The sequence below is a fragment of the Mycobacterium sp. DL99 genome, assembly GCF_004762045.1.
Classification (GTDB): Bacteria; Actinomycetota; Actinomycetes; order Mycobacteriales; family Mycobacteriaceae; genus Mycobacterium.
The window spans coordinates 4,031,451-4,144,269 of the sequence record NZ_SJOM01000007.1 but is presented as its reverse complement, the minus strand read 5'-3'; the positions used below and the strand labels follow the sequence as shown (position 1 = coordinate 4,144,269).

The following is a 112,819-nucleotide window of genomic DNA, read 5'->3' as shown; positions in this document are numbered from 1 at the left end:
CAGATCGCAGACATCGTCGAGGAGTTCGCGTGCGGTGTCGTCCTCGCAGGCGTCGATGCCGGCGACGAACGCTTCTAGGATGACGCGGTCGATGTGCGCCTGCGCGGCATGCAGCACGTGGTCCTGGACGGCGTTGAACGCGTCGAAGGCCGACATCTCCTTGGCCTTGCCCTGCAGTCGCCGGGCCACCGAGGCCAGCATGTATTCCTCGCGGTCCTCGAACATTTTGACCTGGGTACCGCGGTTGAACAGGCTGCCCTCCTCCTCGTTGTCCTGGCGGGTGTCCAGGACGGTTTGGATGATGGTCTCGGCGGCAGTGCGTTTCAGCACCCGCTCACCGGCGTAGTTGGCCGCGAACCGGACCCATTCGACCGGGCTCATGCCCTTGATGTCGTCGGCGTAGGCGGTGAGCAGCTCTTTGGCCACCAGTTGGGTGAGCACATGGTTGTCGCCCTCGAAAGTGGTGAACACGTCGGTGTCGGCGCGCAGGGCGATCAACCGGTTCTCCGCGAGATAGCCTGCGCCGCCGCAGGCTTCGCGCGCTTCCTGGATGGCGCGGCTGGCATGCCAGGTGTTGGCGGCTTTCAGTCCGGCCGCGCGGGCCTCCAGTTCGCGCTGCTCCTCGGCATCGGGATCGTCGGAGGTCTGCAACTCATGGCACTTGGCCACCAGTTCGTTCTGGGCGAACTGCAGCGCGTAGGACTTGGCGATCAACGGAAGCAGCCGGCGCTGATGCACCAGGTAGTCCATGATGAGGACTTCCTGGTTGCTCTTCGGGGCTTCGAACTGCCTGCGTTCCAACGCATATCGGGTGGCGATGTCCAGTGCCACCCGGGCCGCGGCCGAGGCGCTGCCGGCGACGGTGACCCGGCCCCGGATCAGGGTGCCCAGCATGGTGAAGAATCGCCGGCCAGGATTCTCGATCGGTGAGCTGTAGGTGCCGTCGGGGGCGACGTCGGCATAGCGGTTGAGCAGGTTCTCCCGTGGGACGCGCACACGGTCGAACACGATGCGTCCGTTGTCGACGCCGGGCAGGCCGCCCTTGTAGTGGCAGTCCGAGGTCGTCACACCGGGCAGGTCATTGCCCTCGTCGTCACGGATGGGCACCACGAAGCAGTGCACGCCGTGCCCTTCACCGTCCGGGGTGATCAATTGTGCGAAAACAGTTGACACCCGGGCGGTTTCGGCGGCCCCGCCGATGTAGTCCTTGCGCGCGGTGGGGGTGGGGGAGTGAATGACGAATTCCTCGGTCGTCGGATCGTAGGTGGCGGTGGTCTCCAGTGCCTGCACATCGCTGCCGTGACCGGTCTCGGTCATCGCGAAACAGCCCAGCAGGTCCAGGTCGATGAGCCGGCGCACGTAAGCCTTGTGGTGGCGCTCGGTGCCCAGATTCTCGATGGCGCCGCCGAACAGGCCCCATTGGACCCCGGCCTTCACCATGAGCGACAGGTCGCTCATGGCCAGCATCTCGATGCGCGTGATGGCCGCGCCCACGTCGCCGTTGCCGCCGTGTTCTTTACGGAAGCCGTCCTCGGCTGCGCCGGCCGCCGCCATGATCTTGAGCTGCTCGGTCACCTTGGCCCGGGCGATCGCAGTGTTGGGGGTGTAGTGCGGCCGGAAGATCTCGTCCGACAACGTGGTCCGCATGGCGTTCTTGACGTCGCGCCAACGGCCGTCCAGCGTGTTTCGCAGATGCTCGGCAGTGGAGGTCATATCCGACGGTAACGCGTGCGGCGGCGGTAATAGGACGGTTGACCCGGTATCTGTTGGGAAGGCAAGCCTTCCTGGACAAGCTCGACCTCGGCGCGAAAGACTGACGCCATGCCGGATTCGGTCGGTAAGTCACTGTCTCCCACCGGGTTGCCGCATGTGAGCTATCACCGGCATGCCGATGTCACCGGTGGGTGGCTGCGCGCGGCGACCTTCGGCGCGATGGACGGTCTGGTCAGCAATACCGCGTTGATCGCCGGTGTCGGGGCCAGCGCGTCGGCCCAGACTGTGGTGCTCAGCGGTGTAGCAGGGCTGTTGGCGGGTGCTTTCTCGATGGCACTGGGTGAATACACCTCGGTGACGACGTCCAACGAGCAGGTCGATTCCGAGGTCAAGGTTGAGCAGCGGTCGTTCCGCAAGAATCCCGAGGCAGAGCAGGCGGAACTGGTGGCCATGCTCCAGGAGATGGGGATGACGGCCGAGACGGCGACGAAGGCCAGTGAGGAAATCCATCGCGACCAGAATCGGGCCTTGAACTTTCACCTCGTGCAGGAATTGGGCGTGCACCCGACGGAGAAGCCGTCGCCGTGGGTGGCAGGCGGCTCGTCCTTCGTGTTGTTCGCGATCGGTGCGATCGTCCCGCTCATCCCGTATCTGCTCGGCTTCGAATCGTTGTGGGCCGGTCTGGCCTGCGGTGGGGTGGGTCTGTTGATCGCCGGTGGCGTGGCGGCGAAGTTCACCCGTAAACCGGTGGCCATCGCGGGGCTGCGGCAATTGGTGTTCGGGGCGGTTGCGATCGCGGCCACCTACGCCGTCGGCATCCTGGTCGGTGCCGTCATCACCTGATGCTGCGTCCAATCCTGCTGGCCGGCGCCCTGGTGTTGTCGGCGTGCGGGCCGGCCCAGGCCACGCCCGGCCTCGACTACCTCGGTCAGCGTCAGGTGGCTTCCGGCGCCGTGCTGGACGGCACGGTGATCGGTGGACTGTCAGGGATCAGCTATGACGCGGCCGACGACCTGTACTACATCATCAGCGACGACCGTTCCGCGAAGGGCCCGGCGCGCTTCTACACTGCGCGGATCACGTTGTCGGAAAACGGTATCGGTGACGTCGAGTTCGTCGCCACCCATCCGTGGCTGGACCGCGACGCACAGCCGTTCGGCCCGTTGAACAGCAACGTGCAGCCGCCCGTGGTGCCGCCCGACCCCGAGGCCATCGCCTTCGATGCCCGCCGACAACGGTTGTACTGGACCAGCGAGGGGGAGCGGCGGGTCGAGGGGCCGGGTGCGCCGATCCTGCTGGACCCGTGGGTGCGGACCGCCGCCCTCGACGGTAGCTTTCTCGGCGAATTCGCGTTGCCCGACGGGTTGCGGATGTCGGCCGGCGAACACGGCCCGCGGCGTAACAGCACGCTGGAAGGGCTGACCCTGACACCGGACGGACGGTATCTGTGGGCGGCCATGGAGGGGCCCGGCTATGACGACGGTCCGCCACCGGATGAGCAGCACGGTGCGGTGACGCGGGTCGTCCGCTTCGACGCGGAATCCGGGGCGGTCAGCGGCCAGTACACCTATCCGCTGGACCCGGTCACCGCCGGGCCGGGCGGAGACAACGGATTGTCGGATCTGGTGGCGCTCGACGACAGCAGCTTTCTGGTGATCGAGCGTGGATTCGGGACGCACGTGGCGCTGCGGATCTACCGGGCCGGCATCGTCGAGGGCTCCACCGAGATGACCAAGACGCTGCTGGCGGATCTGACCACCACGCCAGGCCTGACGCCGCTGGACAACATCGAGGGAATCACGTTGGGGCCCAAGCTTGCCGACGGTCGGCAATCGGTGATCGCGGTCAGCGACGACAACTTCTCGCCCACGCAGGTGACGCAGTTCCTGTTGTTCGCGATGTGAGAATTCGCGGTCTGGCCCGCCTCGGGTGTGCGGGAAGATTGCTTCGTGAGCGTCGAATGGTATGCCGTGTTTCCGACCGATCCGCGATGGGTTCCCAGCCTGGATCGCGAGGACGCCGCGCGTGCCGTGTTCGAGGTGCTCATGGGAAGCGATATCGAGATCAAGGTGAACCGGCCCGGCCGGGTGGTGTTGGAGGACGCCGGTGAGTGCCTTGAAACCATCGGTTGCCCGGCATGCGGGACTTTGGTGGGCGAGAACCCGAAGAACATGGAGTGGTGGGTTGCCCAGTTGAACCGTGCGTGGACGGATGCCATGGGGTTCTGGCCGCTGGATGTGACGACGCCGTGTTGTGGCACTCGGACTTCATTGAACGATCTGGTGTACGACGCGCCCCAGGGCTTCGCGTCCTGGTCGGTCGCGGCGCGAGACCCGGTGTACGCGATGGGCGAAGACAAGCTGGCGCTGGTCGGCGCGGCGCTCGGACACCCTGTTCGTTGGACTCATCGGCACACCTGATCGCGTGGGTAGCGCCATGGCGGTTTCGGGCCGGTTTTTCCGCCATGGCGTTACACACGCGGAGTCTGATCGTGTGTGGCGCATCGAGATTGACGTGAGGGTCGTGAATCTCGCCGGATCATGACCCTCACGTCAATCTCGGCGCTCGGCCGCTATTTCAACAACGCGTGGCGATCGAAGTAGAAGTACGTGTACCCCGCGGTGATCCCACACACGAGGGTGGCCACGAGCAGCATCTGGGATCCGCTGACCACGACGCTGATGAGCCCACCGACGACGGCGCCGCCGGCGAATCCGGCCCAGAGCAGGAAATATCCCAGCCAATCACTCAGCCGGCCTCCGCTGATGTGGCGTTCGATGCCCTGTCCCATTTTCACCAGCGTCCCGGTCACATAGCTGAGCGGGATCGACACCTCACCGTCCTTCACGAACGACGTGTTCAATGCGCCGATGCCGAAGGCCACGAACAGGATTGGGACGTACGGAACATCGCGGGCCGTCCAGCCGCGTTCGAGGATGTCGACCACAGTGGACACCACCAGCGCCAGCGTCGTCAGCACGGTGGCGCCATGCGGGTGATTGACCCAGAGATGGCGGCGGCACAGCGATGCGATCACCACACCGCCGACAAAGGATGCCAACAGTAGTGCGGCGCCGATCGCCAGCCACGTCTCGTCCTGGAACAGCCCGAGGAAGGCCCGCTCGGTATTGCCCGTCATGAAGGTGACGAAGTACCCCGCCGAATGGGTGAACGCCGCTGCCCCCAGTAGTCCGGCCAGGCCGGCCAGAACCCATGACAACCGGGCCTCGCCGTCGAACTGTTGCGACATGTCACCCATTGTGGGGAGCGTTGCCGACGCTCGGGGTGGGATTCGCCGCCGGCGTCAGCTGTCGGAGCCGACCGTGACCGCAGTCGCCTCGTCGGTCATCTCGTCGAGTTCGTCCTCTTCGACATCGATCCCGACGAGGTGCGGACGGGTCAGGGTCAGCACACCGGCACCGGCCAGCACGGCGACCGCGCCCACCCAGTACGGCAGGTGCACACTGACCTTCTCGCCGAGCACTCCGGCCAGCCAGGGCGCCACGGCGGCACCGCCGAAGCGCAGGAAGCTGTAGGCCGCCGAGGCGACACCACGCTCCACCGGGGCCGCCTTCATCACGGTTTCGGTGATCAGCGTGTTGTTGATGCCGATGAACAGGCCGGCGATCACCACACCCGATGCCAGGACTGCCTTGGAATCCGTCCACACCGCCATCACGGCCAGCACGGCGGTGAAGGCGAGCAGGTTGAGGATGAGTACCCGCACCGTGCCGAAACGGTGCTGCAGCCGTGGGGCAACCACCACGGAGGTGAACGCCAACGCCAGACCCCAGCCGAAGAAGATCAGCCCGATCTGATGGGCGGTCATGTCCAGCGGGAACGGGGTGAAGGCCAGCAGGGTGAAGAACCCGAAGTTGTAGAACAGTGCGGTGATCGAGACGCCGAGCAGTCCGCGGTGGCGCAACGCCCGGAACGGATCGGCAAGTGTGGTGGCGCGTTCGGCGCGTGGCGTGGCCGGGAGCAGGAAGGCGGTGATCACCAGGGCGAAGGCCATCAGCGCCGAGACGCCGAAGAACGGGCCGCGCCAGGAGATCGAGCCGAGTACGCCGCCGACCAGCGGGCCGACCGCGATGCCCAGGCCCAGCGCTGCCTCATAGAGGATGATGGCTTGTGCCACAGAGCCTTTCGCGGAGTTGACGATGGTGGCCAGCGCCGTGGCGATGAACAGGGCGTTGCCCAGGCCCCAGAGTGCGCGCCAGCCCACGATCTCCATCACGGTGTCGCTCATCCCGGCCAGGCCGGCCCCGGCGATGATGATCACCAGGCCGAGGAGCAGGGTGCGCTTGGGGCCGATGCGGCTGGCCACCACGCCGGTGATCAGCATCGCCACGCCCATCACCGCCATGTAGCTGGTGAACAGCAACGACACCTGGGACGGCGAGGCGTCGAGGTTGTCGGCGATCGGTTTGAGGATGGGATCGACCAGTCCGATGCCCATGAAGGCGACGACGGAGGCAAAAGCGACGGCCCATACGGCCTTGGGTTGGCGCCACATCAGGGCGGTAACTCCTATCTAGTTTTTGAGCGGCAGTGGATGCTCGTCGACGTCGGTGAGCAACCGTCGAACGATGTCGACGGAAGCTGCCAACGTCTTGCGCTCCTCGGCGGTCAGGCGTTCGAGCCGCGGGTTGATCACGGCGGCGCGATCGGCCCTGGCCTGCTCCAGGGTCTGCCGGCCCTGCTCGGTGATGCGGATCAAAACCGCGCGGGCATCGCCGGGATCGGTGGTGCGTGACACCAGGCCGGCGTCTTCCAGACGGCGAACCTGGGTGGTCATGGTCGGCTGGGAGCAGTGATCGAGATAGGCGAGGTCGGAGATTCGTGCCTCGCCTTGATCTTCGATGGTGGACAGCAGCCGGGCCTGAGCCCAGGGCAGTGGTAGCCGGGTGCGCTGGGTGGCCAGCCGGTTCAACCGGGCGACGACTGCCAACAGGTCAGCGCCGAGTTCGGTGTCGTCGGATACCGTGGCATCCTCGGTCGGGGTCGACATCCCCCCATATTACATAGATTTACTATGTAGTCTAGTCGGCGGGCGTGCCCGCGCTCACATGACGGGCACCCGACACCCGCGATCGCGGCTGGCAGAATCGAACGATGACCGCGATACCCCCGGCGACGACGCCTCGGCGCGGCCTCACTCCCGGCGAGCTTGCGCAGGCCGCGGTGATGGCTGCACTCTGTGCGGCCACCGCGATCATCGCCGTGGTGGTGCCGTTCGCCGGAGGGCTTTCGGTGCTCGGAACGGTGCCCATGGGTCTGCTGGCCTACCGCTACCGGCTGCGGGTGCTGCTCGCGGCCACCGTCGCCGCGGGCACGATCGCCTTCCTGATCGCCGGCATGGGCGGAGCGATGACAGTCTTCGACTGTGCCTACATCGGCGGACTGACCGGCGTGGTCAAGCGCCGTGGCCGCGGCACCGGCACGGCGTTCGTGGCCGCCATCGTGGCCGGGGCGCTGTTCGGATCGGCGATCATCGTGGCGCTCACCGTGTTGACGAGGTTGCGCAGCTTGATCTTCGACTCGCTGAGCGCAGGCATCGAAGGGATCGCCAAGGTGCTCGAGCGCATTCCGGTGATCGACGTGGCCGCCGCACCGCTCAGGAACATCTTTGCCACGATGATCGACTACTGGCCGGTGCTCATGCTGTTCCTCGGCATCGCCAGCATCACCTCGATCAGCATGATCGGCTGGTGGGCCCTTTCGCGCATCCTGGCCCGGCTGCTCGGGGTCCCGGACGTCCACAAGCTCGACGCCGAGGACGAGGACGAGGACGACGCAGCGCCGATCGCTCCTGTGCCGGCCCGGTTGATCGACGTGCGGTTCCGGTACCCCGGCGTCGAGCGCGACGCGCTGGGCCCGGTGTCGATGGAATTGCAGCCCGGCGAGCATGTCGCGGTGACCGGGCCGAACGGCTCGGGCAAGACGACTCTCATGCTCATGCTGGCCGGGCGCCAACCCACCGCGGGCAGCATCGAGCGGGCCGGCGCCGTGGGGCTGGGCCGCATCGGCGGCACCGCAGTGGTGATGCAACATCCGGAAAGCCAGGTACTCGGGAGCCGGGTGGCTGACGACGTGGTGTGGGGACTGCCCGTCGGCACGACCGTCGATGTGGAGCGGCTCCTGGCCGAAGTGGGACTCTCCGGCCTGGCCGAACGTGACACCGGGGGATTGTCCGGTGGCGAACTGCAACGATTGGCCGTCGCCGGGGCGCTGGCCCGCGAACCCTCGCTGCTGATCGCCGACGAGGTCACCAGCATGGTCGACCAACAGGGCCGCGACACCTTGATGAACGTCTTGTCGGGGCTGACGGATCATCACCAGATGTCGTTGGTGCACATCACGCACTACAACGACGAGGCTGATTCCGCCGACCGCACCGTGATGCTCAACGGCAACGGCGGCACCGCAGACAACACCGACATGGTGCAGACCTCCGCGGTGCCCGTCGCCGCAACGCCCGTCGTGCACAACGCCGCGCCGGTGCTGGAACTGACCGGTGTCGGACACGAGTACGCCAGCGGAACCCCTTGGGCGAAAACGGCTTTGCGTGACATCACGTTCACCGTCAACGAGGGCGACGGAGTCCTGGTGCACGGCCTGAACGGTTCCGGCAAATCGACCCTGGCCTGGATCATGGCCGGGCTGACGGTTCCCACCTACGGCGCCTGCCTGCTCGACGGGGTTCCGGTGGCGCAGCAGGTGGGTTCGGTGGCGATCTCGTTCCAGGCCGCCCGGCTGCAATTGATGCGCCCCACGGTGGGGCGTGAAATCGCCTCCGCTGCAGGCTTCTCGGCGCGCGAGCACGACCGCGTCGCGGGGGCGCTGGAGATGGTCGGACTGGATGCCGCACTGGCCCAGCGCCGTATCGACCAGCTCTCGGGCGGTCAGATGCGTCGCGTCGTACTGGCCGGATTGTTGGCCCGCTCGCCGCGCGCGCTGATCCTCGACGAGCCGCTGGCCGGACTGGATGCCGCCAGCCAACGGGGGCTGCTGCGGTTGCTGGAGGACCTGCGGCGCAACAACGGGCTGACCGTCGTCGTCATCTCGCACGATTTCACCGGACTCGAGGGCCTGTGCCCGCGCACGCTGCACCTGCATCACGGTGAACTCGCCCTCGCCCCGACAGCTGCCGGAGGTGCCCGATGACCGCTCCGACACGAGGACAACGCAAGCCTGTCGTGCTGTTGCGTCCGGTGCCCGGCGACACCGTCATCCACCGGTTGTGGGCCGGTACCAAGCTGCTCTCCGTGGCGGGTATCGGTGTGCTGCTGACCTTCTATCCCGGATGGGTGCCGATCGGCGCCGTCGCGGTGCTGGTGCTGGTGACCGCGAGACTGGCGCACATTCCGCGTGGCGTCCTGCCGTCGATCCCGTTCTTCCTGTGGATCCTGCTGGTCGTGGGCGGGGCACTGGCTGCGCTGGCCGGCGGCTCCCCGTTTATCGACATCGGGTCGGTGCAACTCGGTCTGGGCGGGCTGCTCAACTACCTGCGGGTGACCGCGCTGGCGATCGTGCTGCTGGGGCTCGGTGCGCTGGTGTCGTGGACGACCAACGTCGCCGACGTCGCCCCGGCGGTGGCCACGCTGGGCCGTCCGCTGCGGGCGCTGCGCATCCCCGTGCACGACTGGGCGGTGACGATTGCGTTGGCACTGCGGGCTTTCCCGATGCTGATCGACGAGTTCCGCACGCTGTATGCGGCGCACCGGCTGCGCCCCGTCGAACCGGCCGAGACGTTCCGGGCACGGCGCAGGCAGCGGATCGCCAATCTGATCGATCTGCTGGCGGCCGCGGTCACCGTGGCGTTGCGCCGTGGCGACGAGATGGGTGATGCCATCACCGCGCGCGGGGGCGCCGGCCAGATCTCGGCGGCACCGTCAGGGCCCCGGGCGCGGGATTGGATCGCCTTCGCCATCCTCGTACTGGTCTGCGGCGGTGCCCTGGCTCTGGAGCTGACTGTCCTGCCCACCAGCCTGCCGCGGCGCTGACGGCTGCCCCGGGCGCGACCGGATGAGCCGGATGACGGCCACGATGATCACTGCCGCGATGACGACGGCCGCCAGCCACGGCAGGAGCAGGCCGAACACCATCACCGCCCCCGACGCCACCGAGACCAGGCCGTGCCACCCGCGCTCGACCTGCCCCCAGAACCCCTGATACTGCGGCGCGGGGCCGCCGATCTGCTCCGCGGTGATATCGAGATTGACCGTGCTGTAGTCGATCTGGTCACCGAGCTGGGTGCGCTGCGCGCGCAGGCTGTCGAGGTCCGCCTGGCGCTGTGACAACGCGTTCTCGGCCTGGATGAGGGCCTCGGGATCCTTGGCGTCCCGCATCATCCCCAGCAGCCGGTCCACCGAGGTCTGCAGCGCCTTGATGCGCGCGTCGAGGTCGACGCGCTGCGAGGTCACGTCATCGGCGCGGACCTCGACGGTCTGCACCGTGCCGAGTTTCTTGAACTCGTCAAGGGTGCCTTCGAGTTTGGCGGCCGGGACCCGCAGCGCCAGTGAGATGTGTGCGCGGCCGGAACTGGAGCCGGCGTCTTCGGACCGGCTGTCGATCCGGCCGCCGGCATCGGTGGCAAGCGATACGGCCTTGTCCGCAACCGCAGTCGGATTGCCGGTGGTGATCGACATCGACGCGGTCTTGACGATGTCGCGTTTGACCTCGGTAGGTATCGGCGCGTTCTTCATCCCCGGGCCGGCCTCCGGCGCCGGGGCCGCCGGGGCGAAACCGGCATCGCTCTGAGTGGCCGCCGGTGCCGAGGAATTGGGGGAGTGCCCGGCCGCGCAGGCCGGCGCGGCAGCCAACATGGCCGCGGCAAACAGTCCCACCGTCAGTCGGCGGTGGCGGGATGCGCTGGTGTGCTGGGGCATCAGCCCAATGTAGGCGAAGTGCTGTGAGGCACGTGTTGAATTCCTGATGCCCCGGACGTGGAGCGATCGGTCACCAGAGCATCCGGCAGTGCTGGGCACAAGGGAGCTTTGTGACCACACAAGGTCAAGACCTCTTTTGAATGCCGCCTGGGCGGCGAACCATCAAAAGCATGAAATGCCCAATCAACAAGGGACGCAAAGCCGGCGCCTTGTTGGCCGCTACGAGAGTCTTATGAGGTGAGGATGTTGAAGATTGTTCGTCACATTTCATACGCATTCATGGGATATGTGTTTCTGCTTTGCACGTTCGCCCTGCAGGGGCAGTTCGAAGTGGCTTTGGCCTACCGAAGTGGTTGGGCTCCAGTCGCCGGTGTGGCCCTGGGAGGCTCCCTTATCGCAGCCGCAATGTGTTTCCGCAAGCAGGTCCTGAAGCTGGCCGAGTGCCGTAGGAATCGCCATCCCCTCCATTGCGGGAACATCTTCGCCGAACCCCTCAGCCAAGAGGAACTCGATCAGTACTACGTGAATTATCGCGGCGGTCGGCGGCGTACCCAGTTGGCGGTGGCGCCGCGCGCATGGTGGCCCAACCAGAGTGAAGCACCGGAGCCTGTGCTGAGTCGGTTGTCGGCATGATCCCGCGCTCACTGGAGGGGTCCGCACACCTGCCTGGCAGAGCCGGCGGCAGTTCCCTAACGTGCGGCGGCCGTGTTCGCCGCCCACTGGGCGTCGGCCAGAGACTTCTCGATGTCACGGCGGCCCAGGAACATCTCATCGAAATACGGCTTGAGAGCCTGATATCCGGCCGGGAAGCCGGCCGCGCCGGGCGCTGGGATGCGCGGCCCCCGCAGCACCCGGAAGAAGGGGCTGACGTCGACTCCGCGTGCTTTCCAGTAGTCGTGGTAAACGGGCTGAGCGGCCAGCACGGCCGGGATGGCTGCGCCCTCGACACCCAGGTACTCGTTGCCGCGCTTGCTGCCCATCCATGACAACACCTCGCGCACCGCATCCGGGTGCCGGGTAGCCGAGTTCGCCGCTGCAGCAATGCCATTGGTGACACTGACCCGGCCTTTTGGGCCCGCCGGCAGCATCGCCACACCCCACCGGAACCGGGCCTGATTCGCAATGGCGGCGAGGTTGTAGGTGCCGGACTGGAACAGGGCCATCCGACCCTGCAGGAAGGTGTTGCGGGAGAAGTCTCCGTTGTTGTTGGTGGCCGAGGCCGGTGGGGCGACGTGATCGTCGTTGATCAGCCGAACCAGATAGGTGAACGCCTCGACGGCCTGCGGGTTGTCGAAGGCGAAGCGGTCACCGATGTTGAAGATGCCGCCCGCCGAGCCGATGTAGTTGAGGTAGATGCCCTGAAGGTCGTTGGCGGCGTTGTAGCCCCACTGCCGGATGCGGCCGATGTCGAAACCATCCGTGCCGGCCGAGCGGCCCTGCTCGTCGATGGTGAGCCGGGCCGCCAGCGATCGCAGTGTGTCGTCGGGTCCGTTCGACCATCGCAGCGTGGTCAGTTCGGCGAGATCCACTCCGGCGGCGTCGAGCAGGTCCGCGTTGAAGTACACCGCGATACCGGCATCGGTCAGTTGCGGAACCGCCCACAGGGCGTCGTTGCGGGTGAACTGGTTGACCACCGAGGGCTCCCACGCCCGGGCGGCGTTGGCGCCCAATGCCTGTCCGATGTCGAGTAGTCGGCCGTAGTCGGCGTACCCGGCGAGGTAGGCGTTGGACAGCCAGAAGATGTCGTCGGCGCTGCCGCCGGCCACATCGGTGCGCAGACTGTCGAAGTAGGCCGAATACGCGACGGTGTTGACCCGCACCTCGATGTCCGGGTGTTCCTTGCCGAACTCGGCGAAGGACTCCCGGTAGGCCGCCGCGACCTGCGGATCCCACAAGCGCACGGTGACGACGGTGCGGCCTTCGGGTTCGGTGGTGTGGCCGAGCAGCACCGCGGCGACGAGGAGGACGACCATGGTCAGCGCCAGGCCGATCGCGGCCATCGTCGAGCGCCTCATGGCCGGTGCCTACCGCGAGATCGACGTGAGGGTCGTTGCGGCGGCGTGTTCACAGCCCTGGTGTCGATCTCGACGCTCATTTGATCCCCGTCACGACGATCGAGCGGACGATGTTGCGCGAGAACGCGATGAACAACACGATCAGCGGGACGATCGCCACCGTGGTCGCCGCCATCACCAGCGTCCACTGCGCGTTGTACTGCGTCTGCAGCCCGGCCGTCGCGACCGTGAGCACCTGCCACTTGCTGCCACTGGTGATCACCAGTGGCCACAGGAAGTTGTTCCACTGGCTCACCACGGTGATCAAGGCCAGGGTCACCAGGATCGGCCGGCTGGCCGGCACCACCACATGGGTGATCACGTCCAGGGTGTGAGCGCCGTCGAGGCGGGCTGCGTTGATCAGGTCGCGCGGAATGGACCGAAAGTACTCGCGCAGCAGGAAGATCGCGTACGGCGAGCCGAACATGAACGGCAGCACCAGCGCCCAGAAGGTGTTTCGCAATCCGGCCTCGGCCATCATCAGATACAGCGGCACCACGGTCACCGTCGCAGGCACCATCAACGTTGCGATGTAGACCCAGAACAGCGCGTCGCGTCCCGGGAATTGCAGTCGGGCAAAGGCGTAGGCGGCCAGCACCGAGCACACCAGCTGGCCCAGCAGGATGACCGCCGTCATCAGCGCGGTCACCACGATGGCCCGGCCGAATCCGGCGTCGGCCAGCCCGACGTAGTTCTCCCACGTCGGAGGCTTGGGCGGTGACAGCGGGGAAGCGGTGGCGAACTGCTCGGCCGAGGTGAACGACGTCAGCAACCCGAGCCCGAAGGGGAGCAGGGTGATCACCGCGCCCAGGAGAAGACCCGTGTAGATCAGTGCGTTACGTGAGGTCATAGCTGATCCTGCGACGGAAGTAGACGTGCTGGACGAGCGTGATGCCGACGAGGATGACAAACAGCACGATCGCCATCACCGAGGCGCGGCCCACCGCGGCCGCGCCGAACGCCTCGGCGTAGATGCGGTGGGCGACCAGGTCGGTGTGGCCCTGCGGTCCGCCCGCGGTCAAGGCGTACACGGTGTCGAATACCTGGGCGGCGCTGACGATTCCGGTCACCAGTACGAAGAACATCGTCGGGCGCAGCATCGGCAGGGTGATGTGGCGGAACCGTTGCCAGTCGGTGGCGCCGTCGGTCCGGGCTGCGTTGTGCACATCGGCGGGGATGTTGAGGATTCCGGCCAGGAAGAACAGCGTCACGTAACCGACATTGGTCCACACCACCACCGCCGACACAACCGGCAGGGCCAGCCCCGGGTCGGTGAGCCAGTCCACTGGGCGGCCCAGCACGGTGCTCAGCGCCCCGTCGGTGGGGGCCAGGATCCATTTCCACAGCACCGCGATGGCCAGCGGCGCGCAGATCCAGGGCAGGACGTACACGGTGCGGAAGAACCCGGTGCCGGGCAGTCCACGGGCCAGCAGCGACGCGGCGATCAGTCCCAGCACGGTCTGCGTCGGCACCACCAGCAGCACGAACAGCAGTGTCACCGCCAGTGAGGTGGCGAACGACGAATCCGTCAGTACCGACGTCCAATTGTCCAGCCCCACATACTCGATCGGGCCGAGCAGATCCCACTTGTGCAGGCTCAGCCAGATCACCACCAGCATGGGCAGCAACAGGAAGGTGACCACGCCGAACAGGCTGGGGGCGACAAGTGCGTACCCCAGTGCGGTCGTGCGGACACGCGAGGTGGCCATCGGGCTATTAAAGCGGTTCGCAATGACGTGGCGCCACGTGGGCGGCTGTTGTCGAGGGCCACGGTGTCCTACACCGACGATGACGAAACGAGCTGGCGCGAGAACTCAAACTTGCTGGTTGTCGGTCTGATGCAAGTGACGCACGTTCTAAAACGTGGCGCGCTTGGCCGCGAGTATCTCTGCATCCCAGCATGATTCGGATAACTCGAAGGGGTGTGCCTCAGTGACCCGGCGCCGCCCGGCCGTCGACCCTGAGAGTAGCGACGGACGGGCGGCGAGCGAGCGCGGGGCATTGAATGGTTATTGAGACAACCCGAGCGCCCGTTCGACTGCGGCCACGAGCTCGGTGTCACTGCCGGGGGTATAGCCGGTGCTTCTCCAGGCGACATGGCGGTCCGGCCGCACCAACACACATCCAGAGTCATCGACCTCGCGTCGCTCGGCCCACTCACCATAGGGGTCGGTGATGTCTGCACCGACGCCGATGGTGTGCACTCGGACCGGCATGCCGAATCGTTCGGACGCCGCCGCGGCGGCGGGCACCCACTTTTCGCCGTCGATCCCGGTGAGCAGGGCGAACTCAAGGTCGTCGACGAGATCCAGCGACGAGATCGGCTGTCGACCCTTGCGCTCCAGGCGAGCGTGGGGGACTCGTGCCCCGGGTCGGGTGGTGGCTTCGTAGTAGAGCTGCGGATCGCGCTTCGGCTTGGGCGGCGCGTCACTTTCCGATGCGATGACATCGCTCCGGTAGCGGTACCCGAGTTCTGTTCCGTGCGCGTTGAATTGGTACTTGCTCAGTTCGACGGCCTGCCGCAGCGCTTCGCGACGTGCGTCGCCGGCCGGGCCCGCTTCGAAGAGCACGGACAGGGCCTGCTGTCCGTCCTCGACGGACTGGCCGGGTTCGTATCCCAGCGCGGTTTCGATTTCGCCCGCTTCCTGCAGGCTGGTGATTGCGCGGTGCACGCCCTCGGCACCCACGGGTTGGCGCTCGGCGCTGTAGCTGTCGAGGAGTGCACGGCCGCCACGTCCGTCGACGGCCAATGCCAGTTTCCAACCGAGATTGTAGGCATCGGCGACGGACATGTTCAGGCCCAGCCCGTTTGTGGGCGGATGACGGTGCACCGCATCGCCCATCAGGAACACGCGATCGTTGTGATAGCGGGGTGCGACCTGGGCGCGAACCTGCCAGCCCGCCAGTCCGAGGATCTCCGGATCGACCTCCTCGCCGACCAGGGTTCGGATGCGGTCGATCAGACGTTCCTCGGTCATCTCTTCAAGGGGGTCCACGGCGGGGTCGTATAGGAAGACCAGCACGAACTCCGTGTACGGCTTGTGGCAGATCAACGTCCCCACCCGCAACGACCCGTACGGGCCGGGTGCCACGTTCCACGTCAGCACTCCGGGGCGGTGCTCGAAGTACCGGGACAGGTCCGCGCGGAACCACACATTCGCTGCCCGTGCGAGATCGTCGGGGCCGTCGACCGACAGGCCCGCTTGGCCGAGCATCTTGCTGCGCGCTCCGTCCGCGCCCACCAGATACGTCGACCGCACGGTCACCTCGTCACCGGTATCGCGGTACCGCAGAGTGCTGGTGACTCCGGTGGCGTCCTGAATGAACTCGACGAACTCCAGTCCGAAGCGGACATCGCTGCCGGCGTCGCGTGTTGCCTCGACCAGCATCGGCTCGAGCACCGTCTGCGGGCAGTTCGCCATAGGTTCGGGACTGGCCTTGGCATAGTCGCCGGCCCGGTCAGCGCTGGTGCCCCAGGTTTCCGAACGCGCCACCTCGAGTCCGCTCAGGCTGGTCGCCCACACGTTGTTCGTCATGAGTTGCTGCGGCGTGGCCACCGCGTGGAATCGGTCGCTGACACGGAGATGGCGCAGAATCTCGACGGTCCGCTGATTGATGATGTGCGCACGTGGCGTGTGAGCGGTTCCCTGGTGTCGTTCGACGAGGAGGTGTTCGACCCCGTAACGGGCCAGAGACAACGACAGAGCCAAGCCGGCGGGTCCGGCACCGACGATCAGAATGGGAACCTCGATCGTTCCCGTGGTCTCACTGGACATCTGAATACTCCTTGTGGTGATTCACATCAAGCCTGGAATTCGGCGCAGGTCAGGGCCACACGATCTCTTCATCGCTCGTGATGAGTGTCATTCCGCCGGTGGCGAATTGCTGTGCATCGGTGGCGGCTGCCTGTCCTTCCGGTGAGGACAAGGCGGCCAGGCACTGTGCCTGGGTTTCGAAATACAACATCGCAAGGGCGTACGCCGCCGGCGGGCCGTCGTCCAGCGGATCGCACTTTCCCGCCGCGAGACGATGGAGGCCGGGGATCTTGCGGATCTTTGGGAGATGCTGATCCCGATAGTAGGAATCGAACCGCGCCGGGTCCTCGGGACGGTTGTAGACGATGGCAGCTCGGTACATGGGGACTACTTTCGTGCGGCGGGCGGGTGGCTGTCGCGTGGTCTGAAGTCGACGAATTGGTAGAGCGCGTCGGCATTGTCGACGGCCTGCGGGTTGACGACGCCCACTGGGTCGGCCCCCTGCAGGATTCGCTTGACCGGGACCTCGAGCTTCTTCCCGGTTCTGGTGTGTGGAAGTGAATCAACCAGGATGATCTCGTCGGGCACGTGTCGCGGACTGACGTTCGTGCGAATCTCGTTGCGTATCAACTCGATGAGCCGAGGAGCATCGCCGATGGGCTGCGCCGGTACGACGAACAGCGGCATCCAGTACCCGCCGTCGGCGAGTTCGACCCCGACGACCACACTGTCGTCCACTTCCGGGAGTTGGTCGACGACCTGATAGATCTCACCGCTCCCGATACGTACTCCGTGCCGGTTCATCGTGGCGTCGGACCGGCCGTGAATGATCACTCCACCGCGTTCGGTGATCGTGATCCAGTCGCCGTGGCGCCACACCCCGGGATAGTGGTCGAAGTAGGCGCCGGTGTATCTCGCGAAGTCGATGTCGTTCCAAAAGCGAAGGGGCATAGCCGGCATCGGACGAGTGACGACCATCTCGCCGGTCTGCCCGATCACCGACTCCGCATGTTCGTTCCAGGAGTCGAGGAGAACGCCCAGCGCCGGCCCCTGGATCTGATCGGCGAACACCGGCTCGGTGGGGACACCACCGGCGAACGCCGAGCAGATGTCGGTTCCTCCGCTCGCCGAGGCCAGCCATACGTCGGGAAGCTGCTGATAGACCCAGGTCGCGGTGTCGGGGGGAAGCGGTGAACCGGTGCTGCCGATGGCGCGCAGGGTGAGGTTCGGCGCGACCTCCCGCGGGGGCGTACCGGCTTTCTGCGCGGCTACGAGACTTGCGGCACTCACGCCGAGAACATCGAGACCGAGACGTTCGGCGATGCGCCAGATCTGCGCGGCGTCGGGCCAGGACGGTGCACCGTCATAGGTCGATATGGTCGCCCCGACGAGCAATCCCGAGATCTGGATGTTCCATACCATCCAGCTCGGTGTGGCCAGCCACAGAAACCGTTGGCCGGGACCGATATCGGCGTGCAGACCGCAGAACTTGTTGTGTTCGAGCAGGATTCCGCCGTGGCTGTGCACAATGCCCTTCGGCACTCCGGTGGTGCCGGAGGAGAACAGCACCCAGAGCGGGTGGTCGAAAGGCACCCGGGTGAACTCCGGCTCGCAACCGTTCGCGGTGAGGTCGACGAGGCGGTGTCCAGCAGAGGTCTCGTCGATCAGTCCCAGGTTGTCGATCCAGACCACCGACTCGACGGTCGGCAGAGACGCAGCCAACTCGGTGGCGGCCTTCCGACGGTCGAAGGTCTTGCCGCCGTGGTGATATCCGTCGGCCGTGATCAGGACCTTGGGCTCGAGCTGCGCGAACCGATCGTGTGCGCCCTGCGCCGAGTACTCCTGCGCGCAGGACGCCCACACCGCACCGACCGCGGCCGAAGCGAGCATTGTGACCACGGCGCCGGCGATGTTGGGGACGTAGCCGACGATCCGGTCGCCGGGGACGATGCCCTGCTTGCGTAACCAGTTCGCCACCCCGCCGACAGCGTGCCGCAGTTCCGGCCAGGTCATCTGCGTCAGCGCACCGGATTCGTCGAGTGACTGGATGGCGAGTCCGTCTTCCAACTCGTTGACGAGTGCGTTGGCCGCGTAGTTGGTGGTTGAACCGATGAACCACCGCGCGTGGGGCATTCCGGTGCCCTCGTCGAGAACCTGCTGGGGATCATCGATGTCGAGGTCGAAGTAGTCACGAATCGACATCCAGAACGCGCCGAGGTCGGTCGTCGACCAGGTCCACAGTTGGCGATAGTCGTTGAACACGAGTTGGTGCTCGCGTTCGAGCCAGGCGCGGTAGTCGGTGAGGCGGGTTTGTGCGGTGAACTCGGCAGTGGGAACCCAGAGCGCACCGTCTACTGCGGCAGGATCAACCGGCATCGTGCGATCCGGTCATGTGCGCCGCGAGGTCCTCGGGCAGGATGAACGACGGTGGCGGCGGCGGGCCCCAGTTGAAGAGGCTTCTGGCGCCTTCCCATTCCCCGGGTTGCCACAGGGCGTCGTCGACGATGCAGTCGAGATCGGAGTAGTACTCCGAGAAGTTGCCTGCCGGATCCTTCAGGTACCAGAAGAAGTTCGAGCCCACGTGGTGCCGACCCGGGCCCCAGACGTGGCGTTCCGGGTGGTCTTCGAGCATGGCCATGGCACCACGGCCCACCTCGTCGACGTCGTCGACCTGCCACGCGGTGTGATGCAGAAAATCCACCGGCGCCTGTTGCACCAGAATGTTGTGGTGGTCGGTCGAGCACCGCATGAACGCGGCGATCGAGGGAACGACATCGCTGATCTTCAGACCGATGCCATCGGTGAAGAACTTCTGGGTGGCGGCCTGGTCGGTGGACCCGATCACCACGTGACCGAGTTTGCTTGGTCGAACGCTGTTTTCACGCATGATGCCGGGTGCGCGGTTGTTGCTGCGGTCGATGCGGCCGGGGCCGTTGTAGACCGGTGCGGGTGGCGCGGCCTGGACGAGGTGCGGCGTCACCTCCACCGCGGCGCGGAACCCGGCAATGGGTTCGAACGTCTCCACCCGACCGTCACCGGTGCTGTGGTTCAGGTCGAGTTGTTGGAGCTGGCGGGTGATGCGGTCGATGTCGTCCTGGTCGTCGGCGCCGAACGTGACGTCGACGACCCGGCGTTTCGGGGCGGGCAGGAGGCGCAGTTGTTTGCCGCCGTCGGCGGTCGCGAAGCGGTTGTCCCCGAGCGGGGTGAGGCCGAAATCCTCGTAGTACCGCGCGGTTTCGGCGACATTCGGGATTCCGATGGTGACCGATACCAGTCGGTGCAGTGCCATGGTGCTCTCCTGTCAGGCGTCGCGCGCAGGCGGATAGGGAACGCCGGCGCGGCATCGCGAGGTGATCGTTCCGATGCCCTCGACCGAGGTCTCGAGAACGTCTCCGTCGCGCAGGAAAATCGGCGGTTTGCGTGCTCCACCGACTCCGGAGGGAGTGCCGGTGAAGATGAGGTCACCGGGAAACAGCGGCAGAATCTCCGACAGCTTGGCCACGATGACCGGTACCGAGAAGATCAAGTCGTTGGTTCTTGCCTTCTGCATGACCGTGCCGTTGAGCGAACACCCGATGCCGAGGTTGTCGGGGTCGGGGACCTCGTCGATGGTGGTCAGCCACGGCCCCGTCGGCGAGAAGCCGGGGAACGACTTGCCGAGGCTGAACTGTGGTGCAGGGCCGGTGAGCTGCCGGGTACGTTCTGAAATATCCTGCCCGACAGTGATTCCCGCGACGTACTCCCACGCGTCCGCCTCGGAGACGCGATGTGCGCGCTGTCCGATCACGACGACCAACTCGGCCTCGAAGTCCACGGTGTCCGTGGGGAGTTCGAGTACCGAGTCGGGGCCGGTGATCGAGCTGGGGAACTTGGTGAACACCGCGGGTTCCGGTGGGACGTCGATACCGCTTTCCCGGGCGTGTGCTGCGTAGTTCAGGCCGATGGCGAAGACCTGCAGTGGTTGGGGTGAGGGTGCACCCAGCCGGCTGTGGTCGAGGACGAATCCGTCGGCGAGATCGACTGTCGCTGCCCACGCGGTGAATTCGGTCCAGCGGGTGAAGATCTGCCGAGGGTCGTCGGCGAACTTGCCGGCGCTGGCATCGGCGACATAGACAGCTCGGTTTCCGTCGGTGACGACGGCTCGCTGGTCGTAGTTGGCGAACTTCACGTGGTGCCTTCCGGTTGTGCAGGAGTGTCCGATCGTGCGCTGCTGAGGGCGGCAGTCGGGTGCGGTGATCAGCCTCCGAATGTGACGGACGCTACCAGTTATACCCGCACGATTGCGACAAAACAAGATAATGTCGAGATTATTGGGAAATGTGTGGGCTCAGCGTTCGACCGGCCACGTGTGCGGTGACGGGATGTGCGTGGGTGTGGTGGGTAGCGCTTTCTGGGCGCGTCAAATTCTCTGATGGCCGCCTGGAGGCGCCACGGATTCGCCGGTCGGGTGAACTCCGGACCGACCGGGTGGGTCAAGGGCGTGCTCGTGCGTGCGGTCAGGCAGGCGTCATCGCTTGGGCGCTGGGCTCGCCCATGCTGTCACTGAGTCGGGTCATGATCCGCGTCGTGTGCTCGTAGTGCTCAGCGAGCAGTGCGGCAGCACGGTCGCCCTCCCGTGCGACCGTGGCTTCGAAGATGAGCCGATGTTCGCCTGCGACATCGCGATTCGGCTCATCGCCGAGGCCGTGGGACCAGCACCGGTAGAGCTCGGTGGCATCTCGCAACTGGCTCGCGATGCGTTGCAGACGCTGGTTCGGGCTGCCGGACAGCAGGGACTCATGGAAGGCGGAGTGCGCGATGAGCCACTCCTCGGACAGCTTCCCGGTGTCGTCGCGAAACGCGGATCCGGCGAGGGTGTGGTGCGCCGCCACGACCCTGGACTCCCACTGCAGATCGCCGACTTCGATCGCCTGATGCAGAGCTGCGGTCTCGACGAGAATGCGGGCCTCGGTGAGCTGATGGAGATCGCTGACCGAAACAGTGGCTACGCGGAATCCGCGCTGGGGTTCGGACACCACGAGACCCTCGCCAGCGAGACGCGGAAGCACCTCGCGGAGTACGCCACTGCTGATGTTGTACTCCTGGCGCAGGGGTTCCGACAGGAGCTTGGCGCCTGGCAGATGGCGACCGCTGAGGATGTCCCGCCTGAGCCTGCGATAGACGTCATCTACACGCGTGGGCTGTGCCATGTATCGCAGTTAACCACAAGAAGGCACCAATTCCGAGAATGTCGAGATTTTCTTGACAACGCGAAATTGAGGTGGTTTTGTGAACCGTGACACACCGCCGGGCAGGTGAATATTTCAGACCCGGACCAAATGGCCGACGAATCGTGCAGGAGACCTCCGTGACAGTGAGCACCTCGTATGTGGACATTCCACACTCCGACCTCGACGTCTTCGCCGACGCGGCATTGCTGGACCCTTGGGCCGGCTACCGCGAACTTCGGGACCAGGGGCCCCTCGTGTTCCTCGACCGGTACGGAATGCACGCGGCCACCCGCTACAGCACGGTCTCGCACATCCTGCGTACACCGGAGGTGTTCATCTCCGGTGAGGGCGTGACGATGAACGACGAGAGCAATCAGATGCTTCGCGGCAACACCCTGTGTAGCGACGGCGAAGCCCACGCCACGTCACGTCGGGTGGTCGTCAGGCCCCTGACACCGAAGGCGCTCCGGCCGCTGGAAGAGGAAATCCGGACCGAGGCAGGCGAACTCGTCGATCGGTTGATCGCACGCGGTCGGTTTGACGCGGTCACCGATCTCGCCCAGTACCTTCCGGTGACGATCGTTTCCAACCTGGTCGGACTGCCTGAGGAAGGCCGGGAGCGAATGCTGCTCTGGGCGTCCGAGTCGTTCAACAGCGCCGGTCCGCTGAACGAACGCGCACTGAATTCGTTCCCCGTGCTCGGCGAGATGGTGGAATACGCCATCACCCAGGCTGTACCGGGGAAGCTCAAGCCGGGCAGCTGGGCCGAAGCCGTGTTCTTGGCAGCCGATCGTGGTGAGGTCGCCAAGGATCGATGCCCCATCATGATGATGGACTACATGGGCCCGAGCCTCGATACCACCATCTTCGCGATCTCGAGTGCGGTCTGGTTGTTCGCCCAATATCCGGACCAGTGGGACCTCATTCGTCAGGATCCGAAGCTCATCCCGTCGGCCATCAACGAGGTCCTACGGATGGAGTCGCCGCTGCAGTGCTTCTCTCGAAAGGCGGCCGTTGACACCGAGATCGACGGTGCCATGCTGCCGGCCGAGTCACGCGTCATCGTCTACTACGGTGCCGCCAATCGCGATGAACGCAAATACCCGGAACCCGATCGCTTCGATGTCACCCGAAACCCGACGGATCACGTCGGTTTCGGGGCAGGCCCGCACGCGTGCGTCGGAATGAACCTGGCTCGCCTCGAGATGCGGGCGCTGTTCGAGGAACTCGCGGCGAAGGTCAAGCGCTTCGAGATTCAGTCGGAGACTCGGGCACTCAACAATGTGTTGCGCGGCTTCGCCTCCATTGACGTCGTGGCTCACGGCTGACCCGGCTACGACGGACACAAGGAGGAGAAATGCCGAAGATCACCTACATCGTCGACGGTGAAGCAGTGACCGTGGACGCCGCGGTCGGCAGCAGCGTCATGCAGGCCGCCGTGAACAACGACATCGGATCGATCGTGGGCGAGTGCGGCGGCAATGCCATGTGCGCGACGTGCCACGTTTACGTGGAAGACGGGCCGCTGGATGTGCTACCAGCGGTCTCAGAAGCGGAGAGCGAGATGCTCGACTGCACACTCGCGCCAAGGGAATCCAACAGCCGATTGTCGTGCCAGCTCTCAGTGACCGATCTCTGCGACGGATTGATCGTGCGTGTCGCCGAAGAGCAGGTTTGACGAAGCGTTCGACAGCGAGTCCTGTCAGCCCCGTTCCCCGCGGGCCCGTCATGTGGCCCGCGGGTATGAACACACTTCAAGTCAGTCGGTGACGTCCCACCCGAATTCCGCAAAGGCCGAACTCGATGAACAATGCCCCATTGCCCGCCCACGGACCAGGTATCGCCACGTCGGCACGTGCCGACAGCGTGGTGATCGTCGGGGCCGGCCAAGCAGGATTCCAGGTGTCCGCCTCGTTACGCGACGGGGGATACACCGGTCCCATCACGCTGATCGGCGACGAATCGGCGTTGCCATACCAGCGCCCGCCACTGTCCAAGGGCTACCTGACAGATCCTGACGATTCGGCCGTCGTGATACGCAGTCAGGAGTTCTACGACAAGCGTTCCATCTGCGTACGCCCGGGAACGCGGGTTCGTGCGCTGTGTCTGAACGAGCGGCAGGTCGAGTTCGCTAACGGCACTCGACTGGGATACGGCCATCTGGTTCTGGCCACCGGCGCACGTCCACGACCGATTGCCATTCCTGGCGCCGACCAACCGGGTGTCGTCATGTTGCGAACCCGATTTGACGCCGACAGCCTGCGTTCGCATCTCGATCGACCCCGGCGTCTCGTCATTGTCGGAGCCGGCTTCATCGGCATGGAAGCCGCGGCGTGGGCCGCGCTCAATGGTCACGGCGTGACGGTGATCGAAACTGCTGATCGTCCGTTGGCGCACAGCGTTTCGGTCGAGATGTCGGGGTATCTGGCTGACCTTCACCGCAGCAACGGTGTGCGGATCCTGCTGGGAGCGAGCGTATCTCGAATTCGAGGCCGCGACGGGCGAGTGGCCGCTGTCGAACTCGGGAACGGAGACGAGATCGCGGCCGACCTGGTCTTGGTCGGGGTGGGTGCGGTGCCCAACGTCGAGTTGGCCGCGTCCGCCGGGTTGACCATTTGTGACCGCACCGGTGGTGTCCTGGTCAATGAGCACCTTCGCACCTGTGACGACCACGTCAGTGCGGTCGGCGACTGCGCCAGCTATCCCAGCGTTCACGGGGCGGGGTTGGTGAGGCTGGAATCGGTGCAGAACGCCGTCGACCACGCGCGCCACGTGGCGGCGCTGCTGACGAACTGCGCACGGCAGGGCTATCGGAGCGTCCCGTGGTTCTGGTCGCACCAGTACGAGGTGAAGCTCCAGATCGCCGGTATCGGGCGACCCGACAATCAACGTGTCGTCGTCGGCGACCCGGCGAACGGAAACTTCTCTGTGCTGCGCTTCGATGACACCGAGCTGGTGGCGGTCGAGTCGGTGAACCGGCCGACTGACCATATGGCCACCCGCAAGATTCTGGCGGGCACGCGCAGGCCCACCGTCGCCGAGGCCCAAGTGGACGGATTCCAACTCAAGTCTTATCTGAGCTCCGTCTAGAACAAGACAACGAATACCAACTCACGGTAGCGGCCGCACTCATTCTCGCTGAGAGATAGTACGGCTCGCGCATTTCCGGGTGGATCGCCGACGAGCACTTCCCGTGATGGGCCCTGCCTTCCACACCGAACGGCATGGAACCGCAACACTATTCCCTCAATTGAAGGTAGGTCATGCGCCAAATCCTTTCCCGCACATCACGACCTGGGCCAATAAACGCGAACGGACCGAAGGGGCCGGGAATGTTCGGTAGCCGTCGTCGGAGCGACAATCCGCGGAAGCGTGCGCTTGTCGCGACGAGCATCCTGGCGGTGATGGCCTCCGCGCTCACTGCTGTCTGGGTGGTGACCCCGCCTCCCGCGGCTCGCGCTGACGAGAGCCATTATCAAGCGTTCTACACCCCACCAGATCCGCTGCCGCAGGGGAAACCCGGCGACCTGATTCGGACAGACCTTTCCCGCTTGGTCCTCGAACCTTCCGGGCAGCTGGGCGCCTATGTCGCGACCGGAACCCGAATCATGTACCGCAGCACCGATGCTCGCGGGAATCCCGTAGCAGTGACGGGTACCTACTTCGAGCCCGACAACCCCTGGCCGGGAGACGGGCCCCGCCCGCTCATCGCGTTTGCCACCGGTCCCTACGGTTTGGGTGAACAGTGCGCACCGTCACGGATGTTCAACCAGGGCATCCACTTCTCCCAGGGCTTCGATCTGACCTTCGGCTATGAAGAAGGATTCATAGCGACGATGGTTGCGCGCGGCTTCGCCGTGGTCGTCACCGATGGTGTGGGCTCGGGCATACCGGGCCAGGTTCCGCAATTCCTCAACCGCCTCGCGGCGGGAACCGCCCTCATCGACGCAGCCCGTGCCGCACAGAGACTTCCCGAAACGTCACTGACTCACCATGGCCCCGTCGCCTTTTGGGGATGGTCGTCCGGTGGCCAGGCGTCGGCATCGGCCGTTGAACTCGCGCCGACGTATGCCAAGGACCTCAATGTGGTCGGCGCGTGGTCCGGCGCACCGCCGACTGATCTCGCCGCGTTGATGCCGTATGTCGATGGAAATCTGCTGGCCGGAGCCCTGGGGTACCTGCTCAACGGCCTCATGGCGGCCTACCCGGAAACACGTGACGGGCTCATGGCTACGTTGACCCCGCGCGGCGCACACATGGTCAATTGGTCCAAGCACATCTGCACCGTACAAACCGTCGCGGACTTCGCCTTCCGTCATGTGCAGTTCTGGTTCAACGCCGACCCGGTTGAGCTGATGAACGCCGAACCGGTCAAGGGCATTTTGGAAGCTCAACGGCTCGGCACACTCAAACCCTCGGCGCCGGTGCTCATTTCCAGCAACCGATGGGATTCGTTCAGCCCATGGGAAGGGTCGCATCGCCTTGCGGTCGATTGGTGTGGCAAGGGCGCAGACGTCCAGTTGTGGACCAATGAGCAACCGCCCTTCCTCAACAAGTTGTCGATCAATCATCTGCTGCCGTACTTCGTCGATGGCGAACGTGGGATGCAGTGGATCGCAGACAGATTCAACGGTATTCCGACCACCCCCAATTGCACGGAACTATAAGGAGGACACATGTCTCAGACAGTGCGTGGTGTGATTTCCCGGGGTAAGAAGCTGCCGGTTGAGTTGGTTGAGGTTGTGATTCCGGATCCGGGTCCCGGTGAGGTGGTGGTGGACATCATCGCGTGCGGGGTGTGTCATACCGATCTGACTTACCGTGAGGGTGGGATCAATGATGAGTTCCCGTTCTTGTTGGGGCATGAGGCTGCGGGAACGGTGGAGTCGGTGGGTGTGGGTGTGACCCATGTGCAGCCGGGTGATTTCGTGGTGTTGAACTGGCGTGCGGTGTGTGGGGAGTGCCGGGCGTGTAGGCGGGGGCGTCCGCAGTTGTGTTTCGACACTCATAATGCGGCGCAGAAGATGACGTTGACCGATGGTACTGAGTTGACTCCGGCGTTGGGGATTGGGGCGTTCGCCGATAAGACGTTGGTGCATCAGGGTCAGTGCACCAAGGTGGATCCGGCGGCTGATCCGGCGGTGGCGGGGTTGTTGGGTTGTGGGGTGATGGCCGGTATGGGTGCGGCGATCAATACCGGTGGGGTGGGTCGTGATGACACGGTCGCGGTGATCGGTTGCGGCGGGGTGGGTGATGCCGCGATCGCCGGGGCGGCCCTGGTGGGGGCGAGGACGATCATCGCGGTGGATCTTGATGAACGGAAGCTCGCTCAGGCGCGGGAGTTTGGTGCCACTCATACGGTGAATGGGGCTGAGGTTGATGTGGTCACCGCGATCCGGGAGTTGACCGGTGGGTTCGGTGCGGATGTGGTGATCGATGCGGTGGGTCGGCCGGTGACGTGGGAGCAGGCGTTTTATGCCCGTGATCTGGCTGGGACGGTGGTGTTGGTGGGGGTGCCGACCCCGGATATGACGTTGCAGATGCCGTTGGTGGACTTCTTTTCCCGCGGTGGAGTGTTGAAGTCGTCGTGGTATGGCGATTGTCTGCCTGAGCGTGACTTTCCGACGTTGATCTCGTTGTATTTGCAGGGTCGGTTGCCGTTGGAGAAGTTCGTCTCTGAACGTATCGGTCTGGATGGTATCGAGGAGGCGTTTCACAGGATGCATGCTGGACAGGTGCTGCGTTCTGTGGTGGTGCTCTAGTGGGTGGGCCGGCTCAGATTGCGCGGGTGGTGACCAGCGGGACGTTCAGTCTGGATGGCGGTAGCTGGGAGGTGGACAACAACATCTGGGTCGTGGGCGATGACAAGGATGTGGTGGTGTTCGACGCGGCTCATACCGTGGCCCCGGTTATTGAGGCTGTGGGTGGGCGCAATGTGGTGGCGGTGGTGTGCACTCACGGTCACAATGACCACATCACGGTGGCTCCGCAACTCGGCTACGTGTTGGATGCTCCGGTGCTGCTGCATCCAGCTGATGAGATGTTGTGGCGGGTCGTGCACCCGGACAAGGATTTCCGGACCGTTGAGGACGGTGCGGTGCTGTGTGCCGGGGGTATCGAATTGTGCGCCCTGCACACCCCGGGGCACTCGCCGGGATCGGTGTGCTGGTCGATTCCCGAACTGAACGCCGTCATCTCCGGGGACACCCTGTTCCAGGGCGGACCCGGCGCCACCGGACGGTCCTACTCCAACTTCCCGACCATCCTGGACTCCATCTCCACACGGCTGGGCATGCTGCCCACAGAGACCGTCGTCTACACCGGCCACGGCGACACCACCACCATCGGTGACGAAATCGTGCACTACGACGACTGGGTCGTCCGCGGGCACTGACGACGAGCCGTGAGGAACGAGCGGCGAGGAGGAAGGGCCCAAACCAGCACCGCCACTGATAGCGCGCCGCGAGGAACGAGCGGCGAGAAGGAAGGCCACTGGCGACACTGAAGTCCCTAGCCCAACGCTCAATCGCCTCCCTGTCATCCCGGTGAACGCAATTCGCTCAGATGGCGTACATCACTTGACGGCTCCGGAATCGAATTCGCTGTATCCCGCTTGTAGCAAGTAGTTGCCAATACCGCACCGAGGTGCCGGCAAACGAGACAAGGGGATCGGGGACCAGCTCATGAGCACATCGCAGCAAGCCCGGAAGGGCGTTTCGATCACGAGGGTGGCACAGTCCATGCTCTTCACCGTGCTTGCTGCGGCCGCCCTGGTCCTTGGCTCGCTGGCAGGCCCGATCGCCTCGGCCAATGCCGACGACGGGTGTGCCGACGTCGAGGTCGTGTTCGCCCGGGGGACCAACGAAGCGCCCGGTGTGGGTGCAACCGGGCAGGCGTTCGTCGACGCACTCAGCGCCGACTTGCCCGGCAAGACGGTCGACGTCTACGGGGTGAACTATCCCGCATCGCTGAACTTCGGCCAAGCTGCCGACGGCGTCGCCGATGCCAGCAACCGGATCCAGTCGGTCGCGGCGAACTGCCCGGCGACCAAGATCGTGCTCGGTGGTTACTCACAGGGCGCCGCGGTGGCCGGTTACACCACCGCCGGCAGCGTGCCCGCCGGATTCGTGCTGCCCGCCGGGATCAGCGGCCCGATGCCTGCATCGGTCGCCTCGCATGTCGCGGCTGTGGCCTTGTTCGGGACGCCTGACGAGTGGGTTCTGGGCTTGGCGGACCGCAGCGCACCGCCCATCGCCATCGGCCAGCCCTATGTGGCCAAGACCATCCAGATGTGTGCACCAGGCGATCCCATCTGCTTCCCCGGGGGTCTGAACCGCTCCGCCCACAGCTCCTACAAGGACAATGGGATGGCAATCCAGGCAGCTGATTTCGCGGCTCGCCAGCTCGGCGGTGCGGCACCCTCGGCGCCCCTGGTGCAGACCGCGGGCGAGGTCACCGGTAACTGACACCAACCGAACAGGCCGACGGCCGGAAGTGGGTCCCATCGGACCGCTTCCGGCCGTTGCTTTGTCAGCCGTCGAGCTCTCGAAATCCGGCGACGGTGTCGGCCAGCGTGATTCGTGGATCCCGGTAGGTGATGCCGAGATCGCGCTCACTCGGTGAGTCGTCGGATGCCGGCATCTGCGTGTAGTACTGCATCCCGGCTTCGGTGAACGGTGTCTGGAACGGCAAGAACGGACCCATGCGGTCGAGCACCTGTCCGGCGACGCGGAGCACCGTGTCGGGAACCGGGACGGCGAACATCGTCTTGTCGCCGACTTCGGTGAGTAGTTTGGCCAGCTGGTCCACCGGAATGCGATGTCCGCCCGCCATATAGCGGCGGGGTCCGCGTCCGGGCTCCAGTAGCGCGACATGCAGGGCGGCCAGGTCGCGACCGTCGACGATGGTCCAGGCTGCGCTGCGGCCGGGGATCGCTCCGAGTTGAAGTGCGGCGGCGACGCCCTCGCCGGCTTCGCCGAACTGATTGCCGACCGGCGGACCCATGACCATGCCGGGATAGGTGATGTTCACCGGCGCGCCCGCGTCCTGCATTCCGCGGGCGTAGATCTCGACCTGGGCCTTGGACCGTCCGTAGCCGTCGGTCCCGCCGAACACCGGCAGGTCCGCATCCAGTGTCTCCACGTCGGGATTGAACAGCGCGGTGATGCTCGAAACGTGAATGATCGGATCGAGGCCCAGTTCTGCGGCGCCGCCGAGCACGTTCCGAGCACCATCCATGTTGGTGCTCATCATCTGGGCGGTCTGGCTCGGATCGGTGGCGACGAGCGCCGCACTGTGCAGGACGGCATCGCAGCCCTCGAGTGCGCTCATGACCGAGTCGCGGTCGGTGATGTCTCCGACGGCGTAGTCGGAGACATCGACCCCGAGCTTGGCGACGCTGGTCTGCAGCCGGTCCGGATTGCGCACCAGAAAGCGGACGGAATGACCGGCGTCGGCAATCGCTTTCGCGCTCCACCCACCCACAAATCCGGTACCGCCGGTGACCAACACGCGCATGACGCCAACCTCCTAGCGAACCAACGACTTGTCGCAAGGACGCTAGTACGTCGGGCGCCGCCGGGAGGTGATTTCAGCGTCCGTGCCTGTCGGGTCGGCTCAGCCTCCGTACTGGCTTGGTCGGCTCAGCCTCGTGCTGATTTGGTCGGCTCAGCCTCCGCGAAGCGTCGCGAGTTCCCTCATGTTCGCCAACCCCTGCTCCTGCGCCTCATCGAGGAAGTGCGGCAGCCGGGCTCGCAGTTCGGGCAGCACCTCGTGGTCGAGCAATGCCTGCAGGTCGGCCTGCTTGGCGCTGCGGCCGGCCTGGTTGTCGAGCTCCTGGACGCCGGAATCGGTTGCATAGTCGTACAACTCGTGATGGATGGGCCGCGAGGTGTCGATATCCATGCTGCCGGGCTTCCAGTACGTGTACATGCCGAGCTTGGCCTCCGGGGTACGCACGGCCACGATGTGGCTGGGCGCCGATGTCGGGATGTTCGTCGGTGGGCCGGCAGCGCCGAATATCTTCTGCGCGATAGGGGATTTCAGCAGCGCGGCCATTTCCTCCACGGACATGTCGTCGGTGGCATGCACGATCCACGGTCGGCCCGGGGCTGTGGCGTTGGCAGCGATGTCGGCGATGTCGGCGCGGCTCCCCAGGTAGGAGTAGCGAGAGTCCGTGCGCCAGCCCGAGCCGCCGTGCGCGATGCTCAGCAGGAGTGGGGCCAGGTCGGCGCTGGAAGTCAGCTGGGTGCGGGTGTCACCGGGTGCAGGTGTCAGGCGGCCTGACGGGTCACGGATGTAGAGCGGCACCCGGATGCTCTCCTCGTAGACCGCGGCGCCTTTGCCGCGCAAGCCGTGCGACCCGGCGTACTCGCCGTGGTCGGAGGTGAACACGACAACGGTGTTGTCGTCGATCTCCGGCCGGGCCGCGAGAGTGTCGAGCACCCGGCCGATCTGAGCGTCCACCTGCTGATGCAGCCACAGGTACATGTCGAGGCACCGCGCCCACTGCGCGGCTGCCTCGGGTCCGGTGTAGTCCATCGCGCCGGTCATCAGCGGTGACATGAAGTTCATGTAGTCGATCTGCAGCTGAGGCTTGCCGCGGCGCCGCAGGTCCTCGGCGGTCTCGAAGTTCACCGGCTTGGCGTTGAACCAGTGCGGAACATCTTCCGGCAGAGGGTTTTTCGGCCACCAGCAGATATCGTGCGGGTTGACCAGCGACACGGTGGTGCACCACGGGCCCTCGCCGGCATGGGCGTCGAACCATCCGGTGAACTGATCGACGATCGACGGGTCCTGCTGCAGGCCCTGGTTCGGTGCGCCGTTGGGGGACGGGTAGGTGCCGCCGGAGAAGCCGTGGACGTCCAGGCCGTCGGGGGTGTTGTCGGCCACGCTGCCCAGGTGCCACTTGCCCCACCACCAGGTGCGGTAGCCGGCGTCGCGCAGCATCGTCCCCCAGGTCGGGAACCGGGCCGCCAGCGTCGACTCGGTGGGGCCTTCACCGGTGTACAGGCACCCGGTCTGATGGGAGTACAGCCCGGTGGTCAGCACCCCGCGCGACGGCGTGCACATGTTCGACGCGCTGTAGTGCGAACCGAACGTGGTGCTGCGGGACCGCAGCCGGTCGAGGTTGGGCAGCAGTGCGCCGAGCTGCTGTGTATCGGGGAACCACTGCGGCGCCCGCATTTGGTCAACGATGACGACGAGGATGTTGGGCTGGCCGGCCGTGCCTGGGCCGCGTCTGCCCAGTAGTTCATAGCCGCCGAATCCGACCGCGGCCGCGCCGGCGGCCACTGCCGCACCACCCAGGACTGTCCGCCTGCTGAGCTCTGCCATGTCCTCACGGTAGGCCTCGCTACGATCGGTCGGGTGTTGACGGCTCAAGATCCAGTGACCTGGGAGCCGCGGCGCATCGCCGTCGCCGGGGTAACGGGGTCGGGCAAGACAACCCTTGCGACGCGACTGTCGCACGAATTCGACCTTCCGTACGTCGAGATCGACAGCCTCTATCACGGACCCGGGTGGGAACCCCGACCCACGTTCATCTGCGACGTCGAGCAGTTCATCGCGGGGGATTCCTGGGTGATCGAATGGCAGTACCGCGCCGTGCGCAGCCAGATCGTGGCGCGCGCGGACACGCTGCTGTGGCTTGACCTACCGACCGCGGTGGCCCTGCGCCAGTTGACGCGTCGCACCCTACGCAGACGCGTCGGCCGCGTCGAGTTGTGGAACGGCAATATCGAACCGCCGCTGCGCACAATTTTCACTGACCCGGACCACATCTTGCGCTGGGGATTTCGCACCCGAAACAACCTCCGCGACACCGTCCCTGCGCTGGGATCGCAGGTGCCCCATCTGCACGTCGTCCGCTTCACGCGCCACCGTGATGTCGAGGCCTGGATGAGCCGCGCTGCTCCCACCTGAACCAAGTCGCCCCGCGGCGCCGCTACCGTGGGGGCGTGACAGCTCAACGACGCGTGGACGCCGATTTCCTGGAGCTGCCCCGGTTCGAGTTGGCTGACGCGGCACTGTCCGCGGCAGCCGCCGCCGGCGCCAGCTACGCCGACCTGCGGATTCACCGCATCACCACCGAGATCATCCAATTGCGCGACGGTGAGTTGGAGATGTCCGTGGTCAACCGCGAAGTCGGCCTGGCGGTGCGGGTGATCGTGGACGGCGCGTGGGGATTCGCCTCCCACGCCGAGCTGGCGCCCGAGGTGGCCGCCGAGACGGCGCGTCGCGCAGTGCAGGTGGCCACGACGCTGGCGTCGTTGAACGCCGAGCGCATCGAATTGGCCGGCGAACCGGTCTACACCGACGTGACCTGGGTGTCGAACTATGGCGTCGACCCCTTCGTCGTCCCCGCCGCCGACAAGATCGGTCTGCTCGGCGAATATTCCGGCCGGTTACTGGCCGCCGACGGCGTGAACCATGTGTCGGCGGGAGTGCATGCGGTCAAGGAGCAGACTTTCTACGCCGATACTTTCGGATCCTCGATCACCCAACAGCGGGTGCGGGTGATGCCGACGATGGAGGCGGTGGCAGTCGACTCGGCCGCCGGGTCGTTCGAGACCATGCGCACGTTGGCCCCGCCGACGGCGCGGGGCTGGGAAGCGCTGGCCGGTGACGACGTGTGGGACTGGACGTACGAGCTGGCCGAGTTGCCGACCTTGCTCGCCGAGAAGACCAAGGCGCCTTCGGTTGTCGCGGGCCCCACCGACCTGGTGATCGACCCGTCCAACCTGTGGCTGACGATTCACGAATCAATCGGGCACGCCACCGAATACGACCGGGCGATCGGCTACGAGGCGGCCTACGCCGGAACGTCGTTCGCCACCCCCGACAAGCTCGGCAGCATGCGCTACGGCTCGCCCGTGATGAACGTGACCGCCGACCGCACGGTGGAATTCGGCTTGGCCACCGTCGGTTTCGATGACGAGGGAGTGCGGTCGCAGAGCTGGGACCTGGTGCGGGACGGGGTCTTCGTCGGTTACCAGCTGGACCGGGTGTTCGCCCCGCGTCTCGGGCAGGCTCGTTCCAACGGCTGCTCGTATGCCGACTCGCCACACCATGTCCCGATCCAGCGGATGGCCAATGTGTCACTGCAGCCCGGTCCGGAGGACCTGAGCACGCAAGACCTGATCTCGCGGGTGTCCGACGGCATCTACGTCGTCGGCGACAAGTCATGGTCGATTGACATGCAGCGGTACAACTTCCAGTTCACGGGTCAGCGGTTCTATCGGATCCGCGACGGCCGGCTGGACGGGCAGCTCCGAGACGTGGCCTACCAGGCCACCACCACCGATTTCTGGGGTGCGATGGAGGCGGTCGGCGGGCCGTCCACCTGGCGCCTCGGCGGCGCGTTCAACTGCGGCAAGGCCCAGCCCGGGCAGGTGGCCCCGGTCAGCCACGGCTGCCCGAGCGCCCTGTTCCGCGGCATCAACGTACTGAACACCCGGACGGAGGGCGGCCGATGATCGGCGCACAGCAGGTCGTCGACATCGCTTTGGGCGCAGCAGATCCTGGCACGGAAACCATCGTGCTGGTCACCGACCGGGCCGACGCATCGCTGCGGTGGGCGGGCAACTCGATGACCACCAATGGTGAGACGGTCAGCCGCACCATCGCGGTGATCTCGATCGTGCGCCGCGGTGACAAGGCACATGTCGGGTCGGTGCGCTCCACCGAAGTGGACCCGGCGGTGATCCCGGAACTGGTGGCTGCCGCCCAACGGGCCGCGGTGGCGTCGCCCGCGGCGCGCGATGCCGCACCGCCGTTGCCGGGCACCGGGGTGCCGGCCGACTGGGATGCACCGGTCGCGGGCACCGGTGCGCAGGTGTTCACCGGCATCGCCGATGATCTGGCCAAGGGGTTCGCCGGTTCCGACCAGCTCTACGGATATGCCCGCCACGTCATGGAGACGACGTTCCTGGCCACCTCAACCGGCCTGCGCCGGCGCTACACCCAGCCGAACGGGTCGGTGGAGATCAACGCCAAGCGGGACGGGGCGAGCGCCTGGGCCGGGGTGAGCACCCCGGATTTCGCTGATGTGCGGGTGGATTCACTGCTCGACGAGTTGTCGCTGAAGCTGGGGTGGGCGCAGCGTACGGTCGAGCTGCCGGCCGGCCGCTACGAGACGCTGATGCCGCCCTCGACCGTGGCCGACATGATGATCTATCTGACCTGGGCGATGGACGGCCGCGGCGCGCAGGAGGGACGTACGGCGCTGTCGGCACCCGGCGGGACCCGGGTGGGGGAGAAGCTCACCGATCTGGGATTGACGCTGTACTCCGACCCGTTCGCGCAGGCGCTGGCCTGCCAACCGTTCGTCGCGGTACCGAGTTCCTCGGAGCGGGTGTCGATCTTCGACAACGGCATGGACATCGACCGGGTGGATTGGATCCGCGACGGGGTGGTCAACGCACTGGCCTATCCAAGGGCCGTGGCCGCCGAATACGGCACACCCGTCGCGGTGCCCGCTGACAATCTGCTGATGACCGGTGGCACAACCGAATTGGCCGATATGATCGCCGGCACCGAACGGGGCCTGCTGTTGACCACGCTGTGGTACATCCGCGAAGTGGACCCGACCGTGCTGCTGCTGACCGGGCTGACCCGTGACGGCGTGTACCTGGTCGAGGACGGCGAGGTGAGCGCCGCGGTAAACAACTTCCGGTTCAACGAGAGCCCGCTGGACCTGTTGCGGCGCGCCACGGAGGCCGGCATCAGCGAGGTCACCCTGCCGCGTGAGTGGGGTGACTGGGCCACCCGCGCGTCCATGCCGACGCTGCGGATCCCGGATTTCCACATGTCCTCGGTGAGCCAGGCGCAATGAGCTAGGGAGGCCGATGTTGTTGTCCCAACGGCAATTCACGGTTTACGGCCCGTCGCACTGGGCCGCGATCGCCGTGTTCGTCGTCGGGGCGGTGCTGATGGTCTGGCTCGGACGGCGCCAGAACGAACGGCAGTCACGGGTGTTCGGCCGCATCTTGGGCGCGCTGACAGCCGCGATATACGTCGCGATGCTCGCCTACACGCTCATCCCGCCGTCGATCGAACGGTCCGTGCCGTTGCGACTGACCGACCTGGCGACCGTCGTCGGCGCTTACGCGCTGTGGTCGCAGCGGCACTGGGCATTCGTGCTCACCTATTACTGGGGTCTGGTGCTGAGCACGCAGGCGCTGATCTCGCCGGTGCTCAAGAGCCCGGATTTCCCGCACTACGAGTTCCTGGCGTTCTGGTCGATTCACCTGATGGTGGTCTGGGCGGCCATCTATTTGACCTGGGGCCGCGGCATGCGTCCCCATTGGCGTGACTATCGACTCGTGGTGGTGGTAACGGTGGTGTGGGCCGGGGTCACCATGGCGTTCAACGGTATTGCGGGAACGAACTATGGCTTCCTCAACGCCAAACCCGCGACCGCGTCGTTGCTCGATCTGCTGGGGCCCTGGCCGGTCTACGTCTTGGTGGCCAGTGCGTTGGTGGCTGTGGTGTGGGCGCTCATGACGTGGCCATGGGAGCGTCGGAGTGCTCGCGGCCGTTGAGCCGGTCGTCCCACACCTGGAGCACCTCCGCGGAAGTGCGTGGAGTCGCCAGGCTGACAACGATGTACGTGATCAGGCTGGACACCAGGCCGAAGTAGATGGGCTCGTTGGCCAGCACGTCGCCGACGACGGCCATGGTGCCCAGCGTGACGAGTGTGCCGACCGCCATTGCCGCCAACGCGCCGGCACCGGTGGCCCGCTTCCACAGGAAGCCGCCGAGAATCGGCACCAGGAGCCCGCCGACAAGGATGTCGTAGGCGATGGTCAGGGCGCCGACCACGTCGTTGAGCAACGCGGCGATGACGATGACGATGACGCCGAGGACCGCGACGTAGCGCCGGTCGGAATGCACGTCCACCTCGGGGTTCTCGGCGTGGTCCTGGGTGTCGGGGCTCTTGCCGGCCAGGCGCAGCAGCATCGGTTTGATGTCGGTGCGGGCCACCGTGGCGGTCGCGATCAGTGCGCCCGATGCGGTCGACATCATCGCCGCGACGGCAGCGGCGAGCACGATGCCGCTGATGCCCACGGGCAGGATCGCTTCCGCGATCTGGGCGTACACGTCGTCCTTGGCCTTGACGTCGGGCATGAAGGTCGATGCGGCCAAGCCGATCAACGCTCCGGCGATTCCGTAGAACACGCAGTAGATCGCGGCCGTCGTCCCGCCCCACCGGGCGACCTGCGGGGAACGCGCGGTGAACACCCGCTGCCAGATGTCCTGTCCGATCAGCATTCCGAAGCTGTAGACCACGAAGAACGTGATGATGGTGTCGGTCCCGATCGAGGTGAGGCTGAATACGGCGTCGCCGGCACGGTCGCGGATGCCGTCGAAGCCGCCGGCCCGGTGCCAGGTGAACGGCAGCAGCAGGAAGAACACGCCGATGGTCTTGAGGACGAACTGGACCATGTCGGTCAGGGTGATCGACCACATGCCACCGATCGAGGAGTAGAGCATCACCACAACGCCGCCGATGATCACCGAAAGCGTTCTGCCCGTGCCGAACAGCACGTTGAACACCGTCGCGTAGGCGATGGTCGAGGTGACCGACAGCATCAGGGTGTAGGCCGCCATGACCACCCCGGAGGCCGAGGTCGCGTCGACCCCGTAGCGCAGGCTCAGCATCTGCGCGACGGTGTAGACCCGAAGGCGCTGAATCGGTCCGGCGAAGAACAGGCTCAGCGCCAGCAGGCCGATGGCGATCGCCACCACCAGCCACATGCCCGAAATTCCCCACTTGTAGCCCAGACCCACGCCGCCGACGGTCGAGGCGCCGCCGAGCACGACGGCCGCCATGGTGCCGGTGTACAACGTGGGCCCGAGGCGCCGGCCCGCGACCAGGAAGTCAGCGGAGTCCTTGGTCCGGGTCTTACCCCAGAACCCGAAGGCGAGCATCGCGAGGAGATAGATCACGACGATCGCGATATCGACTGGTTTGCCCACGATGATTCCTTCAGTCAGAGGTGAGTGGGAGCGAACATCTTCAGCACTGCGGGCAGGACAACGACGGCCGGGCCGTCGGTGTCGAATGTGGCGGCCACGATCTCGCCGACGTTGTCGGGCGTGGCGGTGTGCGCGGGGATACCGAAACTCGCTGCGAGGCGGGCGAAGTCGGGTCGGGCCAGTTCGGTGGCGGTTGCGGTGCCGAACTCGGCGGTCATGTACTCGCGAAGGATGCCGTATCCGCCGTCGTCGACGATCAGCCAGGTGACGTTCGCGTCGTGCTGGCGGGCGGTGGCCAGTTCGGCGATGGAGTACATGCCGCCGCCGTCACCGGATAACGCGAACGTGCGCTCGCCCGTGGCGATCGCCGCGGCCAGCGCGGCCGGGAACGCGAAACCCAAACCGCCTGCGCCCTGGGCGGAATGGAACCCACCGTCTTGCGGGTCCCACACCGACCAGGCCCAGTAGCCGGCGATCGTCATGTCCCAGAAGGTGTCGGTGCCCGCTGGCACTGCGGCCCGCAGGTCGGCCATCAGCTGCAGTTCGGTGGCCAGATCCTGTCCGGCGAGCCTGTCCTGCACAGCTTTCCGCAAGTCGTCGGCCTGGGCAGCACCTGCGGCGTTGTCGCGCGATTCGACCAGCTCGGTCAGCGCGCGCATGGCCTGCGCGGCGTCGGCGTGGATGGCGAGCGCGGGGTGGTTGGCCTCCAGCACGCGCGCCTCGGCGTCGATGTGGATGAGCCGGCCCTGCGGGGCGAATGTGAAGTAGTTACTGGTGACCTCACCCATCGCGGTGCCGACGGCCACCAGGACGTCGGCGTTCTCCAACATCTCGGTGGTGTAGCGGTCCTCGATCCACGAGGCGGCCGACAGTGGGTGGTCGAAGTTGATGGCGCCTTTGCCGCCGACCGTGGAAACCACGGGGGCGCCGAGCTTTTCGGCCAGTGCCACCAACGACTCTGGTCCGTCGGGGGAGCGCCGGACGCCGCCGCCGGCCAGGATGACCGGCCGCTGGGCGGAGTTCAGCAGCGTCGCGGCCTCCTCGATCAACTCGGTCCGCGGGGCCCGTTGCGTCGGGGTCACATCGAGCGCGGCGACCGGCGGTATCGTCGTCGGCTCCAGGAGAACGTCCTGGGGGATCTCCACCCAGGTCGGCCCGGCCGGCGCGGAGCGTGCCAACGTGTAGGCGTCGGCGATCAGGCTGGGGATCTCGGCCGCCTGTCGCACGGTTGCAACGCTTTTGGTGACGTTGACCGCGCTGGCCTTCTGATCGTCGAGCTGGTGCAGCATGCCGCGGCGCAGGCCCATGCCGGATCGCGGGACCTGGCTGGCGATCACCAGCACCGGAACCCCGGTGGCGTAGGCCTCCTGCAGGGCGCCGAGCGCGGTCAACGCGCCGGGCCCGGTGGACAGGAACAGCACGCCGACCTCGCCGGTGACCCTGCTGTAGCCGTCGGCGCCGAAAGCCGAGTTGTTCTCCACCCGTGAACTGACGAACGTCAGGTCACTGCGCCGGATCGCGTCGAACAAGCCCAGTGCGTTCTGGCCGGGGATGCCGAACACATGCGAGACGCCCAGCGCGGTAAGGGTTTCGACGACGAGGTCGCCGCCGTTACGCATCGGGCCCCAAGGCCAGCAGTGACACCAGGTCATAGGCGACGTGGGACGCGGCGACACCGGTGATCTCGGCGTGGTCGTAGGCCGGGGCGACCTCGACCACGTCGGCGCCCACCAGGTTCAGCCCGCGGAACCCGCGCAGGATCTCCAGCAGTTCGCGGCTGGTCATGCCGCCGGCCTCGGGGGTGCCCGTGCCGGGAGCGTGTGCCGGGTCGAGTACGTCGATGTCGATCGACACGTAGACGGGCCGGTTGCCGAGGCGCTGGCGGAGTTTGTCGACAACCTCGCGCACGCCTTGGTAGTACACGTCGGACGAGGTGACGATGCCGAACCCGAAACGACGGTCGTCCTCGAGGTCCTTCTTGCCGTAGAGCGGTCCGCGGGTACCGACGTGTGACAGCGCCTCGGTGTCGAGGATGCCCTCTTCCACGGCGCGGCGGAATGGCGTGCCGTGGGTGTACTCGGCGCCGAAGTAGGTGTCCCAGGTGTCCAGGTGGGCATCGAAATGCACCAGCGCGACGGGGCCGTGCTTGGCCGCGGCGGCGCGCAGCAACGGCAGCGCGATGGTGTGGTCACCGCCGATGGTCACCAGCTTGGTGCCGTCGGAGGTGAGGTCGCGGGCCGCACCCTCGATGGTCTCGATCGCCTCGTGGATGTTGAAGGGATTCACGGCGATGTCGCCGGCATCGGCGACCTGGATGAGCTCGAACGGAGACACGTCCATGGCGGGGTTGTACGGGCGCAGCAGGCGCGAGGACTCGCGGACGTGGGTCGGGCCGAACCGGGCGCCGGGTCGGAACGAGACGCCGGAATCGAAGGGCACCCCGGCCACGACCACGTCGGCTTTGGTCACCTGGTCGAGACGGGGCAGGCGGGCGAAGGTGGCCGGGCCGGCGAAGCGCGGGACCTTCGATGCGTCGACTGGGCCGATCGGGGCGGTCATGCTGTCACTTCCTCTGCGTTGTGGTGCGTTCAGGTCTGTCGTCACTCGCGGCCGTGACGATCCTTGCCCGAGGTCAATGTGATGTGCGTTACGGTAAACCCGCAGTTCAGGACATGCAATCGATTCGATCGTGACGTCGGGGTCAAAAGTATTGATATGCCGGGAGTGCGTGTCGTTTAGAGCACAAGACTCGGCATCTGATGGATCGGGCGATCGTTCTGCCGGTAGAATTGCGAGGAAAATTTTTCCGACCGATTTCAGGCGGTGCCCCGTTGGACGAGGTGGACGAGGCGATCATCAGCCTCCTTGAGGGTGACGGGCGGCTGACTCACCGCGATATCGCCCAGCGCGTGGGATTGTCACGATCGGCGGCGGCGGCCCGGACACAGCGCCTCATCGACGGCGGGCAGGTGGTGATCCGCGGTGTCGTGCATCCGGCGGTGCTCGGCCGTGGAGCCCTGGCCCACGTCAGCGTGATGGTCGACGGACCGGTGGCGCGGATCGCGGCGGTGCTGGCGCAGCGCATCGACGTCGCGTTCCTGTCGCTGACGAGCGGTGCGTACGGGTTGATCGCCGAGGTGCGGGTCGGGTCGATCCGGGACATCGACGGCGTGATCGCCGAGTTGCGCGCGATGGCAGGCGTCGTGGGTGTCGACACGCTCACCTACGTCGAGGTGCTGCGTGACGTCGTCGGTCCGGTCGGTGATGTCAGCGTCGAGGTGGATGATCTGGATCTGGCCCTGCTGCGTGCGCTTCAGGATGACGGACGGGCCTCCTACGTGGATCTGGCCGAGACGGTGGGACTTTCACCCGCGGGAGCGCGACGGCGGGTGGTCCGGTTGGTCGAATCGCAGGTGGTGCGCATCGGTGCGGTGGTCCGGCATTCCGGGCAGGACCGCCAGAGCGCGCTCGGGCTCGGTATCCGGCTGACCGGAGCGGGGGGCGAAGTGGTGTCGGCGCTGCTGGGGATGCGATCGGTGATCTTCGTGGCCCGCACGCTGGGCCGGTTTGACCTGTTGGTCACGGTGCGGGCGTTCTCGGCCGCGCAGTTGGTCGAGATCCTCGATGCCGTGCGTGCGCTGCCCGGCGTCGGTGTCGTCGACAGCTGGGTCCATCTGGACGTGGTCAAGGAGAGTTATGCCTCCGGTCTGGACGCGATAGTCCGGCCGGCAGATTGAGGGTCGATCAATCTTTGACAATGTCGGTCCTGGACGAAAGCCTCGGCAGTGCTGGATCTTTGGTCACTTGCCGAATGCGGAGACGAACACCCCGATGTCGCGGCGGTGGGACCGTGCGGGCCATGCCGCCCACGTGCGCCGGACGATCGGGTGCCCGGCCAGCGGTTGCCAGCTGACAGACGGCGGGATCGGTGCCGCCCAGTTGGGCGGTGCGAGGGAGAAAGCGCCGCCGGCGGCGACGGCCGCGATCTTGACATCGGCGATCGCCAGCGACGCGGTCAACGATGTGGTGGTCGGTTGCAGGCCGTGGCTGCGGAAGATGGCCTGGATCTCGTCGTACCAGGCGGGGCTGCCCGTGCGGGGGAATCCCACCCATTGGAGATCGGTGAGGGTGTCCAGCCGGATACCGTCGCCTTCGGCGAGATCGGCGGCCAGATCCGCGGATACCAACACCCCGAGCGGTTCCGACGACACGAGATAGGCGTCGAGGTCATGGCCGGCCGGGTGTTCACGAACCAGGCCGATGTCGAGCTGATCCAGGCCGAGCGCAACGAATTGATCCGTGGTCGACAGATGCCGGGGAACCACACGGGTTGCCGGATGCGCGGCCGTGAGTGCGGCCAACGGCGCAGCGAGCAGATCACGCGGCAGCTCGAGCGGAACCCCGAGTCGCAAGGTGGTCTCGTCGACGCTGGCGTGACGCGCCACCGCGGCCATGGCCTGGTCGTAGCGGGAGAGGACGGCGCGTGCTTCGGCCATCAGAGTGTTGCCGGCATCGGTGGGCTCGACTCCGGAGCTGTGTCGTGTCAGCAGTTGCACACCGAGTTGGCGTTCCAGCCCGGCGATGGCCTGAGACAGCGCGGGCTGGCTGATGTGCAGGCGCCGAGCCGCGGCGGAGAACCCACCCTCCTCGGCGACTGCCAGGAACGCACGCATTTCCCGGAGTTCCACCCGCCCATCACAACACATCGGGCCCGGCGTCACGGCGTACTTGAAATCCGGCCCGACGCGGGCCGTGACCAGTGCGTATTGGCCCGTCTTATCGGGCCTATCGAAAGAATGGATCCCGCGGGCGTAGAGGTAGGCGCCGAAACGGCGGAATGATCGGAGTGCCGCAACTGTGCGTCGTGGCCGGCTGCGGTCTTTCGTCGACCGTGGAAAGAGGTGTAGCCGTGTCGGTGCAATCGGAGAACGGACGCTCGATGGAGTACGACGTGGTCATCCTGGGCGCGGGTCCGGTGGGACAGACTGCGGCACAACGGGTTCGGTCCGCGGGCTTGAGTGCTGCGGTGACCGAGCGGGAGCTGGTCGGGGGCGAGTGCTCGTACTGGGGTTGTGTGCCGAGCAAGGCGATGTTGCGCCCGGGCGGTGCAGTGGCCGATGCGCGCCGGGTGGACGGCGCCCGGCAGGCTGTCGTCGGCGAGGTGGATGCCGCGGGCGTGTTCGCCCGCCGCAACCGTTATGTCACCGACTGGGACGACAGCGGGCAGGCGGGCTGGGTCAAGGGAATCGGTGCCGATCTGTTCCGTGGTCACGCCGCGTTGAGCGGCCCTCGCCGGGTGGTGGTGAGATCCGACGGCGCCGAGCCGGTGACACTGACAGCGCGTCACGCCGTGGCCATCTGTACGGGCAGTGTTGCGGCCGTTCCCGATATCCCGGGTGTCGCCGAGGCCCAGCCCTGGACCAACCGCAGGGCCACCGACAGCGGGGCCGTACCGGCCCGGCTGGTCGTGGTGGGCGCGGGCGGCGTCGGGGTGGAGATGGCGACCGCGTGGCAGAGCCTGGGATCGGCGGTGACGCTGCTGGTCCGGGGACCCGTCGTGCTCCCGAGAATGGAACCGTTCGTCGGTGAGCTGGTCCGGGACGGCCTCACAGAGTCTGGCGTGACGGTGCGGACCGGTGTCTCGGTCACCGGGTTGCGGCGTCCAGACCGCGACGGTCCCGTCACGATCGAGATCCTGGACAAGGCAACCGGGGCGACCGAGTCCATCGAGGCCGACGAGACTCTCTTCGCGACCGGCCGGACCCCCAACACCGGCGAGATCGGCTTGGAGACGGTGGGCCTGACCCCGGGCGACTGGTTGGACGTCGATGCCACCTGTCTGGTGTCGGGGGTCTCCGACGGATGGTTGTACGCGCTCGGCGACGTGAACCACCGGGCATTGCTGACTCACCAGGGCAAGTACCAGGCCCGCATGGCCGCCGGCGCCATCGCGGCACGTGCCTCCGGAACCCCGGTTGCGGATGGGGCGTGGGAGAAACACGCCACCACAGCCGATCTGCACGCCGTCCCGCAGGTGTTCTTTACCGATCCGGAGGCCGGCTCGGTCGGGATCACCGCCGCGCAGGCCGAGAACGACGGGCGCTCGGTCGTCGTGGTCGACATCGATATGGGCGCCGCGGTACCCGGTGCGAACTTCTTCGCCGACGGGTACACGGGACGGGCGCGGATGGTGGTCGAGACGGACACGGGTGCGGTGCTGGGCGTCACGTTCGTCGGACCGGGGGTCGCCGAGTTGTTGTACTCGGCGACGGTCGCGGTGGCCGGGCAGGTGCCCGTCGATCGGCTCTGGCACGCCGTCCCGTGCTTTCCGACCATCAGTGAGGTGTGGCTGAAGCTGCTGGAGGAATATCGCAGCCTGACCAGCTAGCGCTGCGCGTCGCGCCAGGCCAGCATGTCCTTGAGCTCACCGAAGTCGAATCCGTCGGCATCGGGATGGATTTCGGTGGTGAACAACGTGACGCCCATATCGGCGAAGGTGTCGGCGTCGCCGCGGCCGGTCCAGTGCACGGCACGTTCGATGACGGATTCGTCGCGCCCCGCGGTCTGGGCCAGATCCTTGAGGAGTGCGTTCTTGCGTTGGTATTCCTCGGGACTGGCGAAGGTGTGCCAGATGTCGGCGTAACGCGCCACCCGAGGCAGGGTGCGACGCACGCCCATCCCGCCGATGAGGATAGGGATGTCACGAGTGGGGGCCGGGATCAGCTTGGCCAGCCGCTGCGTGATGCGCTCCAGGCTGTTCTCGAACAGGTCCATGCGAGATTTGACCGTTCCGTACTCGTATCCGTATACGGTGTAATCCTTTTCGTACCATCCGGAACCGAGCCCGAGGATCAGCCGGCCATTGCTGATGTGGTCGACCGTTCGGGCCATGTCGGCGAGCAGGTCGGGGTTGCGGTAACCCGCACCCGTGACGAGCAGGCCGATCTCGGCGCGGGAGGTGATCTCACCCCACGAGGCGAGCGCCGTCCAGCCTTCGAAGTTGTTGACGTCGGGCTGTTCCGGGAGCAGTTCGGGCAGCCCGTCGGAGGTGAGGACACTCGCGGGCTTGTGGAAATGGTCGTAGCCGAAGATTGCGTCCGCGCCGAGCTGCTCGGCCGTGATGACCGCGTCGCGCCAGGTCCGGTAGTCGGGAGTGCCGCCCTGCCAGAGCTGGACGCCAATGCGGATGGGGTTGTCGGTAGTGGAATCAGACATTTCGTCCTGCCTTCGCTTCGTAAGTGGTCTTGCCAAAGTGGTTCTGCCCCAGGCCGTGAACGGTTCAGACGGCGGTGCGGCCGCCATCGACCGAGAGAGTGACACCGTGGACATAGCTGGACTGGTCGCTGACCAGGAAGGCGATGGCATTGGCGATCTCGTCGGGTTGCCCCGGCCGACCCGCGGGTGCCGGGCCGACCAACTCGTCAAGACCCTCACCCATCGCGGCGGTGCCCTCGGTGTACACCGGACCGGGGCGGACCGCGTTGACGCGGACGCCCCGCGGCCCGTACTCGGCCGCCCAGGTCTTGGTCAGAGACTCGACGGCGGCCTTGCTCGCCCCGTAGAGGCTGGTCCCGGCGTTTCCGTACTCGGCAACGATCGTGCTGAGGTTGACGATCGCGCCCTTGCCTCGTTCGGCCATCCGTGGGGCGAGCTCGGAGACCAGGAAGTATGGGGCGCGGACATTGAGGTCGAAGACGGAGTCGAAGTCTTTCTCCGTCATCGACTCCGTCGGGCCGAAGGGGTACACCCCGGCGTTGTTGACCAGGACATCGACCTGGCCGAGCCGGGCGGTCGCCTCGGTGGCCAGGGCTCGGGCCGACTCTGCGTCGTGCAGATCGTTCGCGATGAACACTGCTCGACCGCCGGCGGCTTCGATCTCCCGGACCACCTGCTCGCCACGCTCGGCGTTGCGTCCTGAGACGGCCACCGCCGCGCCACGTTCGGCCAGGGCGATCGCGGTGGCCCGGCCGATTCCGCTGGTTGCGCCGGTGACTAGGGCGTGAACCCCGGACAGTTCTGTGGTCATGTTTCGACGTCCTTCCCGGTCGGTTGCTTTCACTTCGGTCAACGCGATCGGCGGGGCGTGCACTCCGGCTGCTCAGAGCGGTTGCTTCTAGCAGCTAGAAGGACAGCTTCTAGGTCCGCGGTGAACGACCCGGCCGGATTTCTCGCGGGGTGGCCGGTGTTGATGGATACTGCCGGTGTGTCTGCCAATGTGCTCACTGAGTTGACGGGTCTGGTCGCGGTATCGCCGCCGAGGCTGGGCGCTATCAATGCCGCGGTGCGTGAGGTGTGTGCCTCGACGCTGGGGTTGCCGCCGCTGCCGGCCGAGACCCGCGGCGGTGCCGTCGACCCGATGGTGACCGAGTTCGCCGAGCAGTTCAGCACCGACGTCACCGGCATCAACAACGCGCAACGGACTGCGTTCTCCGATCTTCTCGGACGTGACGTGTTCACGGTGACGACGCTGATCTATGTGGCGGACTTCGTGCCGCGGATGCGCGCCGGGCTGACCGCCCTGGGCGTGGACTGGCCTGCCGGCCCCGTCGACTGGGACCACGACACCAATCCGGCGGACTATGTGCTGGACACCTTCGTTCCCGCTGTCGGCCGGATGCGCGAACTGGACCCGGTGACCTCCGAGATCGTGCGGCTGCGCGGGGCCCGCCAGCACAACTGCCGGCTGTGCAAGTCGCTACGGGAGTCCGCGGCGCTGGAGGCCGGGGCCACCGAGTCCGACTACGACGGTATCGACGACTTCGAGAACTCGGACCTGTCCGATCGACACAAAGCCGCGCTGCGCTACGTCGACGCGCTCATCTGGACCCCGTCCCAGGTGTCTGGTAACGAACTACGTCAACACTTTTCACCGGCCGAGGCGATCGAGTTGACCCTCGACGTGATGCGCAACGCGTGCAACAAGGTTGCTGTCGCATTGGGCGCGGATGCCGCGCGCATCGACGAGGGCACCGAGGAATACCGGCTGGGCGCCGACGGACAGCCGATCTACAGCTAGCCGCGGTTTGGGGTTGCGGCCCAACGGTTCCGCGTACGTAACGTGGTGGCGGAAATTCTCGCGAATTTTCGCCACCACGTTACGAGCGTGAACCGCATCGGCGTACTGCACTGGCGCGGGCCGCTAGCCCAGGTTCAAACCGGTGTAAACCTGGTCGAGCACCGTGGGCAGCAGCGCATTGGCTGTCGTCTTGCCTTCCGGCGACAGTGTCAGGTTCGTCCAGATCACCAGCGTCACATCGTTATCCGGATCCACACCGATGAACGAGTTGAACCCCGGCATCTCGCCGCCGTGGTAGTACATCGCCGCGTGCGGGCCGAATCGCTGAAAGCTGATGCCGTAGCCGTACTGCTGGCCGTCGGGGTGGTCCGGATCCTCGGGGCGCAGGCTCTCGCGCCATCGCTGGGTGAACTGGTCGTCGAACACAGCGCCGGTGACGAGCGCCCGGATCCAGATCGCCAGGTCGTCGGCGGTGGAGATGGCACCGCCGGCTGCGGTGGCATACGACGGGTTCTGATGGGTGTAGTCGATCGGCTGCAGCGTGCCGGCTCGCGCGGCTGCCACCAGATCCGCTGGATAGGGCTCATCGACCAACGCGTACAACGTCTTTCCGTACATGTACCCCTGCGAGTAGGGCTGCGGCAAGGACGTGTCGTTTGCCGCGGGCAACGTGGTGTCGTGCATGCCGAGCGGACTGAACAAGCGACGGGTGAACTGCTCGGCCAGTGGCGAGCCACCGGCCTTCTCCGCGACCAGGCCCAGCAGCGCGTAGTTGGTGTTGCAGTATTCATACGTGGTGCCGGGTGGCGCATTCGGTGGATGGGAGAACGCGATGGCCAGCACCTGTGCCGGGGTCCAGGCCTTGGCCGGGTCGGCGTCGAGCTGGGCGGAGAGTTCGGGGTCGAACGTGTAGCAGTACAGCCCGCTGCGCATCGTCAGCAGATCGGCCAGGGTGATGGCGCTGCCGTTGGGGACGTGGGGCACATACTCCGAGATCGGATCGTTCAGCGTGACCTTGCCGTCCTGGGCCAGCAGCAGGATCAGAGCGGCCGTCATGGTCTTGGTGTTGGACGCGACCCGGAAGCGGGTATCGGATTGCGGCGGTGAGCTTGTCCCCAGTTCGGTGGTTCCGGCCTGGGCGATGAAGGTGCCCTGCGGGGTCTGCAGCAACACCAATGCCCCCGGCACGCGCAGCGTGGTGGCGGCGTTCTCCACGATCGTCTGAAAGCGGTCGCCGTCGATGGATTTGAGGGCAGGTGGGGCGGGCGCTGAACAGCCCACGATGGCCAATGCCGTTGCCACGATCAGGCGCGACGCCTTCATCGCTTCATCGTCTCGCTTGGTGCGCTGGGTTACGCCGTTTTCGACCTCACGGTTGTGCGCTCGCCGAAATCACAGCACTCCCGTCGCAAACGGCGCGAGCAATTCCAGAACGCCGTCGACTTCGGCTTCGGTGGTCGCCCACGAACAGACGAACCGCACCGTGGGCAGCAACGGGTCGGGGCGGTGGACGGCATAGCCGGCCGAGACCGCGTCGTAGGCAGTGGAATCGAGGTCGACGAATATCTCGTTGGCTTCCGTGGGGGCGGTCAACGTCAGGCCGAGTGTCTGGAAGCCCGCGCTGAGCCGGGTGGCCATCCGGTTGGCGTGGCCGGCCGTCCGCAGCCACAACTCGTCGCGCATGATCGCCTCGAACTGAGCCGCGATGAAACGTTGCTTGCTGGCAAGCTGACCGATCTGCTTCTGCACGAAGTGAATTCCATCGAACAACTCGGGGCGGCGCACCAGGATCGCGTCGCCCATCAACATGCCGTTCTTGGTGCCGCCGACCGTGACGATGTCCGCATCGGCGATGGCGGCCGGGGGAGAGACATCCAGCGCGGCAATCGCATTGCCGAGGCGGGAGCCGTCGATGTGGACGAGCAGATCGAGATCGTGGGCGTGGTCGATGAAGTCCTTGACGGCTTGCGGCGTCCAGACGCGGCCGTTCTCGGTGGACTGGGTGATGGTGACGATGCGCGGCTGTGAGTGGTGCACCGGCCCGCGGCGTGCCACCGCGGTGTCGAGCGCGGCCGGGACGATCAGACCGTTGTCGCTAGGCAGCCTTGTCACCGGGGCACCGGCGAGGCGGACGGGGCCGCCGGCCTCGTCGACCAATGAGTGCGCGATATCGCTGCACAGGATCTCCTGCCACGGCCGCACGGCGGAGGCCAGCGCGATGACGTTGGCCGCCGTGCCGGTGAGCGCGAACAGCACCTCGGCGTCGGGGGAGTCGAACGCTGTCTTGATGGCCCCGGCCGCGCGCTGGGTGACGGGATCGTTCCCGTAGGAGGCGACGGCACCGTCGTTGGCCGCGACGATCGCGTCGATCACCGTCGGGTGTGCGGGTGCGGCGTTGTCCGAGGCGAACGCATGAGAAGGCACGTTCGCCATGATCCCACCGGCAAGCGTTACTTCGAGGCGACCTTCTTCTTGATGAACAGCGCCGGCAACACCACCGTGGCCACGGCGGTGACCAGCCAGACCACCACCGTGGCGGCGATCCAGGAGCCGATGCCGCGGATGCTGAGGCCGTGGGTGAGCGCCGAGGCCAGGACCAGCGCGATCAGGGTGGAGACCAACCCGATGCCACCCAGGAATGCCGACGCGTAGCGGCTGGCCATCTTGAGGAAGAACGGCGACAGGATCGCCTGTGCGACGGCGAAGATCACCACCGCGGTGATGAAGCCCCACGCCGACACCGAGACCCCGGGAACCAGCCAGGCGGCGACGAGCAACCCGATGGCCGATGAGCCCAGGAAGATCGCTATGCGCAGCAGAAAGCGGATCATGGGGTGAGCGTATCCGCGCCGGGCCTGCCTGTGGCCCCTGATTGGCGTCTGTGCCTGCAGCGTGTGCGACCATATTGCGGCGCAGATGCGCCCGGGGGCGGTAGCTCAGTTGGTCAGAGCCGGGGACTCATAATCCCTTGGTCGCGGGTTCGAGCCCCGCCCGCCCCACTCAACAGCCTCTCCGACATCGAGATTGATGGTGTTTCGGTAACGGTTTCGGAAAGTCTTCGACCGTTATGACAAATGTTCTGCGTGAAGTGTGCCTTCGCTGTTTCCCTGGATTTATCCATTACGGGTCAACACACCGTGACCAGATGTGCCGGCGCAGAAATGGGGGAACGACGAATGCGCATTGCGATCACCACGGTCACCATCGTCGCTGCTTGCGCCCTTGCCGCGGGCTGCGGTCAATCAACGGAACAAGCGGCGGAGAATACGCCGACCACGCCGATGATCACGTCGTTTCCTCCGACGCCACTGAGGCAGAAAACGCTGCCCCGATTGTTGCTTTCGGCAGAACAGATCAACGCGGTATTGGCCGCAGGGGGAATGGCCGTCACGGGTACCGACTCGCAAATGTCTGACGACAGCCGGACGATGGCACCCCGCGAGTGCCTCGCGGTCGACGGTGCCGCACAGGCGCCCGTGTATGCCGACAGTGGCTTCACCGACGAGCAAGAGGTGACGTTGGGGGAGCCGGACGTCCTCACTCACTACGCCAAGCAGGCGGTGGTTCGATTCGCGGACGCTGATCAGGCCAAGGCGTTCTATGACTCCTCGGTACAACAGTGGCCGGCGTGCAAGCGCTACACCCACACCCAGACCGGCACTCTGTGGGACGTGGGACCCATGTCCACCGAAGGTGGCGTGTTGAGCACGGTGACAACCCAGTCCAACGCCAAGGCAGGCGGGTGGGCTTGCGGTCGGGCGTTGACCGCGAACAACAACATCGTGGTCGACGTCAACACCTGCAGCGCCAACCCGGCCGATTCGGCTGTCAAGATCGTCAAACAGATCTCCGCGCGGATCGATGCACCGCCTATTGTTTCGTGATTCCCTGCCGGGGTGCGTCATTCGCGTGCTGAGTTGGCCCGATCTGCTGAAATCAGTTGTGTATCAATATGTACGGCCCATATGACCGTCGGCGGGGAATCGCGGCACAGTTCTGGGCAGGGCGTACTAGAACCAGACCTTTCGCCCGCCGACCGGACGTCCGACGGCTCCGAGGATCCACAGGATGATCCCGATCACCAGGAGGATGCCGCCGATCGTGTACAGGATCGAGATGCCGGCGAAGTAGCCGATCAACAGAAGAATGATGCCGAGCACGATCATGGTCAATCCGTTCGACGTAGGAAACCTCTCGGGTCTGTCGCCCGAAGTAATTGCCAAATTCGTCGATTTTCAAACGTGCAGCCCCGCCAGCCCAGAGCCGTGCGCCGAATTCCGAGGTCAACCCCCATCTTTGGGCGATAGCATCCTCGACCATGGCGAATCTGCACCGGCGGACGGTGTTGCTCGGAGCGGGAGCGTTGGTCGGACTGGCCGGGGTAACGGCCGTCGGTACCGGACAGACTCACGCCGAGCCTGCGCCCAGTGACGTCGACCTTGCGCTGTTGCGGCGCACTTTCGCCTTGGCGCAGGACGCCCGGCGGAGCGGCAGCGCGCCCTACGGTGCGCTGGTCGCCGATGCCGACGGCATGGCGGTTGTCGAGCGCGCCAACACATCGGCACTGACTGATGGTGACCCGACCCAGCACGCTGAGCTGACGGCCTCCGCGGAGGCATGGCGTGTATTGGGCACCGATGCGATGAATCACGCGACTCTGTATGCCAGCACCGAGCCGTGTGTCATGTGCTCCGGGGCCGCCTACTGGACGGGGGTCGGCAGGGTCGTCTATGGCCTGTCGGTGGGTCGCCTGTTCGAGTTCACGGGCGACAACCCGAAGCAGGGCTCGTTCGCGCTGCCATGCCGGGACATTCTTCTGCACGGCCAGCGTGAGATCACGGTGATCGGACCGCTGATCGAAGATGAAGCGGCACAACCCCATGAGGGTTATTGGCATTAGCGCCAGGCCTCGTTGTCATGCCGGTGGCGGTGCGGGCGGTGGCGGCGGAGGAGGCGGGGCCGGCAGGGTTATCGGTGGCAGCCCGGGGATCTCGATGACGTTGGGCGGCGGGGGAGGCCCCAGCTCATTGAGCATTGGTGGCGGCGGAATGTCGGGGCCGGGAACATAGACCGGCGGCGGCGGAGGCACATAGCCAGTGCTGGTGTTGATCGTGATGATCGAGCCGGGAATGGTCCTGCCGCTCGGCGTTGTCCCGACCACCGAACCCTTGGTCGCGTCGTTGTTGACGGGCGTGGGTTTGTCGGCGACGCGGAAACCGGCGTCCAGCAAGCGCTTACGCGCGTCATCGAACTTCATTCCGGTCACACTCGGCACTTCGCCGCCGGGGCCGCCGTCCACATAGCGCGGATCGGTAGGAGGCAGGGCCACGGGGCCGAAGTCGTCGGCGATGGGACTCATTGCGGCATACCAGGTCAAAGCCGGCTCCGTACCGCCGAACAGGGTGCCGTCACCGCATTTGCGCAAGGGGTACGAGCACAGCCCCGACGGGTTCGAGGAGTCATCGAAGACGTAGTTCGCGGCCGCGTACCGATTGGTGAAACCGACGAAGCCCGATGACCGGTGGGCCTCGGTGGTGCCGGTCTTCCCGGACATCGGCAGTTTCCAGCCGACCGAACTCGCTGCGCCGGCGGCGGTTCCGCTCGAGTGATCCTTGGCCAGCGCGTTGGCCAACGTGTTGGCAAGGCCTTCGGGTACCGCCCGGTCACAGGGGACGGTCTGCACACCCACCTCGCGGCCGTTCCGATCGAAGATCTTGTCGATCGGGTTCGGTGGGCACCAGGTGCCGCCGGAGGCAAGCGTCGCCCCGACATTCGCCAGCTCGAGTGCGTTCAGCTCGAGTGGACCGAGGGTGAAGGATCCGATGTTCTGCCGCTTGACGAAATCGGCGATGCTCTCGTTGGAGTCGGGGTTGTAATCGCGGGCACTGCCCGGTTCGGCATAGGACCGCAATCCCAATCGGACTGCCATGTCCACCGCACGCGGCACCCCGATCTGTGAGATGAGTTTGGCGAACGCGGTATTGGGCGATTGCGCGAGGGCGTCGGTGACACTCAGCGGGCTCTTGAAGCCGTGCGCGTTGCGAACACACCAGGTTTCCTTGGGGCAACCGGGGGTGTCGCTGCTTCCCAGGCCCTTGCCCATGAATGTTCCGGGGACATCGAGTTGAGCGTTGATGCCCATTCCCATATCGAGAGCGGCGGCCGTGGTGAAGATCTTGAATATCGACCCGGCGCCGTCACCGGCCAGCGAAAAGGGTTGCGGCTGCACGGTCTGGTTGGCATCGAGGTTGAGTCCGTACGTGCGGCTGTCGCCCATCGCGATCACCCGGTGGGTGTCCTTGCCCGGCGTGATCACGCTCATCACGCTCGCGACCCCGGGGGCGTTGGGGTCTGCATACTTCAGGATGGCCGCATTGACACTGTCCTGAACCTTGGGATTCAGCGTGGTGCGGATCAGATACCCGTTGCGCGCGACGTCCTGCATGGTCAGGCCGGCGCGCGCCAGGTAATTCAGGACGTACTCGCAGAAGAAGGCGCGGTCGCCCGCGGCGATGCAGCCCTGCGGAAGCGGGTCGGCCTGGGGGAGCACACCCAGCGGCGTCGCCTTCGCGGCGCGCAGCTCTTCGGCCCGGTCCGGCAGATAGTCGATCAGGGTGTCGAGCACGAGGTTGCGCCGGGCGAGGGCGCCGTCCGGGTTGGTGTAGGGGTTCAGCGCGCTGGTGGACCGCACCACACCGGCCAACAGGGCGGCCTGCGGCCACGTGAGGTCCGCGGCATCGACACCGAAGTAGGTGCGCGCCGCGTCCTGAACCCCGAAGGCGCCGTTGCCGAACGACACGAGGTTCAGATACCGGGCCAAGATCTCCCCCTTCGGGAGGGTCTTGTCCATCGCCAGCGCTATCCGGATCTCCCGGAGCTTGCGGGCGGGGCTGACCTCGACTGCCGCCCGCCGCTCGGCATCGGTTCTCGCCTTGACCAGCAGGTTGTAGTTCTTGACGTACTGCTGCTCGATCGTCGACCCGCCGCGCACATCGTCGATTCCCCGCATGTAACCGAAGAGCCCGTTCAGTGTTCCCTGGACGTCCACCCCGCTGTGCTCGGCGAAGCGCTTGTCTTCCACCGACACGATCGCCAGCTTCATGGTGTCGGCGATCCGATCGATGGGCACCACCCACCGACGCTGTTCGTAGAGCCATGCGATCGGCTGGCCCGAGGCGTCGACCATCGTGGTGACGATCGGCGCGTCCCCTTTGAGAACTTCCGCGGAATCCTGTGCCACCGTGTCGGATAGCCGCGCCGTCATGATCCCGATACCGCCGACGACGGGGAACATCAACACCGCCGCGAGCAATCCGGCCAGCACACAGTGCATGGCCAGCTTGGCAACCGTGGACCGCGAACCCGCGGGCGGGCCGGACATGCCCTCTAGCGTAAAGCCGTCACCGGTCAGCGATGTGGAAATCGCACGCAACACGTTGGCGGCGTGTGGATTTCAGTAACCCCAGAAAGTCAACTTGTGTGCCGCAGGCCAAGGTCAGCTCGCTGCCTCGGTGCGTCGGCAGCCCGTTGCGCAACTGGCGCCGAAGGGCGTCGCTAACGATCGCCGCGACTGCAGTTGGGATTCGCCGGCTTGGCGGGCCAGGTGCACACGTCGATGTAGGTGGTGTTGGCATATCCACCGCCGTCGAACACGCCGTAGGCGTCGCCGTGCGTGCCGGTGTAGGTCGCCCCACCGCCCCCGCCGCCGCTGGAGGAGATGATCGTGGTGAGGGCCCAGCCCTTGCCCTGCAGCGCGTTCTTGTACCCGGTCATCACGGCATCGGGCGTGCCGTTGACCTGGTAATGCAGGTGAATTCCGCCGTCGGCGATGTCGTCGGGCCCTTTGGTCTGCTGGACGTCGGCCGGGGTTGGCAACAGCGACGTCAGTGATTCCCCGCTTGCAGCCGCGGTGGTGGTGACAGTGGTGGTCGGGGGCGCTGTCGTGGTCGTGGCCTCGGCCTTCTCGGTCACCGGGCTGCACGCGGTGGCGGCCAGGCCGATCGCCATTGCCCCCATCAGGCAGGTTGTGGTGTGCTTCGTCATCGGCATCCCCGTTCGTCTTGCCGCACGGTACCAACGCGGGCAAAGGCGGTTGGACGATATTGGTGCGACAAATGCCCACGTAGTTCCGATTGCAAATACGTGTCGTGCCTGTTGCCGCAACCGTCGGCCCCGATAGCCCGACTATCTGTTTGATTGCCGTTACCCGGGTGTCGGCTGTCGGGCAAACGCTGGTTCATATGGGGCTTCAACCATGTGTGGGCTCGACGGAGACGATGGCGATGACGATACGGAGACATGGATGACTCGCAGGCGGTACGTGGTGACGGCGTTGGTGTGTACGGCAGCTCTGGCTGCGGCCTGCAGCGGAAGCAAGAACGACAACGCGTCCCTTCCGGTGCTGGACCCCGCCGCGAAAGGCACCCTCTCCGAGCACGGCGGCGCCACCCGGGCCGGCGACGATCGCGCCGCACTCATCGCCGACTCCATCAAGAACACCGGCGCCAAGAACGTCATCCTGCTGATCGGTGACGGTATGGGCGACTCGGAGATCACCGTGGCCCGCAATTACGCCCACGGCGCCGGCGGTGCCTTCCCAGGGCTGGACGCGTTCCCGTTGACCGGGCAGTACACCCACTACTCCCTGGACAAGAACGGCAAGCCGACCTACGTGACCGACTCGGCCGCCAGCGGATCGGCCTGGGCCACCGGCACCAAGACCTATAACGGCGCGATCGCGGTGGACATCCACGGCAAGGAGCAGAAGACCCTGCTCCAGCTGGCGAAGGAGTCCGGCAAGGCCACCGGCGACATCACCACCTCCGAGATCCAGGACGCCACCCCCGCGGTCCAGCTCGCCCACGTCACCGGGCGGAAGTGCTACGGGCCCGACGAGACCACCGAGAAGTGTCCGACCAACGCGCTGGAGAAGGGTGGCAACGGCTCGATCACCGAGCAGCTGCTGGCAACGCGTGCCGACGTGGTGATGGGCGGCGGCGCCGAAACCTTCGCCCAGGTCGCCAAAGCCGGTGATTACCAAGGCAAGACGTTGGAAGTTCAGGCCAAGGAGCGCGGCTTCGCCATCGTGCGCACCGCCGACGAACTCGACAAGGCGAACACGGCGGACCAGGATGCCCCGCTGCTCGGCCTGTTCGCCGAGGGCAACATGCCGACCCGCTGGAGCGGACCGGTTGCCGGCAAGGGCGGCTATCTGGAGCCTGCCGTCGAGTGCAAGGACAATGCGGACCGCGGCGCATCGGTGCCCACGCTGGCGGCCATGACCAAGAAGTCCATCGATCTGCTCAAGGGTGACGAGGACGGATTCTTCCTGCAGGTCGAGGGCGCCTCGATCGACAAGCAGGACCATGCCGCCAACCCGTGCGGGCAGATCGGCGAGACCGTCGACCTCGACGAGGCCGCCAAGGTGGCCCTCGACTTCGCCAGGGAAAACAAGGACACCCTGGTCATCGTCACCGCCGACCATGCCCACAGCAGCCAGATCGTGGAGTCCATGAGCGTGGAGGACGTCCGTGACGCGGCCGCCGAGGCCAAGCTGCCCTTCGAGGTCACCCGCGACGCCATCTACCCGGGCCTGACACGGGTGCTGCGCAGCAAGGACGGTCAGGACCTGACCGTCTCCTACGGCACGTCGGACAACCTCGACGCGATGGACCAGGGCCACACCGGATCCCAGCTGCGCATTGCTGCCTACGGCCCCGGCGCGGCGAACATCGTCGGCTTGAGTGATCAGACGGACCTGTTCTTCACGATGACCCGGGCGCTGGGGCTGAAGGAGAACTGACCTGCCGCGAGCGCGGCAGACTCTCACAGCTGCTGCCTGGCAAAGACCAAGCCACGCCATAGGGTGCGATTTGTGACGGTGTCGTGGCCCAAATGTGACCGTTGCAGACCAGTGTTTCCCAAGTGACTCAAGTGCAACAAATGCACTCACGTCAGATCGGGGAGGCCATCATGTCTGCGTCAACCACATTGGGCCGGCTACTCGGGTATGCGGCGTTGAGCGCCGTCGGTGCGCTGGCGGTCCTGACGGTGAGCAACGGATTGGCGGCGGCCACGCCTCGGACGCCGCTGCCCACCGACGACCAGGCACCCGCGGTGCCGTTCGATCCCGGTGCGTTGGTCAATGCCATCGACGACTACGCATCGCTGCTGTCGATCCTGACCGGAGGCAAGAGTGCTCAGCCCGGTCTCGGAGGGCCGGCCGCCGTCCAACCACCGACCGGCCTCGTCGAACAACCGACCGGTGCCTATCCGATGATCCCCGGGGTACCAATGCTTCCCGGGGAGCCGTGAACCCAATGCGCCCACGAACCGTGTATCCGACACAGCCAAGAACGATCAATCAGCGGAACGGAGCGAACCGCCGTGGACATCAGTCGAACAGTTGACACCCGCACCGCGCGGATCGCCCTCTCGCTGATCCGGTGCCCCATCAAGAGCCGGCGTTATCCCGCCAGGCAGGAGCGCTTGGTCACCCCACAGGAAGCGGCGCTGCTCACCCGGTGACTCAGGACGGCGCCGCCAGACCGTCCCGGTCCATGGTCAAGCCGCCGCCGGCGGCGGTACATCAGCCGGCTGCCAGTTTCACGATCTGGCCGAATCCGCTGTTGTCGATGACGTACACATTGCCGGCACCGTCCACGGCGACGTCAGTGGGGGAGTTGAGTCCGGCCGCAGGTACCTCGGTCGGCTCGGTGGTCCCGGCCGCGACTTTCAGGATCCGCTTGTTGACTGCGTCGGTGAGGTACACGTCACCGGTTGCATCGACCGCGAGGGCATCGTCGAGGCCGCCGACCGACAGCGTGCTCTGCTCGTCGGTCCTGGCCGCCAATTTCACTACCCGGTCCGCACTGGGATCGGCGACGAAGACGTCGCCCGCACCGTCGACCGCGACGGCGCCGGGCCAGGTGAGGTCGGTGAACGGCAGCTTCGACTGTTCGTTCGCTGCAGTCAATTTGAGGACACCCCGGCCAGAATCGGTGACATAGACGGTCCCTGCCTTGTCGACCGCCAAATACCGGGGATTGTCGAGGCCCTTGAACGGCACCACGGTCTGCTCGTCGGTCGTGGCGTCGAGACGCACCACCCGGTGGTTCTGGAAATCGGCGACGTAGACGTTGCCGTCGCTGTCGACCGCGATACCCCCTGGGCTCTGAATGCCGTTGAACCCCAGGACGGTTTGATCCTGCGATCCGGCGGCCAGCTTCACCACCCGGTGCCCGCGCGTATCGGACACGTACACATCGCCCGCGCTGTCGGCGGCCAGGCTGCCGGGATAGGTCAGGCCGGTGAACGGCAGCACCGATTGCCTCGACGGCGGAGTCGGTGCGGGCGCCGCAGAAGGGGAGCCCGTGACGACCGTGAACGGCAGGTCGGCCCGGCCGAGTTGGACGAGCGGCTTCGGGGTTACCGCCACAGCCTGAACGCCGCCCTTGCCTGCGGTCATCGATTTGTCCAGGGCGACCCGATATTTCAGGGTCAGGTCCGCACCCTTGGGCAGCGCGCGCACGTTAGTGAACAGCGCGAGATAGTCCATGCCCGTGGTGATCCCCGGGTGCTCCAACGCGATCCATGTGTCGGTGGCCGGGTCGAAACGCTCGATGGTGCCTGCGGGTATCCCGTTGGGTGAGGTGGCGCAACTGCACCGTTCCAGGACCACCACCACACCCACCTCGGGGTAGTCGACGGCAGAGTTGTTGCACAAATCGACCTCGACCTCGGTGGGTGCCGCGCCAGGGACGATCGTGGCGGTGGGCAAGCCCTTCAGCGCCACCGAGATCCGGCCGATCGGCGGAACCGGTTCAAGGGTCTCGGCGCTGGGGATCGGCGCAGATTCCGGGTTGACCTCGCAGGCGCGGGCCTGTGCCGTGGGCGCCGGTGCGGTGACGACGGCGGTGCCCAGGGTGGGTGTCGTCGGTCCCGTCCCTGTGGTGCTGGTGGTACACGCGGCGAGGGCGGCTGCCGCGAACGCCGACGAGATCAACGCGACCGCCTGTAGCCCGTCGCGGCGTCCGGTCCTGCTCATGCGTGAAGCAAAAGGTGGTGCGGCGGTGACCGATCCCAACTTCGGTCGACGTCGGGCACAGCGCGACGGCCGGTGTGGGCTTGGCAGTGTGGTCATATCAGTGACCTCTGCAGGTTGCTGGGCAGTGAATCCGGGCTGATTGGACCACAGGGTCAGGCCGCTTGACGACGAGATGCCGAAAAGCAGGTAGTCAGGCGGCGGGCACTGCGTCCTGGGCAACTCGCTCGGCGTCGTAGGTGTTGATGGCGACGCTGTCGAGGATCGCGTGTAGTTGCTCTGCCTGCGCGTGCGGGGTGAGTTCGGTCGAGCGGTAGATGCGCCCGGCGGCGCGCGCCTGCCGGCGGACGTGGCGCGTGCGGTCCATGCGTAGGTCTTCGTAGTGCCGCAGTCGCGCGCCGAGTTCGCCGGGCTGGGCGTCACGTAAGACGACGGCCAACGTCATCGCATCTTCGATGGCCTGGTTGGCGCCCTGCCCGAGGTGTGGCGTGACGGCATGGGCACTGTCGCCCAGCAGGGTGATCCGCTCTGAGGACCACCGGTCCAGCGGTTCACGGTCGTAGATGCCCCAGCGGAACGTGGAATCCATCGCCTCGATGATCGCCGGCACCTTCGGGTCCCACCCCCGGTACGCGGCGGCGAGTTCGGCGACATCGCCAGGTGCGGTCCAGGATTCGGTGACGGTGAGATTGGTGGGTACGAACGCCACGATGTTGAGGAGGTCGCCGGCCGACACCGGGTAGGCCAGGAAGCTCTGGCGGGGCCCCAGCCACATCGAGCTGGCATTCATGTCGACGACGCCGTGCAGCCGGTCGGCGGGAATCAGCCCGCGGTAGGCCATGATTCCCTCGCCCACGGGGGCGGCTGCGCGCGTCACCTTGTCCTGGAGGCGAGAGTGGATTCCGTCGGCGCCGACCAGCAGGTCCGCGTCGACCGTTGTGCCGTCGGAGAATTCGACACGGATCCCGTCGCCGTGTTCGGTGGCCCCGACGCACGAGCGACCCAGTTGCAGGGCGTCGGCGGGTAGCGCGTCGGCCAGCACCTTCTGGAACTCGCCGCGGTGCAGACACCAGGTGCGGGCCGGGTCCCCGAAGCCGAGGGTCGACGGTTCACCGGCGATCGGCTCGGCCCGCCAGGTACGGAACTGGTAGTGCGTGACCGGCCCGGCGATCGCGGCCACTGCATCTCCTACGCCAAGCTTGTTCAGGATGCGCGATCCGTTCGTCGCGATCGAGACCCCCGCGCCGAGTGCCTTGAGCTCGTGTGCCTGTTCGTACACGGTCGCGTCGATTCCGTTGGCACGCAGGGCAATCGCGGCGGTCAACCCGCCGATGCCGGCACCCACGACGGCAACTCGAAGCCCGGTCATGAGTTCCTCCTCAATCCGCAATAAATGTACCAATCGGTACGCTATTGACTATAAATGTACCGATCGATACAGTCAAGGGGTGGCCAGGACTCCCGATCCCGTCAAGCGTGAAGAGCTGCTGAACGGTGTCGTGGGCTATCTCGAACAGCACGGCATCGGCGAGATGTCGCTGGCGCCGATGGCCGAGGCCCTGGGTACGAGCAAGCGCATGCTGCTGTACTACTTCGGTGACCGGGCCGAACTGCTGGCCCAGGCCCTGGACGCGAGCCGTCCACAGCTGGGGGAGATGTTCTCCCGTGTCACCACTGCAGACGAATTCGTGGAGGCGGCACGGACCTTGTGGCGGGAACTGACCCGGGGCGGTGAACGTCGCAACGTGCGCCTGCTGCTACAGGTCCTCAGCCTGGCGGTCACGGACCCCAAGACTTATGGCGAGGCCGCCCGAAACGCGGTGGAGGTGATGATCGCCCCGATCGCGCAAGCGCTGTCCGTGATCGGGTATCCGACCGACAACGCCTGTGCGCGTGCCACATTGGTGGTCTCTGGCCTACGCGGACTGTGCCAGGACGCGCTGGTCACGGAGGACAGGTCGCGGGTCGATGCGGCCGCCGAAATGTTGATCATCGCGGCCGTCGCCGGCTAGACCTACCCGCCGATACCCAATGCGGCGGATCACTGCTTGATACTGACTGCAATCCGCCGCTTAGATGCCTATGCAGCGCGGTCGAGTCGAGTGAACTCGCACCCAGGCCCGCATGGGCGGCCGGCTACCGCGATCCCGTGCCGCTGCAGGATCTCAGCGATCTTGGTCGCGGTCTGGCACGGCCGGTCGAAGACCTGCCCATAGGAAAGCCTGACCGTCGAACGGCCGTCGACCGCGGCATCCAGGTCCCGCTCGAAATCCGCATCCCGCAGCGTCGCCGAATCGTGAAACACCCTGCCGTCAAGCTCGACGACGAGCCGTTCACCGTATTCCGCGTCGCGATAGCAGACGCCGAGCGATGATATCGACCGCTTCTGCCGTGTAGCTCGCGGCAGACCGTGCGGCCGCTCGACCCGAGCAAGAAAACCATGTTCGAGAACCGAACACGTACCGTCGGCGATGTCGAGCAGCACCGCCCGCAACCAGCGGCGCCGTCGGAGCCGACCGCGAGAATCGAGAGTTTTCAGCAGCCGCCGAGCAGTGGTGCGCCGAGATTGGCAGGCGTTGGCCAAGACGGCGATGACCTCAAGTTCCGACGCCGCGCGGCCCGCGACGTCGAGTGCGGCTTCCTCGTACCGCATCCGCGGCGGACCCACGTTCCACAGCACGCGATTGTCAACGTGGGCGACACGGTGAATGCGGACGCCGACCGGCTCAGCCAATGTCGACCGTTGCCGCTCGACGGCGACATGGATCGGCGACGTCTGCACCCCCAGCGCCGATTCGAAGCACAGGGCGGCCGGGGCCGCGTAAAGCACTGCGGCCCAAGCCCGCTGTATCCAGGTCAGCGGACCGGTGTGTTCGACATAAACGCCAGCGTGCACCCGCGCCCACTCATTGCGTCTGAGCAATCGTCGGATTTCGTGCTCAGCCAGGCCCGCATCCAACGCCTGCCGACGCGAGATCACCCCACCCTGCTGCCGAAGAGCTTCACCGACATCCACAGAATCGATGCTCGTCGACCGGCGCGATGGTCACCAGAGCCATTCGGCGATCTGTGGATAACCACCTAGGCGGCGGATCACTGCTTGATACTGACTGCAATCCGCCGCATTGACGACTCGGCGTCAATTGTCAGACACCCTAGGTGTTCGATCGTTCCATCGCCCGCGCCACCACACCCCGGGCCGGGCGCTGGCGCACCAGCTGCGGCCACCAGAACCAGCGGCCCATCAACGCCGCGATCGACGGCGTCATGAACGACCGGATCACCAGGGTGTCGAACAGCAGGCCCAGTCCGATCGTCGAACCGACCTGGGCCACCACGATCATCTCGCTGACCACCATCGACATCATGGTGAAGGCGAACACCAGGCCGGCCGCGGTCACCACCGACCCGCTGCCTCCCATGGCCCGGATGATGCCGGTGTTGATACCGGCGGGCAGTTCCTCTTTGAGGCGCGCCACCAACAGCAGGTTGTAGTCCGCGCCGACGGCCAACAGCACGATCACCGCCATCGCCATCACCATGAAGTGCAGTTCGATCCCGATCAGGTGTTGCCACACCAGGATTGACAAGCCGAACGATGTTCCCAGGGAGACCAGCACCGTGCCCACGATCACCGCTGCCGCCACCAGGCTGCGCGTGATGATCAGCATGATGATGAAGATCAGGCACATCGCCGAGATCCCGGCGATGATCAGGTCGTAGTTGTTGCCTTCCTGCATGTCCTTGAAGGCCGAGGCAGTGCCGCCCATGTAGATCTTGGACCCCTCCCACGGGGTGTTCTTCATGGCTTCCTTGGCGGCCAGCTTGATCCCGTCGATGAGCCCGATGCCTTCGGGCGTCAGCGGATCACCCGCGTGGGAGATGATGAAGCGCACCGCTTTTCCGTCGGGGGAGATGAAGCTCTTCATGCCCCGCTTGAAGTCGGCGTTGTTGAAGATCTCCGGCGGCAGATAGAAGGTGTCGTCGTTCTTGGAGTCGTTGAATGCCGTACCCATGGCGGTCTGGTTCTCCTGCATCTCCGCCATCTGATCCTGCAGACCCTTCTGGGTCTGATACATGGTCAGCATCATGGTCTTCATGTTCCGCATGATCTCGATCTGCGGCTGCATCATCGTCGCCATCTGCGGCATGAGTTCGTCGAGCCGGTGCATGTCGGGCATCAGTTGCTGGATGCTCTCGGTCATGGTGTCGACACCGTCCAGGCCGTCGAACACCGAGCGCATCGACGAGCAGACCGGGATGTTGTAGCAGTGCGGTTCCCAGTACAGGTAATTGCGCAGCGGCCGCAGGAAATCGTCGAAATCGGAGATGTGGTCCCGCAATTCGGCGACGTCGACCACCATCGTGTCCATCTTGCCCACCATGCTGTGGGTGATGCCGCTCATCTCCTGCATCAGCACGATCATCTGATCCATCGTGTTGATGGTCTTCTGCATCTCGTCGGCCTGCAGCAGCATGTCGTCGGCACGGTCGGTGAGGTACTTGCGGTTCATGGTCTGCATGACCCCGCCCATGCTCATCTGGGCCGGAATGGTGCTGAATTCCAGCGGCTCACCCTGCGGGCGGGTGATGGCCTGCACGCTGCCTACGCCGGAGACCTCGAAGATGCGTTTGGCGATCCTGTCGATCACCAGGAAATCCGCCGAATTGCGTATGTCGTGGTCGGTTTCGATGAGCACCAACTCGGGATTCATCTTTGCCGCCGAGAAGTGCCGGTCTGCCGCGGCGTAGCCCTCCTGGGCGGGTAGATCGGTGGGCAGATAGTTGCGGTCGTTGTAGTTGGTCCGGTAGCCCGGCAGCGTGAGCAGGCCGACCAGCGACAGCAGGATGGTGCCCAGCAGTACCGGGCCCGGCCAGCGGACCACGAAGGCGCCCAGTCGCCGCCAGAAGCGGATGCGCATGGCGCGTTTGGGCTCGAGCACCTTGCCGAACCGGCTGGCCACCGTGATGATCGCCGGGCCCAGCGTGAGTGCCGCCACAACCGTCACCGTCATGCCGACGGCCATCGGAATGCCGAGGGTCTGGAAGTACGGCAGCCGGGTGAAATGCAGACACAGCGTTGCGCCGGCGATCGTCATGCCGGAACCGAGCACCACGTGGGCGGTGCCGTGAAACATCGTGTAATACGCCTGTTCTCGGTCCTCACCGACACTGCGGGCTTCCTGATATCGGCCGATCAGGAAGATCGCGTAGTCGGTGGCCGCGGCGATCGCGAGCGTGATCAGAAGCTGCGTCGCGAAGGTCGAGAGGCCGATCAGGTTGTGGTAGCCCAGGAACGCGACGAAGCCGCGGGCGGCGGAGAGTTCGATCACCACCATCGCCAGCACCAGGATCACCGTGATGATCGACCGGTACACCAGCAGCAGCATCGTGATGATGACCACGAAGGTGACGCCTTCGATGATCTTGACGCTGCGGTCGCCGGAGATCTGCTGATCGGCGGCCAGGGCGGTGGGTCCGGTGACGTACACCTTGAGCCCGGGCGGCGGAGACAGGTTGGCGATCAGCTGCTGGACCGCCTCCACCGATTCGTTGGCCAGCGCCTCGCCCATGTTGCCGGCCATGTAGACCTGCACATAGGCGGCCTTGCCGTCATTGCTCTGGGCGCCGGCCTCGGTGAGCGGGTCGCCCCAGAAATCCTGGACGTGTTCGACGTGCTTCTTGTCGGCTTCCAGCCGGTCGACCATGTCGTTGTAGAACCGGTGCGCGTCGTCGCCGAGCTTGTCCTCGGCCTCCAGCACGATCATCGCGGAGCTATCGGAGTGGAACTCGTCGAACACCTTGCCGACGCGCTTCATCGCGATCACCGACGGTGCCTCGTCTGGGCTCATCGACACCGAGCGCATCTGACCCACCACCTCGAGCGGGGGGACGCTGACGCTCAGAAACGCGAGGAGTGCGATCCAGCCGACAATCACCGGAACGGCGAATCGACGGATCCATCGAGCAATCCCCGTGTGGGGAGCTCTGGAATCGGCCATCAGGAACCCTTGGTGGTCGGTGGGTGAGCACAATGCAGAGGTCGGCCTAGTGCGAAGGCTTACCTTACTACGTGGTGTCGTTCCCCCCGTCTTACCAGACCGGGGACGGCGACGGGCGGCCAGATATCTCCAGCAGGCGTTACACGCCGACCGGTTCGATGTCGTCGACGCGGCCCAGTCGCCACTGTCCCTCGCCGAGCAGTTCCAGGTGCGTGTTGTGGTGGCGATGAACGGTGGAGCGGTGGGTGACGCTGACCAACACCGTGTCGGGCAATTCGCGGCGGATCAGGCTGTAGATCATGAATTCCAGCGGCTCGTCGAGCGCCGAGGTGGCCTCGTCGAGGAACACCACCTTGGGTTTGGTCAGCAGCACCCGGGCGAATGCCACGCGCTGCTGTTCGCCGGGGGAGAGCACCTTGGCCCAGTCACCGTCCTCGTCGAGCCGACCGACATAGCGCGGTAGGGCGACCGCGAGCAGGGCATCCTGCAGTGCCTTGTCGGGCAGGTCGCCGGGCTGGTGGGGGTAGGACACCACGGTCCGCAGATCGCCCAACGGAACGTAGGGCACCTGCGACAGATACAGCGTCTTGTTGGCCCCCTGTGGGCACCGCACCGTGCCCGAGGCGTACGGCCACAGCTGGGCGATGCTGCGCAAAAGCGTGGTCTTGCCGGTGCCCGACTTGCCGGTGATGATCATCGCCTCGCCGGCGGCCAGGGACAGGCTGAGATCGTCGATCAACTGCTCGCCCGCCGGGTTGCGTACCTCGACGTCGCCGAGTTCGACCAGGCTGTCGGTATCCGCGGCGAGTTCTGCGACATCCAACTTGGGCAACGCGCGGCTCTGCTCATCGGCGGTGACCAGTCCGTGCAGGCGGATGATCGAGGCGCGGTAGCCGGCGAACGTGTCATAGGAATTGCGGAAGAACGACAACGCATCCTGGATCGCACCGAAGGCGGCCACCGACTGATTGACCGTTCCGAGCTGGATCTGGCCGGTGAACAACCGCGGGGCCTGCAGGGCCCACGGCAGCGGGATGATGATGTGGCTCATCGACAGGTTCCACCCGGTGAACACCATGGTGCGGTTGACGAAGTGTTTGTAGTTGGTGACGACAGCGGAGAACCGTTCCCGCAGCTGTGACCGCTCGACCTTCTCGCCGCGGTACAGCGCGACCGACTCGGCCGCGTCGCGCAGGCGCACCAACGCGTAACGGAATGCGGCGTTGAACTTTTCGTTGTTGAACGACAGCCGGATCAGCGGACGGCCGAGCGCGAAGGCGATCACGGTGGCGAATGCGACGTAGACGAACACCGACCAGAACATCGCGCGCGGTATCTGGAGTCCGAAGATGCTGAGGTCACCCGAGAGGTTCCACAGGATCGAGGTGAACGAGACGACCGAGACGATCGAGGAGATGGCACCGAAGGGCAGCGTGCCGTTGCTGGTCTGGTGCGGGGTGTTGGGCTGCGGGCCGGACAGGGCGGTGAATACGTCGATGTCGGACTGGATGCGCTGATCGGGGTTGTCGATGGTCTGGTCGATGAACCGGGACCGGTAGTAGGCACGGCCGTCGAGCCAGTCGCCGGTGAGCCGGTCGGTCAGCCAGGTCCGCCAGGCCAGCATGAAACGCTGCGTCATGAACAGGTCGACCAGCACCCGGGTGACCAGAATTGCGGCCAGCACCGAAAAGGTGAGCAGTGCGATCCAAAAGCCCCTGATGCCAGAGACTCTCACCTCGTCGTTGCCGGTGGCCCAGCCCTGCACCGCCACCTGAGCCGCGGAGTACAGATCATTGCTCTGGTAGCTGAACAACACCGCCAGTCGCACACCGATGATCACCGACAGCAGCATCGCGGCCAATGTCAGCCACGGCTTGAGGCTGTGGCGCCCGGTGAAATAGGCGCTGGTGACGGTCCAGAACTGTCGGCCCCACGTGCTGTAGCGGGCGAGCAGGATCAGCACCGCCAGGGTGCACACCGCCGTGATGGTCCAGGCCTGCGCCAGCCACCACAGGGAGTGCAGTAGCTCGGAACTCCAATCGATCGAGGGCGAGAACGGTTTGACGTCATTCACCGGGATCCCTCCTGAGGTGCCGACGGACCTGCCGGCTGGATTTCCAGACGCGCCTGCGTGGAAGCTACCGCAGCCGGTCCGTCCGGCCTCAGTGCAACACCGAGAGCGCGCTCACCACTTCGCCTGTGGTCACGATCGAGCTTGCGTAGTTCGGCAGGTTCACCTCGAGGGCGGCGCACCCACGTGACGGCCGCAAGACCGGGATGTTTCGGCGCCGGTGCGGCCGCTGTACGTCTCTACAGTCCGCGACCGCGCGACTGTAGGGCCAACCCGGGATTGCCGTATTGGGATGCCGCACGCCGGAGCTCATGTCCATACTTCGGTGTCTTGGTGGCGGCGAAAGGTGGTACATATGGCGTCTGGCAGCCAAATAGATTCTGCGCCAGTAGAATTGAAGCGCGAGTTCTCGCTGTGGTCGGCGTTCGCGTTTGCGTTCGCGTTCATCTCTCCCATCGTTGCCATGTACGGGATCTACGGTCTGTCGCTGTCGACCGCCGGCCCCGGTTTCTGGTGGACGTTCGTCATCGTCGGCGCGGGCCAGTTCATCGTGGCGCTGGCCTTCGCCGAACTGGTGTCACGGTGGCCGTTCGAAGGTTCGATCTACCAGTGGACCAAGCGCCTGGCGGGCGAGATCGCCGGGTGGTTCGCCGGCTGGGTCTACATGTGGGCACTGGTCATCATCATGGCCACCGTGGCCTACGGCGGCGCCGGATTTCTGGCGGAGCTGATCGGGATCGGAAGCCCGAGTGCGGTACAGCAGAGCTTCATCGCGCTGCTGATCCTGCTCGCCGGCACCGGCGCCAACATCGCGGGCCGCATCTTCTTGAAGACACTCATGTTGGGCAGCATCGTCGCCGAGATCGTGGCCTCGATAGGGCTGGGCACCTACCTGCTTCTGTTTCATCGCCACCACGGTCTCGACGTGATCCTGCAGGGGATCGACCTCGGCAGTGGTTGGTCATGGGCCTATATCTCGGGGCCCTTCCTGGCTGCGCTGGGGTTCACCAGCTGGTCCATCCTGGGCTTCGAAAGCGCCGGTGCGATCGCCGAAGAGGTCAAGGAACCGCAGCGCAACGTGCCCAAGGCGATGCTGTTCTCGGTGTCCTTCATCGCCATCGTCATCGCCTATGCGTCGTTGGCCGTCACGCTGGCGGTGCCGGATTTCAGCAAGATCAGCTCCGGTGAGGTCTCCGATCCGGTGACGTATGTACTTGGTGCTGCGCTGGGCGAATCCTGGGTCAAGCCGATTCTGCTGGCTTTCGTGATCGGATTTCTGGCGAGCTTCCTGGCCCTGCAGGCCTCGGCTTCCCGGGTCATCTGGGCCTTCGCGCGGGACCGGGTGCTGCCGGGCTCACGAGTGCTGTCCAAGTTGTCCAAGGCAGAGGCCCAACCGGTCAGTGCGATCCTGGTCACCACGGTGATCGGCGCCGTCGTCTACCTCATCTCTGCCACCGATGTCTACTCCGTGCTGGTGACCTTCACCGCCGGTGGTTACTACTTGGCATTTCTGTTCCCGCTGGTGACGGGGTTGGTGGCGCGGTTGCGGGGCAAATGGGTACCGGGGCCGTGGCACCTGGGCAAGCTCAGCACGCCGGTGGCACTGCTGGCGACGCTGTGGGCGGGATTCGCCTTCCTCAACATTGTTTGGCCGCGCACCGTGTCCGACTCCTGGTACATCAACTGGGCGTTCTTCGTGGCGATGGGCGTGATCCTGGCACTGGGCAGCGTCATCGTGAAGACCCGAAAGGTGGGGCAGCCCAAGACCGGTGAGCCCGCAGCAGTCGCAACCGAACTGACCAAGGAGCCGGTGTGAACGCCGACAAACCCGTGGCCGTGGTGACCGGTGCCGGCAGCGGCATCGGGGCGGCGATCGCGGCGCTGCTGCGCGATCGGGGCTGGACCGTTGCGTCCATCTCGCGGGAACCCGCGCACGACACCGACCTGTGGCTCGTCGCCGACGTCGCCGACGAGGACGCCGTCACCGAGGCGGTCGCCCAGGTGCACAACGCATTCGGCCGGATCGATGCCGCGGTCATATGTGCAGGGCACTACGCGGAGACCCCGGCCCTGGACATCGAGCAGCCCGCCTGGGAGCGGATGCTGCGGGTGCACGTAGGTGGTCTGGCCCACGTGTGCCGGGCCGTCCTGCCGGACATGCGGCGACGGGGCAGCGGGCGCATCGTCGGCATCGCCTCGGAACGCGCCATCGGCGGGGGCAGCAATGACGCCCACTACGCCGCGGCCAAAGGCGCGGCGCTGAGCCTGCTGCGCAGCATCGCCGTGGAGGTCGCCGCCGACGGGGTCCGGGTCAACGCCGTGGCACCCGGGCCGTGCGACACCCCGCTGCTGGAAGCCGAATCATGGGAACGCGCCGAGGAATTCGTCTCGACCCTGCCGGCCCGGCGCATCGCGCTGCCCACCGAGGTCGCCGAACTGGTCCGCGGCCTGCTGGAGGAGGACCTGTTCCTGTGCGGAGAAGTGTTGTCGGTCAACAGCGGAACGGTGATATGACGATGACCGAGATCGATCGGGTACTGATCACAGGCGTCGACACCAGGCTCGGCGCCGCGGTGCGGGATCATTTCGCCGGACGAGGTGCACTGACGGTGGGAACGGTCAGCGCAGACGGTGTTGCCGCGCCTGGGGAAATCACGGTCAAGGCCGATCCGGTGGACCGATCCGAGGTGAGTGACGCGGTGGCCAAGGCCGCCGCACACATGGGGGGAATCGATGTGCTGGTTGTGGCGCACGGCCTGCCCGTGGTGGCGCCGCTCGCCGACCAGTCGATGGCCGAATTCTGGGCGCATGTCGACGCCACCCTGACCGGCAGCTTCCTGTACGCGCAGGCCGCCGCGGATCACATGCGGCACAGCGGGACCGGCGGACGCATCGTGCTGACCAACTCGCGCTGGCATGTCGGCGGAGACGGCCTGGCCGCGGTCGCCACGGCGGCCGGAGGGATCGTCGCGCTCACCAAATCACTGACCCGTGACTTCGGTGGCTTCGGGGTCGGAGTGAACGCCGTCGCCCTCGGTGCCCTGGATTCGGAATGGTCGGTCTGTGACGGCGCCGGCGGGCAGCCGCCGGGCGGGCGGACCGGCACCGTCGAGCAGGCAGCCGCGGTCATTGGACTGTTGAGCCAGCGTCAACTCGGTGCGGCCGTGGGACAGATCGTCAATGTCGATGGCGGGTTGTCCCGAAATCGTGTTTAAGAAAGGCAATCAATGAACCAAGCAATACCCGGGGACAACGCCCGCGACGCGATCGTGGGCCCGGCGGACCCCCAAGTGCAGCCGCGCTACGCCGGGTGGACGACCTTCGCCCGGCTGCCCCGCCTGTCAGATGTGGCACGGGCCGACGTCGTGGTGGTGGGCGTGCCGTTCGACAGCGCTGTGACCTACCGGCCCGGAGCCCGGTTCGGCCCCAACGCGATTCGTCAAGGATCCCGCCTCATCCGTGGCTACAACCCCGAGCTCGACATCAAACCGTTCGAGGTCTGCCAGTTCGCCGACGCCGGCGACATCGCGTGCAACCCGTTCGACATCGGCGAGGCGGTTGACCAGATCGCAGCGCAGCTGACCGAACTTCAGGCCGAGGGAACGCGTGCGGTGATCCTCGGCGGCGATCACTCGGTGGCGCTGCCGTCGTTGCGCGCGGTCCACGCGGTGCACGGCCCGGTGGCGCTGGTGCATTTCGACGCGCACCTGGACACCTGGGACAGCTATTACGGGGCCGACATCACCCATGGCTCACCGTTCCGGCGAGCCTTCGAGGAAGGCCTGTTGCTCGATCGCAGCCTGCACGTCGGGGTGCGCGGATCCATCTATGACAAGCAGGATCTGGTCGAGGACGCGAACTTCGGCTTCTCCGTGATCACCTGCAAGCAGATCGGCGCGCTCGGAACCGACGGCATCATCCAGCGCATCCGTGAGCGGGTGGGAGACGCGCCGGTGTATGTCTCGGTCGACATCGACGTGCTCGACCCGGCGCATGCGCCGGGCACCGGCACGCCCGAGGCCGGCGGCATGACCAGCCGTGAACTGCTCGAGATCGTGCGCGGGCTGGACAGCGTGAACCTGGTCGGCGTCGACGTGGTGGAAGTGTCACCGGCCTACGACCATGCCGAGATCACCGCGATCGCCGCCGCCAACGTCACCTGGGAATTCCTGTCCGTATTCGGAAGAAAGGCTCGATCATGAACCCCTTGACGCCTGCCGGACCGGTGTCCTGGCCGGAGGGAAAGCGTTGCGCCGTCGCATTCACCTTCGACGTGGATGCCGAATCTCCGCTGTTGACCACCGATCCGGCGTTCGCCGACCGGATGGGCGCGATGTCGCACCAGGCCTACGGTCCGCTGGTCGGGGTTCCCCGCCTGCTGTCGATACTCGACGAATTGCAGGTTCCGGCAACGTTCTTCGTGCCCGGCTACACCGCGCACCGGCACCCGGAGCCGATCCGGTCGATCGCGGCGGCCGGGCACGAGATCGCCCACCACGGCTACCTGCACGAGTCGCTGGTCGGCGTCGACGAGCAGACCGAGCGCGAGATCCTGGACCGCGGGTTGCGGGCGCTGCAGGACGTGGTCGGGGTGACACCGGTCGGCTATCGCGCGCCGATGTGGGAGATGAACTGGCACACACCGAAACTGCTCGCCGAGTTCGGCTTCCTCTACGACTCCACCCTGATGGATTCCGATCACCCGTACGAGCTGGCCGTCGATGACCAGTCCGCGCTGGTGGAACTCCCGGTGAGCTGGGCGCTGGACGATTGGCAGCAGTACTGCTTCGTTCCCGATTTCTCCGGGACCGGCCTGATCGAGACCCCGGCCAAGGCCATCGAGCTGTGGCGCGCCGAACTCGACGCGATGCGTGATGTCGGCGGTGCCTGGATCCTGACCAACCACCCGTTCCTCAGCGGACGTCCGGGCCGCGCGGCGGCGTTGCGCGAGTTCATCGCCGAAGTGTGTGCCATGGACGACGTCTGGGTCGCGGGCATGGCCGAGATCGCCGGATATGTCCGCGAACAGGCGTTGACGCCGCGCACTCTGACCCGCCCCGAGCTGAACATCCCCGCCGAACCTTAAGGAGAATTCCCGATGAAACGCGAAGCCCTCACCCCGGACAAGCTGCGCGAGGCCTACCAGCATGTGTGGTTCGTGGTGGCCCGGTCCCAGGACATCGACACCCCGCAGTCTGCCACCCTGCTCGACCACAAGCTGGTGGTGTTCCGTGATTCCACCGGTGCGGCCCGGGTGACCGACCGGCGCTGCATCCACCGGGGCGGCAACCTGGCCGACGGCAAGGTCGTCGGCGACAGCATCGCCTGCCCGTACCACGGGTGGCGGTTCGACGGGCAGAGTGGGCAGTGCAGTCACATCCCGTCTCTGGCCGAGGGACAACGGATTCCGCCGAAGGCGGAGATCAAGTCCTATCCGGTGATCGAGCGATTCGAACACGTCTGGACGTGCCTGGGCGACCCGGTGTTCGACTTGCCACATCCGCCTGAGATCGGCGGCCTGGAGCTGGAATGGCGTGCGGCGGAGCCCATTCACGCCGAGTGCGGATTCATGGCGGCCACCGAGAACTTCCGGGACATGGCGCATTTCCCGTTCGTGCATGCGCCGTCGATGGGCGAGGTCAACCCGGTGGTGGACGAGCTGGCCGTCAAGCGTGACGGTCGTGAGGTGTGGGCGTCCTACTTCTACCCGGGGGTGCCCGATTCGGACTTCTCCGATGTCGGCGATGCCTGGATGCACTACCACTCCTACGCGCCGGGAATCGCGACCATCCTGTACGACTTCGGCGAGCCGCTCGGCAAGCGGTATCTGGTGGATTTCCCGTCGCCGGTCAGCTACGACAAGTGCATCATCTTCTGGGGTGTGGCCACCGACAAGGATTTCCGCGGCGGAACTGTCGACGAGATCCTGGAGATCGAGACGAAGGTCTTCAACGAGGACACCCCGGTGCTCGAAGGTCTTGAACCCAAGGAGGTTCCGCTTGCCGGGCAGGCGTTCGAGGTGTCGGCGCCGGCCGACATCTACACGCTGAACTACCGGCGCGCGACCCAGCATGCGGTGCAGACGATTCAGCAGGAGCGGGACCTCATCGCGGCGCAGACCGAGGTTCCCGCCGAAAACGGCCACGCCCGCGTCTGAGCCGACACCAGGTATGAAACTTCACGTCATTCAACTGCGGCTGGAAGCCACCGAGGTGATCTCGGTGGTGCTCGCCAGCCCCACCGGCGACCGGCTGCCCGCATGGGCAGCCGGTGCGCACATCCCCATCACATTGCCGTCCGGACGCGTCCGGCAGTACTCCCTGTGCGGTCCGCGCGACGATCCGTACCGGTACACCATCGCGGTGCTGCGGGTCGCCGACGGCCGCGGCGGTTCCCGCGAGGTGCACGAGATGCTGCGTATCGGCGACGTGGTCGAGGTCGGGGTGCCCCAGAACGCCTTCGCGCTGAGCCCGGCGCCGCGGTACGTCTTCATCGCCGGCGGTATCGGGATAACCCCGATCGCGGCGATGATCGATGAGCTTCGCAGCGCCCCGGGCAGTCCCGAGTTCACGCTGATCTACGGGGGCCGCAGCCGGGCCGCCATGGCCTTTGCCGACCGCCTGGCCGGCATCGACGGGGTGTCGCTGATTCCGCAGGACGAGATGGGGCTGCCCGACATCGCCGGCGTGTTCGCCGACAGTCCGGCCGGGACCCATGTCTACTGCTGCGGCCCGGCGCCCATGCTGGCTGCCGTCGCCGACCTCAGCACCGGCTACCCGGATGTTGAACTGCACGTCGAGCGGTTCGCAGCAACCGCGGCGCCCGCCGGAGGGTTCGGTAACGGCGCCTTCGAGGTGGAGCTGGCCCGCACCGGTGCCACGGTGGTGGTCCCGCCGAACAAGAGCGTGCTGGAGGCGGTTCTCGATGCGGCCCCCGACACCGCGTTCTCGTGCACGAGTGGATTCTGCGGAACGTGTGAGACCAAGGTGCTCGCCGGCGAGGTCGACCATCGCGATGACCTGCTCACCGAGGCCGAGCGGGCGGCCAACACCTCGATGATGATCTGCGTATCCCGCTCTCTCGGCGGAAAGATCACGCTCGACCTGTGAGGACGCGTTCATGGCTCTAAACTCCGCTGCCATGAGCGTGCCCGCAGGAGTGTTCCGATGTCCGTCGATGACCAGCTAGCGGACGAGGACAGCATGACCTTAGAGGCGACACCCCACGATGGCACCGTGCTGCTCAGGGAATTGCTGGCCCAGCCGAGCCTGCATGTCGACACTTTGACGCCGATTCGCGATCTCGACCGGCCGATCCGCTATGTGTATCCCACCGAACTCGTCGACCCATCGCAGTACCTGTCGGGGGAGGAGTTGATCCTCAGCATCGGGGTACCCGTAGCCGATCAGCCGGACGATTCGATCCGGCGCTACGTCGAGACCCTGAGCCGGCGGCGTGTCACTGCGCTGCTGGTCGGGCTGGGGGATCTGTTCGACGAACCGCCCGCAGCCCTGGTGAAGGCCTGCGTCGACTTGGACCTGCCATTGCTGGCCCAGCATGCCGCGGTGCCCTTCCGGCGGATCGTGGACTGGGCCGATTCCATGAGAATCGCCGATCGGGAGGTCGGAACGCGCGAGCGGGACCTGGGTTCGATACTGCGCTGGTTCATGGCAGGCACCCTGGGAGTCGGGCCGGTCGAGACTGCCCTCGCCGAATGTGGTCTGGCCGGAACCCCGGTAGCGGTGTGCGCGTTCACCACGGATGTCCACACCCGGGTGCACGAGCTCGTCGACCGGCATGCGGGTGCAATCGCGATACTCGATGACCGCATCGTGGCGCTGTGCCCCCATTCCGAACAGTTCGCTGCCGAACTGGCGGCCTCTGATCTGGTGTGCGGAGTCGCCATCGCCCCGGACGCCCAGTCCATGGTGTACGCGATTCCCGAGGCGCTCGAAGCGCTGCGTGAAGGTATCCGCTGGCGGCGCTCGGTGCACATCGAGGAGATCGCCACGCTGGACGGACTGCTGGCGGCGGTACCGAAAGTTCGTCTCGTGCCGTTCGTCCACCGGCTGTTGGTGCCGTTGGTCGACCACGACAAGCTGAACAACGGCTACCTTGTTCCGTCCCTGGAAGCTTTTCTGGCACCGGGCAACGACATCTCGACAGCCGCAAGCCAGCTGTACGTGCATGTGAACACGTTGCGCAACCGATTGGCCAAGATCGCCGAGCTCACCGGTGCCAACCCGCTCGATGAAACCGACCGGACCAATTTCCGGATTGCGTTGTGGGCGGCGCGGAACATGGGCATGGGCGTCGCTGACGCGGCTAAGCCGGTGCACGACAAGGTGATCCAGCTCGGGCGAGCGCCGCATACTCGGCCGTGAACTCGCCCCGGCGCCAGACCGGGACGTCGGCCGAACTGTAGATGTCTACAGCCTGACTCAGCTGTGGTGTGTTGTTGTCCAACTGCCCTGCTGAGCCGGGTGTTCGTCGGTAGTGTGACGTTTGTCGACAGAGCAGCTCCCGGCAACGCTAAGGAAACCTGTTGGTTCTCTACGAATTTCGTTGTGCGTCCGGTTGTGGCGTCACGAAGAAGATGTTCTCGATGAGCGCGCGCCCGGACGTGATCGACTGCCCTGGCTGCCGGGGGCCGGCCCGCAGGACGATCGCGGCCCCGAACCTGGGCCGCGGCGGCTCGACCGCCATGTCACTGCAAGACGCGACACGCGCGTCGGCCGACCGTCCCGCAGTGGTGGCCGGACCGCCGGCGGGCGGCCGGCGGCAGAAAGTCACCACCAACCCGCTCCATCAGAAGTTGCCCCGTCCCTGAAGTCCGCAAAGGAGGATCAATGCCCGAAGTCGTATTCCCGCTCGACTCGACCAAGAAGTTCACCGATCAGGAGAAGCTGGGCCACAACCGGTGGCACCCCGACATCCCGGCCGCGGTAACGGTCAAGCAGGGCGACTCGTTCCGGGTGCACTGTCGCGAATGGTTCGATGGTGCCATCGTCAACGACGATTCGGCCGACGACATCCTCAACGCACCGCTGACGACGGTGCACGTGCTCTCCGGCCCGATCGCCGTCGAAGGCGCCAAACCGGGCGATCTGCTGATCGTCGACATCCTCGACGTCGGCCCCATCCCGCAGGAGGATTCCGGGCCGCTGGCCGGCCAGGGCTGGGGCTACACCGGCATCTTTCCCAAGCTCAACGGCGGCGGCTTCCTCACCGATCAGTTCCCTGACGCCTACAAGGCGATCTGGGACTTCTCCGGTCAAAAGGCCACCTCACGGCACGTCCCGCACGTGGAGTTCACCGGCATCGTGCACCCCGGGCTGATGGGGACCGCACCCTCGACCGGGCTGTTGGCGAAGTGGAACACCCGCGAGGCCGCACTGATCGCGACCGACCCCGACCGGGTGCCGCCGCTGGCCCTGCCGCCCGAACCGCGCGACGCGATCCTCGGCGGACTGACCGGGGACGCCGCCACCTTGGCCGCCGCCGAGGCGGCCCGCACCGCCCCACCGCGCGAGAACGGCGGCAACCAGGACATCAAGAACCTCACCAAGGGCAGCCGGGTGTTCTATCCGGTGTACGTCGACGGGGCCAACCTCTCCGTAGGCGACCTGCACTTCTCCCAGGGCGATGGCGAGATCACGTTCTGCGGTGCCATCGAGATGGGCGGCTTCATCGACCTGCGCGTCGACGTCATCCCCGGCGGCATGGAGCCCTACGGTGTGAGCGAGAACGCAATATTCATGCCCGGCAACACCGATCCGCAGTACTCCGAATGGCTGGCATTCTCCGGCACCTCGGTCACCCTCGACGGTGAACAGCGCTACCTGGACTCGCACCTGTCCTACCAACGGGCCTGCCTGCACGCGATCGACTATCTGACCAAGTTCGGCTACAGCCCTGAGCAGGCGTACCTGCTGCTGGGTGCTGCCCCCATCGAAGGCCGTCTGTCCGGCGTCGTCGACATTCCGAATGCCTGTGCGACGGTGTATATCCCGACCGCGATCTTCGATTTCCCGGTCGCGCCGTCGGTCACCGGGCCGGTGCAGATCGACCCTGGTATGGGGGCCCCGCACTCGTCGTTCAACTGACACCTCCGGACACCAGTCGCGGCGGGCCGGGCCGCGGTCGAACTATCCTCGTCACCGAGACGACCGCGTGCCCGCCCCGACCCGGGGCTTGGTGCAACCGGAAAGGATCGCGCAATGACCCCGCCCCCTGGTGCCTCGCGCCTCGGCACCCGGTTCGGACCCTACGAGCTGAAATCGCTGATCGGTGTCGGTGGCATGGGTGAGGTGTACCGGGCCTACGACACGGTCAAGGAACGCATGGTGGCGGTCAAGCTGCTGCGCACCGAGATCGCGGCAGACGCGAGCTTCCAGGAGCGGTTCCGGCGTGAGTCCCGGGTGGCGGCGCGGCTGCAGGAACCGCACGTGATCCCGGTGCACGATTTCGGCGAGATCGACGGCGTGCTGTACATCGACATGCGGCTGGTCGAGGGCGCCAGCGTCAAGGAGCTGCTGCGGACCAACGGCCCACTGTCCCCGGAGCGGGCCACCGCGATCGTCACGCAGGTGGCCGCGGCATTGGACGCCGCGCATGCCGACGGCCTGGTGCACCGTGACATCAAGCCGGAGAACGTCCTGCTCACCGCCGATGACTTCGCCTACCTGGTGGACTTCGGCATCGCTCACGTCGGGGGCGAGGCCAGCGTCACGATGACGGGTGTGCTGATCGGATCGAGTGCCTACATGGCGCCGGAGCGGTTCTCCGGCGGCCCGGTCGGACCGGCCGCCGACGTGTATGCCCTGACCTGCCTGCTCTACGAGATGCTGATCGGCCGGCCACCGTTCGAGACGGGCGATCTGCGCCAGTTGATGAGCGCCCACATGTTCTCCCCGGCGCCGCGGCCGAGCATCATGCGCCGCGGGATCCCGCGTGCATTCGATGACGTCGTGGCCAAGGGCATGGCCAAGGACGCCGTCGACCGCTATCCCAGCGCCGGTGAACTGGCCAAGGCCGCCCGCGACGCGGCCGGTTCCGGTGCGGCTCCCGCACCGCCGCCGCTGCTGCCGCCCACTCCGGCGCCCGCACCCGCCCCTCCGAGGCTCACTCCGCAGCCGCAGCCGCAGCCGCAGCCTCAGCCGCCGTCACCGGGCACCCGCGAGTTCTCGTCGATCTACCCCAACCCGAACCACACCGGCTACACGCCGTACCCACCGCCGCCGCCCCCGCTACAGGCACCGCCGGCTCCGGCGCGCAAGCCGCGGTTCAGCCGGGCCCAGCTCACCTTGATCCTGGTGTCGGTGGGCCTGTTCGGGATCGCCGCTGTGCTGGCCGCGGTCCTGGCCAGCGGCGGCGACGGCGCCTCCACCCATGAGACGTTGACCGCGCCGACCCCGCCGAGCGCGACATCCGAGGCGCCGACCACGACCACGACCACGGCAGGGTCGGCGACGGCCAACGTGAGCGGCACCGACGACCAGGGCTTCGTCGACCACACCGCACGGTGCCCCGCGGGTAGCACCCCGGCCGCCGTGATCCGGACCGCGTCCTCACTGGCGGTGATCTGCCAGACCGGCTCCGACAGCTTCTCTTACCGCGGTGAGCGGCTCAGCGACGGCGCCAACCTCCAGATCCCCACCGTCGAACGGTCCGGCAACGGCTTCGTGGCCGTCAACCCCGCCGACGGTGCGCGCTATGAGGTGGGGCCCGACGGCCTCACCATCAGCAGCTACGGCAAGGTCGATTCGTCGGAACCGCCACTGGAATACGGCGAGCGCTGATACGCGACCGCGTGACATGCGGCCGACGAAAAGCCCTGTCAGGAGGCCGTTTTCACTACGCGCGCCTTTGCTGAAACGGGGGCGTACACGGCGACCGGATTGGTCTTGCCCTTGAGCGCCAACCCCGGCCGGGGCTCGAAATCGCCTCGGTCCCCGGTGAGTTGACTCAACGTGGCGGCGGTCAGCAGCACGGTGTCGCCGGTCTGGCGGGTGGCGGTCTCGACCCGGGATGCGACGTTCACCGCGTCGCCGATCACCGAGAATTCCAAACGCCCTGCGCCACCGACATTTCCGGCTACCACCGGTCCGGAGTTCAGGCCCACGCCGACCGTCAGGCTGCCGCTGAACTCCTCGTGCACCGCGTCGGCGATCTGCAGCGCGGCACCGAAGGCGTCATCAGCGTGACGGTCCTGGCGCCGGGGCGCCCCGAAGACCGCCATCAGCCCGTCACCCGCGTATTTGTCGACGTGGCCGCCGTGGTCGTGCACGATCGGGACGATCCGCTCGAACAGCCGGTTCAGTGTCGTCACCACCTCGGTGGGCCGCAGCCGCTCGGCGAGTGTGGTGAATCCGCGCACGTCGACGAACATCAGGGTGACATCCATCTCCTGGGCTTCCAACGATCCGGCGGCGCACAGGATGTGTTCGGCCACATCGCGATCCACGTAAGTGCCGAACGTGTCGCGGATCCGTTCACGCTCGGCCAGGCCGGCCGTCATGGTGTTGAAACCGGCTTGTAGCCGCCCGATTTCACTGACGTCGTCGACCTCGACCCGGGCGCTGAAGTCGCCCGCCTGCACCTGGGCCAGGGCGCGGCGCAGCGCGGTGACCCGGTCGGTCACCGACCGGATGGCGATCAGGATCGCGAACAGACCCACCACGATCGCCACCGCCACCAGGATCAGGATGGCCGCGAAGGTGCGCTCGGCCAGGAAGCCGACGTCGGCCAGATAGCTGGCCGCCAACACCGCGATGCCGAACAACGGAACTCCCGTCGCGAGGAGCCATGCCATCACCAGCCGGCGCCCGATCGTCGGTCCGAATCGTCGGTCCGGGGTGGCACCGTCGAGCGCCCGTGCCGACACCGGCCGCATGACCCGTTCGACGATCAGGTACCACACCGCGCTCGTCGAAATGCCGCCCAGCGCCACCACGCTGAAGATGTACACCGCGGTGGACACCTGCTGAGTGAGCGCCAGTGACCCGAAGATCACCGCCCCGACGCCCCACACCGCAGCGGACAACCGGACCGCCTCACCCGGGGCGCCCAGCGTCATCCGCTGTTCCTCCGCGGTGGGCGTACGCCCCTCGCTCAGCCAGGCCGTGCTGGCGGCGAACCGGCGCCGCCGTACCCGCAGCATCACCGGAACCGCCACCGCCAGGAACACGATGAGCACGCTGCCCCCGCGGATCAGCAGGCGATGGGTGTCCGCGGGGCTCAACACGATGGGCGCCGCGAAGGCCAGGAAGGCGCCGACGATCCCGCCGCCCCCGGCGCTGACCACGGCCGCACCCCACACCCACCGCTTGAACGTCTGGTCCCGAAGTTCGGCCCCGATGTCGGCGGGGGTGACAGCGATGGGAGCGTCGAGGTGTGCCAAGCCGTTGACGGTGGCGTCCATGAACAAAGCGTGCGCGCGTGGCGCGGGTGCTCGATAGGGTAGTCGGCTACCTGTTTCCTGCTCGGCGCGCGAAGCCTTCGCGCCAATCTGCTCCGCTACTTGCCGGTGGCGTCGGATATCCCCACCGGCCCTTTAGTCTGGAATCGGATGCACGAACGGAACAAGGGGACACACATGTTGGTAGTGCTCGGTTATGACGGGTCGCTGGCGGCCAACGCGGCGATCCGCAGCGGCGCCGCACTGTTCCCGGCCGCCGACGCGGTGGTCGTCTATCTGTGCACGCCGCCGTTCGGCAGCAAGGGGTTACGGGCCCGGCTGCGGCATTCGGCGCGCAATGTCGACGAGTTGATCGATCTGGTCGATCACGAAAGCGAGGGTGAGGCCGCACGGTTGGTCGACACCGGCGTCATCCTGGCGCGGGCGGCCGGCTGGAATCCCGAGCCGCAGGTCAAGCGCACCTGGGCGGGCGAGGGCCTGGGGTTGGCGCAGGTGGCCGAACAACTCGAACCCGATGTGTTGATCGTCGGTGCCCGAGGGATCGGTGCGAGCGACTCGAAGCTCGGCAGTGTCTCGGACCTCGTGGTGCACCACGCGCCCCGTGCGGTGCTGGTGGTGTCCCAGACCATGCTCTCGGCGGAATACGACGCGGTGACCGAGGGTCCGGTCGTGGTCGGCGTGGACGGCTCAGCCGGTTCCGAGCGAGCGCTGAGTGCCGCCCGGGCCCTGTTCCCGGCCCGTGAGGTGGTCACAGTCGGGGTGGACGACGGCGGCGCGGTTGACGTTGCCGCAGCCCAGGCAGCGCATCTCGTACCCAGATTCCGCGGGTCCGGCGCCGGAGCGACCGCTGACGCATTGGTCGCCTTTGCCGAAGATCAACGGGCCGCTGTCGTCGTCGTGGGCTCGCGCGGGCGGTCGGCGCTGAAGAAGGTGCTGCTGGGCAGTGTGGCTGCCGCGACGCTGCAGCGCACCTACCGTCCGGTCCTGGTGGTTCCGGGCGGCTAGCCTCGGCGGCCTTGACGCTCTGCTGCGCGTTCGGCCGCACGGGAGTGTTCGGCGGCCGAGACCACGACCGCGTCAGGGCCGGGATAGACCGTCGCTTCATGGCCGGTGACCAGCCACCGCACCACAAACGGTGGAGATCCGTCCTCGGTGCGCACCTCGAGGATCTCGGCGTGCTGATCGTGCTGGTCGGTGGTGGTGCCTTTGACTACCAGAAAATCGCCGACGTGGGCTTTCATCGTCCGCTCCCTTCGCCGTACCAGGCGGACACTCCTATCGTGCGCGCGTCGGGCCGCGGAAGGAACCGTGCGCCGAGAAGATTCACACGTGAACATCGCGGAGGCCGCGCGCGTTGCGCAGGCCTGAGCAGTTGTAGCAGCCCACGCAGCCGACGCAGTCGCGGCAGCGGGCGCAGCCGAGGCAACCCACACACCGCAGGCACGCGAAGCAGCCGATACAGGCCAGACAGCCCATCATCGCGAATGACAGCACGGTGAGCGCGCTTCCGAATACGGCGGCGCTGCCGGCCGTCGCCGCCGAGCCGGCCACCCCGGCGCTGGACGCGGTGGCCGCCGATCCTGCGACTCCGACACTGGTGACGGTCGCGGCCGATCCGGCCACCGCCGCGCTGGCCGCAGTGGCGGCCGATCCGGCCACCGCCACACTGCGATGCGTCGCGGGGGAGAGCGTGGTGGTCCTCATCCCGCTGTCTTGCCCGCGTCGACGATGTACACCGCGCCGTGCACGGCGGCGGCGTCGTCACTGGCCAGGAATGCGATGGTCTTGGCGACGTCGGCCACGTCCATCATTCCGCGGGGCGCGGCGATCCTCATGATCAGGTTCCAGTCGGCGTTCTCTGGTGCGGCGAACTCGGTGGTCTGCGGGGTGAGCATGCCGCCCGGGCACACCGCGTTGACGCGAAGACGCTCCGAGGTGAACTCGATGGCCAGGGCACGGGTGAGGCCGACGAGCCCGTGCTTGGCCGCGCAGTATCCGGCCGAGTAGACCTCGCCCTCGATTCCGGCGATGGAGGCGACGTTGACGATGTTGCCGCCGGCCTCCAGCAGATGGGGCAGGGCCGCCCGGCACAGGAAGAACGGACCGTTCAGGTTGACCGCGAGATCCTTGTCCCAGTCCTCATCGGTGACCGAGACGGTGTGGCGCATCTGGTGGAATCCCGCGACGTTGATCAGGGCGTCGAGGCGGCCGAACTTCTCGACACACTGGGCCACCGCGTCCCGGCAGGCTTCCGAGGAGGAGATGTCCACCGAGGCATATGCGCCGCCGGGCACGTCCTCGAAGACTGTCGCCATCCGCTCGGCGTCGCGGGCGACACCAAACACCGAGGCGCCGCGTGCGGCGAACAATTGGGCCACTGCCGCGCCGAGACCCGATGAGGCACCGGTGACCAACGCGACCTTTCCATCCAGAGCTGTCATGGCTCACACCTTCTCACGCGGTCTGGCGGGGGCTGACTGGGTGGCTTAAATCAATGGTGGCCGGTATTCGACATCGTTATCGTGACGAGGATGAATCAGCCGGATCTGGACGTGCGAATTCAGGCCTACTACACCAACCAGTTCACCGAATCCGAGCGGCTGCGAACCCGATCGGCACAGGGGCGGTTGGAATTCGAGCGTGTCCAGGAACTAGTCGGCGCACGGATCGCGCCACGGTCGAGGATTCTGGATATCGGGGGTGCGACGGGTGTCCATGCGGCCGCCCTCGCCGAGCAGGGGCATGACGTGGTTCTGATCGACCCGGTACCCGACCATGTGGCGACTGCTCGCCGCTGCGGCACCTTCACCGCCGAGATCGGCGATGCTCGCGACCTCAACTTCCCGGATGATGCGTTCGACGTCGTCCTGATGTTCGGTCCGCTGTATCACATTGTTTCCCAACACATCCGGATCAATTGCCTGAGGGAGGCAAAACGGGTCGCACGGTCCGGTGGCTGGCTGTTTGCGGCGGCAATCACCCGGTTCGCCTGCCACACCGTCAACACCCTGGGGCGGGACGATCTCACGGGTGCGACATATCCCGCCGAGCTGATCGCACTGCTGGAGCGCGGGGACGCGCCTGCTACCGTCCGATTCCCGGGCGGCCATTTCCACACCGGTGAAGAACTCCTGCAGGAGATGGCAGCGGCAGGCTTGCCCGACGCAGAGGCTCACGCCATCGAAGGTGCCAATGGATTTGCCCTGGAGGAGCTTCCGGTCGTCGATGAGGAGATCCACCAGGCGGCGATGAGCTTGGTTCGGCTCAGTGGCCATCTCCCCGGCATCAGGGACATGACCAACCATCTGATGGGTATCGCCCGCATCCGCAAGTAGATCCGGTTGAGGATGTCAGGCCCGCTGCCGCGGTCTGGCGGGCGGAACCGCGGCCAGTAGTGTGCGCGTGTAGGAGTGCTCAGGTGCGGTGAACAGTTCGGTGGCCGGGCCGTACTCGACGACTTCGCCGGCCCGCATCACCAGCACGTCGTGACACATCCGGCGCACCACCGCCAGATCGTGCGCGATGAACAGGTAGGTCAATCCCAGCTCGCGCTGCAGCTCGGACAACAGGTCCAGCACCCGTGACTGCACCGACACATCCAGGGACGCCGTCGACTCGTCGAGGATGACCACGTCGGGTTTGGTGGCCAGCGCCCGGGCGATACTGACCCGCTGCCGCTGACCGCCGGACAGCTCGTGCGGATACCGTGACGCGAAATCTGTTGGCAGTCCCACAAGTTCGAGCAACTCAGCCACCCGCTCGGCGCGGGCCCGACGCCCCGTGGCCAACCGGTGCACGCGTAGCGGTTCGCCGATCGCAGCGCTGACCCGGGCCCGCGGATCGAGTGAAGCGAACGGATCCTGGAACACCAGGCTGATCCGCCGGCGCAGGGCGCGCCCGCCGGCGAAGACGTCCTCGCCGTCCAGCGTCGCGGTACCCGCCGACGGCTCCGCCAGCCCGGTGAGCGCGGCGGCCACCGTTGACTTGCCCGACCCTGATTCGCCGACGATCCCCAGCGTTGTCGCGCGTCGCAGCTGAAACGAGACGTCCTTGACGGCATGCACCGATCCGTACCGCACGTCAAGTTCGTTGATGTGCAACAGAACCGGTGTATCGGCCGGGGCGGGTGCGGGTCCGGCGCCGTCGAGCAGCGGCCGGGCTGCCAGCAACTCGCGGGTGTAGGCGTGCTGGGGATGATCGAAGACCTCGAGGATCGGTGCCTGTTCGACGGCCTCGCCGTCGCGCAGCACGGTCACCTCATCGGCTACCTGGCCGATGACCCCGAGGTCGTGACTGATCCACACCACCGCAGTTCCGAAATCCCGCTGCAGATCGGCCACCAGCTCGATGATCTGGGCCTGGGTGGTGACGTCGAGCGCGGTCGTCGGTTCATCGGCGATGAGCAGTTCCGGATCGCAGGCCAGGGCGATCGCGATCATCACCCGCTGACGCTGCCCGCCGGACAGTTGGTGCGGGTACGCATCGAGCCGATCGGGGGACAGTCCGACCGCCTCGAGCAGCTCACCGGCCCGCACCCGCGACTGGCGCCGGGTCATCTTGCGGTGTGTCTCAAGGGTTTCGGTGATCTGCCGTTCCAGGGACAGCAGAGGGTTCAGCGACGTCCCGGGATCCTGGAAGACGAACCCGACGCGGCTGCCGTGCACCGCGCGCAGCGCCCGCGCCGACGCCCCGATCAACTGGGAACCGCCGGCCAACGTGCTGGTGCCCATGACCACGGCACCCGGTGCGTCCAACAAGCCGGTGGCGGCCAGCACCGTCATCGACTTACCCGATCCGGACTCACCGACGATGCCGACGGTCTGCTCACGGTGCACCTCGAAGGCCACACCCCGTACGATCTCGCGGCGACCGATCGCTACTCGCAGATCGTTGACCCCCAGCACCGGCTGGCTCATTTGCGCCCTGCCCTTCTCGCCTCGATCGAAGTGCGCTGTTTCGGATCGAGCACATCGCGCATCCCGTCGCCGAACAGGTTGAAAGCCAACACCATCACGAAGATCGCCGCGCCCGGGAACACCGCCATCCACCAGGCCAGCGTGACAAATCCCTGAGCGTCGAAGATCATCCGGCCCAGTGACGGCTGCGGCGGTTGGATGCCCAGCCCGAGGAACGACAGTGCGGCCTCGGCCAGGATCGCGAATGCCAACGACAGGGACAGCTGAACGATCAACGGCCCGGCGATGTTCGGCAGGATGTGCCGGATCAGGATGTAGCCGTCACCGGTGCCCATGCTCCGCGACACCGCGACGAACGGCTCCACCCGCACGCCGAGCGCCGACGCCCGGGCGACCCGCGCGAAGATCGGGATGTAGACGATCCCGATGGCCAGCATCGTGGTGGTGATGCCGGGCCCGAGGACCGCCACGATCGCCAGCGCGAGCAGCAACACCGGGAAGGCGAACATGACGTCGACGACGCGCATCACCACGGTGTCGATCCACCCGCCCCGGTAGCCGGCGAGCACACCGACCAGCACGCCGATCACCGCGGCCAGCGCGACGGAGACCACTGCGACCCGAAGCGAGGCCGCGATCGCCACCAGCACACGTGAGAACACGTCGCGGCCAAGCTCATCGGTGCCGAACCAGTGCGCGGTGCCGGGGCTCTGCAGCGCATTGGGTACGTCGATGTCGTTGATGCCGTACGGGGCGATCCAGGATGCGGATACCGCGACGATCAGCACCGCCAGCAGTACCGCGGCGCTGACCGCGGTGACCGGATTCGACAACAGCAGCCGCCAGGATGCGACGCGGGAATCTTGGGTGGTGGTCACGACAGCCGGATTCTCGGGTCGACGACCGCATACAGCACGTCCACCAGCAGGTTGATCAGCAGGAACAGCACCGCGATCAACAACACCGCACCCTGGATCACGGGATAGTCCCGCGCGGCAACGGAATTGAACACCAATCGGCCCAAACCCGGCCAGGCGAAGACCACTTCCACCACGATGACCCCACCGAGGATCGTGGCCAATTGGATCCCGGTGATGGTCAACACCGGCAGCAGCGCGTTGCGCACGATGTGGCGGAAAGTGACCACCGGCGGTGCCAGGCCCTTGGACCGGGCGGTGCGGACGTAGCCCATGGCGGCGACCTCCAGCACCGCCGAGCGCACGTAGCGCGTCATGATGGCGCCGGCCACCAGGCCGACCGTCAGACCGGGCAGGATGATGTGACGCAGCCAGCCGCCCGGATCACCCAGCAGCGGACGGTATCCGGAGGTGGGTAACCAGCCCAGCGTCGAGGCGAACACGCCGATCAGCAGGATGCCCAACCAGAAATCCGGCACCGATACCCCGAACTGACTGGCGACCCGCACGATCGCGTCGCTGGCCCGTCCCTCCCGCAGCGCGGCGAAGATCCCGGCGGGTAGCGCGATCACCAGGGCGATGAGGATGCCGACTACCCCGAGCGACAAGGTGGCGGGCAGCCGGTCGAGCAGGGTCACCGTGACCGGGTCACCGTTGCGGAAGCTGACGCCGAGGTCGCCGGTCAGTGCTGAGCCGAGATACGAGAAGAACTGCTCGACGATGGGGCGGTCCATACCGCTGGCCGCTCGCAGCGCGTCGTAGGCCTGCGGGGTGTAGCGGGTGCCGAGCGCGATGCGGACCGGATCGCCCGGCACCAGGTGTACCAGGGCGAATACCACGACGAGCACGCCGACGAGCACCACCGCCGAGTACAGCAGCCGGCGGGCCAGGAACTCCACGATCGGGTGGTTCGCACGAATCGTGCTCAAAGCCTTTTGGGTCACTGGGTTTCATCTCCGTCAAGGTCGGCGGTGCGGAACCGGACGGCACCGTCGCGGCGCACCTGATACCCCGACAGGTTGTTGGCCCAGGCCTGGATCACCGACGGGTTGTACAGGTAGATGTAGCTGGCCTGGTCCGCGATCTGGGTTGCGGCCTTGGCGTAGATGTCTTTTCGCTTGGCGACATCGGTTTCGGTACGGCCGGCATTCAGCAGTCGGTCCACCTCGGGGTCGGAGAACTTCTGCGCATTGCTCGTGCCGTGTGTGTGGTGCTGGGCGTAGTAGAAATCGTCCGGGTCGATGTTTCCCAGCCACCCCATCATCAGCATGTCGAAGCGGCCGGTGTTCTGTTCGTCGAGCCAGGTGGCGAAGTCCACCGTGCGGATGTTCACCGTGATGCCAAGGGACGCAAGGTTGTCGGCGATGATCTGGGCTGCCGTCACCGTCTCGGGGTACTCGCTGGTGGCCAGCATGTCGAGGTCGTGTGGGGCCGCACCCGCGTCCCGGAGGAGGCTCCGTGCCTTGTCCGTGTCGTAGTGGTACCGGTGATAGTCGGTGAACCACGGGCTGCCGCGCGGGATCGCCAGCTGGTTGACCTCCGCGGTGCGGTAGCTGGTGGCCGCGGCGATCGCATCCCGGTCGATGGCGTAAGCGATGGCCTCGCGCACCCGCGGGTCATTCCATGGCGGCCGGGCTTCGTTGAGCGCCAGATACCAGTAGTCGTTTCCCGGAGTGAGTGCCAGCGTCAGCGAGTCGTCGTCGCGCAACTGTGCCACCCGCTGCGGCGGCACCGAATCTGTCCAATCGATCTCGCCGGCCTGCAGCGCCGACAACGCCGTCGTCGGCTCGGAGATGAACCGGAACGTCACCCCGGAAACCGGGGGAGCACCTCCCCAATAGTGCGGGTTGGCCTTGAGTGTGATGGAGTCACCGCTGCGCCGTCCGGCGAACGAGAACGGGCCGGTGCCGATCGGATGGGTGGCGATCTGCCCGCTCTCGACGTTGGCGCGCTGCACGATCGCCATGCCCTTGAACCCGCCGAGGTTGGTCAGCAGGTTCGGGGTGGGCCGGCGGACCGTGATCCGCACGGTCGCCGGGTCCGGCGCGGTGACACTGCTGAGGGCACTGAACTTGTCGACGTTGGTCAGTTGTTCGTCGATGATGCGCCGGTACGAATAGACCACGTCGTCGGCGGTCAGCGGGCTGCCGTCATGCCAGCGCACGCCGTCGCGCAGGTGAAACGTCCAGGTGAGTTGGTCGTCGCTGACCTCCCAGGACTGCGCCAGCGCCGGCCGCATCTGTAGGTCCTCGTCGGGCTCGACCAGCGTGTCGAACACGTTCTCCAACACTTCGAACGAGAAATAGGCGCTGGTTCGGTGTGGGTCGAGCTGATCGGGTTCCCCTGCGATGGCCGCGATGAGATTGCCCGACGACTCGTCGCCCAGGTCGATTCGGCTGCCCGTGGAACACGCCGCCGAGCAGGCAGCCAGCACGAATACCAGGACTGCCGCCAACGTTTTCATCGCTGGTCGTGTCGTCACGATTACTCCAGGATCACCGCGGGTGATCCGCCGTACGCTCACCCGCTGGGGCCGCCACGGGGGCCGGCGTGAGATATCCGGACCCATACCGGTGACGACGCTGATGAAGACTGCGATACTCACCCATTGTGACCTTCAAGCGCGCGGCGGCCGCGACCGCCCTGATGTCGGCTCTGGGAATCGGACTCAGCCTGGGGGTTGCCGCCCCGGCACAGGCCGATCCCGTCATGCAGGGCGTCTACACCTACACCCAGGACGGCATGGACCCGCAGACCTGGACGGTGTACCCGTCCTGCGTCCCGGTGGTCGGCGATCTGCGTGAGCCGCTCGAACTGGCGGTGGCATGCCGACTGCACGTCGCGACGACCAAAGACCTCAAGGGCGGCGACGCACGGCTCACCGGCGGGGTGTGGACGTATTCGACGGCGGCGATCGAAGGCATGCAGTGCCCGGACGGCAGCTGGGAGCCGACCACCGAGACCTACAAGTTCGACGATATTGCGATGACCGGCACCCGCAGCGTGGCCCACAACCAGGCATGTGGCGGCACCATCGAGCCGGCGATCCTCAACTTCCCGTTCAAGCTGGCGTTCAAGGAGCCGTTGCCGAAGCCCGTCGACGTCTACCCGCTCGACTGCGAGCCGGGTGGCTTGCGGTGGTGCACCTAGGCGCAAGGACCGACGGGGAGTGCTACCGCTGATCGACGGAAAAGTCGTCGACATCACCGGGCCCGGCCGCACCGACCGGTTCGGCGTCACCGCCACTGATCTCGGTGCGTCGGTCGTCGCACCCAACGGCAAGCTGGTGTCGGTATTCGGCGACACGTTCTCCGGCAGCCGCGTCGGGCAGGGCGACTGGCGTTCACCGGTGGTGCTGATCGGCTCCGGCGACGCCAACCACGAGATCGTCTACGAATTCGCCGGGGGAGCCGACCCCACCTACGCGCGCCAACTGTGGCACTACATCCATGACGACGAGGCATCCGGGTGGCGGCATGGCGGGATCAGCACCGTGATCCCGTCGGATCTGCTGCGGGTGGGCGACTCGCTGTACCTGCACGCGATCGTCAATCATGGCTTCGGCACGGTGATCTGGACTGAGATCTGGCGCTCCGACGACAGCGGGGTGTCGTGGACCCATCTGGGTGAGGAGGCGAAGTTCCCGGCCGACCTGCACGATGGTTACGCCCAATGCTGGTCGTGGGACTTCGATCCCCACGACGGTTGGGTGTACGTGGTGGCCACGGGATTTCAGCGCGACAAGGGCATCATCCTGATGCGGGTCCGGCCCGATCAGATCGGCCGGCGGTCGCAGTACGTCAGTTGGGGGTTCACCAACGGACGCTGGCAGTGGGGGCGGCAGGCCACGCCGATCACGCCGCCGGACGAGACCTGGGGTGAGCTGACCTTCCGCCGCACCGCTCCGGGCAGATGGGTCCTGGGCGGATTCCTGGCCTCCTCATACGCATTGGGCTACCGGGTGGTGTCCTCCCCGGTGGCCAACATGTACACCACCCCGGTGCAGACACCGATCGTCGGATCGTCGTGGGAGGCAGAGGACCAGGCCCACAACAAGGTCGCCCAGCTCTACGGCGGCTACCTGCTGCCGGGCTCCCGCTTCGGCATCACCGGCGGCGTCGGGCTGGTGGTATCGCAATGGCGCACCGACACGGGATGGCCTTACCGGGCAATGCAGTTCAAGGCCGGGCTGAAGGACACCTCCAAGACGCCGCGTCAGCCCGATCCCGTCAACCTGTGACCGTCAGGCGGTGAACCCGCCGTCGACGTTCCAGTTCGCCCCGGTGACGAACCCGGATTCCGGGCCGGCCAGGAAGCTCACCACGGCCGCGATGTCGCTGGTGTGCCCATAGCGGCCCAGTGCGACGACTCCCTTTGCCGCCTCGGCGAACTCGCCTTGATCGGGGTTCATGTCGGTATCGATCGGACCCGGCTGCACGTTGTTGACCGTGATCCCGCGCGGGCCCAGCTCGCGGGCCAGGCCTCGGGTCAGCGAGGCGACCGCGCCTTTGGTCATCGCGTAGGCCGACAACCCCGGCTCGGGTACCCGGTCGGCGTTGATGCTGCCGATGTTGATGATCCGGGCCCCCTCGCCGAGATGGGCCACTGCGGCGCGGATGGCGGCGAACACGCCACCGATGTTGACCGCCACCAACCGGTCGAATTGCTCTTGCGGGAAGTCGTCGATCGGCGAAATCACCGCCACCCCAGCGTTGTTGACCAGGACATCCAGACCACCGAGATCTGTCACGGCGCGCTCGACCGCGCCGGCGACCTGGGCCGGATCGGCGCTGTCGGCCTGGATCGCCACGGCCTTGGCGCCGTCGGCCGTGAGCTCGGCGACCAGCTTGTCGGCCTCGGCCGCCGACGATCCGTAGGTGAACGCCACGGCGGCGCCGTCGGCGGCCAGGCGCCGGACGATCTCTGCGCCGATCCCGCGGGAGCCTCCGGTTACCAGTGCGCGCCGCCCGGCCAGGGATGCAGATGTCATGTCGTTTCCTTCCACGCGTTAAAGGCTTTCCGGCCGGACCGGCCGTGGGCCATGCTTGGTAAAGGTCGGTGTCCGAGCGGAGATTCCCGGTCACTGGAGATTCTCGGTGTGATTGGCCCCACTTTGTGCCAGGGTGTTCGGATGGTCAAGCGTGTAGTGGTTTGGGGCACCGGTTTCGTGGGGCAGATGGTGATTGCCGAGATCGTCAAGCACCCCTTGTTCGAACTCGTCGGTGTCGGTGTCAGCAACCCGGAGAAGGTGGGGCGCGACGCCGGCGAGATCTGCGGCCTCGGTGCCCCCATCGGGGTCCGGGCCACCGACGACATCGACGCGCTCATCGCGCTGAAGCCCGACGCGTTGGTGCATTACGGGCCGACAGCCGCCCATGCGGACGTCAACATCGATGTGATCGGCCGATTCCTGCGGGCCGGTATCGATGTCTGCTCGACCGCGATGACCCCCTGGGTCTGGCCCAAGATGCACCTCAACCCGCCGGCCTGGATCGAGCCGATCACCGAGGCCTGCGAGGCGGGAGGGGCGTCGTGCTTCACCACCGGGATCGACCCCGGCTTCGCCAATGACCTGTTCCCGATGACCTTGATGGGCCTGTGCTCAGAGATACGCAGCGTGCGGGCGTCGGAACTGCTGGACTACACCAACTACACCGGTGACTACGAATTCGAGATGGGCATCGGGAGGCCGCCCGAGAAGCGGGCGCTGCTCGAAACGCCGGACATCCTCATCTTCGCCTGGGGCGCAACGGTTCCGATGATCGCGCACGCGGCGGGTATCGAGCTCGACGAGATCACCACCACGTGGGACAAGTGGATCACCCCGGATGAACGCAAATCGGCCAAGGGCATCATCCCGGCCGGCAACGTCGCCGCCGTGCGCTTCACGATCAACGGCGTCTACCGCGGCGAGACCCGGATTCAGCTCGAGCACGTCAACCGGATCGGCCTGGACGCCGCACCGGACTGGCCGTCCGGAAACGACAACGACGTCTACCGCGTCGACATCGAGGGCACCCCGAGCATCTCCCAGGAGACCGCGTTCCGGTTCACCGACGGCTCCGGGCGCGATGCGGCCGCCGCGGGCTGCCTGGCCACCGGACTGCGGGCGCTCAACGCCGTGCCCGCTGTCAATGAACATTCGCCGGGATGGGTGACACCCCTGGATCTACCACTGATTCCAGGCCTGGGCACCATTCGCTAGGTAACGCCAGCCCCGTCAAACGAGATGGACTACCGGATAGGGTTCTTCTCGAAACGGGGTGACATGGCTGACGGGATCGGGTTGTCGATTGGATCGACCAACCTCACAGCGGTAGTGGTGAACCGCGCCGCGGTGACGCGGTCGCCGGTGCTGACGCTGTTCCCGCATCGGGCCGCTGAAGTGGGCGTACCCAGCGAGAACCCGAACCTGAACGAACGAGGTCTGATCCTCACCGACTTCGTCGAGCGGGTGGGGGACCCGGTCGGGATGCTGGCCCCCGACGGCTCGTCGCACCGGGGCGAGGCCGTGCTGGCCGACGCCCTGGCGGCGCTGCTGCGCACGCTGACCGGGGGACGCCCGCCGGCCGATCCGATCGCCGTCACCCATCCCGCGCATTGGCGGCCCAACCAGGTCGAGGCGCTACGCACCGAACTGGCCGCGGTCGGAGGCTTCGGCGATCCGGTGCTGGTGCCCGACGCGAAGGCGGCACTGATCGCGCTGCAGGACAACCCCGGGGTGCCGACGCGCGGTGTGATCGCCGTGTGCGATTTCGGGGGCAGCGGCACCAGCATCACGCTTGCCGACGCGGACAACGGGTATCAGCCGATCGCGCCGACGATTCGGCACCCCGATCTGTCGGGCGACCTGATCGACCAGGGGCTGCTGACCCATGTGGTGAACGACCTGTCCGCGGCCGGAACGATCGACCTGGCCAGCACCTCGGCCATCGGGTCGCTGGGCCGCCTGCGCGCCGAGTGCCGGCGCGCCAAGGAGCGTCTGTCCACCGAGTCCGTCACAGCGCTGGTCGCCGAACTGCCCGGGCATCGCAGCGACGTGCGATTGAACCGCAACGAACTCGATGATGTGATCGCCGCACCGCTGCGTGAGTTCATGTCGGTTCTGCACGGTGCGGTAGATCGTGCCGGGCTGCGCCCCGGTGAGCTCGTTGCGGTTGCCACCACCGGCGGCGGCGCCAGGATCCCGGCGATCACCACGACGCTATCCGAGCACCTGCGACTGCCGGTGATCACCGCGGCCCGGCCGGAGCTGACCCCGGCCATCGGGGGCGGCCTGATCGGGGTGCGCGGCACCGCCGAGGAGGGCATGACCGCGATGGCCCCGGCCTCCGCTGGGGCCCCGCCGACCACCGCCGCCGCACTGGTCGCGCCCGAGCCCCCGGCCGCACCCCAGGCGTTGGCCTGGTCCGATGCCCAGAACGTGCCCGATGTCGCACCGGTCGATGACTACAGTGCCGAACGTTACGGAGACGATTACGGGGCCGATTTCGACACCGGATTCGAACCCGCGGGGGGACGCACCGCGGCGCGCCCCCAACTCGAGTTCGGGGAGCGTGAGCTGACCGAACTCGACGAGATCGCGGCGCGGCCCTGGTACCGGCGGCCTCCGGTGATCCTGGGTGCCGGTGCCGCAGCGGTGCTCGTCGCCGTCGTGGCGGTGTTGATCAGCATTACCGGCAATGATGAGCCCACCCGTCCGGTGTCCAACACCAAGGCGGTCCCGTCGACGACTGCCGCTGCGGACGAGACCGCACCTGCCGCTCCGGTCGACGAACCCGCGACTGTCGACGCACCGCAGACCGTCACGCACGAGGCGCCTGCCCCGCGCACCGTGACGCAGACCGTGGAGCAGCCTGCGCCGGCGGCCCCGCCGGCGACGGAGAATCCGCCGCCGGCCGAGACACCGACCCCGACAACCGAGGCCCCCCCGACGACGACGGAAGCGCCGCCGACCACCACGCAGGCCCCGACGACCACCCAGACGCCGACCACCACCCAGGCGCCGTGGAGTCCCACCGCGCCGTATCCGACGATCCCCGGCCTGCCGTGGGTTCCGGCTCCGGGTGGCGGCCACACCGGGGGCTGATGCGTCCGTGCGTGATTCGTTGTAGGGAAGTCGGATTCGCGGTGGCTAGTGTGGGCCCATCATGCCGCCACCCATCATGCCGCCACCCATCATCGGGCCCATCATGGCGGGCATCCCGTCGACGACGAACCCGGTGACTTCGCGGGCGTGGGCGCGGATGGTGGCGGTCAGGTCGGGATCGGTGGAGGTTTCGGTCGCGATGACCCCGGCTGGGGTCAAGGTGATCTGCCGTTGGTAGTCGCCGGCCCGGCGGAACAGGGTGGGCAGGGTCGAGCTCATGCAGGACACCTCGGCGCCCTGGCCGAGGTGGTCATACATCGAGGACACGTGGGCGTGCAGTTGGGCGACCAGGTCCGGTGAGTCGGACTCGGTGGTGGTGCGTACGCCTCCGGGGATCTCCTCGACGGTGCGTCGCAGCTCGGTGTGTCGGGCGAACATGGTCATGTAACGGCTCATGTCGACCCCGGATACGCCCATCATGTTGGGCTCGGAATGACTGGCTGGCATGCCAAAGGTGTTGCTGCGCAGCAGGTATCCCAGCGCCATCAGACCGCTGGCGCCTACTGCCAGGGTAAGGACGGTGCGGCGGGTGAATTCGGTCATGGGCTGCTCCGATCGGTGGTGCCCGACGGCGATCCGCTCCCGGTCTTGTGGGCGGCCACGCGTTCCGTCAGCCTGGGGGTGGATCGTGCGCTATCTACGTACCTGAATAGTAGACGAATATGGTGGTGGGGTCACCAGTTGTAGCGCAGGCACCGCCAATCGTCGTCGAAGTCGACCTCGGCGCCCCGCAGTGATCTCACAGCGTTGAGGAACAATTGTGTGCCGGCAGTACCTCCGGGACCAATGGGATCTTTGAACGCATTCGCTGAATAGCGTTCTTGCGGTGGAATATTGGGACTCACACTCGAGTCGGTATGGCCGGGCCTGTATCCGTTACCTGGCGGCTGTCGATGTAGCATCTGACGACGCGGCGACTGAGTTTCGATCGGTGACGGCAAGTCCCTCGATGCGCCCGGCGCGCACGCCGTTGGCGATGACAACGATTTCGGCGAGTTCGTGCACGGCAACGACGGCGGCCAATCCCAGCACTCCGGTGAGAGCGAGCGGGATCAGTATCGCGATCAATCCCAGTGACAGACCGATGTTTTGAATCATGATGCGGCGGGCGCGCCGGGCGTGACCGAAAGCTTGGGTGAGATGGCGCAGGTCCTCACCCATGAGGGCGACGTCGGCGGTTTCGATGGCCACGTCGGTACCCATGGCGCCCATGGCGATACCCAGGTCCGCGGTCGCCAACGCGGGAGCGTCGTTGACCCCATCGCCGACCATTGCGGTCGATTGCTTTTGGCGCAGTTGACGAATCAGCGTCGCTTTGTCTTCCGGACGCAGGTCGGCATGGACGACCTCGATGCCCACCTGTCGGGCCAGCGCGGTGGCGGTGGCGGTGTTGTCCCCGGTGAGCATCACCACCTGATAACCGTCTCGGCGCAACGCCTCGACGACCTGGCCGGCTTCGGGGCGCAGTTCGTCGCGCACCGCAATCGCGCCGATGAGTTGGTCATCGTCTTCAACCAGTACCGCTGTGGCACCGGCGGCCTGCATGGCCGCGACTCGATCGGCCAACGCGCCGGGGTGCAGCCAGCCGGGCCGGCCCAGGCGCAGCCTGCGGCCGTCACGCTGACCGACCAGTCCGGCACTGGTGACCGCTTCCACGCCCTCGGCGGGCTGAACGGGGCCGGCGGCGGCCAGGATCGCCGCGGCCAGGGGGTGTTCGCTGCGAGCCTCCAACGCCGCCGCGGTCTCCAGCACCTGCTCGCGGGTGGCGCCGTTGGCGGTGGCGACGTCGATGACGGTGGGCTTGTTGGCGGTCAGGGTGCCGGTCTTGTCCAGCCCGATGGTGCGCACTGCCCCCAGGGCTTCCAGCGCGGCCCCGCCTTTGACCAGGACGCCAAGCTTGCTGGCCGCGCCGATCGCGGCGACCACGGTGACTGGCACAGAAATCGCCAGCGCGCACGGCGACGCCGCCACCAACACCACCAGGGCTCGTTCGATCCACACCACGGGATCACCGACCACGCTGCCGATCACGGCGATCAGTGCCGCGGCGGCCATGATCGCGGGCACCAACGGTTTGGCGATGCGGTCGGCCAGCCGTTGGCTCGCGCCCTTGCGGGACTGTTCGGCCTCCACGATCGCCACGATGCGAGCCAGCGAGTTGTCCGCGGCAGTACTGGTCACCTCGACATCCAGCGCTCCGGTGCCGTTGATCGACCCGGCGAACACCTCATCGCCGGGACCGGCCTCGACCGGCACCGATTCACCGGTGATCGCCGAAGTGTCCAGCGCCGTGCGGCCCGCCACGATCACCCCGTCGGTCGCCACCCGTTCCCCGGGCCGTACCAGCATCCGGTCACCCAGCCGCAACTCACTTGGAGCGAGCGTAATTTCGATGCCGTCACGCACGACGGTGGCTTCATCGGGCGCCAACGACAACAACGCCCGCAACCCGCGGCGGGTCCGCGCCAGGGAGTACTCCTCGAGCCCCTCGCTGATGGAGAACAGGAACGCCAGCATCGCGGCCTCGCCGACTTCGCCGAGGATCACCGCACCCACGGCGGCGATCGTCATCAGCGTCCCGACCCCGATCTGGCCCTTGGTCAAGCGGCGCAGTGTGGACGGCACAAATGTCCACGCCCCGACCAACAGCGCGACCGCGTACAGGCCGAGCTCGACCGGGCGCGGTCCGCCGGCCCAGCCGACTGCATAGCCGGCCACCAGCGCCACACCGGTGGCCGCGGCCGCGCGCAGTTCGCTGACCTCCCAGAGCCGTTCCGGTTCCTGCCCGTCCGCGCCAGCGGGGCGGTCGTTGCCGCAACCGCACGCGTCGCTCATTGCACGGACTTCCGCTCCGCGGGGTGGCCGTAGTTGGGGCACAGGGCCACCGCACTGCCGGTGGCCGTCAGCACAGCCTCGGCGGCCCGAAACATCTCCAACAACTCGGGGCGGGCCAGCCGATACACCGAGGCACGACCCTCTGCGCGGAAATCGACCAGCCCGCAGTCACGCAGGCAGGCCAGATGCGCCGACACTGTCGACTGAGCCAACCCCAACTCTGCCGTCAGATCCACCACCCGGGCCTCACCGACGGCCAGTCGGCGCAGGATCGCCAACCGGGTGCCATCGGAGAGGCTATGGAACAACGCCGTCGCCGCATCGAGATTCACCGCGGCCGAAACATCGGCAGAAGAAGGTTTCATCGCCATGCGACGATGATAGCCAACCCTCCGGTCATCGCTCCCGTGCCCCGGTCGCGATGGACTCCAGGGCTTCGACGGCCTCGGGCGTGTAAATGATCGAGGAGTCGAGTGTGGCCGCGGTGCGCAGGGCGGTGGCGAGCGCGGTGGCGGCGAGTTCGACCAGGACGTCGACGTCCTGGTCGCGATGGGCGATGCGGTCGATCATCATCTCGTCGAGGAATCCGATCCAGCCGTGCATGGCGGTGCGCAGGATGGGCGCGATGGGATCGACGACGCCCAGTGCCAACAGGATTCGCTGGGCTCCCAGCCAGCGGAGGTGTTCGACGGCCGACTGGTGTTCGGCGTCGGCGCCCAGCGCGCCGCGCAGTAATGCGACGAAACTGTCCGAGTACGAATCGATGTGGGTGATATGGCCGCGCAGAGCATGGCGCAATTGATCGGCCAGCGGCGCATCGGGGAGGGCGGGCGCCGTCTGCGCAGCCGCGATCTCCGCCGCGATCTCGTTCATCACCGCGAGGTACAGGCCGCGCTTGTTGACGAAGTGGTGAGCGATCAATCCGTAGGCCACACCGGCGTCCTTGGCGACCTGCGCGGTGGTGACCTGGTCGTACGGACGTGTCGCGAACAGTTTCCGGGCCGTATCGACAATCAGCTGACGCCGATCGACCGGCTTGGTCCGGGTGCTCATCGATGCGGTCCGGCCAGCGCGCCGTGGGTATCGATCCGGAGGCCACCCACCGCGGCGACCAGTCGTCCCAGCGCCGGAATTTCCAGCGGGAGTAGGGAGTAGCCCGGGTGCACGACGCGTCCCGCGCCCCGCTCCAGTGCGCGGACCACGGCGGCCGCGACAGATGCCGGTGCCACCGGGGGAAAGGTCGGCGGCGGCGCCGTTTTCCACGGCAGCTCGTCGATGTCACGCAGCGCGGTATCGGTGGCGCCGGGCACCACTTCCAGCACCCGGATGCCGGTGCCCGCCAGCTCGAGTCGCAGCGATCTCGTGGCCTGGGCCAGTGCTGCTTTGGAGGCGGCGTAGTAACCAAGTAAGGGGAGCGGCACCGCCTGCACGGTGGAGGTGACGTTGACGATGACGCCGCTGTGCGCGGCCCGCATCGCGGGCAGAACCGCCGCGGTGAGGGCCATCGGGGACCAGAGATTGACTTCGAACACCTGGCGGGCGGCTGCCGAGTCGGCCATGACCGATTGAGCTCCGGTCAAGTTGGTGCCGGCGTTGTTGATCGCGATGTCGACTCCACCGAGGGAGTCCAGGACCTGGCGGCCCAGCTCGGCCGCCGCACCCGGCACGGCCAGGTCAACGGGGAAGACGGTGGGCCGGGGTGACCCGGTGGCCGATATCTCGTCGGCGAGGGCACCTAGCAGGTCCGCGCGGCGGGCGGCCAGGGCGAGCACTGCGCCCCGGCGAGCAAGAGCGAGGGCCAACTCGCGGCCGATCCCGCTCGATGCGCCGGTGAGCACCGCCTTCTTGCCGGATAGGTCGTCAATCGCCCGGTGTCGCATGTCTGGCTCCGCTCAGCCGCTTGTTCGGCAGGACTACCGTGACAGACTGACTGATAATCAGTCAAGGGTGGTGTGCGGCCGGTGCTGGCATCGCGGGCCGCAGCCGATCAATATGGACGGGTGCACAACGGCCGGCAGAAACGTGACCACAGCTTCGAAATCACCTGTCCCGTCATCTGTGGGCGGTCATGAGCACCGGCGCCGAAGTGGTGGTGAACCGTCTGCTCGCCGAAGGCGTCGACGTGTGCTTCGCCAACCCGGGCACCTCGGAAATGCACTTCGTTGCGGCGTTGGATGCTGCCCCGGACATGCGCCCGGTGTTGTGCCTGTTCGAAGGCGTCGCCACCGGAGCCGCCGACGGGTACGCGCGCATCTCCGGTAGGCCCGCGGCGACGCTGCTACACCTCGGCCCCGGCATGGCCAACGGCCTGGCAAACCTGCACAACGCCCGCCGGGCGTTCAGCCCCGTGGTCAATGTCGTCGGCGATCATGCGACGTACCACCAACCTCTCGACGCACCGCTGGAATCCGATATCGACGCGCTCGGGCACTGGGCGCACGGTTCGGTACACCGGCCGGAATCGGCGGCCGATCTCGACGTGGCCGTCCACGGCGCCGTGCAGAGCGCGACCGGTGCGCCCGGACGGGTCGCCACCGTGATCCTGCCCGCCGACTATTCCTGGGGCAGCGCACCGCAGAACCCATTGCCGGACAAGGTGTCTCCCCAAGAGCCGGCGTCGGGCGGCGACATGGATGTCGCCGGAGCCGCCGAACTGCTGCGCGCGCAGGGGGAGCGCGCGGTGTTGCTGCTCGGTGGTGCGGCCACCGGCGTCGACGGTCTGCGGGCGGCATCGCGTATCCACTCGGCCACCGGGGCCCGCGTCCTGGTCGAGACCTTCCCGGCACGGCTGACCCGCGGGCAGGGGGTACCCGCTATCGAGCGTCTCGGCTACCTGGCCGAGCAGGCCACTCAACAGCTCTCCGGGGCAACGCATCTGGTGCTCGTCGGCGCGAAGTCGCCGGTGTCGTTTTTTGCCTATCCGGGCAAGCCGAGCGTGCTGGTGCCCGACGGGGCTGAAGTCCGTACCCTGGCTATCGACGATTTGTCCGGCCTCGCAGACGAATTGGGTGGGACGGTGCCCCCCACACCGCAACTCGCTCCGGATGACCTGCCGACGGGGCCGCTCAACCCGCAGAACCTGGCGCAGGTGATCGCAGCACTGCTACCCGAGAACTCCATCATCTCCGATGAGGCCAACACGAGTGGGGTGTTCCTGCCGGCCGCCACCGCGTCGTCTCCGCGTCACGATGTCCTCACCCTGACCGGTGGCGCCATCGGGCAGGGCCTGCCGGTGGCGGTGGGAGCCGCGATCGCCGCGCCGGACCGCCCGGTGATCGCTCTGCAATCCGACGGCAGTGCGGCATACACCATTTCGGCACTGTGGACGATGGCCCGCGAGCAACTCGATGTCACGGTGGTGATCCTCAACAACCACGCTTATGCCATCCTGCAGCTTGAGCTGTTGCGAGTGGGCACTCACGCCGATGGGGAGCGGTCGCGCTCGCTACTCGATCTGCGCCGGCCCGACATCGACTTCGCTTCCATCGCAGAGGGATTCGGTGTACCGGCCACCCGGGCCGGGACCGCCGAGGAACTCGCCGACCAGTTCCGCGCGGCACTGGCAGAGCCGGGTCCACACCTGATCGACGCCGCACTGCCGACGTGGTCGCCGGGATAACCGAGGGGCGCGTCGATCACTGGCTCGGTCGGCGCTTCTCCAACACGACTACCGCGATCGGGATGCGCATCTCCTCGGGCTCAGCAGACAGCCGGGCCGCGATGCCCGCATGCAGCCGGTCGTAGAACGCCGGCAATCGGTCTGGGGCGCCGCCGATCGCCGCGCCCAGATCGGCGAACGCGGTGAACCGGCAGAAATCGGCCCAGCGAGTGCCGAAAGCGCGTGCGTTGCGGTCACTGCGGTACGCGTTGAATATGCGGTCCTCGGCGTCGAACAGCTCCACGTGCTGGATCTCCAACCGCTCGAACCGACCCGACGGGGCGAACGGCGCGGCGAAATCCGCGGCGCGGCGGCCGGCGATCGGCAGCGACATCCGGGCGACCTCGTCGGCACTGACCACACCGTCGGTGACCAACTCGGCGAGCGTGCTGAACACGGACCCGAACAACGGTCGATAACCGAAGTCGCCGTCGTCGTCCAGCGCGGTCGTCAACACCACCAGGCGACCGCCCGGGCACAGCTCGCGGCCACGAAAAGCGATGAACTCGTGCCAATCGTGAGCCGCCTGCCTGGCATAGGCGGCGCGCACCCGGTCATCGGAGCTGTAGGCGGCGACGACGTGATCGGTGACCGGCATCGGCACCCGGTCCAACCGCACGATCGCCCAGGCCGACCAGCCCAGGTGCACGCTGTTCGACGGCAGGATCTGGCCGTAGAACGACCGGCCGATGGCCGAACTGAACGTGGCCGAATCCTTGTGCAGATAGGACTCCGGATCTTCTTCGAGGATCCGGAACATCATGGAGAAGTCGTTGTCGGCGACATCGGTGTGCGTCACCAGGACCGAGTGCTCGGGGCGGGTGCGGCCGCGCAGGGCCGTGATCGCGGCATTGACGGGCTGCATCGAATTCTGGGCGGTGCCCGCTCCGTAATCGGCGATGACGATGGGCTGTGGCGGCGCCGGGATCGGCACGGTGCGCGCAGCCAGCTCGAGAAGCTTGATCGCCGAACTCATTCCGGCGGTATGCGGGTGGGGCGTCGTTCGGCGGCGCGCGGGCATGGTTAGCCTCGCCGCCGCCGGCGCAGCAGCAGTCCGATGAGAAGACCCATGACGAAAATGATGACCAAGATGAACCACATCGGCGACTCGACGGTCACCCACAGCACGTGCACGCCGACCCGATCACGGTTCTGCGCGACGAAGATCGCGGCGAGGGCGACCAGGATCAGGGCCACCCAGTAGCGCAGCGCAAACCGCCGGACCGGGCCGGTCGTTGCGGGGGATTCGGTCTCGTCGCGAGGCATACCCCGACGGTAGCTCGCTACTCACCGGCTATGACAGACTTCGGCCGTGAGTAACGGACGGAGCGCCCCGCGCACTGCCATCATCGTGTCCGTCGTCGCCTTGGCCGTCGGTGTTCTCGGCGTGATCGTCTCGGTGATGGTGAACGCGTTCGTGATAGCTGATGACGACGCCTACGGGGAGGTGCCGATTCCCGGCACGGCCAGCCTGGAGCTGCCGGCCGGTGATGTGGACATCAGCTATCGCGCCACCACCCTCACGGTAGGCGGCAAAGGAGTGCATGTCCCTCCGATCCAACTGGGTATCACTCCGCCGGCGGGCGTCGCCTACCCGCGCATCACCGACTCGATGAGCAGCTCTTCGAAGACCAACCGGGAAGTCACGGTGCGGGTCTTCACCGCGCACATCGAGCAGGCCGGTACCTACCGGATCGACGCCAAGGCTTCGGTGTTCGAGTCTCAGAACCCCCGGCTGGCCTTCGGTCACAGCAGCCCCTATTACTGGGTGATGTGGCCCTTCATCGGTGTGGCGCTCCTGGGCGGCGCCGCACTGGCCGCCTCGATCGTGTGGTCGATGCGCTCGGGGAAGCGAACATATCCGGTCGCGCCGGAGGGATTCGGTGCTCCGGCCGGCTGGCCCCCGCTGGATCAGCCGGCACAGGGGACGCCCACCTATGCGCCGACCTATGCCCAGCCTGAGGTTCCCACTGATCAGGCGGTCAGGCTCGAGCAGCTCAAAACGATTGCTGCCCTGCGTGATACCGGTGCGCTGACCGAGGCGGAGTTCGACGCGGAAAAGCGCCGGATCCTGGGAAGCTGAGCCTGCGAGGCGGTCCGGTCAGGTGGCGGACGCCAGCTGGTTCAGTCCCAGCGCGCGACGGGTCTGAGCCGCGTCGCGCAAATCGTGCTGGGCAATTCGGGCCGCTTGCGCGGCGCGTTCGACCAGCTGAACATTTCCGGTCACCGGCTCGGTTACCGAGTACCGCAACACGTCCTCCATCCCGACCCGGACATTGCCGCCGAGCGCCATCGCCGTCAGCAGCACCGGTACCGACGCCCGGCCGATACCCGTCGCCGACCACGAACACCCCTGCGGCAATGCGGCGTGCGCGGCCACCAGTGTGCTGGTGTTGCCGGGCATTCCGCCGGGCACGCCCATCACCAGATTGCAGTGGACCACACCTTGCTTGGGCGGCCCGAAGCGATCGAGCAGGCGGTGCAACGTGGCGATGTGTCCGAAGTCGAAGCACTCGAATTCCGGCAGCACCTCGCGATCGAGGGCGGCCTGGTAGAGCTCTTCGATGAATCCGAGCGGATTCGAGAACACGTCGCGACCGAAGTTGACCGTGCCGCAGGTCAATGAACATGACTCGGGTTCCAGATCCAGTACCTTCAACCGAGTTTCGAACGGATCGTGGACACTGCCGCCGGTCGAGAGCTGCACGATGAGGTCGGTGTGCTCCCGAACTCCTGCGACGATCTCGCTGAGCACGGAATGCTCAAGCGTCGAGTTGCCCGCAGCGTCGCGGCCGTGAATGTGGATCAGTGCCGCACCGGCCTGTTCGCACGCGATCGCCTCGGCAACGATCTCGTCGGGCTGGAGCGGAATGTTCGGATTGTCGGACTTCGTCGATTCGGCGCCGGTAGGGGCAACGGTGATGAACACTGCGCTCACTTCTCCGCTCCGGGCACTACCAGCACCGCCACCGCGCTCGTTACCAGCAGCTTCTCCGCGAGCTGGACGGCGCCAGACTCCCGCTCGGTGTGGTCCGACCGCGACGTGACGTGCGCCTGCAACTCGAGGCGCCGACTGCGCCGCCCGACCGAGGTGATGCGTCCGGTCACCTCCAGCAGATCCCCGGCGAGCACCGGCTCATGGAAGTCGACCGCCTCATAGCCTGCGAGCAGACCCTCGTCACCTTCGGTGACGATGCTCAGCTCCGTGGCCACTTCGCCGAAGATCCGCATCACGTAGGCGCCGTCGATGAGTCCGCCGGCGTAGTGAGCGTCGGCATAGGACACATACCGACGGTGGACGATCTCGGTCATCGAATTCCTTTGGTCGTTGTTCTCGGGAGTCAGTGGGCGTGCATGAGCTGTTCGAAGAACCCGCGCACTCGTGGGTCGGAGCGGACGATGTCCAGCGCGAGCTCGGCGTGTCCGGGTACATAGCCCGAACCGATGTACAGGTCGAAGTCCAGACACAGCGCTTCGGCACCCAGCGCCACCACCGGGAAGCTGGTGGCCATCGAGAAGTAGAGGATGGCGCCGCCGGGCCGGGTTGCCAGCATCGCCGCGTGCTCACAGCCCGGCGCATTCACGCAGACGAACGTGACATCCGCTGGTCCGCCGTGGTCGTCGAGCACCTGCCGCACCCGCACGGGGTCGGTGGCGTCGGCCACGAGCACCTGATCGAAAAGATCGAGTTCGCGCAGATGCTCGGCTTCTGCGGCACCTGGTACGACGGACACCGTTTGCACGCCGTGCCGCCGTGCTGCCGAGGCGCTGAGTACGGCGCTCTTTCCGCCGCCGAGCAGTAACAGCCGCTGGGCCCGGCCGGACAAGAGTTTCCGGGACAGGATCCGCTCGGCCTGGGCGGGCGCGCCGCACACGTCGAGCACTGCCAGCACGAGTTCCTCGGGAAGGTCATCGGGCAGAGCGCTGATCATGCGGGGAGCCGGGACCACCGCCCGCGCCTCCAGCGGAACCACCTCGGTCCGGGTATCCCAGCGTTGCAAGGAGTCTCGGATCTGAAGGGGAGTGGCGGTCAGGGAGATCAAGGTGGCCACCCGGTCACCCGGCCGGTACGGAGCGCATTCGGCCGGGTCCGCGACTGCGCTGACCGTTCCGACCAACATGCCGCCCGAGCCCGTGCGTGGATTGGACATCTTGCCGCGGGTGGCGACGATGTCGAGCACCTCGGCGCGGATGGCCGCAGGGTTGCCGTCGTGGTGTTCGGCGAGGTCGCGATAGCTCGCGGAGTCCAGGTTGAGAAATCCGACCTCGATCTCGATGTCACTGCCGGTCAACGGTTCTGCGGTGGAGAGCCGGTAGGCTGCCTGCGGCAGTGCGCCGGCCGGGGACATCACCAGGTGTGTTCCGATCGAACTCACGAGCTCTTCCTCCGCGGCTTACGGGCGGCCACAGCGTTCAGGCTGAGCTCGACGAAGTTCGAGATCACTGCATCCAGATCGAGCCGGCCCCCAGGGCGGTACCAGTGCGCCACGCCGGTGCACATCTCCAGTAGTGACTTGGTCGCAACATCGACGTCGCTGACCGTGAACTGCCCGGCCTTCTTGCCCGCGTCGATCGTTCGGTTCCAGATGGCCTCATAGTCGTCGCGGTACTTCACGATGGTCTCGCGGTTGGCCCCGGACAGCGCACGCACCTCGGTGTCGCTGACGATGCACTGGAGGCGTCGTTCGGCGTGGGAGCGGACGTGGACGGCGACCAGGGCGGCCAGCCGATCTGCCGGATTGATCTTGCCCTGCAACGCGATCTCGGCGTCACGCAGCAGGGTCAGCATGTTCTCGGTGAGGATCTCGACGAGCAGATCCTCCTTGGTGCTCATGTAGTGGTACAGCGTGGCGAGTGAGACTCCCGCCTCCTCAGCGATCCGCCGGATCCCGGTGCCGGCGAAGCCCACGGTGCTGAAGAGTTCGAGCGCGGCTGTACGGATCTCCTGCCGAGCCGAGTCGGATTGGCCGGTGGACATTGCACCCCCTCAAAGTGTCGATCGAACGATCTAGTCCAGGAGCATACAACTACGCCTCGGGGATACGTCAATCATCGAACGATCAGTCGAAATATCTTGTTAACACTGGTGATACGCGAGTTCTGACGAGATTCGGCATTCCTATTGCTGGCGGATGGGTTCGACAGTATTCTCAGATCGCCCGATCGATCGATCGACTCAGGACGTGAATCAGGAGACCCCGCTGTGAGAGTGAAGATATTGGCGGCCGCAGTGGCGGTCGGTGCGCTTGCCGTCGTCCCGGCCTGCAGCGTCGCAGAACCGGCCGGCACCGACTCGTCCACGAGTGTCGAGAGGGTCGCCGAGATCGCACCCGACAAACTGGTGCGCGGCGGCAATCTCACCGCCTGCATGGACATGCCGTACCAGCCATTCCAGTACTTCGACGAGGCGGGCGAACCGATCGGCGTCGACATTGATCTGATGACCGAGGTCGCCGCCCGGCTGGGTCTCAAGCCGAACTTCCAGAATGCGGTGTTCGACACCATCGTTGCCGCGGTCAAGGGCGGTAAGTGCGATCTCATCTGGGCCGATCAATACGTCACACCCGAGCGGGTGCAGCAGCTGGACATGATGGCCTACTGGAAGGCTGCCGAGGTGGTTGTGGTGCCGGAGGGCAATCCCAAGCACATCGGCAACAAGGACCAACTCTGTGGATTCAAGGTCGCCGGCCAGAAGGGCGGCGCCGACGTCGCAGCGCTGGAGAAACTCAGCGCCGCCTGTACCGGCAAGGGTGAGCCGGCGATCAATGTCCTCCAATTCCCGCGCAGCCCAGACGCTTACCAGGCGCTGGCCTCTGGACAGGTGGACGCCTGGATGACCGAAGAGGTTGCCGCCCTGCTCCTGAAGAAGGAGGGGAAGGCCAAAGTCGAGTTCACCGACACTTTCGCCCTGGGCGACGGTGCACTGGCCGGTCTCACCGCCTTCTCGTTCCGTCCGGACGATCCGGCGATCAAGGATCCGGTGATGAAAGCCGTCCAGTCGATGATCGACGACGGCACCTGGCACAAGATCTGGGAGAAGTGGGGTCTCGCCGACATTGCCGTAGGCCCGAAATCCGTCTGACACACCCCGGCAGGGCAGGGTGGCAACGGGCCACCCTGCCGTGGAAAGGATTTCATGGACATCAAGCTTGTGGCAGCAGCCAACAGCTATCCGTTCGACTGGCCCGCGTTCTGGGATTACCTGACGAACCCCAGCAGCATGATCGTCAAGGGCCTGGTGCTGACGGTGATCATCGCGATCATCTCGCAGGCGCTCGGTGTCTTGATCGGGCTGGCTGCCGCGCTGGCCCGGGGAAGCAGATTCCGTGCGGTCCGCTGGTTCGCAGCGGGCTACATCGGGCTGTTTCGCGGCACCCCGTTCCTGGTACAGGTTTCGATCATCTTCTTCGCCGGCTTCCCCTTCTTCGGGCTGTCCATCTTCGGCGGCTACCGCTGGGATGACCTGCGAATACTGGGCTTCGTGATCTTCGGGCGGATTCTGGCCGGCATCTTCGCACTGTCTCTGAACGAGGGTGCCTACATGGCCGAGATCATCCGGGCCGGGATCAGTTCAGTGGAGACGGGACAGGTGGAAGCAGCCCATGCAATCGGGATGACCCATCGGCAGACCATGCGGCGCATCGTGCTTCCCCAGGCGGCCCGGACGATTGTCCCGCCATTGGGCAATCAGTTCAATCTGATGCTCAAGAGCACGTCGCTGTTGTCGGTCATCAGCGTGACCGAGCTCTACACGGCCGCCGCCATCATCCAGGGGCAGACCTTCCAGCCGTTCGAGGTGTTCGGCGCTGTTGCCATCTATTACCTTGCACTCACTGCGATCTGGACCGTCATCCAGGGCCAGATCGAGCGCAGGATGAACCACCCCAATGTGCAAGCGAAGTCCAAACGTGGGTCCGCGTGGGCCCGTCAACCCGCCGGGAGCGTCGCATGAGCGATCACCTCATCGAGGTATGCGGAGTCAGCAAGTGGTTCGGTGACCGTCAGATCCTGCACGATGTGGACCTCTCGGTGAAGCGCGGTGAGGTCGTGGTCATCATCGGCCCGTCCGGATCGGGCAAGACCACGCTGTTGCGCTGTATCAACCATCTCGAAGAACCCGAGAGCGGACAGGTGCTCATGGACGGGGTACGGATTGGCACCAGGTTGGTGGGGAAGACGGCCAAACCGCTGGGCAATGTGGAACTGGCCCGGCAGCGTGCCCAGGTCGGCATGGTGTTCCAGCGCTTCAACCTGTTCAGCCACCGCACCGCGCTGCAGAACATCACCGAGGGCATGGTCCATGTCGCCGGTGTGCCCAAAGCCGATGCCGAAAAGACTGCGCGCGAACTGCTGGACCAGGTGGGCCTGCCGGACAAGGCGGATTCCTATCCACGCCAGCTCTCAGGCGGCCAGCAGCAGCGGATCGCGATTGCCCGGGCGCTCGGCATGAAGCCCAAAGCAATCCTGTTCGACGAGCCGACCAGTGCCCTCGATCCCGAGACCGTCGGCGACGTACTCGATGTCATGAAGAAGTTGGCCACGTCGGGTATGACCATGGTGATGGCCACGCATGAAATGGGTTTCGCGCGAGACGTGGCTGACCGGGTCATCATGATGGACCAGGGCCGCATCGTGGAATCAGGGCCACCGGACGAGTTCTTCGCAGGGCCGTCGTCGGAGCGCACCCGCCAATTCCTGGCCCGAGTGCGGTGACGACCGATGTCATGACTGTGCTGGGTCCGGTTCCGGCCGACCGACTCGGTGTGGTTCTCCCGCACGAACATCTGTTCTGTAACACGTTGGCCGAGTACCGTTCTGATGGCCTGATCGACGACGTCGGCCTCATTGTCGCCGAACTCTCGCGGTTCAAGGCGGCCGGCGGTGGCACGGTGGTCGAGCTGACCTGCCCCAACATCGGACGCCGTCCGGACCTGCTGCGACAGGTATCCGAGGCCAGCGGCGTGCACATCGTGATGGGCTGCGGGTATTACCGCGATCCCTACCTGGGCGGCACCGATCTGGATCGGCAGACGGTCGCGCAGATCGGCGAGCGCCTGACCGGCGAGATCGGTCACGGCGTGGACGGTGTCCGCCCGGGCATCATCGGTGAGGTGGGTGCCGACGCGCGATGGGTCTCGGCATTGGAGGAACGTGCGTTGCGGGCCGCGGCGTGGGCGCAACGGCGCACCGGTTTGACAGTGACGCTGCATGCGGCTCGCTGGCCGGTGGGTCGCGATCTTCTGGACATCCTGGCCGAGGGGGAGGTGCCGATGGACCGCGTGATCGTCGGACACCTGGATACGGTCAACGATCCAGAGTTCCACCTCGAGGTGGCACGGCGCGGCTGCTGGGTTGAGTTCGACGGCTTCACCACGGCGGTCGCCTACGACACCGAGCGGATCGCCGGTTTCGTGGCGCGGATGGTGGACGAAGGCCATGGGAGCCGGGTGCTGCTGTCCCACGACCTGTTCCGGCTCAGTCACTTTCACGCCTACGGAGGAGTGGGATTCACCTACCTGCTGGACCAGGTACCGCGGGTGCTCAAGGCGCGGGGCGTGGGCGACGACGTGGTGACGGCTATGCTCACCACCAACCCGCAACGGGCGCTGGCCGGGATCGACTGAGCGAAAAGATGTCCCGCCTGGATCGGGATGGCTAGGCCGCCTGCGTTGCCCAGCCGGACCGCCGGAAGGATCCGGCCGGCACGAATCGCTCCAAGAGCGCGTCGGCGGGTTCACCGGCGAATTCGCTGATCAGCTGTTTGGCGGCGGCCACCGAGGTGAGTGATTCGACCGGCCGTGGATCATCGAGCAGGCCAAACAGTTTCGAGGCGAATCGGGGGCTGCCCTGCGCCGCCGCGAAGAACAGGTTGCCGTACTCGGCCAGCTCCGGATCGGACAGGAACAACCGGGTGACCAACTGCGCGGACCGTGCCCGGTGGGCATAGAAGTCCTCGAATGTGCCGCGCAGCCAGGCCTCGTCGAACCGGCCCTCATGTGCGGCAGCCCGGCGGACCAGGGTGGCGGCGTGGACCAGCCCACCCTGGGCGCCCTGGCCGGCGATCGGGTCGAAGGACACCGCGGTATCGCCCAGGGCGGCCACCGGATGACCGCTCGCGGTGCGGCCCACACCCGACCGAACCACCTGGGTGACGGCGCCTTTCAACCACGAGTGCGGATCGTCCTCGAGAATCCTTAACGCGCTCACCTCCGGCAGGTCCCAGTCGATGTAGTCGCGGTGCAGCGCGGTCACGATGTCGAGTGCGGACTGCGCGCTGTGGGCACCGGCGAAGCGGCGTTCCCAGTCACTGCCCGGCCGGGCCCAGCCCAGAAATGTCCACGTCGGTCCGGCATCCTTGTGCAGATATCCGCCCAGCCACGATTCGCCCTGATCGGTGACCACGGTGAAGGCGTTGTGGCGCCCACCCGCACCGCCACGATGGGCGAAAACGTCTGGACCGTAAGGTAATCCGGTCAGAGTCACGGTCAGCAGGCTGCGCTGGGGGCTGTCGTAGGCGGAGCGCTCGGCGTCGACCGGAAAGAGGGACGACAAGCCGCCGCGGCCGGTGGCCACCAGCGTCAGATCGGCACCGGCGGCGATGGCATCCAGTCGCGCCGGGTCGACCGCCTCGACCACGAACCGCCCACCTCGCTGCCGGAACAACGTCAGCCGGTCGTCGGCCTTGAGGCGGGTGTCCACCGCAACCCCGACGAACCCGTCGAAGTCGGCGTCGAACGCGATCGCCTCGGCGCGGTCCGGACCGGAGCCGTCGAGTACCCGCACGCTCTGTCCGGTCGAGGTCGGGGAGCTGGCCAGATAGGTGCTGAGCCCAAGGGACTCCTCGGCCCGCTGCGCCTCTCCGAAGATCAGGGCGGTGCCGGTGGCCGGAACATCGTCGCGCAGACTGCGCTGGTCCCGGTCGCTGTAGAGAGTGACGTCAAACCCGTTGTCCAACAGCCCGAGCGCGGCCGTCACTCCGGTCTGCCCGGCGCCGATCACTGCTGCGGTACGCCCATCCGAACTCGTCATGGCTGCCACTATGGGCGCACCACGGTGCCGCGTTAAGGAACTGGCTCAGCGTGATCGCAATGGCCCCTAGGGCCGCGCAGACCCGATCGTCGAGAACAACGGGTCGGTGGGACCGATGTCGAGGGTGCATTCGTGGGTCCGAGGATCCGGCACGAAGGCCCAGAACATCGCGCCCGCGGCGCCCATCGTGCGCATCTGGGCGATGGCATCACCGAGGAATTTCCTCCGCTCATCCAGCGAATCGCAGAAACCGGCCTCCATGCCGATCTCTGCGACGACCAACGGCTTGCCTACCGCATGTGTCTGCGCGACGCGGCGCTGTAGGCCGTCGTACACGTCTCCGGGCAGATAGTCGGTCTCCTCGTAGAAGTGGTACTCGAGCACATCCACGCCGGGGGACGCGGCCACCATCTCGAACTCGTGTCCCGCTGACCCGCACTGCCCACCGCCTGCGTGACCGCTGAAGATGACGGTGCCAGGGTCCAATTCGCGGATCCGGGCTCCAGCGACATCCAGGAACGCCCGCAGTGTCTCCGGCGCGGTGGCGTGACAACTGCGCTTGGTCCAGTGGCAGGTGTGGTCCAGGCAGTAGGACGGCTCGGGTTCGCCCACCGCGGTCCAGCCGGCAAGTGATGGGGAGCCGCCCCAGCGCTTGACTGCGGTGTCCACCCACGCGGCGGACGTCATCGGCAAACCGTGTGAGATGTCGGTGCGCCAGCCGCCCGCGTACCAGTCGTAATCTTTGAAATAGCCGTTCTCGCAACCGCCGTCGTCACTGGTGAGCACCGCGATCAGTAGCTGCCCATATCGTTCGGCGGCCCGGAACACCGCATCGAGCGAGGTGAAATCGAGCTGCCCGGTGTACTTGTTCACCGCGAAACTGGAGTAGGCGTTGAAACGGGTCAGCGAGTGCGGCGGCGGGCTGCTGAAGTACGAGTCGAGATCGACCTGGGCGCCGCACCCCGCGTTCACGGACCAGTTGGTGGCCAGTTGGTAGGCGTTGATACCGATCGGCCACCACGGATTGCCATCCAAGGTCAACGAAGTGCCCGAGACGCCGAACCTGGGCATCGCTACTTGACCGACGGTGGGTGCGGTAGCCGCAGTGGTGAGCGGCGGCATCGGCTCGGGCGCCGACGGTGAGCAGGCCGTCGCGACCAGTAGTGCCACGAAAAGCAACACCACGGTGCGAGATGGCCTGTCGACCATTGACCCAGGTTAGCCAGTCAGCTGCGGCCTCAAGCGGTAATGCCGGACGTGCGTGGCCACTTCCTCCTCGCCGCTCGTCCCTCGCGGCGCATCGTCAGTGCCCGTGTTGGTTTGGGGCTCTTCCTTCTCGCCGCTCGTTCCTCGCGGCGCATCGTCAGTGCCCGTGTTGGTTTGGGGCTCTTCCTTCTCGCCGCTCGTTCCTCGCGGCTCGTCGTCAGTGCCCGCGGGCCACCCAGTCGTCGTAGTGCACGATCTCGTCGCCGATGGTGGTGGTGTCACCGTGGCCGGTGTAGACCACCGTCTCACCGGGCAGCAGGCCCAGCCGCTTGGAGATCGATTCCAGGATGGTCGGGAAGTCGGAGTAGGACCGTCCGGTGGCACCGGGACCACCCGCAAATAGGGTGTCGCCGGAGACCACCGCGTTCAGTTCCGGGATCGACCAGCAGACCGATCCCGGCGAGTGCCCGGGGGTGTGTAGAGCGTGCAACTCGATGCCGCCGGCGCGCAATACCTGACTGTCCTCGACGGTTCGGAAGTCACTGTCGGGGTGGACGACTCGCCACAGCATCTCGTCGGCGGGGTGCAGCAGCACCGGCGCGTCGAGTGCCTTGCCCAGTTCGGGGGCGACGGTGATGTGGTCGTTGTGGCCGTGGGTGCAGACCACCGCGACGACGTTGCGTCCGCCGACGGCCTCGATGATCGGGTCCGCGGTGTGGGCGGCGTCGAAGACGACGACATTGGAGTCGTCGCCGACGATCCAGATGTTGTTGTCGACGTCCCAGCTGCCGCCGTCGAGCTCGAAGGTGCCGCTGGTGACCACGCGCTGGATCTGGGCGGGGCCGCTCATTTCTTCAACACCACGACAGAGCGCAGGACCTCGCCGGCGTGCATCTTGTGGAACGCGTCCTCGATCGCGTCCAGCTCGATGCGCTCGGAGACGAACTTCTCCA

106 protein-coding genes and 1 tRNA gene (1 of these 107 running past the window's edge) are annotated in these 112,819 nt (G+C 66.3%); 50 read left to right on the top strand and 57 right to left on the bottom strand.

From position 1 onward, the window contains the following. A protein-coding gene (locus tag EYZ64_RS20320) for an acyl-CoA dehydrogenase family protein (protein ID WP_135456118.1) crosses the window boundary here: on the bottom strand, positions 1–1,713 show its 5' portion. It extends 210 nt beyond the left edge of the window; 1,713 of the gene's 1,923 nt are visible here — the first part of the coding sequence; its start codon is at positions 1,711–1,713; the stop codon falls past the left edge of the window. A 108-nt stretch (positions 1,714–1,821) separates the two neighbouring features. Here EYZ64_RS20320 and EYZ64_RS20315 point away from each other — a divergent pair, with 108 nt between their 5' ends. From EYZ64_RS20315 to EYZ64_RS20305, 3 genes are read left to right on the top strand one after another with little or no spacing between them, the layout of a single operon-like run. Next, a complete protein-coding gene (locus tag EYZ64_RS20315) occupies positions 1,822–2,556 on the top strand; it encodes a VIT1/CCC1 transporter family protein (RefSeq protein ID WP_135456116.1) in 735 nt (244 codons plus the stop codon). Then, complete coding sequence (locus tag EYZ64_RS20310) at positions 2,556–3,617, top strand: esterase-like activity of phytase family protein (protein WP_135456114.1); 1,062 nt, start codon at positions 2,556–2,558, stop codon at positions 3,615–3,617. The genes EYZ64_RS20315 and EYZ64_RS20310 overlap by 1 nt, the downstream gene beginning before the upstream one ends. A gap of 45 nt (positions 3,618–3,662) precedes the next feature. Continuing rightward, entirely contained in the window at positions 3,663–4,133 is a 471-nt protein-coding gene (locus EYZ64_RS20305) for a hypothetical protein (RefSeq protein WP_135456112.1), read from the top strand. Positions 4,134–4,285: 152 nt separating this feature from the next. On the opposite strand, the gene EYZ64_RS20300 is transcribed toward EYZ64_RS20305, so the two are convergent. From EYZ64_RS20300 to EYZ64_RS20290, 3 genes are read right to left on the bottom strand one after another with little or no spacing between them, the layout of a single operon-like run. Next, positions 4,286–4,963 (bottom strand): YoaK family protein, encoded by a 678-nt coding sequence (locus tag EYZ64_RS20300; RefSeq protein WP_286175073.1) that lies wholly within the window; start codon positions 4,961–4,963, stop codon positions 4,286–4,288. Between the two features lie 54 nt (positions 4,964–5,017). Then, a complete protein-coding gene (locus tag EYZ64_RS20295; protein ID WP_135456108.1) occupies positions 5,018–6,229 on the bottom strand; it encodes an MFS transporter in 1,212 nt (403 codons plus the stop codon). Between the two features lie 18 nt (positions 6,230–6,247). Continuing rightward, positions 6,248–6,724: a MarR family winged helix-turn-helix transcriptional regulator gene (locus tag EYZ64_RS20290; protein WP_135456106.1), complete on the bottom strand. Its 477-nt coding sequence runs from the start codon at positions 6,722–6,724 to the stop codon at positions 6,248–6,250. A gap of 104 nt (positions 6,725–6,828) precedes the next feature. Here EYZ64_RS20290 and EYZ64_RS20285 point away from each other — a divergent pair, with 104 nt between their 5' ends. Both EYZ64_RS20285 and EYZ64_RS20280 read left to right on the top strand, forming a co-directional pair. Continuing rightward, complete coding sequence (locus EYZ64_RS20285; RefSeq protein WP_135456104.1) at positions 6,829–8,880, top strand: ABC transporter ATP-binding protein; 2,052 nt, start codon at positions 6,829–6,831, stop codon at positions 8,878–8,880. After that, positions 8,877–9,719, top strand: coding sequence for a CbiQ family ECF transporter T component (locus EYZ64_RS20280; protein WP_135456102.1), 843 nt, complete (start codon positions 8,877–8,879; stop codon positions 9,717–9,719). The genes EYZ64_RS20285 and EYZ64_RS20280 overlap by 4 nt, the downstream gene beginning before the upstream one ends. Here the strand turns inward: EYZ64_RS20280 and EYZ64_RS20275 are convergent. Beyond that, the gene (locus EYZ64_RS20275) at positions 9,609–10,541 is read right to left on the bottom strand and encodes a DUF4349 domain-containing protein (RefSeq protein WP_167858152.1); all 933 of its coding nucleotides are present in this window, start codon (positions 10,539–10,541) and stop codon (positions 9,609–9,611) included. The two genes, EYZ64_RS20280 and EYZ64_RS20275, sit on opposite strands and share 111 nt — an antisense overlap. Before the next feature lie 306 nt (positions 10,542–10,847). On the opposite strand from EYZ64_RS20275, the gene EYZ64_RS20270 reads away from it, so the two are divergent. Then, positions 10,848–11,237 (top strand): hypothetical protein, encoded by a 390-nt coding sequence (locus EYZ64_RS20270; protein ID WP_135456098.1) that lies wholly within the window; start codon positions 10,848–10,850, stop codon positions 11,235–11,237. 56 nt (positions 11,238–11,293) lie between these two features. Here EYZ64_RS20270 and EYZ64_RS20265 read toward each other — a convergent pair whose 3' ends face one another. From EYZ64_RS20265 to EYZ64_RS20225, 9 genes are all read right to left on the bottom strand, one after another. Next, positions 11,294–12,619, bottom strand: a complete 1,326-nt coding sequence (locus EYZ64_RS20265; RefSeq protein ID WP_135456097.1) for an ABC transporter substrate-binding protein — start codon at positions 12,617–12,619, stop codon at positions 11,294–11,296. A gap of 76 nt (positions 12,620–12,695) precedes the next feature. Beyond that, on the bottom strand, positions 12,696–13,508 hold the full coding sequence (locus tag EYZ64_RS20260; protein ID WP_167857895.1) for a carbohydrate ABC transporter permease: 813 nt from the start codon (positions 13,506–13,508) through the stop codon (positions 12,696–12,698). After that, positions 13,495–14,367 (bottom strand): carbohydrate ABC transporter permease, encoded by an 873-nt coding sequence (locus tag EYZ64_RS20255; protein ID WP_135456095.1) that lies wholly within the window; start codon positions 14,365–14,367, stop codon positions 13,495–13,497. Before EYZ64_RS20255 ends, EYZ64_RS20260 begins: the two co-directional genes overlap by 14 nt. Before the next feature lie 300 nt (positions 14,368–14,667). Further along, on the bottom strand, positions 14,668–16,434 hold the full coding sequence (locus tag EYZ64_RS20250) for an FAD-dependent monooxygenase (RefSeq protein WP_135456093.1): 1,767 nt from the start codon (positions 16,432–16,434) through the stop codon (positions 14,668–14,670). A 49-nt stretch (positions 16,435–16,483) separates the two neighbouring features. Further along, positions 16,484–16,795, bottom strand: a complete 312-nt coding sequence (locus tag EYZ64_RS20245) for an EthD family reductase (RefSeq protein WP_135456091.1) — start codon at positions 16,793–16,795, stop codon at positions 16,484–16,486. A 5-nt stretch (positions 16,796–16,800) separates the two neighbouring features. Further along, positions 16,801–18,789: an acetoacetate--CoA ligase gene (locus EYZ64_RS20240; RefSeq protein WP_135456089.1), complete on the bottom strand. Its 1,989-nt coding sequence runs from the start codon at positions 18,787–18,789 to the stop codon at positions 16,801–16,803. Then, positions 18,779–19,702 (bottom strand): VOC family protein, encoded by a 924-nt coding sequence (locus tag EYZ64_RS20235; RefSeq protein ID WP_135456087.1) that lies wholly within the window; start codon positions 19,700–19,702, stop codon positions 18,779–18,781. Before EYZ64_RS20235 ends, EYZ64_RS20240 begins: the two co-directional genes overlap by 11 nt. Positions 19,703–19,714: 12 nt before the next feature. Continuing rightward, entirely contained in the window at positions 19,715–20,581 is an 867-nt protein-coding gene (locus EYZ64_RS20230) for a fumarylacetoacetate hydrolase family protein (RefSeq protein WP_135456085.1), read from the bottom strand. Positions 20,582–20,909: 328 nt separating this feature from the next. Continuing rightward, on the bottom strand, positions 20,910–21,602 hold the full coding sequence (locus EYZ64_RS20225) for a GntR family transcriptional regulator (RefSeq protein ID WP_135456083.1): 693 nt from the start codon (positions 21,600–21,602) through the stop codon (positions 20,910–20,912). 158 nt (positions 21,603–21,760) lie between these two features. Between EYZ64_RS20225 and EYZ64_RS20220 the strand changes: the two genes are divergently transcribed. From EYZ64_RS20220 to EYZ64_RS20190, 7 genes are all read left to right on the top strand, one after another. Then, positions 21,761–22,951 carry a cytochrome P450 gene (locus tag EYZ64_RS20220; protein ID WP_286175072.1) on the top strand — a complete coding sequence of 397 codons (1,191 nt, stop codon included), beginning with the start codon at positions 21,761–21,763 and terminating at the stop codon, positions 22,949–22,951. Between the two features lie 29 nt (positions 22,952–22,980). Continuing rightward, complete coding sequence (locus EYZ64_RS20215; RefSeq protein WP_135456081.1) at positions 22,981–23,301, top strand: 2Fe-2S iron-sulfur cluster-binding protein; 321 nt, start codon at positions 22,981–22,983, stop codon at positions 23,299–23,301. Between the two features lie 125 nt (positions 23,302–23,426). Beyond that, a complete protein-coding gene (locus tag EYZ64_RS20210) occupies positions 23,427–24,713 on the top strand; it encodes an NAD(P)/FAD-dependent oxidoreductase (protein WP_135456079.1) in 1,287 nt (428 codons plus the stop codon). Between the two features lie 242 nt (positions 24,714–24,955). After that, positions 24,956–26,290: a lipase family protein gene (locus EYZ64_RS20205; protein ID WP_502702980.1), complete on the top strand. Its 1,335-nt coding sequence runs from the start codon at positions 24,956–24,958 to the stop codon at positions 26,288–26,290. A 9-nt stretch (positions 26,291–26,299) separates the two neighbouring features. Beyond that, positions 26,300–27,385: an S-(hydroxymethyl)mycothiol dehydrogenase gene (locus tag EYZ64_RS20200; RefSeq protein ID WP_135456077.1), complete on the top strand. Its 1,086-nt coding sequence runs from the start codon at positions 26,300–26,302 to the stop codon at positions 27,383–27,385. Further along, entirely contained in the window at positions 27,385–28,017 is a 633-nt protein-coding gene (locus tag EYZ64_RS20195; protein ID WP_135456073.1) for an MBL fold metallo-hydrolase, read from the top strand. Before EYZ64_RS20200 ends, EYZ64_RS20195 begins: the two co-directional genes overlap by 1 nt. Before the next feature lie 289 nt (positions 28,018–28,306). Then, entirely contained in the window at positions 28,307–29,089 is a 783-nt protein-coding gene (locus EYZ64_RS20190; RefSeq protein ID WP_135456071.1) for a cutinase family protein, read from the top strand. 64 nt (positions 29,090–29,153) lie between these two features. Here the strand turns inward: EYZ64_RS20190 and EYZ64_RS20185 are convergent, their stop codons facing one another. Together EYZ64_RS20185 and EYZ64_RS20180 are read right to left on the bottom strand one after the other, a co-directional pair. After that, positions 29,154–30,140: an NAD-dependent epimerase/dehydratase family protein gene (locus tag EYZ64_RS20185; RefSeq protein WP_135456069.1), complete on the bottom strand. Its 987-nt coding sequence runs from the start codon at positions 30,138–30,140 to the stop codon at positions 29,154–29,156. A 150-nt stretch (positions 30,141–30,290) separates the two neighbouring features. Beyond that, a complete protein-coding gene (locus tag EYZ64_RS20180; protein ID WP_135456067.1) occupies positions 30,291–31,958 on the bottom strand; it encodes a sulfatase-like hydrolase/transferase in 1,668 nt (555 codons plus the stop codon). Positions 31,959–31,991: 33 nt separating this feature from the next. Here EYZ64_RS20180 and EYZ64_RS20175 point away from each other — a divergent pair, with 33 nt between their 5' ends. Genes EYZ64_RS20175 through EYZ64_RS20160 form a run of 4 tightly spaced genes read left to right on the top strand, consistent with a single transcriptional unit; the run spans position 31,992 to position 36,166 of the window. Further along, positions 31,992–32,546, top strand: coding sequence for a P-loop NTPase family protein (locus EYZ64_RS20175; RefSeq protein WP_135456065.1), 555 nt, complete (start codon positions 31,992–31,994; stop codon positions 32,544–32,546). 35 nt (positions 32,547–32,581) lie between these two features. After that, a complete protein-coding gene (locus EYZ64_RS20170; RefSeq protein WP_135456063.1) occupies positions 32,582–34,099 on the top strand; it encodes a TldD/PmbA family protein in 1,518 nt (505 codons plus the stop codon). Beyond that, positions 34,096–35,457 (top strand): metallopeptidase TldD-related protein, encoded by a 1,362-nt coding sequence (locus EYZ64_RS20165; RefSeq protein WP_135456061.1) that lies wholly within the window; start codon positions 34,096–34,098, stop codon positions 35,455–35,457. Before EYZ64_RS20170 ends, EYZ64_RS20165 begins: the two co-directional genes overlap by 4 nt. A 13-nt stretch (positions 35,458–35,470) precedes the next feature. Next, the gene (locus EYZ64_RS20160; protein WP_135456058.1) at positions 35,471–36,166 is read left to right on the top strand and encodes a YwaF family protein; all 696 of its coding nucleotides are present in this window, start codon (positions 35,471–35,473) and stop codon (positions 36,164–36,166) included. Here EYZ64_RS20160 and EYZ64_RS20155 read toward each other — a convergent pair. From EYZ64_RS20155 to speB (EYZ64_RS20145), 3 genes are read right to left on the bottom strand one after another with little or no spacing between them, the layout of a single operon-like run. Next, positions 36,123–37,604, bottom strand: a complete 1,482-nt coding sequence (locus tag EYZ64_RS20155; RefSeq protein ID WP_135456055.1) for a sodium:solute symporter family protein — start codon at positions 37,602–37,604, stop codon at positions 36,123–36,125. The two genes, EYZ64_RS20160 and EYZ64_RS20155, sit on opposite strands and share 44 nt — an antisense overlap. A gap of 14 nt (positions 37,605–37,618) precedes the next feature. Continuing rightward, a complete protein-coding gene (locus EYZ64_RS20150) occupies positions 37,619–39,223 on the bottom strand; it encodes a thiamine pyrophosphate-binding protein (RefSeq protein WP_135456054.1) in 1,605 nt (534 codons plus the stop codon). Further along, entirely contained in the window at positions 39,216–40,163 is a 948-nt protein-coding gene (gene speB / locus EYZ64_RS20145) for an agmatinase (RefSeq protein WP_135456052.1), read from the bottom strand. The genes EYZ64_RS20150 and speB (EYZ64_RS20145) overlap by 8 nt, the downstream gene beginning before the upstream one ends. 272 nt (positions 40,164–40,435) lie before the next feature. On the opposite strand from speB (EYZ64_RS20145), the gene EYZ64_RS20140 reads away from it, so the two are divergent. After that, on the top strand, positions 40,436–41,341 hold the full coding sequence (locus tag EYZ64_RS20140) for an Lrp/AsnC family transcriptional regulator (protein WP_167857894.1): 906 nt from the start codon (positions 40,436–40,438) through the stop codon (positions 41,339–41,341). A gap of 63 nt (positions 41,342–41,404) precedes the next feature. On the opposite strand, the gene EYZ64_RS20135 is transcribed toward EYZ64_RS20140, so the two are convergent. Beyond that, complete coding sequence (locus EYZ64_RS20135) at positions 41,405–42,292, bottom strand: LysR family transcriptional regulator (RefSeq protein WP_210115541.1); 888 nt, start codon at positions 42,290–42,292, stop codon at positions 41,405–41,407. Between the two features lie 251 nt (positions 42,293–42,543). Between EYZ64_RS20135 and EYZ64_RS20130 the strand changes: the two genes are divergently transcribed. Then, the gene (locus EYZ64_RS20130) at positions 42,544–43,992 is read left to right on the top strand and encodes a dihydrolipoyl dehydrogenase family protein (RefSeq protein WP_135460139.1); all 1,449 of its coding nucleotides are present in this window, start codon (positions 42,544–42,546) and stop codon (positions 43,990–43,992) included. On the opposite strand, the gene EYZ64_RS20125 is transcribed toward EYZ64_RS20130, so the two are convergent. Both EYZ64_RS20125 and EYZ64_RS20120 read right to left on the bottom strand, forming a co-directional pair. Next, positions 43,989–44,819 carry an LLM class F420-dependent oxidoreductase gene (locus EYZ64_RS20125; RefSeq protein WP_135456050.1) on the bottom strand — a complete coding sequence of 277 codons (831 nt, stop codon included), beginning with the start codon at positions 44,817–44,819 and terminating at the stop codon, positions 43,989–43,991. The genes EYZ64_RS20130 and EYZ64_RS20125 overlap by 4 nt on opposite strands. Before the next feature lie 64 nt (positions 44,820–44,883). After that, entirely contained in the window at positions 44,884–45,630 is a 747-nt protein-coding gene (locus EYZ64_RS20120) for an SDR family NAD(P)-dependent oxidoreductase (RefSeq protein ID WP_135456048.1), read from the bottom strand. Between the two features lie 162 nt (positions 45,631–45,792). On the opposite strand from EYZ64_RS20120, the gene EYZ64_RS20115 reads away from it, so the two are divergent. Further along, positions 45,793–46,620: a carboxymuconolactone decarboxylase family protein gene (locus EYZ64_RS20115; RefSeq protein ID WP_135460138.1), complete on the top strand. Its 828-nt coding sequence runs from the start codon at positions 45,793–45,795 to the stop codon at positions 46,618–46,620. Between the two features lie 123 nt (positions 46,621–46,743). On the opposite strand, the gene EYZ64_RS20110 is transcribed toward EYZ64_RS20115, so the two are convergent. The 3 genes from EYZ64_RS20110 to EYZ64_RS20100 all read right to left on the bottom strand — a co-directional run bounded on the left by EYZ64_RS20110 (position 46,744) and on the right by EYZ64_RS20100 (position 49,451). Further along, positions 46,744–47,943 (bottom strand): serine hydrolase domain-containing protein, encoded by a 1,200-nt coding sequence (locus tag EYZ64_RS20110; protein WP_135456046.1) that lies wholly within the window; start codon positions 47,941–47,943, stop codon positions 46,744–46,746. A gap of 69 nt (positions 47,944–48,012) precedes the next feature. After that, positions 48,013–49,053, bottom strand: coding sequence for a threonine aldolase family protein (locus tag EYZ64_RS20105; protein WP_210115540.1), 1,041 nt, complete (start codon positions 49,051–49,053; stop codon positions 48,013–48,015). Between the two features lie 17 nt (positions 49,054–49,070). Further along, positions 49,071–49,451 carry a phage holin family protein gene (locus EYZ64_RS20100; RefSeq protein WP_167857893.1) on the bottom strand — a complete coding sequence of 127 codons (381 nt, stop codon included), beginning with the start codon at positions 49,449–49,451 and terminating at the stop codon, positions 49,071–49,073. A 94-nt stretch (positions 49,452–49,545) separates the two neighbouring features. Between EYZ64_RS20100 and EYZ64_RS20095 the strand changes: the two genes are divergently transcribed. Both EYZ64_RS20095 and EYZ64_RS20090 read left to right on the top strand, forming a co-directional pair. Further along, positions 49,546–49,619: transfer RNA gene (locus tag EYZ64_RS20095), tRNA-Ile, on the top strand. 75 nt (positions 49,620–49,694) lie between these two features. Beyond that, positions 49,695–50,504 (top strand): sensor domain-containing protein, encoded by an 810-nt coding sequence (locus EYZ64_RS20090; RefSeq protein WP_353653685.1) that lies wholly within the window; start codon positions 49,695–49,697, stop codon positions 50,502–50,504. Between the two features lie 126 nt (positions 50,505–50,630). Here EYZ64_RS20090 and EYZ64_RS20085 read toward each other — a convergent pair whose 3' ends face one another. Next, positions 50,631–50,786: a hypothetical protein gene (locus EYZ64_RS20085; protein WP_090431476.1), complete on the bottom strand. Its 156-nt coding sequence runs from the start codon at positions 50,784–50,786 to the stop codon at positions 50,631–50,633. A gap of 152 nt (positions 50,787–50,938) precedes the next feature. On the opposite strand from EYZ64_RS20085, the gene EYZ64_RS20080 reads away from it, so the two are divergent. Next, positions 50,939–51,520, top strand: coding sequence for a nucleoside deaminase (locus EYZ64_RS20080; RefSeq protein ID WP_135456044.1), 582 nt, complete (start codon positions 50,939–50,941; stop codon positions 51,518–51,520). A 15-nt stretch (positions 51,521–51,535) separates the two neighbouring features. Here the strand turns inward: EYZ64_RS20080 and ponA2 are convergent, their stop codons facing one another. Then, a complete protein-coding gene (gene ponA2, locus EYZ64_RS20075) occupies positions 51,536–54,001 on the bottom strand; it encodes a transglycosylase/D,D-transpeptidase PonA2 (protein WP_167857891.1) in 2,466 nt (821 codons plus the stop codon). Positions 54,002–54,174: 173 nt separating this feature from the next. Beyond that, a complete protein-coding gene (locus EYZ64_RS20070; RefSeq protein WP_286175071.1) occupies positions 54,175–54,663 on the bottom strand; it encodes a hypothetical protein in 489 nt (162 codons plus the stop codon). Positions 54,664–54,922: 259 nt separating this feature from the next. Here EYZ64_RS20070 and phoA point away from each other — a divergent pair, with 259 nt between their 5' ends. From phoA to EYZ64_RS32090, 3 genes are all read left to right on the top strand, one after another. Beyond that, positions 54,923–56,422 carry an alkaline phosphatase gene (gene phoA, locus EYZ64_RS20065; RefSeq protein ID WP_135456040.1) on the top strand — a complete coding sequence of 500 codons (1,500 nt, stop codon included), beginning with the start codon at positions 54,923–54,925 and terminating at the stop codon, positions 56,420–56,422. 170 nt (positions 56,423–56,592) lie between these two features. Further along, a complete protein-coding gene (locus EYZ64_RS20060) occupies positions 56,593–56,934 on the top strand; it encodes a hypothetical protein (protein WP_135456038.1) in 342 nt (113 codons plus the stop codon). Positions 56,935–57,006: 72 nt separating this feature from the next. Beyond that, a complete protein-coding gene (locus EYZ64_RS32090; protein WP_167857646.1) occupies positions 57,007–57,147 on the top strand; it encodes a hypothetical protein in 141 nt (46 codons plus the stop codon). 61 nt (positions 57,148–57,208) lie between these two features. On the opposite strand, the gene EYZ64_RS20055 is transcribed toward EYZ64_RS32090, so the two are convergent. Together EYZ64_RS20055 and EYZ64_RS20050 are read right to left on the bottom strand one after the other, a co-directional pair. After that, the gene (locus EYZ64_RS20055; protein WP_167857890.1) at positions 57,209–58,666 is read right to left on the bottom strand and encodes an NHL repeat-containing protein; all 1,458 of its coding nucleotides are present in this window, start codon (positions 58,664–58,666) and stop codon (positions 57,209–57,211) included. A gap of 190 nt (positions 58,667–58,856) precedes the next feature. Beyond that, positions 58,857–60,032 carry an FAD-dependent monooxygenase gene (locus tag EYZ64_RS20050; protein ID WP_135456034.1) on the bottom strand — a complete coding sequence of 392 codons (1,176 nt, stop codon included), beginning with the start codon at positions 60,030–60,032 and terminating at the stop codon, positions 58,857–58,859. A gap of 79 nt (positions 60,033–60,111) precedes the next feature. Here EYZ64_RS20050 and EYZ64_RS20045 point away from each other — a divergent pair, with 79 nt between their 5' ends. Further along, the gene (locus tag EYZ64_RS20045; protein WP_135456032.1) at positions 60,112–60,675 is read left to right on the top strand and encodes a TetR family transcriptional regulator; all 564 of its coding nucleotides are present in this window, start codon (positions 60,112–60,114) and stop codon (positions 60,673–60,675) included. A gap of 68 nt (positions 60,676–60,743) precedes the next feature. On the opposite strand, the gene EYZ64_RS20040 is transcribed toward EYZ64_RS20045, so the two are convergent. The 3 genes from EYZ64_RS20040 to EYZ64_RS20030 form a co-directional block, all read right to left on the bottom strand. Next, a complete protein-coding gene (locus tag EYZ64_RS20040) occupies positions 60,744–61,679 on the bottom strand; it encodes a type IV toxin-antitoxin system AbiEi family antitoxin domain-containing protein (RefSeq protein ID WP_135456030.1) in 936 nt (311 codons plus the stop codon). Between the two features lie 139 nt (positions 61,680–61,818). Next, positions 61,819–64,665 carry an MMPL/RND family transporter gene (locus tag EYZ64_RS20035; protein ID WP_135456029.1) on the bottom strand — a complete coding sequence of 949 codons (2,847 nt, stop codon included), beginning with the start codon at positions 64,663–64,665 and terminating at the stop codon, positions 61,819–61,821. Between the two features lie 139 nt (positions 64,666–64,804). Then, positions 64,805–66,739 (bottom strand): ABC transporter ATP-binding protein/permease, encoded by a 1,935-nt coding sequence (locus tag EYZ64_RS20030; RefSeq protein ID WP_135456027.1) that lies wholly within the window; start codon positions 66,737–66,739, stop codon positions 64,805–64,807. A 352-nt stretch (positions 66,740–67,091) separates the two neighbouring features. Between EYZ64_RS20030 and EYZ64_RS20020 the strand changes: the two genes are divergently transcribed. From EYZ64_RS20020 to EYZ64_RS19970, 11 genes are all read left to right on the top strand, one after another. Further along, a complete protein-coding gene (locus EYZ64_RS20020) occupies positions 67,092–68,552 on the top strand; it encodes an APC family permease (protein WP_135456025.1) in 1,461 nt (486 codons plus the stop codon). Further along, positions 68,549–69,250, top strand: a complete 702-nt coding sequence (locus tag EYZ64_RS20015; RefSeq protein WP_135456023.1) for an SDR family NAD(P)-dependent oxidoreductase — start codon at positions 68,549–68,551, stop codon at positions 69,248–69,250. Before EYZ64_RS20020 ends, EYZ64_RS20015 begins: the two co-directional genes overlap by 4 nt. A 2-nt stretch (positions 69,251–69,252) precedes the next feature. Then, positions 69,253–69,951, top strand: a complete 699-nt coding sequence (locus EYZ64_RS20010; protein ID WP_135456021.1) for an SDR family NAD(P)-dependent oxidoreductase — start codon at positions 69,253–69,255, stop codon at positions 69,949–69,951. A gap of 12 nt (positions 69,952–69,963) precedes the next feature. Next, positions 69,964–70,938: an agmatinase gene (gene speB / locus EYZ64_RS20005; RefSeq protein ID WP_502702979.1), complete on the top strand. Its 975-nt coding sequence runs from the start codon at positions 69,964–69,966 to the stop codon at positions 70,936–70,938. Then, entirely contained in the window at positions 70,935–71,822 is an 888-nt protein-coding gene (locus EYZ64_RS20000; RefSeq protein ID WP_135456020.1) for a polysaccharide deacetylase family protein, read from the top strand. Before speB (EYZ64_RS20005) ends, EYZ64_RS20000 begins: the two co-directional genes overlap by 4 nt. 12 nt (positions 71,823–71,834) lie before the next feature. Further along, the gene (locus EYZ64_RS19995) at positions 71,835–72,893 is read left to right on the top strand and encodes a Rieske 2Fe-2S domain-containing protein (RefSeq protein WP_044523370.1); all 1,059 of its coding nucleotides are present in this window, start codon (positions 71,835–71,837) and stop codon (positions 72,891–72,893) included. A gap of 13 nt (positions 72,894–72,906) precedes the next feature. Next, positions 72,907–73,845, top strand: coding sequence for a PDR/VanB family oxidoreductase (locus EYZ64_RS19990; protein ID WP_135456018.1), 939 nt, complete (start codon positions 72,907–72,909; stop codon positions 73,843–73,845). Between the two features lie 93 nt (positions 73,846–73,938). Continuing rightward, positions 73,939–75,120: a PucR family transcriptional regulator gene (locus EYZ64_RS19985; protein WP_286175069.1), complete on the top strand. Its 1,182-nt coding sequence runs from the start codon at positions 73,939–73,941 to the stop codon at positions 75,118–75,120. Between the two features lie 221 nt (positions 75,121–75,341). Then, positions 75,342–75,566: a zinc ribbon domain-containing protein gene (locus tag EYZ64_RS32085; protein WP_167857889.1), complete on the top strand. Its 225-nt coding sequence runs from the start codon at positions 75,342–75,344 to the stop codon at positions 75,564–75,566. A 19-nt stretch (positions 75,567–75,585) separates the two neighbouring features. Continuing rightward, a complete protein-coding gene (fmdA, locus tag EYZ64_RS19975) occupies positions 75,586–76,842 on the top strand; it encodes a formamidase (RefSeq protein ID WP_135456012.1) in 1,257 nt (418 codons plus the stop codon). 114 nt (positions 76,843–76,956) lie between these two features. Then, on the top strand, positions 76,957–78,537 hold the full coding sequence (locus tag EYZ64_RS19970) for a serine/threonine-protein kinase (RefSeq protein WP_135456010.1): 1,581 nt from the start codon (positions 76,957–76,959) through the stop codon (positions 78,535–78,537). Between the two features lie 38 nt (positions 78,538–78,575). On the opposite strand, the gene EYZ64_RS19965 is transcribed toward EYZ64_RS19970, so the two are convergent. After that, positions 78,576–80,159 carry an adenylate/guanylate cyclase domain-containing protein gene (locus EYZ64_RS19965; protein ID WP_286175068.1) on the bottom strand — a complete coding sequence of 528 codons (1,584 nt, stop codon included), beginning with the start codon at positions 80,157–80,159 and terminating at the stop codon, positions 78,576–78,578. A 174-nt stretch (positions 80,160–80,333) separates the two neighbouring features. On the opposite strand from EYZ64_RS19965, the gene EYZ64_RS19960 reads away from it, so the two are divergent. Then, positions 80,334–81,161 (top strand): universal stress protein, encoded by an 828-nt coding sequence (locus EYZ64_RS19960; RefSeq protein ID WP_135456008.1) that lies wholly within the window; start codon positions 80,334–80,336, stop codon positions 81,159–81,161. On the opposite strand, the gene EYZ64_RS19955 is transcribed toward EYZ64_RS19960, so the two are convergent. The 3 genes from EYZ64_RS19955 to EYZ64_RS19945 form a co-directional block, all read right to left on the bottom strand. Beyond that, complete coding sequence (locus EYZ64_RS19955) at positions 81,158–81,397, bottom strand: DUF1918 domain-containing protein (protein WP_135456006.1); 240 nt, start codon at positions 81,395–81,397, stop codon at positions 81,158–81,160. The two genes, EYZ64_RS19960 and EYZ64_RS19955, sit on opposite strands and share 4 nt — an antisense overlap. A gap of 82 nt (positions 81,398–81,479) precedes the next feature. Next, positions 81,480–81,860: a hypothetical protein gene (locus EYZ64_RS19950; RefSeq protein ID WP_135456004.1), complete on the bottom strand. Its 381-nt coding sequence runs from the start codon at positions 81,858–81,860 to the stop codon at positions 81,480–81,482. Continuing rightward, positions 81,857–82,597: an SDR family NAD(P)-dependent oxidoreductase gene (locus tag EYZ64_RS19945; RefSeq protein ID WP_135456002.1), complete on the bottom strand. Its 741-nt coding sequence runs from the start codon at positions 82,595–82,597 to the stop codon at positions 81,857–81,859. Before EYZ64_RS19945 ends, EYZ64_RS19950 begins: the two co-directional genes overlap by 4 nt. 90 nt (positions 82,598–82,687) lie before the next feature. On the opposite strand from EYZ64_RS19945, the gene EYZ64_RS19940 reads away from it, so the two are divergent. After that, a complete protein-coding gene (locus tag EYZ64_RS19940; protein ID WP_135456000.1) occupies positions 82,688–83,491 on the top strand; it encodes a class I SAM-dependent methyltransferase in 804 nt (267 codons plus the stop codon). Between the two features lie 15 nt (positions 83,492–83,506). Here EYZ64_RS19940 and EYZ64_RS19935 read toward each other — a convergent pair whose 3' ends face one another. Genes EYZ64_RS19935 through EYZ64_RS19920 form a run of 4 tightly spaced genes read right to left on the bottom strand, consistent with a single transcriptional unit; the run spans position 83,507 to position 88,453 of the window. After that, on the bottom strand, positions 83,507–85,072 hold the full coding sequence (locus EYZ64_RS19935; protein WP_135455998.1) for a dipeptide ABC transporter ATP-binding protein: 1,566 nt from the start codon (positions 85,070–85,072) through the stop codon (positions 83,507–83,509). After that, entirely contained in the window at positions 85,069–85,950 is an 882-nt protein-coding gene (locus EYZ64_RS19930) for an ABC transporter permease (RefSeq protein ID WP_135455996.1), read from the bottom strand. Before EYZ64_RS19930 ends, EYZ64_RS19935 begins: the two co-directional genes overlap by 4 nt. Then, a complete protein-coding gene (locus tag EYZ64_RS19925; RefSeq protein WP_286175067.1) occupies positions 85,947–86,933 on the bottom strand; it encodes an ABC transporter permease in 987 nt (328 codons plus the stop codon). Before EYZ64_RS19925 ends, EYZ64_RS19930 begins: the two co-directional genes overlap by 4 nt. Beyond that, entirely contained in the window at positions 86,930–88,453 is a 1,524-nt protein-coding gene (locus EYZ64_RS19920) for an ABC transporter substrate-binding protein (RefSeq protein WP_135460131.1), read from the bottom strand. The genes EYZ64_RS19925 and EYZ64_RS19920 overlap by 4 nt, the downstream gene beginning before the upstream one ends. Before the next feature lie 146 nt (positions 88,454–88,599). Here EYZ64_RS19920 and EYZ64_RS19915 point away from each other — a divergent pair, with 146 nt between their 5' ends. Both EYZ64_RS19915 and EYZ64_RS19910 read left to right on the top strand, forming a co-directional pair. Continuing rightward, the gene (locus EYZ64_RS19915; protein WP_135455994.1) at positions 88,600–89,139 is read left to right on the top strand and encodes a hypothetical protein; all 540 of its coding nucleotides are present in this window, start codon (positions 88,600–88,602) and stop codon (positions 89,137–89,139) included. A gap of 19 nt (positions 89,140–89,158) precedes the next feature. Continuing rightward, positions 89,159–90,229, top strand: a complete 1,071-nt coding sequence (locus EYZ64_RS19910; RefSeq protein ID WP_135455992.1) for a glycoside hydrolase family 183 protein — start codon at positions 89,159–89,161, stop codon at positions 90,227–90,229. Positions 90,230–90,232: 3 nt separating this feature from the next. On the opposite strand, the gene EYZ64_RS19905 is transcribed toward EYZ64_RS19910, so the two are convergent. After that, a complete protein-coding gene (locus EYZ64_RS19905) occupies positions 90,233–90,979 on the bottom strand; it encodes a 3-oxoacyl-ACP reductase family protein (RefSeq protein ID WP_135455990.1) in 747 nt (248 codons plus the stop codon). 141 nt (positions 90,980–91,120) lie between these two features. Between EYZ64_RS19905 and EYZ64_RS19900 the strand changes: the two genes are divergently transcribed. Together EYZ64_RS19900 and EYZ64_RS19895 are read left to right on the top strand one after the other, a co-directional pair. Further along, positions 91,121–92,194: an NAD(P)H-dependent amine dehydrogenase family protein gene (locus EYZ64_RS19900; RefSeq protein WP_135455988.1), complete on the top strand. Its 1,074-nt coding sequence runs from the start codon at positions 91,121–91,123 to the stop codon at positions 92,192–92,194. A gap of 63 nt (positions 92,195–92,257) precedes the next feature. Further along, positions 92,258–94,078, top strand: coding sequence for an Hsp70 family protein (locus tag EYZ64_RS19895; RefSeq protein ID WP_135455986.1), 1,821 nt, complete (start codon positions 92,258–92,260; stop codon positions 94,076–94,078). A 45-nt stretch (positions 94,079–94,123) separates the two neighbouring features. Here EYZ64_RS19895 and EYZ64_RS19890 read toward each other — a convergent pair whose 3' ends face one another. The 5 genes from EYZ64_RS19890 to EYZ64_RS19870 all read right to left on the bottom strand — a co-directional run bounded on the left by EYZ64_RS19890 (position 94,124) and on the right by EYZ64_RS19870 (position 98,853). Further along, complete coding sequence (locus tag EYZ64_RS19890) at positions 94,124–94,681, bottom strand: hypothetical protein (RefSeq protein ID WP_135455984.1); 558 nt, start codon at positions 94,679–94,681, stop codon at positions 94,124–94,126. Between the two features lie 333 nt (positions 94,682–95,014). After that, a complete protein-coding gene (locus EYZ64_RS19885) occupies positions 95,015–96,973 on the bottom strand; it encodes a heavy metal translocating P-type ATPase (RefSeq protein WP_135455981.1) in 1,959 nt (652 codons plus the stop codon). Further along, a complete protein-coding gene (locus EYZ64_RS19880; RefSeq protein ID WP_135455979.1) occupies positions 96,970–97,344 on the bottom strand; it encodes an ArsR/SmtB family transcription factor in 375 nt (124 codons plus the stop codon). Before EYZ64_RS19880 ends, EYZ64_RS19885 begins: the two co-directional genes overlap by 4 nt. A 25-nt stretch (positions 97,345–97,369) precedes the next feature. Continuing rightward, positions 97,370–98,026, bottom strand: coding sequence for a TetR/AcrR family transcriptional regulator (locus EYZ64_RS19875; RefSeq protein ID WP_135455977.1), 657 nt, complete (start codon positions 98,024–98,026; stop codon positions 97,370–97,372). Next, positions 98,023–98,853 carry an SDR family NAD(P)-dependent oxidoreductase gene (locus tag EYZ64_RS19870; RefSeq protein ID WP_135455975.1) on the bottom strand — a complete coding sequence of 277 codons (831 nt, stop codon included), beginning with the start codon at positions 98,851–98,853 and terminating at the stop codon, positions 98,023–98,025. The genes EYZ64_RS19875 and EYZ64_RS19870 overlap by 4 nt, the downstream gene beginning before the upstream one ends. Positions 98,854–99,041: 188 nt before the next feature. On the opposite strand from EYZ64_RS19870, the gene EYZ64_RS19865 reads away from it, so the two are divergent. Beyond that, complete coding sequence (locus EYZ64_RS19865; protein ID WP_135455973.1) at positions 99,042–100,592, top strand: acetolactate synthase large subunit; 1,551 nt, start codon at positions 99,042–99,044, stop codon at positions 100,590–100,592. Positions 100,593–100,608: 16 nt separating this feature from the next. On the opposite strand, the gene EYZ64_RS19860 is transcribed toward EYZ64_RS19865, so the two are convergent. Then, a complete protein-coding gene (locus tag EYZ64_RS19860; protein WP_167857888.1) occupies positions 100,609–101,652 on the bottom strand; it encodes a class I SAM-dependent methyltransferase in 1,044 nt (347 codons plus the stop codon). Between the two features lie 2 nt (positions 101,653–101,654). Further along, entirely contained in the window at positions 101,655–101,897 is a 243-nt protein-coding gene (locus EYZ64_RS19855; RefSeq protein ID WP_135455969.1) for an LPXTG cell wall anchor domain-containing protein, read from the bottom strand. A gap of 46 nt (positions 101,898–101,943) precedes the next feature. Here EYZ64_RS19855 and EYZ64_RS19850 point away from each other — a divergent pair, with 46 nt between their 5' ends. Continuing rightward, on the top strand, positions 101,944–102,714 hold the full coding sequence (locus tag EYZ64_RS19850) for an SHOCT domain-containing protein (RefSeq protein ID WP_135455967.1): 771 nt from the start codon (positions 101,944–101,946) through the stop codon (positions 102,712–102,714). A gap of 18 nt (positions 102,715–102,732) precedes the next feature. Here EYZ64_RS19850 and EYZ64_RS19845 read toward each other — a convergent pair whose 3' ends face one another. Genes EYZ64_RS19845 through EYZ64_RS19830 form a run of 4 tightly spaced genes read right to left on the bottom strand, consistent with a single transcriptional unit; the run spans position 102,733 to position 105,609 of the window. Beyond that, a complete protein-coding gene (locus EYZ64_RS19845) occupies positions 102,733–103,569 on the bottom strand; it encodes a beta-keto acid cleavage family enzyme (RefSeq protein WP_135455965.1) in 837 nt (278 codons plus the stop codon). Further along, positions 103,566–103,943 carry a hotdog domain-containing protein gene (locus EYZ64_RS19840; RefSeq protein ID WP_135455963.1) on the bottom strand — a complete coding sequence of 126 codons (378 nt, stop codon included), beginning with the start codon at positions 103,941–103,943 and terminating at the stop codon, positions 103,566–103,568. The genes EYZ64_RS19845 and EYZ64_RS19840 overlap by 4 nt, the downstream gene beginning before the upstream one ends. 29 nt (positions 103,944–103,972) lie before the next feature. Continuing rightward, positions 103,973–105,007 carry an MDR/zinc-dependent alcohol dehydrogenase-like family protein gene (locus EYZ64_RS19835; protein ID WP_210115538.1) on the bottom strand — a complete coding sequence of 345 codons (1,035 nt, stop codon included), beginning with the start codon at positions 105,005–105,007 and terminating at the stop codon, positions 103,973–103,975. Further along, on the bottom strand, positions 105,004–105,609 hold the full coding sequence (locus tag EYZ64_RS19830) for a TetR/AcrR family transcriptional regulator (RefSeq protein WP_135455961.1): 606 nt from the start codon (positions 105,607–105,609) through the stop codon (positions 105,004–105,006). The genes EYZ64_RS19835 and EYZ64_RS19830 overlap by 4 nt, the downstream gene beginning before the upstream one ends. Positions 105,610–105,834: 225 nt before the next feature. On the opposite strand from EYZ64_RS19830, the gene EYZ64_RS19825 reads away from it, so the two are divergent. Genes EYZ64_RS19825 through EYZ64_RS19810 form a run of 4 tightly spaced genes read left to right on the top strand, consistent with a single transcriptional unit; the run spans position 105,835 to position 109,255 of the window. Then, complete coding sequence (locus EYZ64_RS19825; RefSeq protein ID WP_135455959.1) at positions 105,835–106,713, top strand: ABC transporter substrate-binding protein; 879 nt, start codon at positions 105,835–105,837, stop codon at positions 106,711–106,713. Positions 106,714–106,767: 54 nt separating this feature from the next. Beyond that, positions 106,768–107,583 carry an amino acid ABC transporter permease gene (locus tag EYZ64_RS19820; protein WP_135455957.1) on the top strand — a complete coding sequence of 272 codons (816 nt, stop codon included), beginning with the start codon at positions 106,768–106,770 and terminating at the stop codon, positions 107,581–107,583. Beyond that, a complete protein-coding gene (locus EYZ64_RS19815; RefSeq protein WP_135455955.1) occupies positions 107,580–108,344 on the top strand; it encodes an amino acid ABC transporter ATP-binding protein in 765 nt (254 codons plus the stop codon). Before EYZ64_RS19820 ends, EYZ64_RS19815 begins: the two co-directional genes overlap by 4 nt. Before the next feature lie 11 nt (positions 108,345–108,355). After that, the gene (locus tag EYZ64_RS19810; protein WP_135455953.1) at positions 108,356–109,255 is read left to right on the top strand and encodes a phosphotriesterase family protein; all 900 of its coding nucleotides are present in this window, start codon (positions 108,356–108,358) and stop codon (positions 109,253–109,255) included. A gap of 31 nt (positions 109,256–109,286) precedes the next feature. On the opposite strand, the gene EYZ64_RS19805 is transcribed toward EYZ64_RS19810, so the two are convergent. The 4 genes from EYZ64_RS19805 to EYZ64_RS32790 all read right to left on the bottom strand — a co-directional run. Next, on the bottom strand, positions 109,287–110,660 hold the full coding sequence (locus tag EYZ64_RS19805; protein ID WP_167857887.1) for a styrene monooxygenase/indole monooxygenase family protein: 1,374 nt from the start codon (positions 110,658–110,660) through the stop codon (positions 109,287–109,289). A gap of 66 nt (positions 110,661–110,726) precedes the next feature. Then, positions 110,727–111,869: a beta-mannosidase gene (locus EYZ64_RS19800; protein ID WP_135455949.1), complete on the bottom strand. Its 1,143-nt coding sequence runs from the start codon at positions 111,867–111,869 to the stop codon at positions 110,727–110,729. 214 nt (positions 111,870–112,083) lie between these two features. Then, positions 112,084–112,716 carry an MBL fold metallo-hydrolase gene (locus tag EYZ64_RS32080; RefSeq protein ID WP_167857886.1) on the bottom strand — a complete coding sequence of 211 codons (633 nt, stop codon included), beginning with the start codon at positions 112,714–112,716 and terminating at the stop codon, positions 112,084–112,086. Continuing rightward, positions 112,713–112,819, bottom strand: a 107-nt coding sequence (locus EYZ64_RS32790) for a hypothetical protein (RefSeq protein WP_502703024.1), incomplete at its 5' end; no start/stop codon positions are given. The genes EYZ64_RS32080 and EYZ64_RS32790, both read right to left, overlap by 4 nt.

What these genes read in the sequence shown, in the direction of transcription:
- EYZ64_RS20315 (WP_135456116.1), top strand. Translation starts at nt 1,822, where the DNA reads ATGCCGGATTCGGTCGGTAAGTCACTGTCTCCCACCGGGTTGCCGCAT.
- EYZ64_RS20310 (WP_135456114.1), top strand. Translation starts at nt 2,556, where the DNA reads ATGCTGCGTCCAATCCTGCTGGCCGGCGCCCTGGTGTTGTCGGCGTGC.
- EYZ64_RS20300 (WP_286175073.1), bottom strand. Translation starts at nt 4,963, where the DNA reads ATGTCGCAACAGTTCGACGGCGAGGCCCGGTTGTCATGGGTTCTGGCC.
- EYZ64_RS20295 (WP_135456108.1), bottom strand. Translation starts at nt 6,229, where the DNA reads ATGTGGCGCCAACCCAAGGCCGTATGGGCCGTCGCTTTTGCCTCCGTC.
- EYZ64_RS20290 (WP_135456106.1), bottom strand. Translation starts at nt 6,724, where the DNA reads ATGTCGACCCCGACCGAGGATGCCACGGTATCCGACGACACCGAACTC.
- EYZ64_RS20285 (WP_135456104.1), top strand. Translation starts at nt 6,829, where the DNA reads ATGACCGCGATACCCCCGGCGACGACGCCTCGGCGCGGCCTCACTCCC.
- EYZ64_RS20280 (WP_135456102.1), top strand. Translation starts at nt 8,877, where the DNA reads ATGACCGCTCCGACACGAGGACAACGCAAGCCTGTCGTGCTGTTGCGT.
- EYZ64_RS20275 (WP_167858152.1), bottom strand. Translation starts at nt 10,541, where the DNA reads ATGTTGGCTGCCGCGCCGGCCTGCGCGGCCGGGCACTCCCCCAATTCC.
- EYZ64_RS20270 (WP_135456098.1), top strand. Translation starts at nt 10,848, where the DNA reads ATGTTGAAGATTGTTCGTCACATTTCATACGCATTCATGGGATATGTG.
- EYZ64_RS20265 (WP_135456097.1), bottom strand. Translation starts at nt 12,619, where the DNA reads ATGAGGCGCTCGACGATGGCCGCGATCGGCCTGGCGCTGACCATGGTC.
- EYZ64_RS20260 (WP_167857895.1), bottom strand. Translation starts at nt 13,508, where the DNA reads ATGACCTCACGTAACGCACTGATCTACACGGGTCTTCTCCTGGGCGCG.
- EYZ64_RS20255 (WP_135456095.1), bottom strand. Translation starts at nt 14,367, where the DNA reads ATGGCCACCTCGCGTGTCCGCACGACCGCACTGGGGTACGCACTTGTC.
- EYZ64_RS20250 (WP_135456093.1), bottom strand. Translation starts at nt 16,434, where the DNA reads ATGTCCAGTGAGACCACGGGAACGATCGAGGTTCCCATTCTGATCGTC.
- EYZ64_RS20245 (WP_135456091.1), bottom strand. Translation starts at nt 16,795, where the DNA reads ATGTACCGAGCTGCCATCGTCTACAACCGTCCCGAGGACCCGGCGCGG.
- EYZ64_RS20240 (WP_135456089.1), bottom strand. Translation starts at nt 18,789, where the DNA reads ATGCCGGTTGATCCTGCCGCAGTAGACGGTGCGCTCTGGGTTCCCACT.
- EYZ64_RS20235 (WP_135456087.1), bottom strand. Translation starts at nt 19,702, where the DNA reads ATGGCACTGCACCGACTGGTATCGGTCACCATCGGAATCCCGAATGTC.
- EYZ64_RS20225 (WP_135456083.1), bottom strand. Translation starts at nt 21,602, where the DNA reads ATGGCACAGCCCACGCGTGTAGATGACGTCTATCGCAGGCTCAGGCGG.
- EYZ64_RS20215 (WP_135456081.1), top strand. Translation starts at nt 22,981, where the DNA reads ATGCCGAAGATCACCTACATCGTCGACGGTGAAGCAGTGACCGTGGAC.
- EYZ64_RS20210 (WP_135456079.1), top strand. Translation starts at nt 23,427, where the DNA reads ATGAACAATGCCCCATTGCCCGCCCACGGACCAGGTATCGCCACGTCG.
- EYZ64_RS20205 (WP_502702980.1), top strand. Translation starts at nt 24,956, where the DNA reads ATGTTCGGTAGCCGTCGTCGGAGCGACAATCCGCGGAAGCGTGCGCTT.
- EYZ64_RS20200 (WP_135456077.1), top strand. Translation starts at nt 26,300, where the DNA reads ATGTCTCAGACAGTGCGTGGTGTGATTTCCCGGGGTAAGAAGCTGCCG.
- EYZ64_RS20190 (WP_135456071.1), top strand. Translation starts at nt 28,307, where the DNA reads ATGAGCACATCGCAGCAAGCCCGGAAGGGCGTTTCGATCACGAGGGTG.
- EYZ64_RS20185 (WP_135456069.1), bottom strand. Translation starts at nt 30,140, where the DNA reads ATGCGCGTGTTGGTCACCGGCGGTACCGGATTTGTGGGTGGGTGGAGC.
- EYZ64_RS20180 (WP_135456067.1), bottom strand. Translation starts at nt 31,958, where the DNA reads ATGGCAGAGCTCAGCAGGCGGACAGTCCTGGGTGGTGCGGCAGTGGCC.
- EYZ64_RS20165 (WP_135456061.1), top strand. Translation starts at nt 34,096, where the DNA reads ATGATCGGCGCACAGCAGGTCGTCGACATCGCTTTGGGCGCAGCAGAT.
- EYZ64_RS20160 (WP_135456058.1), top strand. Translation starts at nt 35,471, where the DNA reads ATGTTGTTGTCCCAACGGCAATTCACGGTTTACGGCCCGTCGCACTGG.
- EYZ64_RS20150 (WP_135456054.1), bottom strand. Translation starts at nt 39,223, where the DNA reads ATGCGTAACGGCGGCGACCTCGTCGTCGAAACCCTTACCGCGCTGGGC.
- speB (WP_135456052.1), bottom strand. Translation starts at nt 40,163, where the DNA reads ATGACCGCCCCGATCGGCCCAGTCGACGCATCGAAGGTCCCGCGCTTC.
- EYZ64_RS20130 (WP_135460139.1), top strand. Translation starts at nt 42,544, where the DNA reads ATGGAGTACGACGTGGTCATCCTGGGCGCGGGTCCGGTGGGACAGACT.
- EYZ64_RS20125 (WP_135456050.1), bottom strand. Translation starts at nt 44,819, where the DNA reads ATGTCTGATTCCACTACCGACAACCCCATCCGCATTGGCGTCCAGCTC.
- EYZ64_RS20120 (WP_135456048.1), bottom strand. Translation starts at nt 45,630, where the DNA reads ATGACCACAGAACTGTCCGGGGTTCACGCCCTAGTCACCGGCGCAACC.
- EYZ64_RS20115 (WP_135460138.1), top strand. Translation starts at nt 45,793, where the DNA reads ATGGATACTGCCGGTGTGTCTGCCAATGTGCTCACTGAGTTGACGGGT.
- EYZ64_RS20110 (WP_135456046.1), bottom strand. Translation starts at nt 47,943, where the DNA reads ATGAAGGCGTCGCGCCTGATCGTGGCAACGGCATTGGCCATCGTGGGC.
- EYZ64_RS20105 (WP_210115540.1), bottom strand. Translation starts at nt 49,053, where the DNA reads ATGGCGAACGTGCCTTCTCATGCGTTCGCCTCGGACAACGCCGCACCC.
- EYZ64_RS20100 (WP_167857893.1), bottom strand. Translation starts at nt 49,451, where the DNA reads ATGATCCGCTTTCTGCTGCGCATAGCGATCTTCCTGGGCTCATCGGCC.
- EYZ64_RS20090 (WP_353653685.1), top strand. Translation starts at nt 49,695, where the DNA reads ATGTTCTGCGTGAAGTGTGCCTTCGCTGTTTCCCTGGATTTATCCATT.
- EYZ64_RS20085 (WP_090431476.1), bottom strand. Translation starts at nt 50,786, where the DNA reads ATGATCGTGCTCGGCATCATTCTTCTGTTGATCGGCTACTTCGCCGGC.
- EYZ64_RS20080 (WP_135456044.1), top strand. Translation starts at nt 50,939, where the DNA reads ATGGCGAATCTGCACCGGCGGACGGTGTTGCTCGGAGCGGGAGCGTTG.
- ponA2 (WP_167857891.1), bottom strand. Translation starts at nt 54,001, where the DNA reads ATGTCCGGCCCGCCCGCGGGTTCGCGGTCCACGGTTGCCAAGCTGGCC.
- EYZ64_RS20070 (WP_286175071.1), bottom strand. Translation starts at nt 54,663, where the DNA reads ATGACGAAGCACACCACAACCTGCCTGATGGGGGCAATGGCGATCGGC.
- phoA (WP_135456040.1), top strand. Translation starts at nt 54,923, where the DNA reads ATGACTCGCAGGCGGTACGTGGTGACGGCGTTGGTGTGTACGGCAGCT.
- EYZ64_RS20060 (WP_135456038.1), top strand. Translation starts at nt 56,593, where the DNA reads ATGTCTGCGTCAACCACATTGGGCCGGCTACTCGGGTATGCGGCGTTG.
- EYZ64_RS20055 (WP_167857890.1), bottom strand. Translation starts at nt 58,666, where the DNA reads ATGAGCAGGACCGGACGCCGCGACGGGCTACAGGCGGTCGCGTTGATC.
- EYZ64_RS20050 (WP_135456034.1), bottom strand. Translation starts at nt 60,032, where the DNA reads ATGACCGGGCTTCGAGTTGCCGTCGTGGGTGCCGGCATCGGCGGGTTG.
- EYZ64_RS20035 (WP_135456029.1), bottom strand. Translation starts at nt 64,665, where the DNA reads ATGGCCGATTCCAGAGCTCCCCACACGGGGATTGCTCGATGGATCCGT.
- EYZ64_RS20020 (WP_135456025.1), top strand. Translation starts at nt 67,092, where the DNA reads ATGGCGTCTGGCAGCCAAATAGATTCTGCGCCAGTAGAATTGAAGCGC.
- EYZ64_RS20010 (WP_135456021.1), top strand. Translation starts at nt 69,253, where the DNA reads ATGACCGAGATCGATCGGGTACTGATCACAGGCGTCGACACCAGGCTC.
- speB (WP_502702979.1), top strand. Translation starts at nt 69,964, where the DNA reads ATGAACCAAGCAATACCCGGGGACAACGCCCGCGACGCGATCGTGGGC.
- EYZ64_RS20000 (WP_135456020.1), top strand. Translation starts at nt 70,935, where the DNA reads ATGAACCCCTTGACGCCTGCCGGACCGGTGTCCTGGCCGGAGGGAAAG.
- EYZ64_RS19995 (WP_044523370.1), top strand. Translation starts at nt 71,835, where the DNA reads ATGAAACGCGAAGCCCTCACCCCGGACAAGCTGCGCGAGGCCTACCAG.
- EYZ64_RS19990 (WP_135456018.1), top strand. Translation starts at nt 72,907, where the DNA reads ATGAAACTTCACGTCATTCAACTGCGGCTGGAAGCCACCGAGGTGATC.
- EYZ64_RS19985 (WP_286175069.1), top strand. Translation starts at nt 73,939, where the DNA reads ATGACCTTAGAGGCGACACCCCACGATGGCACCGTGCTGCTCAGGGAA.
- EYZ64_RS32085 (WP_167857889.1), top strand. Translation starts at nt 75,342, where the DNA reads ATGAGCGCGCGCCCGGACGTGATCGACTGCCCTGGCTGCCGGGGGCCG.
- fmdA (WP_135456012.1), top strand. Translation starts at nt 75,586, where the DNA reads ATGCCCGAAGTCGTATTCCCGCTCGACTCGACCAAGAAGTTCACCGAT.
- EYZ64_RS19970 (WP_135456010.1), top strand. Translation starts at nt 76,957, where the DNA reads ATGACCCCGCCCCCTGGTGCCTCGCGCCTCGGCACCCGGTTCGGACCC.
- EYZ64_RS19965 (WP_286175068.1), bottom strand. Translation starts at nt 80,159, where the DNA reads ATGGACGCCACCGTCAACGGCTTGGCACACCTCGACGCTCCCATCGCT.
- EYZ64_RS19960 (WP_135456008.1), top strand. Translation starts at nt 80,334, where the DNA reads ATGTTGGTAGTGCTCGGTTATGACGGGTCGCTGGCGGCCAACGCGGCG.
- EYZ64_RS19955 (WP_135456006.1), bottom strand. Translation starts at nt 81,397, where the DNA reads ATGAAAGCCCACGTCGGCGATTTTCTGGTAGTCAAAGGCACCACCACC.
- EYZ64_RS19950 (WP_135456004.1), bottom strand. Translation starts at nt 81,860, where the DNA reads ATGAGGACCACCACGCTCTCCCCCGCGACGCATCGCAGTGTGGCGGTG.
- EYZ64_RS19945 (WP_135456002.1), bottom strand. Translation starts at nt 82,597, where the DNA reads ATGACAGCTCTGGATGGAAAGGTCGCGTTGGTCACCGGTGCCTCATCG.
- EYZ64_RS19940 (WP_135456000.1), top strand. Translation starts at nt 82,688, where the DNA reads ATGAATCAGCCGGATCTGGACGTGCGAATTCAGGCCTACTACACCAAC.
- EYZ64_RS19935 (WP_135455998.1), bottom strand. Translation starts at nt 85,072, where the DNA reads ATGAGCCAGCCGGTGCTGGGGGTCAACGATCTGCGAGTAGCGATCGGT.
- EYZ64_RS19920 (WP_135460131.1), bottom strand. Translation starts at nt 88,453, where the DNA reads ATGAAAACGTTGGCGGCAGTCCTGGTATTCGTGCTGGCTGCCTGCTCG.
- EYZ64_RS19905 (WP_135455990.1), bottom strand. Translation starts at nt 90,979, where the DNA reads ATGACATCTGCATCCCTGGCCGGGCGGCGCGCACTGGTAACCGGAGGC.
- EYZ64_RS19900 (WP_135455988.1), top strand. Translation starts at nt 91,121, where the DNA reads ATGGTCAAGCGTGTAGTGGTTTGGGGCACCGGTTTCGTGGGGCAGATG.
- EYZ64_RS19895 (WP_135455986.1), top strand. Translation starts at nt 92,258, where the DNA reads ATGGCTGACGGGATCGGGTTGTCGATTGGATCGACCAACCTCACAGCG.
- EYZ64_RS19890 (WP_135455984.1), bottom strand. Translation starts at nt 94,681, where the DNA reads ATGACCGAATTCACCCGCCGCACCGTCCTTACCCTGGCAGTAGGCGCC.
- EYZ64_RS19885 (WP_135455981.1), bottom strand. Translation starts at nt 96,973, where the DNA reads ATGAGCGACGCGTGCGGTTGCGGCAACGACCGCCCCGCTGGCGCGGAC.
- EYZ64_RS19880 (WP_135455979.1), bottom strand. Translation starts at nt 97,344, where the DNA reads ATGGCGATGAAACCTTCTTCTGCCGATGTTTCGGCCGCGGTGAATCTC.
- EYZ64_RS19875 (WP_135455977.1), bottom strand. Translation starts at nt 98,026, where the DNA reads ATGAGCACCCGGACCAAGCCGGTCGATCGGCGTCAGCTGATTGTCGAT.
- EYZ64_RS19870 (WP_135455975.1), bottom strand. Translation starts at nt 98,853, where the DNA reads ATGCGACACCGGGCGATTGACGACCTATCCGGCAAGAAGGCGGTGCTC.
- EYZ64_RS19865 (WP_135455973.1), top strand. Translation starts at nt 99,042, where the DNA reads ATGAGCACCGGCGCCGAAGTGGTGGTGAACCGTCTGCTCGCCGAAGGC.
- EYZ64_RS19860 (WP_167857888.1), bottom strand. Translation starts at nt 101,652, where the DNA reads ATGCCCGCGCGCCGCCGAACGACGCCCCACCCGCATACCGCCGGAATG.
- EYZ64_RS19855 (WP_135455969.1), bottom strand. Translation starts at nt 101,897, where the DNA reads ATGCCTCGCGACGAGACCGAATCCCCCGCAACGACCGGCCCGGTCCGG.
- EYZ64_RS19840 (WP_135455963.1), bottom strand. Translation starts at nt 103,943, where the DNA reads ATGACCGAGATCGTCCACCGTCGGTATGTGTCCTATGCCGACGCTCAC.
- EYZ64_RS19830 (WP_135455961.1), bottom strand. Translation starts at nt 105,609, where the DNA reads ATGTCCACCGGCCAATCCGACTCGGCTCGGCAGGAGATCCGTACAGCC.
- EYZ64_RS19820 (WP_135455957.1), top strand. Translation starts at nt 106,768, where the DNA reads ATGGACATCAAGCTTGTGGCAGCAGCCAACAGCTATCCGTTCGACTGG.
- EYZ64_RS19815 (WP_135455955.1), top strand. Translation starts at nt 107,580, where the DNA reads ATGAGCGATCACCTCATCGAGGTATGCGGAGTCAGCAAGTGGTTCGGT.
- EYZ64_RS19810 (WP_135455953.1), top strand. Translation starts at nt 108,356, where the DNA reads ATGACTGTGCTGGGTCCGGTTCCGGCCGACCGACTCGGTGTGGTTCTC.
- EYZ64_RS19805 (WP_167857887.1), bottom strand. Translation starts at nt 110,660, where the DNA reads ATGACGAGTTCGGATGGGCGTACCGCAGCAGTGATCGGCGCCGGGCAG.
- EYZ64_RS19800 (WP_135455949.1), bottom strand. Translation starts at nt 111,869, where the DNA reads ATGGTCGACAGGCCATCTCGCACCGTGGTGTTGCTTTTCGTGGCACTA.
- EYZ64_RS32080 (WP_167857886.1), bottom strand. Translation starts at nt 112,716, where the DNA reads ATGAGCGGCCCCGCCCAGATCCAGCGCGTGGTCACCAGCGGCACCTTC.